This is a genomic window from Nocardia pseudovaccinii, assembly GCF_050942345.1.
Lineage (GTDB): Bacteria > Actinomycetota > Actinomycetes > Mycobacteriales > Mycobacteriaceae > Nocardia > Nocardia pseudovaccinii.
In genome coordinates this window covers 1,607,398-1,722,740 of the sequence record NZ_CP192074.1, presented here as the reverse complement: position 1 = coordinate 1,722,740, position 115,343 = coordinate 1,607,398, and the positions used below count along the sequence as shown (strand labels likewise).

Sequence of the window (115,343 nt, the reverse complement as noted above, 5' to 3'; positions counted from 1 at the left end):
GATCCGGTGGCCAGATCGAGCTGTTCGCCCCCGAATTCCCGGCCGACCCATATGCGATGCAGGCCCTGATCGCGGATCGCGTCGATGACGGCGCGCGGCGTGACGCGGTCCCGTTCGGCGGCTTCCCGATACTCCTCGATGACGGGCGCGATTTTCGCGATCCGCGACAGCCATTCTCGTGCCTGCGCCGAGGGCGGTGGTTGCAGAATGCCGCGCGGCAGTGAAATGGCGTGCGGCTGGGTTTCGACGGTCACGGTACTGACTCCTTCATGAATGGGTACGAACTCGACGGTAGAAACTCATGCGCCGAATCGGGAGATGCGGCGCCGAAGATCGGTCGGAAGTGGTATTCGGTTCGCGGCGTTTCTATTTCGCATTCACGGCACTTTTATCCGGCCGCCGCGCCTGTTCGGTGCGCAGCGCAGCATTGAGCTCGAGCTGTGGCGCCAGATCGTCGCCGCTGTTATCGAAAAACGCGACACTGCTGGCCAAGCCCTCGAAGCGGTCGTAGAACTTGCGGGCGACCTCCGCGGGCGTCCCGACAATGCCGAGAATGTCCAGCGTCGCGTCGTCGATCACGGCGGGCAGATCCTCGAGCCGACCCGCACCGGCCACCCGGAGCAGTTCGGCATGCAGATCGCCGAGCCCGCAGGACTCCAGTGCGACCTGGTAGCCGGGCACCGTCGCGTAGAACGCGATACTCGCTCGTGCCGCATCCGCCGCTTTGCCGAAGGACACCTCGTCGGTTCCGGTCACGACGATCGGCGTGAGGTGAATATCGAAGTCGTCCAATGTCTTTCCCGCCTCAGCCCGGCTGTCGGCGAGGATCGGCCGCACCACATTCCGCAGATATTCGGGGGTGGTCAGGACGTGTCCGAGGAATCCGTCGGCGACCTCACCGGCCACCTCGATCAACCGCGGCCCGACACCGGCGAGCAGAATCGGCGGTGGCCCATAGGGATTCGGGCCCGGGTCGAAGAACGGGTTGAGCACCGTATGCCGATAGAATTCGCCGCGAAAGCGCAACCGCTCGCCGGTACCGAAGCAATGCCAGATCTGGCGCACCGCAAGGACATATTCGCGCATCCTGTCGGCGGGCGCGGACCACGGCATGCTGAACCGGCGGGTGATGTGGTTCTGCTTCTGGGTGCCGAGGCCAAGGGTGAACCGCCCCTTCGCGACCAACTGCAGATCATTGGCGATCATGGCGGTGGACATGGGATTGCGGGCGAAGGCCACCGCCAGTCCCGTCGCCAGCCGCACCCGCTCGGTCCGGGCGGACGCCAGCGCCAGGCCGACGAACGGATCGTGATTCGTCTCGGCGGTCCAGATGGAATCGAATCCGCCGTGCTCCAGTTCCGCGGCGGCGTCGCCGAGCACCTCCGGCGACATCGAGGTGGTGTGGAAGTCGAACCTCATGGGGATACCTCCGTATCGGGTCTCTGCGACGATGCAAACATTTCGCGGACCATGCCGGCGATTCCCCGAAAGATGCATTTGATCGCTGTTTGAATCGCATTGGATCCCATTGCGGAAGAGTCGAATCATGTACAACTACGTCATTACCGCGCCGGGTCAGGGAGTTCAGCGGCCGGGCATGCTCGATGCCTGGCTGACGGCGGTTCCGCAAGCGCTCGAGCGAATCACCGAATGGTCCGATATCGTCGGCTTCGATATGGTGTCGGCCAGCCGTGACGAAGTAATGCTGGGCGATACCGCGATCGCGCAACCATTGATCGTCGCCGCCGCACTACTCTCATTCGAGCTATTGCGCGATCGGATCGATTCCGCTGACGTGCTGTTCGCCGGACATTCCGTCGGCGAATTGGCCGCTGCGGCGGGCGCCGGATATGTCAGCGCGACAACGGCGATCACCCTTGCCGGTGCGCGCGGCGCGGCCATGTCGGCGGCGTGCGCGGTGACCGAGACCGGTATGGCGGCCGTCATGCCGACCAAGCGCGACGGCGCGTCGGATGCGGCCATCGTCGCCGCGGTCGGCGCGGCCGGACTGACAGTCGCGAATTGGAACGGCAGCCACCAATTCGTCGCGGCCGGAACAAAAGACCGTATCGATGCCTTCATCGAAGCGCGACCGCAAGGACTGCGTATCGTGCCGCTCACCGTCGCTGGCGCATTCCATACCGATGCAATGGTCACGGCGACATCGAGTTTCGCAAAGGCCGCAGCTGAAGCCAGCTTCCTGGAACCGGTCTCGGCCATGGTCGGCAATGCGGACGGCGCGCTCATAGCCAGTCCAGATGACTTGCGACAGCGACTGATCGCCCAGATCACCGCACCCGTCCGCTGGGACCTGTGCGCCCAGACCATCGCCGCACACGCCGCCCCGGACGCACCGCACCTCGAACTCGCACCGGCGGGGCCGCTCACGCGACTCCTCGAACGCGAGCGCCCGGCGGCTCGCGCGCTGGCGATTCGCACTCCGGAAGATATCGACCCCACCGCCGAGGCCGCATAACGCAGTGTGTCCGGGCCCACCCGATGGCCCGGACACACCCATGCACCTGCGGCTCAGACGAGTTGCACGACCGCCTTCGCGTGACTGAGCACCTTGATGCCCTCGGAGGTCACGGTGAAGTCCACCCGCACCCGTCGTTGCGGCAGTTGTGCCGCAACCACCGCGGCCACCACGATCCGCGCTCCGGCATCGTCATCGGGCACGAACACCGCCTCGCGGCACCTGACACTGGTCTCCAGTACCGCGCCCGGATCGCCGAGCCAGTCGGTGAGCACGCGGTTGGCCAGCCCCATGCTCAGCGCGCCCTGCATGATGACCTGCGGCAAACCACCCAGTCGCGCGTACCGGTCGCTCCAGTGGATCGGATTGAAGTCACCGGACGCGCCGGCGTACCGGACCAGATCCGCACGCGTGACGGCAATCTCCCGTGGACCGATCTCGAAGCCGACCGGGATGTCATCGAACGTCGGCACCGTGGTGGGCCGACGATCGGACAGTGGATCGAAAAGCCAAGTGCTGGCGACCAATGCCATCTCAGGCCACCTCCGCGACTACCGGCGTTTCGGCCCGCTGCACGAACGACGAAGTAGCCACACACACCAATTCGTCATCGGTGGAACGGATTTCGGTACGGAAGGCGAAGACGCCGTGTCCGCCGAGATCGTCGACCTGGGTAATGGTCTCGGCCAGGGTCAGCGCGTCACCGGCATGGACCGGGCGCAGATGGGTGAAGTTCAGGTCACGGTGCATCAGCCTGGCCCGCGCCAGCCCGAACTCCGGATCGGACATGGCCCGGTCGTCGGCCATCAGGGTCAAGGTGACCAGGAAGGTCGGTGGTGCGACAAGATCCGGATGGCCGAGCGACCGTGCCGCGGCCACATCGTGGTAGGCCGGATTGTCGTCACCGAGCGCCGCGGCGAATTCGCGAATCTTCTCGCGACTCACCTCGTATGCCCGGGTCACCGGGTAGACCCGGCCCCTGAAATCGGTATTCACTGCGGAATCCTTTCGGTCTGAATAGGTCAGTGCCCCATCGCCATTCCGCCGCCGACGGCGAGCACGGCTCCGGTGATGTAGGACGCTTCGGCGCTGGCCAGGAACCGCACCGGCGGCGCCACCTCGGCGGCGGTACCGGTGCGGCCGAGCGGAGTGTTGTTGAGCACCCGCTCCCGCACCGCCGTCGGAATATCCGCGGTCAGGTCGGTATCGATCAGACCGGGCGCGACCACATTCGAGGTGATATTGCGCCGCCCCAATTCCCATGCCAGCGAACGCGCCAGGCCGACGAGAGCCGACTTGGACGCGGCGTAATTGCTCGCCCCGCCACTGCCCCAGAATGCGGTGGTCGAACTGACGAAAATCAGCCTGCCCCAACGCGCTCGGATCATATCCGGCACGGCGGCCCTGGCGGCCCGGACCGCACCCATGAAATTCGTATCCATCACATCGGTGAAGTCGGCGTCATCCAGGGTCGCGAACAAATTGTCGCGGGAGAAACCGGCATTGGCGACCAGCACCTGCACCGCACCCTGCTGCGCCTTGATCTCCTCGAATGCCCGGCCCACCGATGCGGCCTCGGTGACGTCGCATCGCACACCGAACAATCCGGGCGGCGGGGTGCCGGTGCGATAGGTGACCGCCACCTTGTCACCCGCCTCGGCGAAGGCGGTCGCAATGGCCAGGCCGATGCCCCGGTTTCCTCCGGTGACCAGCACGGATCTAGTCATCGCACACCTCCGGTGACGGGTGAAAGCAGTGGCCGCAGTCGCGCGGCCGCGGATTCGGTGTCGGTGAAATGCACGGCCCGCCAGCCCGCGGCCTCGGCTCCCGCGCAATTGCGCTCGAGATCGTCGACGAGCACGCATTCGGATGGATGGACACCCGCGCGCCGAGCCGCGAGCGCGAACATCTCCTCGGTCGGTTTGCGATGCCCCACCTCGAAGGACAGCACCACGTGGTCGAAGAGCCCGTCGACGTCGACCATCCTGCGCCAGTGCGCATCCCAGGCCGGGACCATATTCGACAGCAGACTCACGCCGATGCCGCGCCTGCGCAGTGCGCGCAACTCCGCGACCCAGGCGGTATTGGTCTCGCGGCCGTCGAACCAGGTGTCGGCGAGGGTGGTCAGGCGCAGTGTGCCGCCGAGTTCGTCGGAGATCTGCCGCAGCCAATCCCGCTCACTGGTCAGCGGGGTGTCCAGTGGTTCCATCGCGTCGTCGGTGCCGTAGCGAGCGGCGACCCCGGACATCGCCGCCAGCAACGCCTTTCGGTCCAGGCCGTGGTTCGCGCAGAACGTCGCGAGGGTGTCGGCGACCGGTGGGGTGAGGACTCCGCCGAAGTCGGTCCACACCACCCGCACCGCGGTCATCGCAGACCACCGAGCACGAGCGCGACCTCGACAGTCGCGATGGATTGCCCGTCCTGTTCGACCGTCACCGGCACGACGAGCTCACCGTCGGACGGCACCGGTATCGAGGCGCGGACCGTCACGACCGCATCCAGTTCGGCGAACCGGCTGAATGTGCCGGTCAGCCCGGTGACCTGCCAATCCCGCAGTGCCACACCGGAACCGTCGTCCACACCGGTCAGTGCGAGCTGGCGGGCGGCCTCGGTGAGAATCTGCATGGTCAGGTGGTCGTAGGAGTGGTCGAACAGCGCACGATTGGACCAGCGCGGCGCCACCCGCGCGGCCAGTTCGTCCCGGCCGCGCCGCAGATCGGCGAGCACCACATTGTGCGGGTTGCACCGGCCGACCAGCCCGGACGGCACCGCGGCCGGATCCGGCACGTCGACCAGGTCGGCCGTCCACGGCGCGGGGGTTCCGCGCTGGGCGGTGCGCAGCGCGTCGAGTTCGTTCTTGGTCAGGATCTGCCCGGTGGTGCGATGGCTGGCGACCAGCTGCCCGTCCCGGAAGATCGCCTGCTCACAGACGCCCGCTCGGAGTCGGCCGCGCCGCACGCGCGTCCAGGTGAATACACAATCCAGCAGTAGCTCGACCGGTGCCGCGCCGATGCGCAGCGCGCCCGGATCGATGATCCGCAGATCGAAATCCTCCGAGATCATTGCGGCGCCGTTCGGCACACCCGATTCGTGCGCACCCGCCAAGGACGCCTGCCGCCCCACCTCCATCACCAGCAGCGGATCGACGACCGGCAGCTGCTGGGTGTGATCACCGAAATAGCTGTGGTCGATGGGCAATTGGCTCGCCGCGACGATCCGCTGTTCGTCCAGTGCGCGCACGTCGGTGAGGAATACCTCGGCGACCGCCGCCCGGTGTACTCGATGCCGGTCGATTGTGCGGTCGAACGACAACTCGGTATCGAGCCGCCATTCCGATGTGACGTCCACTTCCATCGCGTCCCCCTCTCTCCAGGGCTGCTAATAGCTACCGACCACATAATCGACGGTCGAAATAAAACCGGTCCGGACCGCGAGATCAAAGAAGCGTCAAGGCGATCTCCAAATTCCGTGCGCGGATATCACTTTCGACCGATCATTCGCCCCGCGCCTTCCCAATTCGGTGGCCGAGTTTCTACCGTCGAGTTCGTACCGATCCGCGAAGGAGCAAATGTCATGACCATCGAAACCCAGCCGCACGCCATTTCCGATCTGCTGCCGCAGATGCGCCGGATCATCACCGAGGAACTCGAGCTGAATCCCGACGAACTCACCGATACCGGTGCGTTCGTGGACGATTACGACGCCGATTCACTGTCACTGATCACCATCGTGTCCCGGTTCGAGAAGGAACTGAAGGTCGCGATCCCGCGCACCCAACTGCCGAAGCTGACGACGCTGGACGCGGTGGCCGCACTCGTGCAGCGCATCCTGGACGGGGAGACCATCGATGCCTGAACCCCAGCGCCGGGTGGTGATCACCGGCCTCGGCGTGGTGAGCCCCATCGGCACCGGAATCGCGGCGTTCGGCGCCGCGATCCGGGCCGGTACCGTCGGGACTCGCGAGATCACCAGCTTCGACGTCTCCGGATTCCCGTATGTGCAGGCGGGCGAGATCCCCGATTTCGATCCCGCCGCCGGACTTTCGCATCTGGATCCGAGCCGGTGGGGGCGTAGCAGTCTGTTCGCCGCGGTGGCGGCCCGCCAGGCCGTCACCGACTCGGGCATCGATCCGGAGTTGCTTTCACGCTCGGCGGCGGGCTCGATCATGGGTACCACCGGCGGCGAGACGATCCCGCTGCAACAGCTCACCGAGCAGTGGTACGCCGACGGCTACAAGAGCCTCGACGGGCGGCTCGTGCGTCAGGTGCCGCTCGGCCAGATCGCCGCGGCGGTGAATACCGAACTGCGGCTGGACGGCGAGGCCCAGACCGTGCCGACCGCCTGTGGCGCAAGCAATTTCGCACTCGGCTATGCCTATGATCTGGTGCGCACCGGCGAGGCGGATTTCATCCTGGCCGGTGGCGCCGAATCGGTGAACCGGGCCGCGCACGCCGGTTTCTACAGCATCGGCGCGCTCGCTCCGCAGAGCTGCCTGCCCTTCGACAAGGATCGGGCGGGCACGCTCTCGGCGGAGGGTGGTGTCGCGCTGTTCGTCGAGACGCTGGCGTCTGCACAGGCCCGTGGCGCGCGCATCTACGCCGAGGTTTTGGGCTACGGCATGAATTGCGATGCGCGACATATGGTCAACCCGGATTCGGACAGCATCGCCGACTGCATCCGGCTGGCCCATCAGGCGGCAGACGTCGCCCCGGCCGATATCGATTACATCTGCGCGCATGGCACCGGCACCCCGACCAATGACGCCACCGAGGCGACGGCGGTCCGTGCGGTGTTCGGCGAACGCATACCGCCGATGAGCTCGATCAAATCGATGCTCGGCCATTCCTTCGGCGCCGCAAGCGGATTCGGCGCGACGGCCTGCTGCCTCGCGCTGTCGGAGGGGTTCCTCCCGCCGACGGCCAACCTGTCCACCCTGGACCCGCGGCTCGGCGCCGGCCTGGACCCGGTGCCGGGTACGGCGCGTCCTGCCACGCCCGCCATCGTCGAGAACCACGGGTTCGCCTTCGGCGGCAATAACGCCGTCGTCATCCTCGGCGCGGTCCGTTGAATCACCGCGTGTCGATAACCTCCTGGAGGCTCGCATGAGCATCGCTTCCCCCGTGGCCGTGACCGGCTGCGGCGTCCTGTCACCGGCGGGCACCGGCCTGACCGCACTCGCCGACCACCTCGCCGACGGCCGAACCGGCAACAGCGAACCGCACACACCGGACGCATCGGAATTCCCGCCGCATCCCGTGCGTGCGCTGCCCGAATTGGACTGGGACGCGCACCTCGGCCGCAAGGGCCGACGAGTCATGGACCGATCCGCCGCGATCGGCGTGGTCGCGGCGGAACTCGCACTGGCCGAGGCGAATTGGCCCGACGAGCCGACCACCTCCGGGGTGGCGCTCGGCACCGCCGCGGGCAGCCTGCGCACGCAGATCGCGGTCACCCAGGACACCCTGCGCCAGGATCTGCCCTATCTGGTCAATCCGGCGCAGATCCCCAATACGGTGATGAACAGCACCGCCGGTCATATCGCGATCCGGCATCAGCTGAAGGGCGTCAATGCCACGCTGTCCGGTGGTGCCGCATCCAGTCTGCTCGCCTTCCGGTATGCCCGGATGGCGATCGCCCTCGGCCGGGCCGATCGCCTGCTCGCCGGTGGTGTCGAGGAGCTGTCCGCGCCGTATGCCTGGGGTTGGCGGCAGGCCGAATTACTGCCCGCCACAGCGCCTATGGGCGAGGGGTGCGCTTTGTTCGCGGTGGCCGATGCCGACACCGTCGAGCAGCCGGTGGCCGAACTGCTGGCCTGCGAGATCGGATTGGCCGGGCCGCGGCAACAGCTCGGTGACGGTCTCGCCGTCCGAATCAATCGCGCGCTGCAACGCAGTGGTGTGACAGCGGAGGACGTCGACGCCGTCGCGGTGACGGCGAGCCGGAATTCCGGCCTGGCTCGCGCCGAACAACGCGCGCTCGGCGCCACCGTCGGTGAGCCGCGTCGGATCGATACGTCCGCGGTCGTCGGCGACACCTATAGCGCAAGTGGCGCACTGCAACTCGCCGCACTGCTGGCGACCTGGAAACGCGAGGAATCGGCCGCGGGGGCTATCGGTCTGGTCACCACGGTCGGTCTCGATGGAAATGTGGGGTGCCTGGTCGTCCGCAACCGATAGCTTCGGCGAAACGGGCCGGAACCGATCGAGGTTCCGGCCCGTTTCATGCGCCGCGCATCGCCGGATCCGAACCCGCTTGTCCGCCTGCCTTGTTCACCACATCGAGCCGCGATACCGCACCGAGTTTGGTGAAGATATTGCGCAGATGCCGTTTGACGGTCCCCTCCGTAATCGCCAATCGAACCGCGATCTGCCTGTTGCTCAATGCCATTGCCACCAGATCGACGATCTCGCGCTCTCGTGGAGACAGTAGGTTCCGGCCCGATGGCACCGGAACCGCATCCTCCCCCAACGCCGCCAGCGCATCATCGAGCGCCGACCGTGCCCGCCGCAGAACCTCCGGCTCCGGCGGCCAGGTGTGCGCGTACTGCTCGAGCAGCCGACCGGCCAACTCGACACGGTTGCCGACCCGCAGCTGCAGATCCGGTTTCTCTCCTCGAAGCGACATGCCCGCCCCCATCCGCTGACTACCGCCGCGTCATCGAGCGACGGGACGCAGCGCGGGCGGCTGCGCATCGGCGGTCAGGATCTCGCGCTGCAGCCGGCGCAGCTCATCGCTCGGGCCGAGACCCAATTCGCGGTCGAGCAGCACGCGCAGTTCGTGATAGGCCCGCAGCGCCTCGCTGCGACGCCCGCTGGCGTGCAGTGCCTCGATCAGGCGCGCGTGCAACCACTCGTTCAGCGGATCGAGCGCGATCAGGCTGCGCAGTTCCGGAATGAGGTCACGATGCAGCCCCAACCGCATATCGGCCTCGATGCGCAGCTCCTGCGCGCGGGTTTTGAGATCGTGCAGATGGGCGACGTGGCGGGACAGGATTTCACCGAGCACCAGATCGGCCAGGGCCCGGCCCCGCCACAGCGCCAGTGCCGACTGCAGGCTTTCCCTGGCCTCCGCGAACGCACCGGCGTGCGACTGGGTGCGCCCCCGATCGACGAGCTGACCGAAGATCCGGCTGTCGATCTGCTGGTCCGGTACGCACAGCTGATAGCCACACGGCCAGGTGACCAACGCATCCGCACCCTCCACGGTCGACAGCGCCGACCCCCCGGCGAGCATCTTGCGCAGGTGATAGACGTGCGTGCGAGCGGTGGAGGTGGCCTGACTCGGTGGGTTGTTACCCCACAACTCGTCGACCATGGCGTCCATCGAGACCACCTCACCGGCATTGACCAGCAGTAGGGCCATCAGTCGCCGCACCTTCGGGCCCCGGACGACACCTGGCACCTTCAGCGGGCCGAGCACACGGTATGGCGACTGCGGGAATTGCTCCCGAGCGTGCGATTTCATCGAATTTACAGTGTTCACCGAATACCCCCCGGTATTATGGTTGCCAGAAAAAGCGAATCGAGGAATTCGATCTGTGCGACGCTGCACATCCTCGACCAAAGCTATCAAGATTTTCCACGACCGTCGATGTGTGCCAGATCGCAATCGGCTCATCCGACGAATACACACGAAAAATTCAGGTAATTCCACGAGACGCTCGTCTCTTCGAATCAGAGAATTCCGTAGCCGGATAAACCCTACCCACCCTTTTATCTACCGGACAGCACGGTTTGTTACGGCCCGACTTCCGATGCCACCGAAAATGGGGGCAATTAATTTTCGCACGGTTATCGATGCGCAAACACAAGATCGGCGGACCACCGATGCGAGTGGCCGCCGACGCATACGCGAAGATCCCGGGCGGGGCGAATCATTACGATTCCGCCGTCCGCCCGGGACCAAACGCATCCTGCTGCGATATTCCTGGAATGCCCTCCGTCCCAGCAGCTATCGCGGGATCACACCCCTACCCGATCACAGACCCATGAACATGTAGACGGCATTCATCCGGCCGTCCGCGCCACGCAGGATGAAATCCCGACCGGCGCCGACAACCTGGTCACTGCCGTCCACCATTTCCCACTGCAATGCGACCGAATCGTGGTTCGCCACGGTGTTGACATGCCGGAACCGGAAACCGGCCTCCTGGATGTTCTGCTTGTTCACCCGGTCGATATTCGCCCGGATGTCCGAGACTCCCGTGAAGCTCGCCCCGGCCGGTGAGATGTGAAATGCCGCCGCGTCGGCCCACATCGCCTCGATCGCGGCGTGGCGCTTACCCTCGTCGGTCTCGTTCCACATGCCGAAGTAGTCGCTGATGAAAGCGTCCAGATTTGCCGAGCTCATAATTCGTCCTTTCGTTGATTTTTGCACAAAACGGGTCGGAGGGCTCCGGCCCGACGTTTCAGGCCACCAGGTCGCCGCGCAATTCCTCGGCTTCGGATGCGGGCGATTCCACGCGTCCGCGCGGCAGCACAATGGCCGCGAGCACTGCCCCGACGGCGGCCACCACCGCGCCGATGATCGTCGCCGAGCGCACCCCGTCGAGGAAGGCATCGGTCGCCGAGGCCAACAGCCGGGCGCCGCCGTCACCGAGGAAGCGGGCGGCCGCGGCGGCGCCGCCGATCGAACTGGCCGCCGCCTCGTGCAGGCTCGGCGACAGACCGTCCGGAACAGTCACGCCGTTGCGATAGCTGGTCGTCACCACACTGCCCATGACCGCGATGCCGAGCGCACCGCCCAACTGGAACGCGACATCGGCGACCGCGGATCCGGCGCCGGACTGGTGCGCGGGCGTGGCCTCCAGCACCGAATTCGTCGAGGGCGCGGTGCCGAATCCGACGCCGATGCCCATCACCCCGAGCGCGAGCAGCACCCGACCGCTCGACGGTGCGTCACCGGCGGCGAGCACGAGAAGCGAGACCACCATCAGCACCAGGCCGAACATCGACACCGGGCCGAGCCCGAACCGCTCGACCAACTTGGTGGCCAACGGCGCGGCGAACATCATCGTGCACAGCGCGAGCATGTGCGCGCCCGCCTTCAGCGGCTCATAACCGAGCGCGAATTGCAGATACAGCGTGACCAGGAACAGCGCGCCGAACAGTCCGAAGGACAGGGTCGAGATCGTCACCAGCGGGCCGCCGAAGCGGCGGTCACGGAAGACCGCATCGCTGAGCATCGGATTGCGCGCACGGCGCTCCCAGACGATGAATCCGGCGAGCACCGCGACACCACCGATGACCAGGATCAGGGTGCGCGCCGAGGTCCAGCCGTGGGCGGGCGCCTCGATGATGCCGTCGACGGCCGCGAGCAGACCCGCCACCGACAGCACCAGACCGACCGTATCCAGACCCGGATGGTCCTCGTTGCGCGATTCCGGAATGAGCAGTAGGCAGCCGATCAGCGCCGCACCGATGAGCGGCAGGTTGATCAGGAAGACCGACCCCCACCAGAAATTCTCCAGCAGGACGCCGCCGATCACGGGTCCGAGCGGGACGCCGAGCGAGGCCGCGCCCACCCAGATGCCCATCGCCTTGGCCCGCTCCTCCGGCGGAAAGATATGCCGGATCAGCGACAATGTGGACGGCATGATCAGCGCCGCACCCAGGCCCATCCCGACCCGGGCCGCGATGAGCGTGGCCGCACTGCCCGCGAGCACCGCGGCGATGGAGGCGATGAGGAAAACCACCATGCCGCTGATGAAGCCGAGCCGGCGACCGAAGCGATCGACGAGTCCACCGGCGAACAGAATCGGCGCCGCGAATGCCAGCGAATAGGCGTCCACCATCCACTGCAACTCGCCGGGCGTCGCGCTGAGCTGGTCCTGGATGGACGGTAGGGCCATCGTGATGATCAGGGTGTCGAGCCCGGCGACGATGAGCGCCAGGCACATTATGGATAGGATCGCCCACCTTCGGGGGTGGGGAATAATCTCGGTCACGGGTCGTCCCCCTCGGACACCGGATATCGTGTTGACCGTGTCAACCTAACCGCCCCTGTGGACAGCGTCAACTTTCTTTTATGCTCGTTTGATGAACAAAGCCGTCGACACCCGCACAGCCCTGGTAGCCGCGGCCAGCGAGTTGCTGACCAAGGGTGGTCCGGACCATGTCACGCTGCGCGCGGTCGGTGCCGCGACCGGAGTGTCGCGGACCGCGCCATACCGCCACTTCCAGGACAAGGACGCGCTGCTCAGTACGGTGGCGGCGGAGAATCTGACCTGGTTGATCGACCAGATGCGGCAGGCGGCCGCCGATACGACAGGTGAGGGCACCCCGCTTTACCGCGCCTGCCTCGCCTACGTCCGCGGTGCGATGGACCGCCCCGACCACTACCGCCTCGAATTCGGCGACTACCAGATCCAGTCCCCCGGCCAGGTGCTGCTCGACGCCGCCGACGAATGCGCCGCGTACTTCTACGAACTCGTCGCCGACGCGCAGCGTGACCGCATCCTCGTCCCCGGCGATGTTCGCGAGATCGCCGCGCTGATCTGGGCCATGCTGCACGGCCAGGTCCACCTCACCCTCGCCGAACATCTGCACGAGCCCAGGACCGTCGAGGGTGCGACGGTCATGCCGCGACTGATCGCACTGGCCCTGCAAAGCCTCGCGCCGCACTGAGTTTTACCCTCCCGGCCGCCTGGTCGAGTGATCGCCAGACAGTAGCTATGCTGGATATACACGTTTGCTGATCAAAATGCCGGTTCTCTACTACCGCAGCGATTCTCGCTACCTCGGTGTCAACAGTCGTTAATACCGAATGGCATTCGAGCACTGGCTGCCGAAAAGTGGGGATTCCGTGCCACATTCAGCCGGACCGACATTTTTGATACCGAAAGGTATTGATACCGAAAGGTATTCTTATCCGCGCATCCGGCGGAAATACGTCGCCCGCCGAGCAATCTGAAGAATTCGTCTTCCATCACCCGTCCGCAGTGTGTAGCGTCTGGACCGCTGGAATCCCCGAAATGACAGGCCGGACGCGGTGATCGGTATCGACGACTGCTTGAAACGCATCATGGACATTCCCGGTGCGCGCAGCGTGACGATGGTGGACAGCGCGAGCGGTCTGGCGATCGCCGCGGCGGGTCGGCACGACCACGTCGATCAACACGAGGACGCCGCTACCACCACCGATGTGGTCCGCACTGTGCTCGGCTGTCCGGCGCTGGCGACCGACCGCGACGACGACCTCACCGAGATCATCGTGTGCGGCACCCGTGGCTATCACCTGTTGAATCTGGTGAACGGCGACTTCGACGGTCGCCTTTTCGTACACGTGCTATTCGACGAGGACACCGGAAATCTGGCCATTGCGAGATTTCGACTCCGCACAATTCTCGGCGAATTGGTCGAGGACGCTCATGGTCGTTGACGTCGCGACCGAACTGCGGCGACTGGAAAAGCAAAGATGCACCGGAGTGCTGTGCGCGGGCGATGGCGCATTTCACCTCGCGGACGGCGCGATAACCGCCGCCGATTGCCTGCGCACCACCGATCTGGAACGGCTCGTGATCGCGGGTGGTGTGGCGACCGCGGCGGAATGGCAGCGGGCCGCGTCCGGTGATCCGGGCCGTGTGCCGGTCCTGCCTCGACTGGAAACCCTGGCATTGCTGTCGGTCTTCGACGCCGCCTACTTTCTGCTCGCCACGCCGGTTGTTCCGGAATTCCGGTCGGCGCCGCCGCATTGGTTGGCCCCGGTCTGCCAGATCCCGCCGCGGGTACTGCTGCACGAATGCGCGCGGCGAGGTGATCCGGAGGCCGAACCATGGCCCGCGGAACTGGTCGACCGCGCTCCCGTCGTGCCGGTGCGCCGCGTCCGGCGCAGACGCGTCACGCTCACCGGCGGCCAGACCGAAGTACTAGCCGCCGCCGACAGCAGGCGCAGCGTCACCGGCATCGCCCGCCACCTCGGCCGCACCAGCTATGGCGCACTGGTCGCGGTGCGCGAGTTGACCGCGGCCGGACTGATCGAGCCGCCCGACGTGATGCCCATCGCGAGCGAACCGATGCCCGCGGGGCAGGCCGCCGTCGCGGTCACCGAGCGGCGGCAGTTCCTTCCGCGCCGAGTGCGACAGGACCCTGCCACTCCCCCGCAGAGCTGGGAGCCGGTCGATCGCGATGTGCTCGTCCGCCTCCGCGCGGCGTTGGAGGAGCTTGCGTGACCGCGCGGAAAAAACTGCTCGGCGAGTTGATGGGAAGGTGGACGAAGGTGGCGATGTCCGGACCCGAACCGAATACGGCGGTGCTGGCGGAATTGAAGGTGCTACGCGATCGTCTGCCTCATCTGACCGGCACGCTCGTCGCCTCCAGCGACGGACTGCTCGTCGCACACGATCTGCCGCCCGATATCGAGCCGACCCGCATGGCCGCGCTGGCCTCGGCCCATCTGTCGCTGTCGTACCAGCTGGCCGCCACCGCGCACGGCGGCGGATTCAACGAGGTCGTGGTGCACGGGACCGGCGGGCACGCGGTGATCTACGCGGCGGGCTGGGCATCGCTGATGGTGCTCGCCGGATCCGAGGTGAATGTCGGCCGCCTGCACCTGGAATCGCGCCCGGTCGCCCGCAACATCGCCGATCACCTGACGGCCACCGACTCCGGAAAAGACCGGACCTGGAAAACCGATCGAAAGGAACCGATATGACGAATATGGATCTGGCGCTGAAGGACATGATGGGGATAGACGGCGCGATCGGTGCCGCCGTCGTCGACTACAGCAGCGGCATGGCCCTCGGCATGCTCGGCAGTTCCAAGGCGCTGGATCTGCAGGTCGCCGCGGCGGGCAATACCGAGGTGGTGCGCGCCAAACTGCGGACCATCGAGCAGCTCCAGATCAAGGAGGATATCGAGGACGTCCTCATCACGCTGACCGGCCAGTACCACATCATCCGCCCGATGACCGGCCGCAAGTCCAAGGGGCTCTTCCTCTACATCGCCCTGGACCGCGGCCGGTCGAACCTCGCGCTGGCCCGGCACCGTCTCAAGTCCATCGAAGAGGAGCTCGAGGTGTGACCTTGCGGTGCAACACCTTTCGCAACCGGGCGGTGCGGACATCGACCGCACCGCCCGGCGTCGGGGTGAATCGCGTTGCGGGCTAGAGCTTTCCGCCGCCACCGATCATCCAGGGATTGAAGGTGCAATCCAGGTTCCGGTCGGCCTCGGGGTCGAGGGCGCGCAGCGTGATCGATGCCGTGCGGGGGGAATACATGATCGTCAGGTGGTCGGACATGTCCTGCGGGCAGCCGTCCTGGAGGGTGATGTTGTGGACCGTCGCGTCCGGGCCGGGCTGCAGGAAGGTCCATTCGTAGGGGTTGGATACTTCGTCGTGGCTGGTGCCGACAGTCGTGTAATCGATTCCGGGCACGGTATCGCCGTTTGCGTTGAGTGCGGCGTAGAACGCCGAGCCGACGGCCTGCTGGATATTGGCGATACCGATGATCGGTTCGTAGAAACCGAGAATGTTCACGCCGAGATTGGTGATCAATCGGCCGAGTGTCGCCATTCCCATCAGGGAGGTGCCGTGGTTGGTCGCGCCGAAGGTGATCAACTTGTCGACTTTGTCCGCACCGCCGTCGAACTTCAGGTATCGGCTGGAAACCGGGCCGCCCTGGGAATGCGCGACGATATCGACCCGATCCGCACCGGTGGCCGACCGCACACGATCGACGAATTCGCCCAATTGCCGCGCGGAATCCTCCATCGGCCCGACGCCGTAGCGCCCCGGCAGCACGGGAGCGATACCGCCGCCCTCCAGCAGATTGGATCGACCGTAGTTGAATGCGAAGACGCAATATCCGGCGCGGGCGAGCTGCGGCGACAGGTACGCGAAGGTGTCATAGGCATTGAGCCAGGTGCCGTGCACCAGCACGACCGGCCGGGGATGGGCGGCCGACGGGGTGCAGTTCGCCCGGTTCGCGCCGGGTGGGGCCGCATCCGGATGGGTCAGGCCGTATCCGAAGGCGGCCAGGTAGGCCGATACTTCCGGGCCTTCGCCGACGGCGGCCGTTGCGTGACTGCGCGAGCCGGATCCGGAACTGCTGCCGGTGTCGACGATCGCCTTCGGCTGGTTGCCGTCCGGTGCGGGCCGCAAGCCCGCGTTCAGGTAGTCGACGAGCTCCTGCTGAGTAAATTGCGGGGCCGGGTCCGCGGTCGATACTCCGGCGCCCGAACTCGCGGCGAGTGCGGTAACGCCGGTCATAATGGCGAGACCGAGCGCTCGTCGGCCGATTCCATGCTTCATTGCAAAACCTTTCCCGCCGCTTCGTGATTCAATCGTGATAAAGCGGCAAGATCATCATTACTGCCCATTCCATCGATGTCACTGCGCTCTCGAAACAAGAACACGGTCGACATGCTGTGGCGGCAGACACCGAATATCGGCAGTACAATTCCGATACCGATTATCGCGATCACAAAGATCGCGATAATGCGTATGTCGAATTACTTCTACCGACCACGGCCGGGTGAAATTCTCAGATGAACCGCTTCTTCAGCTCTCGCTTGAGCACCTTGTGACTCTGCCCGAGCGGAAGTTCCGTGACGAATTCGACCCGCCGCGGATACTTGTGCTTCGCCAAATGCGCACGCCCGTAGGCGATCACGTCTTCGGCGGTCACCGGCGCCGCGGGCACGACGACCGCGCAGACCTCCTCGCCGTAGGTCTCGTCCGGCACCCCGATGACGGCGACCGCGGCGATATCCGGATGCCGCAGTAGCGCCTCTTCGACCTCGGTCGGGTAAACGTTGAACCCGCCGCGGATGATCATGTCCTTGATCCGGTCGACGATCGTCAGGTAGCCGTCGGCATCCTTGACACCCAGATCACCGGTGCGGAACCAGCCGTCGACCACCGCCGCCGCCGTGACCTCCGGCTTCCCGAGATACCCGTTGAAGACGTTGTGACCGCGGATGACCACCTCGCCGAGTTCACCGGTGGGCAGCAGCGCAATCCGCTTCGTTTCGGACGGATCCGCGATCTCCACATCGACACCCCAGACCGAATGTCCGACCGTCCCCGGTTTCACGCCGAAGTCCGGCTGGTTCACCGCTGCCGTCGGCGAGGTCTCCGACAGCCCGTAGCCTTCCAGGATCCGCGCGCCGAAGACCTCCTCGAATGCCTCCAGCACCGGTTGCGGCAGCGATGCGCCACCGGAGATGCACAGCCGCAGTCGCGGCGGATCGGGCAGATCGCGGGCGGCGTCGATCAAGCCGACGTACATGGTGGGTACGCCGTGAAAAGTGTTGACGCCCTGGGCTTTCATCAGGCGGATGGCCTCGGCCGCCTCGAAGCGGGGCAGCAGCACCAGGCTGGCGCCGACCCGCCAGGTCGCATTCATCGAGACCGTCTGTCCGAATACGTGGAACAGCGGCAGCGCGCCGAGTGCCACATCGTCGCTGCGAACATCATTGGCATCGAAGGCATTCACCGTCGCGTTCAGCACCATATTCAGGTGACTGAGCTCGGCGCCCTTGGGGCGACCGGTGGTCCCGCTGGTGTAGAACACCACGGCCGGATCCTCGGGCCGCCGCGTGATGAAGTTCGCAATGGGTTGTGCATCAAGGGAATTCGGCTCGACAAGGGATACCCCAGCAGCGGTCGCGGCCGCCCGGCCCACCTCCGCGAACCACGGATGACACACGAGCAGGCGAGCATCGCTGTCGCGCAGCACATGTTCGGCCTCACCCGCCGTCAGCAGCAGATGCACCGGGACCACCACCGCCCCCGCGGCGATGATCGCGTAGTAGGCGGCCGGAAACTCAGCGGTGTTCGGGCACATCAGCGCCACCCGGTCGCCCGGCCGCACACCGAGTTCGATCAACGCGGCGGCCTGGCTCCGCGCCCGGTGCCACAGCTCGGCGAAGGTGATCCGCTGCGCGCCTTCTATCAGTGCGATCCGGCCGGGTCGCCGTCTCGCTTGTTCGGCCGGGATGCTGGCCAGGGACAGTGTCGCGTTCATGCCGCACGCCCGGTGAATCTCGTCATCGCTCTCCAAAACTAGCAGCGCAAGTTTCCAGTCAACCGTACGGGACGAAAACTAGCGGCGCAAGTTTTATCCAGCTGCTGCAAGAATGCGAGCACCGAGAGGAGGCGATACATGGCCCGGCCCCGCCGACCGCTGCTCACCCACGAGCGCATCATCGAGACCGCGTTGGCTCTCGTCGATGCGGATGGGCTGGCCGCGGTTTCGACCCGCCGTCTCGCCGCCGAACTCGGCGTGCAGGGACCATCGCTGTACAACCACGTCGGCACCAAGGACGAAATCATCGATGCGGTGGTCGATTCCGTGCTCGGCGAGGTGGATACCTCGATGTTCGGCGAGCTGTCGGCCGACAATCCGGACTGGCGATCGGCACTGCGCCGCTGGGCCCATTCCTATCGGAGCGCGGTCGCCGCGCATCCCAATATCGTCCCGGCACTGGCGAGCGGACCCGGCCTCCGGCCCAATGCTTTGCGCATGGCCGATGCCGTATTCGGCGGTTTGGTCGCGGCGAACTGGCCGCGCCGGGAAGCCACCACCGTGGGCACGCTGATGCGCTACTTCCTCACCGGATCGTCGCTCGGCTCGTTCGTCGCGGGCTTCCCCGCCGACGCCGAGGTCTATGCCGAGGAGTACCCGCACCTGAACGAGGCACATCTGCTCGCCGAGCGGCAGCAGCGGATCGATCAGGACGCATTCGAGGTCGGTCTCGAATCGCTGCTGGATGGGCTCGAGGGGCGCTACCGGTTGCTGCCGCACACTCGGTAGCTCGATCCCGGTGCGCTGGTAGGCATCCCGAGCAGTCTGTCTATCAGGTCACAGCCTGCGCAGTTGTCGCAAGCTTACCGGCGCGGCGGCCCCACATTTCGCCGACCGCGAAAACACCTACTAGAGAGCAAGTTTCATCGAATTCATCATCCCCAGCGGGTCTCGTATCACGACCGTTTCACAAGTCTCGTGTGCATGGGGTCACGTTGCCCCGCAGACCGCGGAGTCCTAACGTAACTTCCTGTTAACAGACGATGTCGTCTGTACCAATTCCTATTATTCGTCCCAGGAGGACATGCCCCGCAGCGTCCGCTTCCTCGAAACCGGAAGTGGCACAGCAGGTGTGGTTAGAAATGGCACACACAACGCCTTGGCAAGAAAACAATGTTCAGCTCGGTCGCCCCGGGAACGATGATGATCTCATCGGCGAGGTGACCGCACCACGTTTCGATCTACGATCCGACTGGGGTTATCTGTGTGCCCCGGGTCTGGGTCTGGTCACCTTCCTATTGCTGTTCCAGCCCTGGATTTCGGCAACCGGGCCCAACGGCACCGTCACCTCCAACGCCTTCGGCCGAATCGACGGATTCACCACCGGCTCATTCCAATCCGTGGTGAGCATCAGTAGCACCTGGGCCGTCCTCACCACCCTGGCGGTCGCCGGTGCGGTCGTCGCGACCGTGATGTATTTCCGGCTCCGCAGTCGGCTGCTTTCCTATCTGGTGCTCGGCTGCAGCATTGCCGCCGCCCTTTTCGTACTCGCCGCCTTGTCCTACCTCAACGGCAAAGCGCCGGAGTTGCGCGAAATCACCGAATCCGCGAACCAGAGCGGACTTTTCAGCTGGCTCTTCGGTAATAATTCGGCGATCGACCTCGGGGGTGAGCACCGAATCGCCAGCGCCGGTCTCGATTTCGCTGCCACGCTCAGCGCCGTCACCGCATGCGGTGCCGCACTGGCCGCCGGTGCCATGAGCCTGCGCAAGCAAGGCGGCTTCACAGTTCGACTGATCTCGGCTCCCCAGCCGAATGTCGCCGCGGCGGAAAGCACGCCGGAGCAGGCCGCCCAGAAGGCATCGGACACCAACGTATTCCTCTGGGAACAGCTGGCTTTCGACGATGACCTGGCCGTTTACGACCCCCAGGTCCGCCGCCGGATGGTTCGTCGAACCAGGACAGCCGATCGCCGCCCGCCCGCGCGTGAAACGGCACTGACCAGGTAACGCCCGCGACGTCAGCGGACACGAGCGGGCCGGGCTGCCGATAGGCGCCCGGCCCGCTTGCATTGTGTTCGATCACCTCCGATGCGTGACCTGTCACGGGAACGGCGAGAAGAAGCCGATCGCCGCACCGATGGCTGCGCCGATCGCGCAGCCGAAGATGGCGCCGACCAGGAAGAACCAGATACCGATCGCAACGCCGACCAAGCAACCGATGGTTGCGCCGACAGCGATCGAAATCGGTCCCCAGGCCTGCTGCACGCCGGGCATATTCTGAGAGTTGACGGCCTCAGTTGTCGGTCCACCGACCGGCGTGAGGGTCAATTGCGTGCTGGAGCTGTCCAGCGACGGTGTCACCGCGAGGCTCTGCCCGGCTTCGGTACGCAGTGTCGTCGGGATGCTGCCGACTACCGCACCGTTGTCCGCGAGGACCGTGACGGCATCGGGTGTGACGGCGAATCTGCCGGAGGCCAGGCTCACCAGAGCGCTCGTGTGATCGGCTGCGAGAGTCGTTGTGTAGGCGATCGGCCCGTCCGCGGCGTTGAGGCTGATATCTGTCAGCATCCCCTCACCATGTGCGGTAGCAGTGGCTATGCCGGTCGCCGCGACGGCCATGAAGGCGGTCGCTATCAATTTCTTGACGAACATTGGACTTCCAATCATTTCCGATTTCGATTGACGTTCCCCGACAAACGGCACCGGATAGCTATAATGATGCTCCGCTCATTTGATTGAGTCGACAACTTCTTTACGGAATAAAAGTCGGTTTTACTCCCCTAGGGAACCGGAAATCGGATTCCGATCGAATAACACAGGCGTGGTCGCTTCGATTTCTCGACCGAGCGCATCGTCGAAGTACGCACAGCGCGATCGAAGGCCGGAAAATCGACAGCCGATCGCCGCGAAACTCAGGTACCGCACTACTCGATACTTCGCGGCTCGACAGGCCCACACTCATTGCGTGTCCACCGGTAAGAACATCGTCATCTGTCTCGACGGAACAGGCAATCAAGTCCGCGCCAGCGGTAGCACCAATGTGGTCCGCCTGTTCGAGATGCTGGACCTGAGCGATGCCACGAAACAGATCGCCTACTACGACCCGGGTGTCGGTACGTTCAGCGCTCAGGGCGCGTGGTCGCCACCGGCCCGGTGGTTCTCGCGAGTAATGGGACTGGCGGTCGGCAGCGGGCTGCGCTCGAATCTCGCCGAGGCCTACTCCTATCTGATAGAGCACTGGCAGCCGGGCGATCGGGTATTCATATTCGGATTCAGCCGCGGCGCGTATACCGCGCGAGCGCTCGCCGGATTACTGCATGAGCCGGGCCTGCTGCGTCCGGGCAGTGAGAATCTCGTCCAGTACGTCGTCAGCGCCTACACCCGCAAGACCACGAACTGGCCGGAACTTCGTCGATACGCGCGCACCTTCTGCTCGAAGTCCGCGGACGGCGACTTTTCGATTCCCGTCGAATTCCTCGGCGTATGGGACACGGTCAAGGCGGCCGGACTGCTGCGCTGGGAACTGAAATGGCCGTTCACCCGGCAGGTGCCCAATGTGATGAAGGCACACCACGCCGTTTCGATCGATGAGAAGCGCCGTCCGTACGAGGAATATCTGGTCATCCCTAAAGGGAATCGGCCGGTGCTCACCGAGGCCTGGTTCGCGGGTGTCCACTCCGATGTCGGCGGGACCTTCGAGGACGATCCGAAGCTGGCCGAAATAGCGCTCAAGTGGATCACCGACGGTGCGTTCGAGGCCGGATTGCTGCTGCGCCCCGGGGCGTACCTGGACACCTGCGCGATAAGCCCCGAGCATGCGAACGGCAGTGTGCACCGGATGGGCTGGATCTGGGCCCTGCTCACCTACCGCCGACGGAAGGTTCCGGCGGGCGCTCGGGTGCACGCGAGCGTGCGGTCACGGTGCGAGAGCGACACAACGTATGGAAAACGAATCCCCCGGGATGTCATGTGGGAAGACGAGCAATGGACGAAACTGCGAATTCAGTAGAGTACGCGAGCGGAATCTGTCCACCGGCCCGGCGCAGACTGCGTACCTTCGCGTTCGACCCGATGTCGACGCGGCTGTCCGGCCAGTTCCTCACACTGGATATCCCGTTCGAACACATCCGGGGACCGGGCCCCGACGGCACACTCGTGCAGGTGGTCGACTTCGACGCCAGCCGCAACGCCTGGTACGAGCCGGTCGACCTCGACGATCCATTTGTCTTGGCACAGGACGGAATTCGACCGACCGAAACCGATCCCCGTGCGCACCAACAGATCGTCTACGCGGTCGCGATGAGCGTCATCGAGCGGTTCGAACGGTTCATGGGACGTCGATTCCGATGGCACCGCGACCAGATCCTGCGTCTGGTCCCGCACGCCTTCGAAGGGCAGAACGCCTATTTCGATCCCCGGCGCCGTGCCTTGCTGTTCGGCTATTACCAAGCCGATGCCGACAATCCGGGCGCCAATCTGCCCGGACAGGTCATCTTCACCTGCCTGTCGAGCGACATCATCGCGCACGAGGTGACGCATGCGATCGTGCATCGGATCCGGCGGCTGTACAACGAATCCACCAACCGGGATGTCTTCGCCTGGCACGAGGCCGTCGCCGACTTGATCGCGCTGTTCCAGCATTTCTCCCACCGAGACGTAGTACTCGACGCGATCGCGACCACGTCGGGAGAACTCGAAAAGAGCGCGGGGCTGCTGGACCTGGCCAGGGAGTTCGGTGAGTCCACCGGACGCGGCGCGGCATTGCGTTCGGCGATAAGTGACCTCAGCCGCACATCCGAACGATTTCGCGCGGCGCAGGAGCCGCACGAACGCGGTGCGTGTTTCGTGGCAGCGGTATTCGACGCGTACCGGGACTCTTACCAGAGCGCGATCGCGGATCTGCTGCGGATCGCCAGTGGCGGCACCGGAGTGCTGCCGCCCGGTCGCCTGCACCCGGATCTGGTATCTCGGATCGCCGACGAGGCGGTCAAGACCGCGGACCGGATGCTCGGGATGGTCGTGCGGAGTTTCGACTATCTCCCGGTACTGGACGTCACATTCGGCGATGTCGTCCGGGCGATCGTCACCGCGGATCGCGGACTTTATCCGGAGGATCGGCAACACCTGCGCAGCACGCTGGTGGAGGCGCTGCGGCGGCGCGGCATCTGGCCGGTAAGCGTCACCTCGCTGACCGATGAAGCGCTGGTCTGGCCGCGGCCGGACAATCCGATGAACCTCGGCGACGGCGATCACCCGGTGGATTTGTCCAGGGTCATCCTGTCCGCATCGAAAGATCTCGACCCGATCGGCATTCCGGGCGAATTGCGTACCCCCGCTGTGCTCGACGGCAACGGCACCTCCAGTCGGAACAGTTCTTCGACCCGGCATTCTGTTTTCGAGCAGGTCGCCCAGGAGCTCATCGGCTGGGCCAACGCGAACGCCGCACGCATCGGACTGGATCCGAACTTCAAAATCAGCTGCGAGGGAATCCACGTCTCGTACCGCATGGCGGGCGATCGGTTGCCGCGTCCCGAATTGGCCATCCAGCTGCTGCAACGTCGCACGGACCTCGAGGATGCGGGCCAGGGGAAGCAACAACCGGTGATCCGTGCCGGGACCGCGCTCGTCGTCAGTGCCGACGGGAGCGTGGACTATGTGATCGCCAAGCCGCTGCCGTTCAGCGACGAGTCGTCGGTGACGGACGACACTGCCATCGCATTCCACCGGGCGGGCCAGCTGCGGCTGGCCGCGATGCGGGAATGGTTCGACCGGCTGGAGGCCGACGACGCGCTGAGCGCATGGACTGCCGAGCACGCAATCCACCGCCTCGACTTCGCGGCGATCCACGCGCTAACGGATGAGTAGGTACGAAATGTCAACGCCGACAACAATTGCCGTCCGGATGTACAACGTCGGATTCGGCGACGCCTTCACCGTGACGGTGCGGCGCAAGAATGAAACCTGGCGCATGCTGGTCGACTGCGGCGTGCACAGCCAGGGCCGGGCACGCCCGATCCGCGACTCCGTGCAGGCCATCATCGCCGACCTCACCGAGGCCGATCCGCACCACCGACCGCATCTGGACATCGTGGTCGCCACCCATCACCACGCCGATCACATCACCGGATTCGCCTGCCGGGAATGGGAACAGGTGACCGTGGACGAGGTATGGGTGCCGTTCGTCGAGGACCCCGACGACGAGGACGCGCGACGGATCCGCAGCGGGCAGGTCGATGCCGCGAACGGTCTGCTCGCGCTGATCGAGCGGCGCGGCAACGGGCATCGCATGTCCGCGACCGTCGAACAGGCACAGGCGTTCGCGGTGAACTCGCAGGGCAATGCCGCCGCGACCGATCGCCTCCTCGGCCGCAATTTCAGCGGATTCGCCGCACCCCACCGGGTGCGGTACCTGCCGAGCAAGGACGAAACCGAGAATACGATCGCCGTTGATCGCGTCGGGCTCGTCGCACATATCCTCGGGCCGCCGCGCGATGCCCGATTCCTGAAGCGCATGGATCCGCCTGCGAAGCAATCGTGGCCCCTGGTACGCGCGGGCGCGTCCGCGGAGAGCGACGGCAGGCCGACGCCGCTGTTCAACCGGCGCTATATCGCGCGGAATACCCTGCCGGACCGCCTGCTTCAGGCGAAGGCGGATCTGGACCTGGACGATCTCGTCGACGATGACGATCGACTGCTGCGCGCCGCCTCGATACTCGAGAACGCGGTCAACAACACCAGTGTCTTCTTCGTGCTGGATATCGCCGGAACCCGATTGCTCTTCCCGGGAGACGCGCAGCAGGGTGCATGGGAGCACGTCCTGTCCGATCCGCGCAATGTCGATCTCGTTTCCCGCCTGGCCTTCTACAAGGTCGGACATCACGGTTCGCACAATGCCACACCCCGGCGTTTCGTCGAAAAGGATTGGCAGACAGAAGGTTATGCGATGATTCCGTTCGGGCTGGTCAAGCGCTGGGCGAAGACCATTCCGAAGAAATCGCTGGTCGATGCACTGGTGAGTCACGATCACACCGTCATCCGAGCCGACACGGCTCCCGATGTCGTCCCCGGCAAGATCGCCGTGAACGGTGACCTGTGGTCCGAGGTAACGCTCACCGCCTGATCCTCATCACTGGTAGCTGATCACTTCCTCGAGATCGTGGACACGGGTGATGCGAGCGGCGATCAGCCAGCACGAGGCGAGGGCGGCGCCGACTCCGCTCACGACCAACGTGGTTCCGAGGCCGACCAGGTTGCCTGCGGTACCGCCGAGAAGAGCGCCGAGCGGCGCCATGCCCCACACCGTGGTGCGGATCGTGGCGTTGACGCGGCCATGCATCACCTCGGGGGTGAGCGCGTATCGCACGGGCACCTGGAGCACGTTGTAGATCTGCAGCGCGAACCACATCAGAACCTGTGCGCAGGCGACCGATGAGGCGGTGCGTGTGACAACCACCAGCGCCGAACTCAGCCCGGCCACGGCGATCGCCGCGGCCATCGTGCGGCCGAAACCGATGTACGCGCTGAGGCGGACGGCGACCATGGTTCCGCCGAGCCCGCCAACCGCGCCCGCGGCGAGCACCGCACCCACCGCCGACGGGTTCAGTTCCAGGTCGTGCACCAGATACAGCACGAACACGGCGGTGAACGCGTTGAAAAAGAGGATGTGGGTGGTCGTGCACAAAGTGACATAACGCAGCACCCGATGCCCGAACACAGCGCCCGCACCCGACATGATCTGTCGCCACATGCTGGATCGATCCGCATCGTGCCGCGATTGCTCCGCAATTCTGATGCGCGCCATGACGGATGCCGCGATCACAAAGCTCAGCGCATCCGCCAACACGGCCAACGGTGCCGTCAGCAACTGGACGAGCCAACCGGCCAGAGCCGGACCGGCTACCTGTGACACCGATTGGCTCGCCTCCATCGCCGCCTGACCGGTTGTCAGTCGACCGGGCGGCACGACCATGGGCACCAGCGACAGCATGGCGATATCGGCGAAAACCGCGAATGCCCCGGTCACGAACGCCACCGCCGACAACAGCGCGAACGTCAGCAGGCCCAGCGCATCGGCCAACGGCACCACCGACAGCATCAATGCCTGACCGATGGCACAGACCAGGCAAACCTGCCGCCGCGGCAACCGGTCGATCCACACTCCGGCGGGCAGCCCCACGAAAAGGTAAGGCGCACGACCACAAGCGACCAGTACACCCATCTGCCACGCACTCGCCCCCACTGTGATCGCGGCGATCAGCGGAAGCGCGAGAACAGTGACCTGCGAGCCGACCAACGAGACGCTGTGGCCCGACCAGAGCAGCACAAAGGATCGGTTCCGCCGTAGCGGGGCCGAACCGTCATCGCGCACCACTGACACCGTAGTGCCGCGAGCGGTGCCCACGTGTTCCCTCGCGAAATCGTCGGCAGCAGAACGTTCCTCGCCGAAGTCGAGCGGGGACTGGAGGCGGTGCACGACCGCCCGGCGTTGCTGGTGCAGGGCACGAAGGACGTCGCGTTCCGCGCACCCCAACGCCGCCGATGGGAGCAACAGCTCGAGGACCATCGAACCGTCCTGCTCGACGACGCCGGTCACCACATCCAGGAAGACGCCGCCGACGAGATCGTGGCCGCGATCATCGAATGGCACAAACGCCGAGGACACCAGGCATAGCCGCAGATTTGCGGGGACACACGAGATTTGACAGTTATCCCCGATCCGGCCGCGTCGGCCGCTTAAGCTGTCTGCGCCGCAACGTGCGACAAATGCTCGAGGTCGACAAAGCCAAGAGGTAGACGTCCAGGAGGTGCGGAATGCCGGAAGCCGGTCGTAGGCGTGGATCACGTCCGATATTGATTGCGAGCATGTTGCCACTTGCGGTTGTCCTCGGCACCGGAGTAGCGAACGCATCCCCGGATGCGATCGCGCAGGCGCCTGCCATCCCATCTTTGACCCGAATCCAGACGGTGGACGCGCCCGATGCGCCGCCAGCCGTGGATCAGCAGCCGATCCAGGCGTTCTGCGAACGCGTCCCCGTAGATCCCGGCCGATGCACCGTCACCGCCGTCGACGCGGGCGTCGGTGCGGCGATCGGTGCTGGCATCGCCGCGGGCGTGTCCGCGCCCGTCGCGATGGCCGCCGCGATGGCCGGCGCGGCCGCCGGGTTCGTCGTCGGTATCCCGTTCATGCCGACCGGATTGGTTGTCGGCCCGCTGCTCGGCGCGGCCGTTGGTGTCGCCGTCGTAGCCGGACCTGCCGCCGTGCTCGGCGGGGCCCTCGGGGCGTCGGTCGGGGCGATACTGGGCATCACCACGCCTCTCCCACAAGACGGCCCCGGCGCGCCGACCACCTCGCCGGGGTAAACGCGATCATCGATCCAGTCGTGCGTTGAGAATCCGGGCGATCTGGGCAATCGCCCCCGGTTCGGTCATCGCGAGGTGGCCCGCATCGATGTCGAAAGTCGAAATCTGCCCGCGGATCACCGGTGCCCATCCCTCGTGACCCGCGGCATCGGATCGCCTTTCACGTGTCGCGGTGAAGTAGAGCATGTCGCTGTCCAAGACGGCGGGCCGCCAGACGCCGGCCGCCCGGACCGCCAGGTTGTAGGCGTCGGTCAGGCGCTCGATCCTTGCGGCGTCGATGCCGAGGCTGCCGCCCAGGTGCCGTTCGATCAGTTCGGCGGCCTCCTCGGCGGTCGCATCGGGGCGCACGAAATCGACGCCCATGACCGGGCCGAGATTGCTGATCAGTTCTCCGGCCGTGACGGCGGAGATCGTCGACTCGTCGACACCACCCACCTCGGCGTCCAACAGTGCCAGTAGCGCAACCTGTTCACCGGCGGCGCGCATCTCGACGGCAATCGCATGGGCGATCGCACCACCCATCGACCAGCCGAGGAGGTGATAGGGGCCGTGTGGCTGAACCGCGCGAATCTCGTCGAAGTAGCGTTCGGCCATTTCTTCGATCGACGTCGGACCTGGCACCTCGCCGCTGATCTGCGGCGCCTGAATGCCGTAGATCGGCCGACCGTCGGACAGGTACCGGTCCAGTGTGCGGTAACACCACGACAGGCCCACGGCCGGGTGGATACAGAACAGTGGTGGTCGCGCACCGCCGGTCCGGATCGGCAGCAGCACGTCGAAGCCGACGCTCCGGTCGACGGTGGGCCCGGAGCGCATGCCGGATTCGATCCGCTTCGCCAGGTCGGCCGGGCAGGGATCCGACAGCATCCAGCTGATCGGAACCTCGTAGTCGAGTTCCTTACGCAACTCGCTCACCACTTGCACCGACTTCAGCGAGTTACCGCCCAATGCGTAGAAGTCGTCGTCGGCGCCCACCCGATCCATGCCGAGTACCGCGCCGAAGGCCCGGGCAACCTCCGCTTCCAGCCACGACGAGGGCTCCCTGAACTCCCCCACCGCGAGCACCGGCTCCGGTAGCCGCGTGCGGTCCAGCTTGCCCGACGCGGTGAGGGGCACCGTGTCGAGCACCATCACCGTGGTGGGCACCATGTAGTCGGGCAGTTCGGTTGCCGCGTGCGCCATGACGGCCGCGGTATCGACCGTTGCGCCGGCGGCGGGCACCAGGTAGCCGACGAGGTGGTCCACCGCACCGGTGGAGTGCACCACGGCGATCGCCCGGGCGACGCTCGGGTGCTCGGCGAGTACTGCCTCGATTTCACCGAGTTCGATACGCAGGCCACGCAGCTTCACCTGGAAATCGGTGCGGCCCAGGTATTCCAATTCGCCGGTGTGGCGCCAGCGCACCAAATCGCCTGTGCGATACAGGCGCTGGCCGTCGCCGTACGGGTCCGGCACGAACCGTTCCGCGGTGAGGCCCGGACGTGACCGATAGCCGCGCGCGAGCTGGGCGCCCGCCAAGTACAGCTCCCCGGCGACACCGGGCGGTACCGGATGTAACCGGTTGTCGAGTACGTAAGCCCGCGCGTTCCATACCGGTGTGCCCATCGGCATGCTCCCACGGTCGGCTTCGGTCACCCCGTGCGCGGTCGCGCACACGGTGAACTCGGTCGGCCCGTACAGATTGTGCAACTCGATTTCCGGCACTATTCGCCGCACCGCGGCCGCCACCTCGGGGCCGAATGCCTCACCGCCCACCAGGAACGTCCGCACCGACGCCAACGACTCCGCAGGCACCGCGTCCGCGAATACCGCCAGCATCGACGGCACGAACGCGGCGATCGTGACCCGCTCGGTGGCAATGGTTTCGGCGAGATAGGCCGGATCGGTGTGCCCGTCGGCTCGCGCGATCACCATCCGCGCCCCCATCGCCAGTGTCGCGAACAGCTCCCACACCGACATGTCGAACGTGGCCGGGGACTTCTGCAGCACCACGTCATTCGGCGTCAGTTCGTAGATCTCGTTGACCCACCGCAGCTGGTTCACCACCGAACCATGCAGTACCGCAACACCTTTCGGTCGCCCGGTCGACCCCGACGTGAAGAGCACGTACGCGATGTTGTCCGGTCGCAGTGGTGCGAGCCGATCGGCGTCGGTGACCGGCGCGTCAGCGAATCCGGACAGGTCCAGCCCATCGAGGGACGACAGCTCCAGCACCGGCGCGGCGATCGAGAGCATGTACGTGGTGCGGTCGCCCGGTTGGTCCGGATCGACCGGCACGTACCCACCGCCCGCGGCGTGCACCGCGTACATGGCGGCGACCTGGTCCAGTGAACGCGGCATCCGGATCGCGACCAACGACTCCGGCCCCACGCCACGCGAGATCAACCACCGCGCCAACCGGTATACGCGAGAGGCGAATTCCGCATAGGTCAGCGACTGTTCGCCGAATATCACCGCGGGCCGGTCCGCATTCGCCTGTACGGAGTCGGCGAAGAGCGAGGCGAGCGTCTCGCCGGGAGGGAGCCTGCGATCGGTCGAATTCCACTGCGTCAGAACGGCTTCCCGTTCATCGGCGCCGAGCAGATCCACCTCGTGCACCGGTTGTGCCACATCGGTGACCAGAGCGCCGAGCAACCGCAGCAGGCGATCGACGATCGTGGTCACCGTCGTCGCGTCGAAGAGGTCGCTCGCGTAGGTCACCGCGCCGCTGATACCGGCCGGGGCACCGGTGGCGTCGTAGGAATCCGACACCGAGATCTGCAGATCGAACAGTGCGGTGTCGGTATCGGCCGTCATGGCCGACGCCGACAGCCCCGGCAGTTCGAACTCGGCCCCGCCGACATTCTGGAATCCCAGCATCACCTGGAACAGCGGATGGTGGGCGTGCGAGCGCACCGGATTCAGCTCCTGCACCAGCCGCTCGAACGGAACGTCGGCGTGCCCGAACGCGGCCAGATCGGTCCCGCGCACCTGTTCGAGCAGCTGGGTGAACGTCATCCCAGGGGTCAACCGGGTCCGCAGCACCAGGGTGTTGACGAACATCCCGACCAGATCGTCGAGTTCGGGCTCGCCGCGTCCGGCATACGGACTGCCGATCGCTATATCGTCCGTACCGGCCAGCCGGGCCAGCGTGGCCGCCAGCGCAGCGTGGAAGACCATGAACAGGGTCGTGTTGTGCGCTCGCGCGATCTGCTGCAATCCCGCGTGCAGATCGGCACCGACGGTCAACGGCACGCTCGCGCCCGCATAGGTCTGCACGGGCGGACGCGGTCGGTCGGTCGGCAGCTCCAGCAAAACCGGGAGCTCCGCCAATTCGAGTGTCCAGTAGTCGATCTGGGCGCGCAGCAACGATTCGGGATCGTCTTCGGCCCCGAGCACCGTCCGTTGCCAGATCGCGTAGTCGGCGTACTGCACCGGCAGCGGCGGCCGGTTCGGTGTCTCCCCGACCAGGTGTGCCGTGTACGCGGTCATCATGTCCCGTGCCATCGGGCCCAGCGACGACCCGTCGCAGGAAATGTGGTGCACCACAACGGCCAGGACCCACTCGTTCGGCCCGAGCTCGAACAACCGCACCCGCACCGGCGCCTCGACCGTCACATCGAACACCCTCGACAGGAACGCCGACAGCGCATCGGCCAGCTCCGGTTCCGCGATCGAGGTCACGGCGATCGGCGCGATTGCCTCGGCGGTGGAAAGGACGACCTGCGAGGGCTCGCCCTCGCCATACGGATACACGGTCCGCAGGACCTCGTGCCGGTCCAGCACATCCTCGACGGCCGCGCGCAGCGCGTCGAGATTCAGCTTTCCGGACAGCCGCAGCACTATCGGAATGCTGTACGCGGCCGAGCCGGGCTCGAGCCGGTTCAGGAACCACATCCGCTGCTGTGCGTACGACAGCGGAATTCGCTGCGGCCGTGGCTGTGCCGTCAGCGCCACCCGGCCGGTGTCGGCCCGCGATTCGGCGCGCGCGGCCAACCGCGCGACCGTCGGCGCCTCGAAAATCATCGATACCGGGATGGTCGCGTCGAGCGCGGCGCCGATCCGCGCGGCCAAGCGGGTGGCCACCAGGCTGTTGCCGCCCAGTTCGAAAAAGTCGTCGTCGGCGCCTACCGGACCGTCGATGGCGAGGACTTCGGCGAATACCCCTGCCACTATTTCCTCTACCGGTGACGCCGGGGCCCGGAATCGCTTGGCTTGCACGACGGGTGCGGGCAGCGCCGCGCGGTCGAGCTTGCCATTCGGCGACAGGGGGATCGCGTCGAGGATCATCACCGCGGTGGGCACCAGATATGACGGCAACACCTCGGCCAACGCCGCCCGCAACTGTTCGCCCGAGAGGCTCGCCCCATTTTCGGGTACCGCATAGGACACCAACTGCGCCGGGCCCGTGCCGGCCCGCCACGGCACCGTCACCGCGTACGCCACCTCCGCCCGCGTGCTCAGCACCGCGTCGATCTCGCCGAGCTCGACCCGATAGCCACGGATTTTCACCTGGGAATCGTTGCGCCCCAGGAACTCCAGGGCACCGCCGGTATTCCAGCGCACCACATCACCCGTGCGGTACATGCGACGTCCCGGTTCGCCGAACGGGTGCGCCACGAACCGCGCCGCATTCGTCGCGGCCCTGTTCAGATACCCGCGCGCCAGCGCCGGGCCCGCCAGATACAGCTCTCCGGCAACCCCCACGGGCACCGGCCGCAACCGGGCATCCAGGACCAGCGCCTGCATTCCCGGCAGCGGGGCACCGATCGTCGGCCGGTCATCCGGCCGCAGCGCACCCGTCGCCGTGGCGACCATCGTGGCCTCGGTCGGCCCGTACAGCACCTGGAACCTCCGGGCGCCTGCGGGATCGGTGCCCGACCACCGGCTCACCAGATCCGCCGGGACCTCCTCACCACCGGACATCACCAGCCGCAAGTCGTCCAGTCCGGCCGGATCCACCGACGCGAGTGCGGCCGGGGTCAGGAAGGCGTGGGTGACCCGCCGCACACGCAGGAACTCGGCGAGCTCACCGCCGCCGTAGATCCCCGTCGGCGCGACGACCAGTGCACCGGCCCGGCTGACCGCGATCAGGATCTCCATCAGTGCGGCGTCGAACGACGGCGACGCGAAATGCAACACCCTGGACGTGTGCCGGAGTTCGGGGTCGGCGCGCCACCCCGAGATGAAGTCGGCAATGCCGGAATGGGTGACGGCGACGCCCTTCGGCACTCCGGTAGATCCGGAGGTGAAGACCACGTAGGCGACATCCGAGGCCCGCAGCGGCCGCGGCCGCTCGTCATCGCCGATCGGGCCGCTCGCCGCAGCGTCGATCTGCGCGGCGACGGCCGGGTCGTCGAGCACGATCCACTCCACCGAATCGGGCAACTCGGCATGCACGGACGACAATGTAATCCCCAGCGGCGCACCGGAATCCGACACCATCTGCGCGATCCGGGCGGCGGGATAGCTGGGATCCACCGGTACGTACGCCGCGCCTGTCTTGACCACCGCCCACCACGCGACGACGGACTCCATCGACCGTGCTGCCGCCACCAGCACCGAACTCTCCGGTCCGGCGCCACGGCGGATCAGTACCCTCGTCAGCCGACTGGACCGCTCGTCCAGCTGCGCATACGACAGCGTGGACTCCCCCGCGACAACGGCGATGCCGTCGCCGTTGTCCCGGACGGCCGAGGCGAACACCTCCGGCAACAATCCGGACGGCTCCGGTGGGACGGCGTGTGCCCCCACCCGCGACGTGAGCGCCGCGCGCTCGTCGGCTTCCAGCCAGTCGATATCGCCGATCACAACGGCCGGATCGTCGGCGACTGCTTCCAGCACCCGCACCAACCGTCGGACGATCGCCGCGGCGGTCGCCTCGTCGAACAGATCCCGCGCATAGGTCATCATTCCCGAGATGCCTTGTGCCACACCCGCATTGCCGGATGAATCGGAAAGCATCAGTTGCAGGTCGAACTGGGTCGCCCCGGTATCCACATCCGCAAGGGCAACCCGGACGCCGGGCAGCGCCACATCGACCGTCGACACGTTCTGGAACGCCAGGGCCACCTGGAACAACGGATGCCGTGCCGCCGATCGCTCCGGGCTCAACTCCTCCACGACCCGCTCGAACGGCACGTCCGCGTGCTCGAACGCAAGCAGGTCCGTCTCGCGCGTGCGCATCAGCAACTCGGTGAACGGCTCGCCGGTATCCACCCGGGTCCGCAAAGCGAGCGTGTTCACGAACATCCCCACCAGATCGTCGAGGCCGGGCTCGCCGCGCCCCGCGACCGGTGTGCCGATCACTACATCATCGCTGCCACCGAGCCGCCCCAATACCGTTGCCAGCGCCGAATGCATCACCATGAACAGCGACGCCCCCCGCGACCGCGCCAGCGCGAGCAGCCGCTCGTGCAACCGCGCATCGATCCGCACCGGTACCCGGCCTCCGGACAGCGACGCGACGGCCGGGCGTGGTCGATCCGCCGGTAGCTCCAGCCGGTCCGGTGCGCCCGCGAGCGTCGAGCGCCAGAACTCCAGTTGCGCGGACATCAACGAGGCCGGATCGTCCGGGGCACCGAGCATCTGCCGTTGCCACGACGCGAAATCCGCGTACTGCACAGCGAGCGGCTCCCATTCCGGCGCGTGCCCGGACAATCGCGCGGCATACGCCGCCATCACGTCACGGGCCAGCGGCCCCATCGACTGACCATCGCCTGCAATGTGATGGACCACCAGCACCAGCAGGAATTCTCCTGTGTCACTGTCGATCTCGAACAATCCCACACGCATCGGCACCCGGGCGGTCACATCGAATCCGCGCCGCACGAACTCGCCCACCACATCCGGGACCGAATCCGCAGGCACGCGCACCGGCTGCACCGGCAGCGCGGGGTCGTCGAGAACGATCTGCCGCGGCTCGCCGGAGACTTCCGGATATATGGTCCGCAGCACCTCGTGACGTGCCATCACATCTGCGAGTGCGTCCGCCAGCGCCCTGGTGTCCAGCCGTCCCGACAGCCGCAGCATCACCGGAATGTTGTACGCCGCCGAGTCCGGCTCGAACCGGTTCAGGAACCACATCCGCTGCTGCGCCAGCGACAGCGGCACGGGGCCGTGGTGCACGCCGGGCAGCAGTGGCAACCGGCCCCCACCACTGAGTGTCCCCGCAAGCGCGGCCAATTCGGCGACGGTCGGCGCCTCGAACACCGACCGCACCGGCACGCGCACGTCCATGGCCGCACCTATGCGCGCCACCACCAGCGAGGCGCTCAGCGAATCGCCGCCCAGCGCGAAGAAGTCGTCGTCGACTCCCACCTGGTTCACGTCGAGTACCTGCTCGAATGTCCGCGCGACCAACTCTTCGAACCCCGGCGATGGAGCCCGGAATTCGCGCACGACGGCAACCGGTTCGGGCAACCGCTCGCGATCCAGCTTCCCGTTCGCGGTCAGCGGCACCTCGTCCAGCACCACCACCGCGGACGGCACCATATACCGGGGCAACGCCTCGGCCAGCGCCGCACGCAACTCCGCGCCCGATACCTGCGCCCCGGTCGCGAGCGCGACATAGGACACCAGCAGCACCGGTCGCCCCTCATCGCTGCGCGGCACGGTGACGGCGTATGCCACATCCGCACGCGCACCCAGCACCGCGTCGATCTCCCCGAGCTCGATCCGGGTGCCGCGCACCTTCACCTGAAAATCGTTGCGCCCCAGGAACTCCATCTCACCGTCGGCGGTGCGGCGCACCATGTCACCGGTCGCGTACATGCGCTGACCCGGCGCCCCGAACGGGCATGCGACGAACCGCGCCGCAGTCAGCCCCATCCTGGCGACGTACCCATCGGCCAGGCCGGGGCCGAACAGGTACAGCTCGCCCGCGACACCGGCTGGCACGGGCCGCAGCCAAGTATCCAGGACCACGGCCGCGACCGGGCCGACCGGCTTGCCGATCGTGACCGCGGTACCCGATGCCAGCGCCTCGCCGGAGGTAGCCCAGATGGTGCACTCCGTCGGCCCGTAGACATTGAGCATGGCGCGATGCGGCGCCCACCGATCGACTAGTTCCGGCCCGACCGGCTCACCGGCCGCTGCCAGCACGCGCAACCCGTCGAGACCACCGCTCGGTACTGTCGCCAGCGCCGACGGGGTCACTATGGCATGCGAAACACCCTCTCGCCGAATCAGATTCGCCAGCTCGGGGCCCGCGTAGACATCGGCGGGCGAGATGACGAGCCGACCGCCCGAGCCGTGCGCCATCAACAGCTCGAAGATCGAAGCGTCGAAGCTGGGCGAGGCGACCTGCAGTACCACCGACATCGGGTCGACGCCGAGTATCCGCCGCTGCGCCGCGACGATATCGGCCAAGCCGCGATGGCTGACGAGAACGCCCTTGGGCGTTCCGGTCGACCCGGAGGTGTAGCTCACATACGCGGTCTGATCCCGCCGAATCGGCCCTCCCCGTTCGGCATCGCTGATCGGAGCGGCAGGGACCGAGTCCACGGCGCGCAGCGTTTGCTCCGCGTCGAGGATCAGCCAGTCGACACCCTCGGGAAGATGCTTCCTGGTTGACGTATCAGTCAGTCCGAGAACAGTTTTCGAGTCCGACAGCAGATATTCGATGCGCTCCGGCGGCAGGATCGGATCGATCGGCAGCAAGGCGGCGCCGGTCTTGGCCACGGCCCACACGGTGACCGTCGCCGCAAGGGATCGCGGAAGCACGGAGGCGACGATCTGTCCCCGCCGGGCGCCGTGGCGCAGCAGGATCCGAGCCAGACGGGTGGATCGCTCGTCGAGCTGCCGGTAGGTCATGGCGGCCGTACCGCACCGAACGGCGATCGCGTCGAGTTCGGCGGCGGCGGAAGCCGCGAGTATGCGGTCCAATGTGTCCGGAATCGCAGCATCCGCAACCGAAACCGGCCACGAGGGCCCCCGTTCCTCGTCCAGCGCCAGCTCGCCCAGCCGCACGTTCGCGTTCGCGGCGATCCGGCACAGCAACTCGACGAAGCGGTCGAGGATGCGGCGCGCAGAGGCGGTGTCGAATGCGCGCTCATGGAATCGCAGGATGATCCGCAGCCCCTGCGCCTCGCCGTCCGCGGACTGCTTCGGTTCCACGACCAGACTCAGCGGGTACGGCGCCGCGTCCACACCGCTGAGTTCGTCCACCCGCAGACCCGCCGAATCGACGAGTTCCTGCAGCGCCGTCCGGTCGACGGGGAACGACTGGAAGGTGACGGCGGTGTCGAAGAGTTCGGGCAGGCCGACGCTGCGGTGAATCTCCGGTAGGCCGATATGGTGATGCTCCAGCATGCGAGCGTGCCGCGCCTGAATGCCGGTCAGCAACTCGCGCACCGTCATAGTGGGTTCGAGCGGGACTCGCACCGGAACCGTAGTCAGGAACATTCCGAGCGTCTGATCGACCAGCGGCAACTCCGGAGGTCGGCCCGACACCGCAGCGCCGAAGATCACATCGGTCTCACCGGTCGATACGCGCAGATTCAGCGCCCAGGCCGCGGCCACCGCCGAATTGATGGTGACGGCCGTCTCCGCCGCCATTCGACGGAGTTCCGCGAAACGATCCGCTGTGAGTTCGGCCGCGACCTCGGCGGCGGATACAGCGCCCGCCGCGGCTTCGCGGGACACCCGGGTGGGTGCTTCGACATCCGAAAAGGCTTGCGCCCACGCCGCTTTGGATGCGTCACTGTCCTGCCGACCCAGCCAGGACAGATAGTCGCGGTAGGAGGGAGCGGGACCGGCGGCGTCGATATGCGCGGGAGATCCGTAGTAGTCGAGCAGTTCTCGCATCAGCAACGGCATCGACCAGCCGTCCAGGATCACATGGTGATTCGTGACAAGCAGCCGGAAGGACCCGGCATCGAGACGGATCAGCGTCAAACGCAGCAGCGGAGGAGCCGACAGGTCGAATCCCGCCGCCGCGTCCGCCGCCGCAATGGATCCCGGATCGGCGGGCGATTCCGCATTGTCGCCATCGGCGAGATCGATCTCCCGGAACGGAATTTCGGCATGGTCCAGCACGATCTGGCACGGCCCTGCCGCCGTCTCCACAAACGCGGCCCGCAGGATGTCGTGCCGGTCGACCACGGCCTGGGCGGCGCGTCGCAGCCGCTCACCGTCGACCGCACCAGACAATCCGATCATCGTCTGGACGGTGTAGTTGTCCCCGGCATCCGGGTCGAACGTCGAGTCGAAGTGCATCCCGGACTGCATGGGCGACAACGGCCAAACGTCGGAGAGCCCGCGATACTGCCGTCGCAGCCGATCGATGTCCTGTTGTGTCAGCACGACGAGCGGATGATCCGCCGTCGAGCGTCGAGCCGGTTCCTCGATGGTCATCGCAGCCGCATCGCCGCCCGCTATCGCGGCGAGGGCGGCAACTGTCTTGCCTTCGAACACATCTCGCGGCGTGAGCGTGAGTCCGGCGGATCTCGCCAGCGCCACCAGCCGCATCGAGACGATGCTGTCCCCGCCGAGCGCGAAGAAGTTGCTGTCGGCGAACACCGTGTCGCGATGGAGCACATCGGCGAACAGTTGCGCCACGACCTGCTCCATAGGCGTCGACGGCGGCCTACCATCCGCGACGGTGGACTCGAAGGTGCGCTGCCGCAATGCTTTCCGATCGATCTTGCCAGTTGGCGTGCACGGCATCTCCTCGAGCTGCACGATCGCCGCGGGATTCAGATAACGGGGTAGCCTGCCCGCGAGATCGTCGCCGAGTGCCGCCACATCCACGGCAGCGCCCGGCGCGGCGACGACATAGGACACCAGGACCGGTTCGCCGGCAGGCCCTTGCACCGCAACGGTGGCGACGCTCGCCACGTCCGGGTGCCGGGCCAGGTGGGCATCGATTTCGCCCGGCTCGATCCGCAGGCCGTGAATCTTGACCTGTTGATCGCCGCGGCCCAGGTATTCCAGTGCCAACCCGGTGCGTCCGCGCACCCAGCGCACGGAATCGCCGGTGCGATAGATCCGCTCGCCGCGGGTGGACCGCGGATCCGCAACGAAGCGCGACGCGGTCACGCCCGGTCGATCGACGTACCCGCGGGCAAGTCCGGGCCCACCGATATAGAGTTCGCCCGCGACACCGACCGGCACCGGTCGCAGCCACGTGTCGAGAACCATCGCGGACGCGCCTCGGATCGGGCCACCGATCGTCACCGGCTCGCCGGATGCCAGGGCATCCGACCCCGTCGCCCAGATCGTGCACTCGGTCGGTCCGTAATGATTCATCAGCCGTCGCCCAGGGCCCCACCGGTGCACGGTGTCCGGCCCGGTCGCTTCGCCGACGACCGCGAGCGATGTCAACGACGGCACCCGGGACGGATCCATGGTGTTCAGCACGGACGGGGTGATGATCGCGTGCGAAACCTGCTGCGACCGAAGCAATTCCTCGAGGTCGGTCCCGGCATACACCTCCGGTGGCGCCACCACGAGACACGCACCACTGCCGTGCGCCAACAGCAACTCCGACAAGCAAGCGTCGAATCCCGGCGAAGCGACCTGCAACACCACCGAATCCGTACCCACGCCGAAGGCGTCGACCTGCGCCGCGACCAGGTCGGCCAGACCTCGATGGCTGAGGTGGACCGCCTTCGGTTTGCCGGTCGATCCGGACGTGTAGATCACGTATGCCGCATTGTCGGCCGACAGCTTGTCGGCCCCGGCCGGACGAGGTCGGCCCGCATGAGCGTCCGAAGGCGGTGCATCCAGCAGCAACCAGTCGACAGTATCCGGAAGTTGCGGTGCCACAGCGCTGGTCGTCACGCCCAGAGTGATCCGCGAGTCGGACAGCAACTCCCCGATCCGCGCGGCGGGATTGCTGGGATCCAACGGCAGGAAGGCGGCACCTGTTTTCGCTACCGCCCAGATCGCGACGACCAGTTCGGCCGAACGGGGAACCGCCAATGCGACGATCGACTCGGCGCGCGCACCATGGCCGGCCAGCAGGCGAGCGAATCCGTCGGCGCGACGGTCCAGTTCACGGTAGGTCCACGTGGTGTCACCGGACCGGACAGCCACGGCATCCGGATACCTGTGCGCGGCCCCCGACAGGATGTCGCGCAGCACCAGCTCCGCGCCCGGCTCCGCGCTGACGGCCGAAAGCAGTTCCGCGCGTTCGGAATCCCAGCAGCAGGAGATCGCCGCGACCTTCCGGGCCGGATCGCGGACGATCTGTGTGAGCAGCAACTCGAATCGTTCGAGCAGCGTGCGGGCCTCCTCCGAATCGAATCGGTCGGTGGCGAATTTCAGCGTGACCGTGTAGGTGCCGGGCTCGTCCGCGTCCGATCGTCCGCCGCGACTCGACCGCGGCGGGGTCACCTGCAAACTCAGCGGATATGGCGTGGCGTCGTGCGCATCGATCTCGACGAGCCGCAATCCGGCGTCGGATAGATTGCGCGCCAACAGTTCCCGGTCGAGCGGATAGGATTCGAGCACGGTCGCGGTGTCGAACATATCGGTGATACCGGTGGCCCGTTGCAGCTCCGCCAAGCCGATGTGCTGGTGATCCAGCATTGCGGCCTGCTCGGATTGCACGCGGACGAGCAGGTCGCCGACGGTTTCGTCGGGTTCGAGCCGGACTCGGACGGGCAGCGTGTTGACGAGGAGCCCGACCATGCGCTCGACATCCGGAATCTGCGGCGGGCGGTGCGAGAGCGTATTGCCGAACACCACGTCCGACCGCCCGGTCAGGACGGCCACCAGCAACGCCCACGCAACCTGCAGGGCCGTATTGGCAGTGACACCGTGCGAGCGGCCCAGCTCGAGAATCGCGGCGGTGGTCCGGGCGTCCAGGTTCAGGCCGACTTCGCCGGCCTGGGTGACGGTCCGATCCGGCCCGCTCGTGACCCGCGTCGGACTGTCGATTCCGGCGAGCATCTCGCGCCACGCGGCGGTTGCGGCCTCGCGATCCTGAGCCTGTAGCCACTGCAGATACTCTCGGTACGAACGAGGAGGCGCGAGCTCGGCGGTATCGCAATCGGATGTGTACAGCGCGAGCAATTCGTGGATCAGCAGGGGCATCGACCAGCCGTCCAGCACGAGATGGTGGTTGGTCACCAGCAGCTGGAACATATCGACGCCGGTGCGCACGAGGTGGAAACGCACCAGCGGCGGTCGCGCCGGATCGAACGGAGCCGCAGCCGCCGTCGCGAGTCGGCGAAGTGCTGCTGCCTGCTCGTCGACGTCGGTGATACTCGACTCGTCCCAGTCGACCTCGGTGTCGCGCAACACGATCTGACGTGGCCCGTCGGCACTCTCGACGAACGCGGTCCGCAGACTCTCGTGCCGGTCGATGAGCGCCTGCGCGGCCCGCCGCATCCGGTCCCCATCCACCTGCCCGGCAAACGTCAGCGCCGCCTGCACGATGTAGCCGTCGTCGCCGTCCCGGTCGTAGATCGTGTGGAACAGCAGCCCGGACTGCAGGGCGGTGAGTGGCCACACATCGGTCATCGACGGGTATTCCCGCAGCCAGTTGTCGACATCGTCCTGCGATACCGCGGTGAGCGGGAAGTCGGATGGAGTGAAGCCGGGTGTGGTGTCGGACCGGACGTGCTCGGCCAGCGCCCCCAGGGCTCGAGCCCACAGCCCGGCGAGTTCGTCGACCTCATCGCCACTCAACACCCGTGAGGCGAACTCCCAGGTCGCGTCGAGTTCGAGCCCGTCACGACCTTCCTCGGCGATCGCATTGATATCGAGCACGGCGGACAGCGCCATATCCGGATCGCTCGTCGCGGTCAGTGCGGTGAATTCGGTGGTGGGTGCCCATGGCCCCGAGCGTTCACCGACACCGACCCGCCCGAGGTAGTTGAAACTGATCTGAGGTTCGGGCTGGCCTGCGAGTTCGGCGCTGCCCCGGGAATCCAGATGGCGCAGCATCTGATAGCCGATGCCGTTGCCGGGCACCGCGCGCAGCTGCTCCTTCACCAGCTTGATCGCCAGTCCCGCACCCTTGCCGCCGGCCAGCGCATCATCGAGGTCGATACTCCCGCATTCGATCCGGACCGGACAGCGTGTGGTGAACCAGCCCACGGTGGCGCTGAGATCGGCGCCGGGTACGGCCCGCTCCTCACGGCCGTGTCCCTCCACCGAGATCAACTCTCCGGCGGCCGCCGCCGTGCCGCGCCTGCGCCGCCACTCACCGAGTGCCAGTACCAGGGCCGCCAGCAGCGGATCGTTGGCACTGCAGTGAAAGCGGTCCGGAATGGTGGTGAGAACAACCTCGGCAACCGCTGCCGGGATGCGCTGACGTACCCGGCCCGCGGTGGCCTCGACGTCACGATCCGGGAGCAGACGGCGCGATCCGAGTAGCTGGTCGCCGCGCTCGAGTACGTCTTTCCACAGGTCGAGCTCCGCCGAGCGCCTGCCCGGCGTCTGCTCGACCAAGCCGTGCACCCATCGCCGGAACGAGGTGCTGACCGGGCCGAAGTGCGGTTCGCCGCCGCGAACCTGCGCCCAGGCCTGCGCGAGGTCGGCGAGGATGATGCGCCACGACACCGCGTCGACGGCGAGATGGTGGATCACCAGCCACATCAGGTCGGGTCCCGAGCCATTGCGATCCTGAATCCAGACGGCTTGAACGAGCACACCGTTGCCCGGGTCCAGGCGATCCGCAGCTTTGTGCAGGTGCCGGTCGACTTCGGCGGCGTCACGTCGATCGAGCCGAACATCGATGAGCGCGGCGTCCGGGTCGACCGCTTCCCGATCGAGTACCTCGACGTACCGATCAACCGAATCGCCGCCGCGCAGTGCCGCGCGCAGTATGTCATGGCGGTCGAGCAGGGATCCCAATGTGCGCACGAGACCCGCTCGATCGACCCCCTCGGGCAGCTGCACGAGCACGGCCTGCGCAAATCGGTCGTAATGACCCCGATCGAGCATCGCGCGCATGATCGGCGACAACGGCATCGGTCCTACGCCGCCGCCGGGCAACTCGGCCAGCTCGGGGATATCGCCGGCTTCCGTCGCCGCGGCCGCCAAGCCCGCGACGGTCTTGTGCACGAACACATCCTGTGTGGAGAAACTCAGTCCCTCGGCCTTGGCCCGCGCCACCAGCCGGATCGACAGAATGCTGTCGCCGCCGAGGGCGAAGAAGCTGTCGTCCGCCCCGACCCGAGGCACGCCGAGCACCTCGGCGAACAGCCTCGCGACCGTCTTTTCCCGGCCGGTGGCCGGCGCCCGGCCGACCGGCGCGGCCCCGAATTCGGGCTTCGGCAAAGCGCGGCGATCGACCTTGCCGAAGGCGTTCACCGGGAGGCTGTCCAACGCGAGGATCACCGCCGGGACCAGATGCGGCGGCAGCGAATCGCGGGCGAAGCGCTGGAGTTCGGGCGGATCGATCCGACGACCGCTGACCGGGACGACATAGGACGCGAGCACGGTCGTACCGGCATTGTTCTGCACCGGCACCGTGACGCAGAGATCCACGTCCTCGTGTGTGGCGAGCGCGGCGTCGATTTCACCCGGTTCGATCCGGTATCCACGGATCTTGACCTGGAAGTCGCTGCGCCCCAGCATTTCCAGCGTCATTTCGCCGTCGTCGCCGGTCCAGCGCGCGATGTCGCCGGTGCGGTACATCCGTTCGCCGACGTCGCCGTACGGATCGGCGACGAACCGGGCGGCGGTTTCGCCGGACAGATGGCTGTATCCACGGGCCAATCCCGGCCCCGCGAGATACAACTCGCCCGCGCTGCCCTTGGGCACCGGTTGCAGCGTTCGGTCCAGCACCATCGCCGAGAAGCCACGGATCGGGCCACCGACCGTGTGCGCGCGGCCGGGCCGCAGCATGGCGCCGACGGCGGTCACGGTGGTTTCGGTGGGACCGTATTCGTTGTACATGGACAACGAGGTCCACCGCTCGATGACGTGCGGTGGACACACGTCACCACCGACCACGACGACCCGCAAGTCGGTCGTCGCACGCGGGTCCACGGTCGCCAGCATCGCGGGCGTCAGCGTCAGATGGGTCACGTGCTCGTCGGCCAGCAGTTGCGTGAGCGGCTCACCGCCGGTCACCTCGGGCGGCACGATCACCAGCGTCGATCCGTTCGCGAAGCAGGTCAGAAACTGTTCCAGGGAAGCGTCGAAACTGGGCGAGAGGGCATAGGACACGCGGGATGTCGTGTCGATGCCGTACGTGGCGGCGCGGTCGGCAACGAGATTCGCGAGGCCGGTGTGGGTGACCTGGACGCCTTTCGGCGTTCCGGTGGATCCCGAGGTATACGTCATATAGGCGACATGAGAAGGCCGTAGTGGCCGGATCCGCTCCTCGTCGGAAATCGGGCCGCCCGCGGCGCCGGATTCCCACCGGGTCCCGGGGTCGTCGAGAACCATATGGTGTATCTCCTGCGGGAGCCGCCCGCGCAGGGCATCGACCGTGATCGCCACGGCTGCACCGCTGTCGGCGACCATATGGGCTATCCGCTTCGACGGGTATTCGGGGGCCAACTGGACGAACGCGGCTCCGCATTTCGCGACCGCCCACGTCGCCACGACCGATTCGACCGAGCGGCGCAGCATGATCGCGACCGCCGTGTCCGGCCCACAACCCAGAGCTATGAGATGCCGGGCCAGTTGCGAAGATCTGGTGTCGAGCTCGCCATACGTCATCGTCTGCCCGGCCGAGGCGATCGCGCACGCACGTCGATTCCGGTGCGCGCTCTCGCTCAGCAGCTCCGGAAGCAGCCGTGTTTCGACCCCGCTGGGCCCACGCACCGGCAGCAGCGCGGACCGTTCCCGCACTTCGAGCAGCGGCAGTCTGCTGACCGGACATCCCGCTCCCCCGGCGAGGAACTCGTGCAGGAACATGAGGAACCGGCGGTGGTGACCGGCGAGTTCCTCAGGGCTGTAGGAATTCGGATTCCCCTGGAAGTCGATATGTGTACTGCCCTTGCCCGCGCCCGCGTAGATATTGACGAAAAGGTCGGCGGTAGGGCCCGAGGTGAGAACGTGCAGGCGGCCTGTCGTATCGCCCAGCACAACCTCGTTCTCGATCATCATGATGTTCACGGCCGGTCCGAAGGATGCCGCCTCGTCGCGCGCAATCCCCATATCGTGGAATATGTCCTCTTGGCGGTAGCGCTGCCGCCGAAGAGCACTCGTCAGCTCGCCCAGCACAGCGGCGACCAGCTCACCGACCGTGCGGCCCGCGACCTGCACTCGCAGCGGGACCACATTTGCCACCATCCCCCCGGAACGGCGCAGCACGGCAGAGTGCCGACCCGAGACCGGCAGGCTGAGCAATACTTCATCGCTTCCGGTCATCCGCGCGAGATACGCGGCGAACGCCGCGACGATGGTCGGAGTCGCGCTCGGACCGTGTTCGACCGCGACGCTTTCCAGCAGCTGTGCGGTGGCATCCGGCAACTCCGCGCTGACCAGCGCCGGATGAATCGTGGGCTTACCCACGCGACCGGCCAGGCTGACGACGGGCGGCGCGCCTGCCAAGTGCTCCAGCCAGTATCCGCGGTCGTTGTCGAGACGTTCCGAACCCCGGTACGCCAGATCCTGCTCGACGACGGCCCCCAGGTCCTGCGCCGCGCAGGGAGCCGCTTCCTCGATCTTCGCCCAAGCGTTGTACAACTCGGTGATCCGGTGCAGCATCGTCACCGCGGCAAATCCGTCGAGCGCGATATGGTGCGCGCGCTGATACCACAGGAAGTGGTCCGCGCCGACCTGGAACACAATGCTCGTCATGAGGTCGTCGTGCAACAAGTCCAGCGGAGCGGAATAGTCTCGAGCCATAATTCGGTGCGCAGTCGCAACCGGATCGGAGTGCCGCCGCAAGTCCACGAACGACACCTGAGCTCCATGTTCCTCGTCGACGAACTGGCATGGCTCTCCGTCGACCTCGATCAGGCGCATATGTCCGGATCCGAACTCGCGACTGGCGGTTCTACATGCCTCGGCAAGCAATTCCACGTCCAACTCGCCCACGATCTCGACGTATTGGGCCACAGATATCGGCGATGATTCCGCCAGATGCTGGGCAAACCATATTCCCCGCTGCGCCGCGGTCAGCGGAAGAACGCCGGACGGCGATGGTGGCGCGTATCCATCACCGTTGGAAATCGTGCCGGAACCGTTACCCGAATCCGGGTTTCCGGAAGAGCGGAATGAGCCGGTTCGCAACGATTCAGACCGGTTCGGACTGCCATCCATACCACTCTTCGACTGGTCCATTTCGACCTCCGCTTATATCGTTCATTTCAGGAACTCAATAAGCGCGAGCACCGGCTGCCGATACGGTGTCGCGCGCCGGACCGACGAGCACGAACAAGGTCTGGCCGTACACGATCTCCAACACGCGCGCAGTCTCGATTATGTCGAGTCCGCGTTCCTCCCTGGCCAGCGCAGCCAGCGCCAAACGATCCGCGACCTGGGACAATGATGCCCTCTTCACCACCGCCGACGGCGATACGATCGCCCGCCGCTCGGATACCGTCCGGTACTCGATGGCATCGTCGCCGCCTCCGGCATCGTTACCCGACTCGTCGGCGACACCGTCCGGGGCACCGGTGATCACAGCGCCCCGCACAGCGGTCGCCGTACCGAATGCAAAACAATCCACGGCGGCCCCGCCGCCGGAACAACCCCCCGAACCACCGATATACCGACTGTGGACATACCGGACACCTCTACTCGAAATCAACTGTCCTCAGGGATTCGCAACGGACACGTCAACCGATTGCATCCGACTCGGCCTAATTCCCGGATACGGATTCTTTCAACCGAACACATCCATGTGGTCTAGCAATCATCAGGCAACTCGCCCTGCGTAATGCGGCGATTCGCCGTTACCATCCGATACCCAGACCGATTTGCCGCATTTGTGAGCAAAGCGTTCCTCCCGCCGTATCCGACGGCGAATGCATTGTCGGGTTCGCCGTGAATTCAGGGTATGAGCACCGCAACGAGTTCGCGAATGCGTTTTTCATCGAGGGGCGCTCGTCCGATCGAGGCAAGGGTGAGGTAGCCCACGATGAGATCGACGATCGTCCCCGTCGATACGCGCACAGCCAGATCACCAGCGCTCTGCGCGGCGTGCAGACGTTCGATGATCAGCTTATTCACCGGCTCGGTAAGGATGCGATCGAATGCGTCGCTTTGGTGCGGGGCGGCGGTCGATGCTGTGGCCAGCGCGCGAACGACCGAGCCGACGCCGGGCTGCCGCAGGTAGTCTGCGATACCGTCGAGCCACGCGGCGAGATCCCGGCGCAGATCACCCGTATTCGGCACCGGACTGGCGGTCATCACGAAGGCGCCCCGCAAGACCGCGTCGGCCACGACTTCGGCCTTGGAGCCCCACACCCGGTACAGCGTCTGCTTGGCCGCGCCCGCCCGCGCGGCGATGGCCTCCATCGTGACCGAGTCGTAGCCGTGTTCGACGAGTAGTTCAGCGGTGGCGGCCAGAACCGCCGATCGAAGCCGCAGATTCACCGGACGACCCGCCCGTGCCGCTCCCTCTGTCATCGAAACCACCATGCCGATTGTTCCATGAGCCGCATGTTCCGCTGATCGATTCGACCGTCGGCCTCGTGTCCGGGATGCACGCCCACCTCTATTATGAGACTGCGGTAACATAATTGCTGAACGGTCGACACAAGCAGCGCACAACCCTTGTCCGAAGGCGCCTCCACCTGCCTTCCGTCGCGACTGCTACGGCCGCACCGCGCACACAGCGCGCAGACCTGGAATCGGAGAACGAGGAGTCACATGTCCGCCAACGACAAGCCTTTGACCGGCAAAGACACGATCGGGCGCTGGATCGGCGATCCGGTGGGAAACGCGATCGTCGCGGAACTGCTCACGACCATCGGCCAGAACGAGAGCGCCCTCGAGAAGGTCCGCAACCTTCCGCTGAACGCACTCGTCACCATGAGCCAGGGGCGATTGAGCCAGGACTACATCGATGGCCTCGTCGCCAAGGCCAACGGCGGCGTCATGCCCGCCGAGGCCGAACAGCCCGCCACAGCCGCCCGGTTCGCGGGCCGCACGATCATCGTCACCGGCGCGGCCTCCGGCATCGGCAAGGCGACGGCCGAGCGGATCATCACCGAAGGCGGCCGAGTAATCGCCGTCGATATCGCCGCGGACCATCTCGAATCCCTCGTGACAGCATCACCGGCCGACACCGTCGTGCCCGTCGGCACTGACATCACCAGCGACGACGGCATCGAACGCATCATGGACTCCGCCGGTGACGCGATCGACGGACTGGCCAATATCGCCGGTGTCATGGATGGCATGCGGCCGCTGCACGAAATCGACAATGACGTGTGGGAGCGCGTCTTCGCCGTGAATGTCACCGGCACGTTCAAGCTCTGCCGCGCCGTTATCCCGAAATTCCTGGCCGCCGGTCGGGGCTCGGTCGTCAATGTGGCATCCGAAGCTTCGTTGCGCGGCAATGCCGCCGGAACCGCCTACACCGCCTCCAAGCACGCCGTCGTGGGCATCACCAAGAGTGCCGCATTCCTCTACGGGCCCAACGGCATCCGCGTCAACGCCGTCGCCCCCGGCCCCACCGCGACCGGTATCTCCGGCGGGTTCGAGTCGGCCTTCGCACAGCAGCGACTCGCCGCCTTCAACGCGCTGATACCTCCGGTCACCACCGCGGAGACACTCGCCTCCTCGATCACCTGGCTGCTCAGCGACGACAGCGAGAACATCAACGGCCAGATCCTCGCCTCCGACGGCGGCTGGTCGGTCCAGTAGTGCTGCTGGCGACATCACTAAAACGTGCAAAGCCAACGCGTTCGAGTGCTCAGGTATATCGATCCAGATGCTCGTGGCCTCCCCCCACCAAGCGTCGGTCAACTCGCGCACCGTGGCGGTGATCGTGGCGCGACAGCTGGATCGACTTGTCCGACCAGCCCATTCCTACCCCGGCGGTTACATCGTCGTGCTCAATGGGTCGAGCCCGTCGGTTCCGCCGCCTACCCGATGCGCCGGGTGACAAAGTCGAACTCGAGGTATTGCTCTGCGGCGGAAGGGATATGGGTGAGTGTAAGGTCGGCAAGGTTGCCCTGGTCGGTCTGCACGCAAAGATGACTGCCGGTCGTCAGGTGATAGAGGTCGTCCAGCGTCTGCGTCCACCTGACCAGCGGAATCGCGGTGCAGCGGTCGGGTCCGGTGCGGGTCTCGTCCTGCGGGACCGCGAATCGAGAGTGGCCGTCGGTCATTGCGTTGAGAGAGTTCGCAGTCTTGGAGGGGCTCATGTCCACACCGGGCACGTTCTGATCGCGCACCTGTCCGTTGTCCAAGTCGATCCCTTCTACATTGACGAGCTTGCTGTGCCCTTGCGCGAGTGGTGGATCGGTGGTGATCGTCGGTGCCGCAGTCGATGAGAGCGCAGGAAGCGTCGGTACCGGTGGGACTCTGGTCTGGGTAGCGGAGTTCGATCCCGAGCACTGCGTGATACCGAAGACGAGCGCCACCCCGACACCCACCACACCCGCCGTGCTGCCGACCACGGTCCAGAAGTGGGTCGAGCCGTACCTGCTGCCGCTGTTAGCGGGCGTCGGTGCGGGTTCGTTCTGTGCCATCTGCTGCCGCCTATTGCCTGTTGCCGGATGTGTGTCGGAATCTGGCCCAGGCGAACCGCAGCCCGCGCCGCAGAAGCTGTCCCGCGCGTTCACAAGACACGAAAAACCTTACACAGCAACCGCTATCTCGATGCGGAATTCGCTGGCCGTCCCTGTTCATACGGTTACGGCGCGGCAGGTCGCCGCAGCACCTACGCCCCAGCGCCGCGCCAACTCCTCTGCGATCAGCGCGCGGGCGGGGCACGTTCCGCCGGGTGCTCGAGTGCGCCGTGCGGCACGACGCCATAGCGTCCAATCCGACCGATCCGGTTGGACTTCGACACCAACCGCGCCACCGGTGACCATGAACAGTTCGAGCACCACCCGCTCACGCCTACTCAGGTCGCACAATTGAGCGCAGCCGTGGCGGGCGAGCAAGTCACCACACCACGCGCAGCCGATTCACCTACACCGGATCGCTTGCCCGCTTATCCCATCTACGGGCTGGTGGACTTCCTGGCCTATACCGTGCTGCGCGCCGGCGAGAACACCGGGCTCGAAGTGCAAGACCTGGAATTCCACGTTATCCCAGCACGCCCAAAAACCAACGGCGCAAACGGTTCTGCGGTAATCCGCTGCACGGCGCACATCCGCCGAACCAATACGCGTAAAGGCAAACGGCGGGTATCCAGTACGCCGAAGTCCAAGCGCAGCAAGCGAGGTGTGCCGTTGCCTGCGTGGCTGGCCGCACGGATGTACGCCTACTTGCACGGCGGCCCCGGATCCGACCCTACTCTCCGGCATCTCCGGTCCGCGGAACCAACTGCACCCCTGTGGCCCAGTCGTGAGAACGGGGGCGGCTACCGCGCCAAGGGGCAGCGCTACTCGGTTCCGCTGGACTGGTCGCCGCCGATGGCAATGGGCTCGTTCTACTCGTTCTACGACACCATTCTCAAGCCCGCGCTCGTTGCCGTGGGTCTGCCGGTCAGCGCTCCCGAGGTACCCGCTACCAACACCGCCCCGGCCGTTCCCGCGACGCGCGGCGTCCGGCTACACGACTTGAGACACACTTTCGCTGTGATGCAGCTGATGGCGGGTACACACTACATGCAGGTGTCAAAGTGGTTGGGACACAGCACTTTCACGCTGACGCTGAATACCTACGGCGACTGGATCCCCGAAGAAGAAGGCGGCGCAGGCAACAACCTGCCCGAGCCGCCGAGCGCTCTCCCCGCCGCACAGAACGTCACTGATTCCCCTGCGCCGGAGTCGCTTCCGGGGAACGTGGTGCCGCTGTTTGGTCGGAGGTCGGCGGTATAAGTGACTAATCGCTATTGTCGTCCCCCCGAGACAGATTGCGGAGGTCCAGTCGCATGTCCGCCAACGCGGTAAGTGCTTTGGCAACATCGGGCGTGAGAAGTGCATCAATCTGGCTAGCAGTCAGTTGGACCTGCTGATCGCTGACTCGACGGAGGATTTCTGCGCGAAGCTCTTTCCTTGCCAGCACGCTGTTTTCAACGTCGTCGGCGAGCGCACGGTTCAGCCTGCGCCTATCCGGCCATTATCGAACTATCCGGAGAAGAATAAATACGACACCCCCTACCGGCATAACTACTTCGAGCGGATTACTATACCGAATGCTTTCAACGCTGGTGACAATTTCGCTTTCAAGTTCGTATTCGTCCAAGTAGCGCGGCGTGGCCGCTTACACCGCCCACGCGAAGGAGAACAAAGGAGTAAATTCACCCCGGGGCACATTGGGCGATTTTCCGTAATCCTCGCGCGCCATGCGCCTAACCCAGCCTTCGGAGAGCCAACTTTCCGGCGATCGCAAGACTTCGGTTTGCGCGCGAGCTATGAGCGCCTGATATTCCAACTCGCCACCGAACTGACATACGGTGTCGATATTGTCGATAACCTGCCGGATGACCTCAATCGGCGCGCCTGCGCCGATGTTGAGGGACATATTTACTCGGGTCGCCACCCGAGCACGCTATCGCGCCCTCAGCGTTAGAACTGGCGCGACACCGAAATTCACGGACCCGCCGGACGCTATAGCCACCGACACCACTACGCGCTCATCTCCGTATCGATCTGCTCGAGCATCGCCGCCAACCACCCGGCGGACTGGCGCTCGTCGGGTCAGTCGCCAGACCCCCCGCGCCGCTCCAACGCCGATGCGAGCAGCGCGCGGGCAACGTCCCCGTGGACCGCTTGCTCGGCAAGTCGGTTGAACACCTTTTCATACAAGGCAATTTCGCGGGGTTGCGTTACGGCGGATTCGGCGGTGATGGTCTCCACCAGCACCTTGCGGCGGTCGTACAGAACGAAATCCGTAGTGCGGCGGAAGAACGCACTCTTAGCCGGGACAATTCCAAACACTAAGCGCGGCAGCGACATTAGGTCCAAAACATGCCGGATCTGATCAGCCATCACCTCGTCGTCCCCCACCGACGTCCTGAGTGCCTGCTCGCCCACCAGGAAGTAGAACCGATGCCGCCCCTCCCGCAGTACCCGTTGCCTTTCCACACGGGCGGCAACAGCCTCGTCGAGGTCGCGGATTGTGTTCAAGAACTCCATGCCAGCGGCCATCAGCGCCCGCGCATAGCGCGGTGTCTGCAGCAGCCCATGGAACACCTGTGGGTCGTATCCGCGCAGTAGCTCGCTGCGGTCTTCCATTCCGCTGATTTGCCGTTGGTGGTTGCCGTACCCGTGCCCGACGATGCGTCGCCATTCCATCCACGCGGCGGAGATATTGCGGAGCGTGGCAAGCAGATCCGGGTATTCATCATCGGCCCCGGTGATTCGGCACCAGGCGGCCAAGTCGTCCTCACTGAGCGCCTGCACTCCATTCTCAATGCGCGACACCTTGGCCGGGTGCCAGCCGCTTGCTGGGCAAGCTGGTACCCGCGCAGGCGCGCCGCAACCCTCAACCCTCGCAGACGGGCTCCCAGATCGCGACGCGCTTCACCTGCGTTGGTCACTTCGCATACTCGTGATGCGGGATAGCCTTGGCCCACAACTGATCTCGAATTCGTGCGTAATGGGTAACAACCACGGGGTCGCATATCGCAACCCAGCCCGGCAGGGCAGAACCGTCGCGCTCGAACACCGTGTAGGCGGCAAGGTCATCGTCGAACAGCCACCAGTCATCATCGGGAAGGTCGGGCGGTGCATCCTGCCGGGGCACCCACCGAATATCCTCGCCCGCTTGGAGATTGGCTTCGGTGGTTCCCACAGAGAACCGGGTGTAGTCGCCGTGCGGCTCGGTGATTACCCGCACCCTCTGCACTGCGCAACCGATCTCGGTAACTTCCCGCATGAGCGCGTGCCAACGCGCGCTCGCCGCCGGATCCTGTGGTTCCCCGTTCAGAAATCGTTGAACCCGGTCCGCTTCCCCAGCTACGCCGCTGTAGTCGTCGCGGACTTCCAGATGGAACGCCCGTCGGTGGGTGCGGAATGCATCCGCCAGATCATCAAACGCTAGGTGCAGCATCGCGCCTCCGCTCCGTCCCGATAGCCACCTCCACCGCGATCTCGTGGCCGGGTGGCCGAATCTGCTCCAGCGCTCGGGCATCGGTTACGGGTACGCCCGTGAGCATGAAGGTGCCGTGCCCTGCGTCGTGCAGCAGCGCACCGAAGCAGGTACCCGGCACGAGATGCCGGATGAGTCGGTGCGGATTCTCGATGGTATCGGGTCTGTCGATACGCCAGCCCTGCGCTACATAGGTTCCGCGATCACTGCGAAAAAGGGTGGGGGACTGTCCATCTGTGCTGTCGCCGCCGAGCCGTTCCAGTTCCATGGTTTCTCCTCTGACGTGGGGGACCTATTCATCATCAATCCGCTGCCGCCGCGCCGCAGCTCAATTCGGCGCAATATTGCGCAATATCCTGGTTCGACCTCGCTGCGCGTAAATAGCGTTCGTTCAGGCCCCGTCGTCGGGTTGATACCCGTGTATCGGCATCCCCGGCGACGGGTGCATTCCACGACGACGGACGGGGCGCGCGATGGACCGGGGCAATGAGCTGCCGCAACGGGTGGTGAAAGTCGACTTCGGCAAGGCACGACCGCCGACGGTCATGTACACCGCCAGTCCGGACGTAATAGCGAGATTCCTCACGGCATTGAAGAACTGGAATCCGGATTACACGTTCGAGGTCGAACCGCTCGAGGACGAGACCCATGTTCCGCCGGAGCCGTTGTGGTGCCTGCGAGGTTGGGCGAACTGATGAGCACCGACACTCTCGGTTTGGTTGTCGCCGTCGGCCTGCCGCTGGCGGTGTTCGTCGGCGCGATCTTCTGGCCCGACCGCATATCGCCAGACCGCACGGTAGAGGCGATCCGCCAGCGCATCGAGGACGAAGACGAAATGCCGTAGCCGCTTACGCGCCGGGGTGGTGCCGGGGTAGCAGGCGGCACTGACCTGTCAGCCCACCCCCGAAAGCGACCTACCAGCGCTTTTGCGGTGCCCCCAGTCGGACTCGAACCGACACTTTGCAGATTTTAAGTCTGCTGCCTCTGCCAATTGGGCTATAGGGGCGCCCGGTCAGCGTACCGACTCGTACTGCCGTACCGGAATTCTGTTCTGCAGGCTAGTGCATCTCCGGTGGTGGCCGGAGTAACCATTGTGCGGTCAGGTGCCGTCGTGGGCGGCTACCGATGCGGTGCCGTCGGAGGAATTCGCATCCGGCGCGTCGGCCAGGACGGAGTGGCGGCGACCGTAGGCGAAGTAGACGATCAGGCCGACGGCCATCCAGACGAGGAAGCGCAGCCACGTTTCGACCGAGAGGTTGAGCATCAGCCAGAGGCACGCGAGTACGGCGAGGATCGGGATGAGCGGGACCAAGGGCACGCGGAAGCCGCGCGGGAGGTCAGGACGGGTGCGGCGCAGGATGAGGACGCCGATGGCGACCAGGACGAAGGCGAAGAGAGTGCCGATATTCACCATCTCCTCGAGGGTGCCGAAGTCAACGAAACCGGCGAGCACGGCGCAGACGACGCCGACCACGATGGTCAGCCGAACCGGAGTGCCGTTCTTGCCCGTGTGTGCGAGCTGACGCGGCATCAGTCCGTCGCGCGACATGGCGAACAGCACACGGGTCTGTCCGAGGAACATCACCATGACCACCGTGGTGAGTCCGGCGAGGGCGCCGATGGAGATGATGTTCTTGGTCCAGGTGGCGCCGTGCTGCGCGAAAGCCGTTGCCAGCGTTGCCCGGTCACCGGACAGCGCGGTGTAGGGCACCATTCCGGTGAGGATCAGCGATACCGCGACATAGAGAATCGTGACGATCACCAGCGAGCCGAGAATGCCGCGCGGCACCGAGCGCTGCGGATCTTTCGTCTCCTCCGCCGTGGTCGCGACGACATCGAAACCGATGAACGCGAAGAACACCAGACTGGCCGCGGCGAGCAGACCGTACCAGCCGAAGGTGCTGTGTCCGGCGCCGGTGAAGTAGGAGAACAGCGACTGGTGCAGCCCCTCCCCTTCCGCGCCGGACTGCGACGGCGGGATGTAGGGCGTCAGGTTCGACTTGTCGAAGTAGGTGGCGCCGACAACGAGCACCACCGCGATAACGCTCAGCTTGATGGCGACGGCCACCGCCGAAACCCGCGACGACACCTTGGTGCCGACCGCCAGCAGCACCCCCAGAACCGAGATGAGAAGTACCGCGCCCCAGTCGAAGTCGATCGGCCCCAGATGCACGATCGGCGAATGCGACCCCATCACCTCACCGAGGTATTGCGACCACCCCTTGGCGACCACCGACACCGCGAGCGCGAACTCCAGGATCAGATCCCAGCCGATGATCCATGCGACGAGCTCGCCGAAGGTGGCGTAGGAGAACGTGTACGCGCTGCCGGCAACCGGCACCGTCGAGGCGAATTCGGCGTAGCACAGCGCGGTCAACCCGCAGGCGATGGCGGCGAAGACGAAGGCGAGGGAAACCGAGGGTCCGGCGACATTGCCCGCGGTCCGCGCGGTGAGCGTGAAGATGCCCGCACCGACGACCACGGCGACACCGAAGACGGTGAGATCCCAGGCGGTCAGATCCTTGCGCAGTTTCGAATCGGGTTCGTCGGTGTCCCGGATGGACTGCTCGACCGATTTGGTGCGGAACAGACCGCCCCATCGAGTTCCTGGGGTCGCCAACGCTGTCTCCTTGCTGTCGTCAACGGGTTCTCCGCTGATTTTTCTAATGCACACCGGCCATATGTCGGCTCACCCATGGTGTGAGTGCGGCGACGATCAGACCGGCACAGATCGCTACTGCTCCGGTGATGCCGAAGTACGCGAATTCGTGGTCCGCGTCATAGAACCGAGCCAAAGTACCGGACATCGAGGTTCCGATGCCAACGGAGAAGAAGTACAGCGCCATCATCTGGGCCCGGAACGCCTCGGGCGCCAACTGCGTGGTGACCGCGAGGCCGATCGGAGAAAGCAGCAGCTCGGAGACCGCGAATGCGCCCATGATGAGCAGTACCGCCAGCGCGGGCACCGATTTGCCGCTGCTCCCCGCGAACAGCACGAACAACCAGAACGCCAATCCCATGCCGATGACGCCGAGGGCGAATTTGCGCGGTGTGCTGGGCGCGCGATTGCCCAGCTTGGTCCACATCAGCGCGAACAGCGGCGACAGGCAGATGATCCACACCGGCTCGACCGAACCGATCCAGTTCGACGGCGCGGTCCAGCCGAAGATGGTCCACTTCATCCGCTCATCGGAGTACACCGCGAGGACCGTGAAGATCTGCTGGAACAGCGACCAGAAAACCGCATTCGCGATGAACAGCGGAATGAAGGCGCGTACCCGGCTGCGCTCGACGGGCGTCACCTTGGCGCTGGTCAGCATCAGTACGAAATAGGCGAGCGAGGCCGCGATGATGACGCCGGTGGTGACCTCCGAGAGGTTGTCCAGGTTGACCAGCCCGGTGATCAATGCCAGCGCGATCACGATGGCCGTACCGGCCACGATGCCGAGGATCGGCCCGGCGGCGTTGCGCGGCAACGGGTTGGGCACATGCCTGCCCGCGGTGCCGAGATTGCGCCGGAACACCACGTACTGCGTCAGACCCAGCGCCATGCCGACCGCGGCCGCACCGAAACCGTAGTGAAAGCCCCAATTCCGTTGCAGCAGACCGGTGAGCAGCGGACCGACGAACGCACCGAGGTTGATGCCCAGATAGAACAGCGTGAAGCCGCCGTCGAACCGTGGATCACCGGGCCGGTAGAGGGTACCCAGCAGGGAGGACGCATTGGCCTTCAGTCCGCCGCTGCCGAGCGCGACCAGCACCAGACCGACTCCGACACCGCTCAGTCCGGGCAGAATCGCCAGCGCGATATGCCCGGCCACCACCACGATGCCGCCGTAGAAGACGGTGCGCTCCATGCCGATCAACCGGTCGGCGATCCACCCGCCGAGCACCGTGGACAGATACACCAGCCCGCCGTACGCGCCGACGATCCCGACACCGGTGCTCTGCGATAGACCGAGTCCGCCCTCGGTTGTCGAGTAGTACAGGTAGTACCCGAGGATGGTGAGCATTCCGTAGAACGAGAAGCGCTCCCAGAGTTCGACTCCGAAGAGATTGGCCAACCCGATGGGGTGACCGAACAGGGTCGGCTCCCTAACTGGTTGCTCAGCCATTGCTGCGTCGGACATGCTCAGACCCTCCCATATGGGTAGGGAATTTCCGGCATCCTGAACAAAGTTTCCCTGCTCACGGCCGATATGGCCGGACATGCCAGAACTACCGCCGGAGCAATCTGCCAACCGATACGTCCATCTTGGAAGTACCGGTTCGGTGCACCTACTCAGCGAATCCGAGGCAACGTCGAATATTCGTCGACCACACTCGGTGACCCACAGCACTCGACGAGAAAACCGGAGAATTTCCCGGTAAAGTTCGCCTCGCTGGACGGGGAAACCTCGTTTGTTGGCTGGACGGGGGAACCTGATGAAGCGCTCGAGCGCCCATGCGGCGCTGCTGCTCGCCGTGATCGGCGCGCTGCTGTCGCTGCTCGGCAGCGGGTGCGCGTCGGTATCCGCGGTGGACGCCGAGCCCGTCGTCGGCGCACTGCCGGAACCCCCGCTGACAGCCAATACGCTGCACGCCGAGCTGCGTTTGCCCCCGCTGCGGTGTCAGCTGCCGTCGATCGAGATGAGCGCGGCGGGCCAGCGGCAATTCGTGCAGACCGAGCTGGACTGCTTGACGAAGGCCTGGGATCCGGCCCTGCGTGCCGCGGGTATGGGCCTCGCGCCGCTGCAACTCGTGGTGGTCGACAATGCGACGACCGGCTGCTCGAAGCAGGTCCAGTCCACCGATCCCGCGTTCTACTGCGGTGGCAATGTGTACTGGCCGACCGACGATCCCATCCATCGGGGCTGGGGTTCACAACTCGGGCAGTACCTGATGTTCGTCGTGATGCACGAATACGGCCACCACCTGCAGTCCTCCACCGGCATCCTGCGCAGCGCCGATCGAGATATCGATTCTGCGGGCGAGAAGTCACCGCTCGGCCTGGAACTCAGCCGACGCATCGAACTCCAGGCCCAGTGCCTGGCCGGTGTGATGCTCGCGGCAGCTCAGTCCGGTGGCATGCTGACCCCGGCCGAGGCCGTGGATTTGATCGATATCCAATCCGATACCGAGGAGGATCCGACCCACGGCACCGGCGTGAACAGCCGACGCTGGGTCGAATCCGGTTACCGCGGCGCTTCGACGGCATCGTGCAATACCTGGGCTGCCGCGCTCGACGAGGTGGAGTGACCCAGCCTCAGGTGATGGACAGGGCGATGCCGTCGAGGATGTCGTGTTCGCTGACGATGAGGGCGGAAATGTCGGCGCGGCGGGACAGTTCGTAGGCGAGCACCTCGGTGATGACGGCGCCGCCGCCGATCACATCGACGCGGCCGGGATGCATGGGGCCGAGGGCGGCGCGCTCGTCGTGATTCATGCCGATCAGGCGATCGCAGACCTCGCGCACCTGGTCCAAGGTGAGACTGGTGAGATGGACTCGCTCCGAATCGTATTCGGGCAGATCGAGGGCGACTGCGGCGATCGTGGTCATGGTGCCCGCGACGCCGACCCAGGTGTGCGCGCCGTCGACGGGGACCTTGGCGAAGGCCTCATCCAGTCGTTCGGTGGCGAACTCCCGTGCGGCGGCGACCTGTTCGGCGGTCGGCGGGTTGCCCGGCAGGCATCGCTCGGTAATGCGGACGCAGCCGATATCGGCGGAGAATGCGGCACGGACACCATCGCTGTCGCCGACGACGAGTTCGGTGGAACCGCCGCCGAGATCGACGACAACGAAAGGCCCTGCCTCGCTCGCCAATTCGCCGACCGCGCCGGTGAAGGACAGCCGCGCCTCCTCGTCGCCGGTGATCACCTCGGCCTCCGCGCCCGCCACCACGGTGCCGAGTTCGGCACGGGCCATGGCGAAGAAGTCCTCGCGGTTGGCCGCATCGCGCGTCGCGGAGGTCGCGACCATCCGCACTCGACCGACCCCCGCCTCCCGCATCAGCGCGGCATAATCGGCGAGCGCGACCCTGGTGCGCTCGATCGCCTCCAGCGCAAGCGCCCCCGTCGCATCCACCCCCTGCCCCAGCCGCACAATGCGCATCTCCCGGTGCACATCCGCCAACCGCCCATCGCCGAGCACCTCGGCGATCAATAGTCGAATCGAATTCGTCCCGCAGTCGACTGCCGCTACCCGATCGCTCATTGCTCAGCTCCGCTCATTTGACATCCCCACGGCTGAGGCCGGGGGATTCCAACCTTGACGGTCGGAGGTTCCTGCTTCACAGACCGCCCAACGGCGAGGTCTCCACAGGCTGTCACCGCCAGCCCGGCGGCGATAATGTTCTTCACCGCGTTCACGTCCGCGGTCTCACAATGTCCACAGCTGGTACACCGGCAAACCGCTTGGCTCTCACGGCTGACCGGGTCCACACTACGACAGCGAGAGCACGTCGATATGTGTACGCAGCCGGTATCTTAACGATTTGTGTGCCCGGGTAGCGGGCAGCGTTGCCCAACGCCAGTTATGGCGCGTCCCACTAACTATCGCAAATACGTTCGAGCTCGAGCCGGTGGTTTGCGCGCTACGTTCCTCCGAGCGGCGGCTCGTATTTCGGCCAGTCGGCGGGGATTGCGGTGCCGCGGAGGCCGTGGTCGGCGGCCATGGCCACTGCTTCGTCGCCGAAGGGGTTGACGCCCGGCCCCTTGGCGAGGGCGTGGGCGATCAGGACGTGCAGGCATTTCACTCGTTCGGGCATGCCGCCGCCGGTGAAATCGGTACCGAGCGATTCGATTTCATCGCGCTCGGCCAGGTAGCTCTCGTGGGCAGCGCGGTAGGCGGCGGCCAATTCCGGGTCGGTGGCGAGGCGTTCGGTCATCTCCCGCATGACGCCCGCGGATTCCTGCCTGCTCGCCTCTGCGGTGAGGCGGGGATCGGTCAGGTAATAGAGGGTCGGGAAGGGAGTGCCGTCGGGCAGCCGCGGCGCGGTCTTGACCACCGCGGGCAGCCCGTCCGGGGTACGGTAGGCGACGGCGAGTACGCCGCGCGGTTCGCGTCCGAGCTGTTTGGCGATGATCGCGAGATCGCGGTCGTTCGGTGCGGTCACCTGGGTCCTTCCGGTGCTGGCTGCGGCGCGGCGGGCGGCGCGTGCTGAGACCCAGCGGGCGTCGGGGCCTGCTGCGGTTGCGAAATACTGCGCCACAGGTCGGTGTACCAGGGCTCGGGCGCCTTCGACTGGGTCGGTGCGGCGGGCGGCGCGGGCGCTTCGATACCCGGCACCTGGACGATATACGGCGTCTCACCCGGCATGACCAGCCGCAACCGGTCCCTGGCCTCGGAGCGCACGTAGGCCGGATCCTGTTGCTGCGCACGGCGATCCCGCAACTTTGCGAGATCGGCCTCGAGTTCGATGCGCTCCTGCGCCAGGTGCGCGGCCTCGGCGCGCTGGGTGAAATAGGTGCGCAGCGGCACGGCCAGTGTCAGTGCGAGCGCGCACACGACGATGGCCAGGATGACTGCCTTACCGGTGGACAGACCGAGGATGGTGCGATCGTGCTTGTCCTCGTGCCCGCCGGAGCGCAGCCCTATCTTGTGCGGCTTGGCCCTGTCGGCGGATTCGGACCGCCGCCGGGTCGTCCGCTTCGGTGCGGCCGCCGGTGATTCGGCGGCCGGGCGCGATCTGGCAGAGCGCGACGTGCGGCGGTTCCCACGTCCGGCCGGACTGGATCCACGCGCACGTCGCTCTGTCATACCGCTCCCCTAGCTGACTAGCCTTCGAACGCGAACCGCGGGAAGGCGACGTCGCCCGCGTACCGTGCCGAATCGCCGAGCGCATCCTCGATACGCAGCAGCTGGTTGTACTTGGCGACGCGCTCGCTGCGCGCCGGGGCGCCGGTCTTGATCTGGCCGCTGCCGACCGCGACGGCCAGGTCGGCGATGGTGGTGTCCTCGGTCTCGCCGGAGCGGTGGCTCATCATCGTCTTGTAGCCGTTGCGGTGCGCGAGCTCGACGGCATCCAAAGTCTCGGTGAGCGTGCCGATCTGGTTGACCTTCACCAGCAGCGCATTGGCCGCGCCCTTGGTGATGCCCTCCTCCAGGCGCTCCGGGTTGGTGACGAACAGGTCGTCGCCGACCAGCTGCACCTTGTCACCGATCTGGTCGGTCAGCGCGACCCAGCCGTCCCAGTCGTCCTCCGACAGCGGGTCCTCGATGGAGACCAGCGGGTAGGCGGTGAGCAGTTCGGCGTAGAACTGCGCCATATCGGCGGCCGAGCGGACGCTGCCCTCGAACTTGTAACCGTTGCCCGCGGTGTAGAACTCGGTGGCGGCGACATCGAGCGCGAGCGCGACATCGGTGCCCAGCTTCAGGCCGGTCTTCGCGATCGCGACACCGATCAGGTCGAGCGCTTCCTTGGTGCCCGCGACAGACGGCGCGAAACCCCCCTCGTCACCGAGACCGGTGGACAGACCCTTGGACTTCAGCACCGACTTGAGCGCGTGGTACACCTCGGCGCCCCAGCGCAGCGACTCCTTGAAGGTGGTCGCGCCGATCGGAGCAACCATGAACTCCTGGACGTCGACGCCGCTGTCGGCGTGCGCTCCACCGTTGAGGATGTTCATCATCGGCACCGGGAGCACATGCGCATTCGGGCCACCCAGGTAGCGGAACAGCTCCAGACCCGAGGATTCGGCGGCGGCGCGGGCCACCGCGAGCGAGACGCCGAGCAGGGCGTTCGCGCCGAGGCGGGACTTGTCCGGGGTGCCGTCCAGATCCAGCAGGACCTGGTCGACCGTGCGCTGCTCGACCGCGTCCAGGCCGATGACGGCGGGCGCGATCTCGTCGAGCACACCCTCGACGGCCTTCTGCACACCCTTGCCGCCGTAGCGCTCGCCGCCGTCGCGCAGTTCGACGGCCTCGTGCTCACCGGTGGAGGCACCGGAGGGCACGGCAGCCCGGGTCAGGGTGCCGTCGTCGAGGGCGATCTCGACCTCGACAGTGGGGTTTCCGCGGGAATCCAGGATCTCGCGAGCTCCGACCTGTTCGATGATGGCCACGAAAACGACACTCCTTCGGCTGTTGGCACGGTAGGTCTGACGGGAAGGGCCGTGCGCTTGCGAGCCTAGCGTCCTCGCGCATTGCGCAGTAACCGGCACTCCGACGAATCGCTTCGCACTGTCGCGATAAGCACCCGTTGTTTCCTCCAAGAGGTGCTCATGCGCGGCGCCCGACGCTGTACGCGGCGGCGCGATCGCGGACGGTCAATAGATAGGCATTCGACTGGTTGTAGGTCAGCAGAGCCTGCTGCCAGCCGCGCTCGGAGGTCAGATCGCCGCCGCTCGCGCACAGATAGCGGGCCGCCGTGAGGGCGGCGTCATCGATATTCTGCGGATCGGCGACGCCGTCGCCATTCGCGTCGACACCCCAGCGCTTCCAGGTCTCCGGAATGAATTGCAGTGGGCCCAGCGCTCTGTCGAACTCAGGGTCGCCGTCGAGCTTGCCGCCGTCGGTGTCCTTGACCAGCGCCACACCCGGCGCACCGTTCAGTGGGATGCCGATGATCGGCGGGCGCACCGTGCCGTCCGCATCGACCTCCGAACCGCGATGGGTGCCGTGCTTGCTCTCCACACTGGCGATCCCCGCGATGGTGGTCCAGGCGATCCCGCAGTCCGGCCGGGACCGGCCCATGATCGCCGCGGCATAGCCGTACGCCTCCAGCGAGACACTCGGAATGCCGAGTTTGCCGGATTGCTCGTCGGCCCAGTCGCGTAACTGCACGGCGGTGCGGCCGGGCGCATCCAGATCGATCAGCGGCAGCGGCGTACCGGGACCGGGCGGGATGCCCTCGGGAATGGGCGGAAGATGGCGTTCGGCGCCGCAACCGGCAAGTACAAGGATCACCATTGCGGCGACCAACACGCCGATCAGCTTCGCGAGCATTCCTCCATCATCCGGATACGAACGACCATCCCCTCGATGCACGCGTCGCGGCAAGACCAGCGCCATGTACCCCTCCCCTGCAGACCCCGCATGCCCGGTGGTCACGCGCTCCGTCATCCGAGATTACCGAGCAGATCGCCGATAACGCAGCAGCCGATTCGTCCTCGCAGAACTACCATGCATGGCGCACAAGCTGTGTGCGGGAAACGCCTAGCCGAGGAGTTCGTGGGTCGCGGTGTGCGCCGGGGCGGTGAGGACCGCTGTCGCCGAGCCGGATTCGACAATGCGCCCGTGGTCCAGGACGACGAGGTGGGAGCAGTGTCCGGTGACCAGCGTCATGTCGTGGGTGATGACCAGCAGGCCGGTGTCGTGTTCGGCGCGGATGCGGTCCAGCAGGGTCATGATCGAGACGGCGGTGTCGTGGTCCAGCGCCGAGGTGATCTCGTCGCAGACCAGCACGGCTGGTTCGGCCGCTAGCGCTCTGGCGAGCGCCACCCGCTGGCGTTGGCCGCCGGAGAGTTCGTGCGGGTAGCGGATGGCGAGCTCCGGTGCGAGTTCGACCGAGTCGAGTAGGTCGGTAATGCGCTGCGCCAGTTGCCGTTTCGGTACACTGCCGATTCGGCGCAGCGGACGGCCGAGCGTCTGGGCGACGGTGCGCCGGGGATTGAGCGCGGACCGCGGGTTCTGCGTGACCAGCTGAATACCATTGCGGCCGTTGCGAGCTCGTCGACGGGGGCCGATCGGGATCGACTCACTTCGCAGTTCCAGCGATCCGGTCGCTGCCCGGTGCAGACCGGCGACAACCCGCGCGAGAGTGGTCTTTCCCGCCCCCGACGCCCCGACGATGGCCAGTGCCGCGCCGCCCGGCAGCACGAAATCGATATCCGCCAATACCTCGTGCCCGTCGATCGTGGCACCGATGTCCTGACCGCGCAGGACGGGTTCCGCAACCAATTCGACTGTCCTGGAGCGCACAGCTACCGCACCCTGTCCTTCGCTGGACCGCAGAGCCGAGTCCCCGGTGTCGTCCGCTGGACCGAGTCGCAGCTCCGGAACCAACGCCACCCGCACGACCGATGTGGCATCCCCGTTCGATTGCGGTGAATTCGACATACCGGAACGAGTCGGCACGGGTGTGCGGCCGATCTCATCGGTATGCACCGCACCCAACTCGACCACGTCATCGGCGATCGCATGAATAGTCGCGGTGTCGTGCCCGGACAGCAAGATTGCCGCAGAGCGCTGCGCGGCGATATCGGCCAGCAGACGGGCGATTTCGGTGCGGAGGGAACCGTGCAGCCCGGCCAAGGGTTCATCGAGTACGAGAATTCCGGTGTGGCGAACCAGCGCACGCGCGAGGGCCACTCGGCGCTGCTGACCGCCGGAGAGCTCGCCGGGTCGGCGGCGCAGGTGTTCGTCGGACAGGCCGACCAACTCCAGCGTTTCGGCCACGGCGGCAGCGGGGTGGCGAACCTCGTCGAGCAGGGAACGCACACGCATCAACGGATTGAGGGCCGAACCGGGATCCTGTCCGACATAGGCGATGCGATCACGCCGGAACCGTTGTAGTGCGGCAGGATTCAATGCGAATACGTCCTGCCCCGCGACCACGGCCGAACCCGCGGATCGCCGGGCGCCCGTTGGCAGATGCCCGAGCAGCGCCCGCATCAACGTGGTCTTGCCCGACCCCGACGGACCGGTCAGGGCGGTGACCTTACCCGCCGCGACGCTGAAACTGGTGGGCTCGAACAACTCCTGACCATTCGATCCGCATACGGTCAGCGCATCGATGACGACAGACGCATTCATCCCCGCTCCTCCAACGCATTGTCTGCGACCGGCGACTCCGCACCGGCCGGTCCCAGCGACTCGGAACCGCGTGCCCATCGCCGCGGCCGGTGCTGATCGAACGAGGTCACCGCGAGATTCACACTGACCGCGACCACCGCGATCGCCAGGCTCGGAGCCAGCACCGACCAGGGGTTCAGGAGCATGCCGGAGGAGTTCTCGCGCACCATGACCGCCCAGTTGCTCGCACCGAGCGTGGTCGGCAGTTGGAGGAACGATGCGGTGCTGACCACATACACGCCCTCGACGAAGCGAAGACCGAGTTGGGCGGCCAAGACCTCGCGCAGATTCGGAATCACCTCACGGAATACCAAGTGCGGCAGAGTTTCACCGCTCGCTTGGGCGGCCTCGACATAGCCGCTGGTGGCGACGCCTGCCGCAGCCGCCGCGAAAACTCTTGCACAGTACGGAGTTCCGAAGAGCAGTGCCACCACGACCAGCCCGTAGACGCCCGCATCCGGCCAGGCCGTCAGCACCAGCAGGATCCCGAGTACGGCCGGGAGCAGGATCGCGAAATCGGCGACGCCCTCGATCAACGCACCGACCCGAGGACGCAGTGCCGCGACCGCACCCAGCACGCACGACAACCCGGTCACCGCGACCGCGATCACACCCGCCAGCAACAGCAGACCCCAACCGCCATAGAGCAGTTGCGCCAGCACATCCCGTCCGAGTCGGTCCGTGCCCAATGAGGTGTCCGCACCCGGCCGCCCGAACGGTATCCCGACCGCCTCCTCAGCAGGCCGAGTCGCAAGGCTCGGCCCGAGTGCAGCAGCGATAACCACCACCAGCGCGGGCAATACCGTGAGGAATCTCTTCACCTGCGACCTACCCACCGGATTCCGTTGCGCGCCGGTCATATCCGCCCCCGCGATGCCCAGGCCCGAATCCCGTCCGCCATGGCCAGCATCGCCATGATGACGATCCCGGTCAGCGCGACCACCGCGGCGATCAGCGTGGTGTCCCGATCGGCCACCGACCCCGCGAGCACCGCACCGAGTCCCGGGTAGTTGAAGATGGTCTCCACCACCAGCGCACCTCCGAGCAGCATGCCGACCGTGGTCGCGAAACTCGCCACAATCGTCGGCAGCGCGAACGGCAGGACATGCCTGGTGAGCACGGTGGTCGTCGAAAGTCCGTCCAGCACCGCACTTTCCACATGCGGCGAGCGCGCGGAATCGAGCAGGGCCGCGCGCACCACCCGGGTGTTCCAGCCGGTCTGCGGTATCGCCAGTGCGAGCACCGGCAACACCAGCATGTCCGGACTGGCCGGAAATCCGGAACGCCCGGTAATGGTGACAGCGGGCAACCAACCGGCGCCCAAGGAGAACACCAGGATCAACAAGGTCGCGATGACGAACTCCGGAATCGCCGCCGCCGCTGTGGTAGTCGGCTGCAGGAACCGGGTGGCCGCGCCCCGCCGCGTCGCCCACCAGCCGCCGAGCAGCAGCGACGCGACCACGGTCACCAGGAAGGCGAGCCCGCCGAGCAGCAGCGTCGGCGGGAATTTGTCGGCCAGCAGCTCATTGATCGATCGCCCACGCGCGGTGCGGCCGAAATCACCGGTCGCCACACCGGAAATCCACTCGACGAACCGCACCGGCAGCGGCCGGTCCAGGCCCAGTTCGTGTTCCTTCGCCGCGATCTGCTCCGCGCTGGCGTCGCGGCCGAGCACCGCGCGGGCGGAATTGCCCGGCAGCAGATCGACGGCCGCGAACACCGTCGCCAGCAACGCGACCAGCAGGAGGACGCGCCGGATGAGGAGTCGGGCGAAGGACATCACTCCGCGAGCCAGGCCCGTTCCAATTGCACCCTGGCGAAGCCGCCCAGGGTCGGCACATCGCGCACCCGGGATGTCGCGATATCGATGCCGTCGGCCATACCCCACACCAGATAACCGCCGCGGGCGTACTGAATCCGCTGCACTTCACGGCAGGCAGTTCCGTATGCCGAGTCATCGGGCGCGGCAAGCGCTTTCGCGGTGGCCGCATCGAATTCGGCATCCTTGAAGGCGGTTTCGTTGCGATTGGATGTCGAGGACATCAGCTTGGTCGCGAAGAACAGCGTGGAGTCATTGGTGCCCCAGGAGACGGTGTAAAACGGCGCCTTCAACCACGTCTGGTCGTAGAACGTATTCGACTCCTGCGTCACGACATCGAGGCGCAGCCCGATATCGGCCAGCTGGGTGGCGATCACCTTCGCCGATTCGACCTCGCCGGGGGCCTCGGCCTTGGTGAGGAACTGGTAGCTGCGCCCGGTATCGAATCCGGCATCGCGCAGCAGCGTCTTGGCCCGGTCCACATCGCGGCTGCGCTGCGCAATGGTGTTGTCGTACAACGGATCACCAGTACCGAGGATGTCATTCGCGACGGTGCCGTATCCCGAATGCACCTGATTCACCAGGGCCTTGCGATCGACGCCCAACCGGATGGCCTCGCGCACCCGCGCATCGGCGAACGGCCCGTCGGAGGTCCGCATCACGACTCCGACCATGGTGTCGTTCGACCGCCGCACCACCCGCAGATCACCGCGTCCCTCGGCGGTACGTCCCGCGATCGCACCGACATTCGAGGCCAGATCGATCTGCCCGCCGAGCACCGCATTGCCCAATGCAGTCACGCTGTCGAACATGGTGACCTCGATGGCATCCAGCAGTGGCGCCGGACCGAACCACCGGTCGTTGCGCACCAGCCGGGCATTGCCACCCTGATAGGACTCCAACCGGAACGGCCCGGTACCGATGACCTTGGTGAAATCGGTGGTGTCCTTCTTGACCGTGAAGGTCATCAACCGAACCAGTAGCGGCAGTTGCGAATTCGGTTCGGGCAGCGCGATCACCACCCGGTTCGGACCGTCCGCCGTGATGTCCTCAACCGCGGCAGGCATTTTCGACGCACCGCCGACGGTCCGCAGGCGACGCAGCGACCACACCACATCATCGGAGGTGACCGGGGTTCCGTCGTGGAAGGTCGCACCGTCGGCGATGGTGAAACTCCAGCGGCGCCGCTGCGCGTCGGCTTCCCACCGACTGGAAAGGCGCGCAGCAACATTCGGGTTCGCGCCCGGTACGGTGAGCGCGTCGTACACCAGCGAGGTGATGAGGAAGTCGCTGTCATTGCTCAGATTCGCATGCGGATCGCGTTCGATTCGCGCCGCGCTGCCGAGCGCACCGACCCGCAGGGTGCCACCGCGCCGCGCAGGGCCGTCCGAATTGCCGCCGTCCGAACATGCGGCGACCAACAGCACCGCGCCGACACCGAGTCCCGATCGCAGGAGTTGTCGTCGATTCCATTCCATGGTGCTGCCTTCCTCGAACTTCAACGAGTTACCCGCGCGCGACCCGCAAACCCTAGCGAATCTAGCTAGGACAGGCTAGCCTAATAGGGTTCCGGCCGTTGAGTTTTGCCGCACCACAGCTACCAGCCACCACCCCGAAGGCAATGCCGCAAATTTGCTACAGCTAGCCGCGGCAGGCTTCGACCCCAGCCATAAGCGGTCGCTATTTTTACGACTCGCTTAGGTAAGGCTTGCTTAACTCGGCCGGAGCCACTAGCTTCGCAGATCGAATCGTCATACCCCTGCTTTTCGACCCGATGCGAAGAAGGGATCACTGGTGAAAGGCGTTCTCTCCGAACGTAAGACGCTTCACCCACTAGATATCGAACGGCGCGAGCTGCCGACCACCGCCGGACATGCGGTGCGCGCTCTCGCTCGCGAGATATGCATCACAGTCGACTCCTGGCCCGATGGCACCGCCGACCTCGCGCGCACGCTGACCGATCCGGCATTGCTCGAGCAAATCGATGCGCGCGTCGGCGAGTTGCCCGATGCGGTACGTGTCGCCCTGCGACCGCCCGCGACCGCGGCCGGTGCCACCATCGTCGGCAAACTGCCGTTGACCGATGCCGAATGCGGCCCGACCCCACCGAGCTGGGTCGAGGCGGCCCGCTGGAGTGGTGAAACCGACCGCCGCGCAAGCTCATTCGAACTCGATATCGCGATGCTGCTGCTCGCCCGCAGCGCGGGTGAACCGTTCGGCTGGCAGGGCCAGCAGGGTGGGCGGTTGGTCAACAACATCGTGCCCTCGCCCGGTCACGAACACGAACAGTCCGGCGCGAGTAGCAAAACCCTGCTCAGCCCGCACACCGAGGACGCCTTCCACCCGGACCGGGCAAACCTGTTGATGCTGGCGTGTCTGCGCAATCCGGACGGCGTCGGCACCACCGTCTCCTCGGTGCGCCGAACCGAGCTCTCCGCTGACGAGCGTCGACTGCTGGGCACGCCGACCCTGCCGATCCTGCCCGACGTCTCCTACGGCACGGGTCACGAGCGCTATTCAGCACTCCCGTTGCCGACTCTGTGGAGCGCCGAATCAGCCGACAGCACAGCGGATTTGATGCTTCGCTACGATCCGGCATACACCCCGCTCGACGATGCCGATACCGAATTCCGGCTGGCGTACGCGCGCCTCACCGCGGAGCTCGAACGCGTCTGCATCACCGCCGCGCTGACCCCCGGCGAGCTATTGCTGGTGGACAATGACGTGGCCGTGCACGGTCGGGTACCGTTCACCGCGCGCTACGACGGCACCGACCGCTGGCTCAAGCGCGTCAATGTCCGCCTGCCCGAACGCCGACGGCGGGCCGCCGAGGCCGACGAAAATGGTTATGGGCAACGGATCGTCGCCCCGTTCCGAGCGGCAAGCAACCCGCTCGCGATCGACGGTGTACCGGCCCGGGCTACCACCCGGACCGCAGTAAGGCTGGATACGACACAACATGATCGAGGAACCGTTGAGCACTCGTGACCGGAGCACACCACTGCGTGTGCTGAGCCGCAGCGATCTCGCCGACGTGCCCATCACGCCCGCCGATGTGGTGCGCGCCGTCGAGGAAGCGTATCTCGCCTTCGCCGCGGGTGATTCGGACAATCCGCGCAAACTCAGCGTCGCAAATCCGGACGGCTGGTCGGTGGCCTACGCCATGCTCGGGCGCGACGGCCGCCGCCGGGTGGTCGCGATGAAGACCTCCTACAAATTCGATCCCGGCCACGACCGCAGCACCAAGCGCTACTACACGACCATCACGCTCTACGACGACAGCACCGGCGCGCCGATCGCCATGATGGACTGCGCCAGGGTCGGCGCACTGCGCACCCCGGCGGTTTCGGCGCTGCTGGTGCGCGAGACCGCACGCCGCGGCGCGGAGAGCGTGCTGCTGATCGGCACCGGCACCCAGGGCCGAAATGCCCTGCCGCACTTGCTCGCCGCCAATCCGCAGCTGCGCAAGCTGATGCTCTACGGCACCCATCCGGAGGGTCTGGCGGCGGTGCGCGATTACCTCGCCGAATACAACCCGCACGCGTTGCTGGAGACCGTCGAGGATCCGCGCGCGGCCGCCGGTACCGCCGACGTGGTGTTGGCGACAGCCGGACCCGGTACCGAGGTCGGGATCGAATCCGAGGATCTCGCACCGGGATCCACCGTTGTGCTCGTCGGCTACGGCTTGGCGCCGTCGACACTGGTCGACGCCGATCGCGTAATCGCGACCAGCGCCCAGCAAATGGCGCTGACCGGCACCGATATGGCCGGTCCCGACGGCAGATTGCGGACCGTCGACGCCGAACTGCCACAGATCCTGAGCCGTCGCGCAATCGCCCGACGCTCCGACGACGAGCGGATCTTCGTCTACAACAGCGGGTTGGTGCTGACCGATATCGCCGTCGCACACGCACTCGCCGAACGAGCCATTGCCGAGGGCCGCGGCACGGAGGTGCCCCTATGGGACTAGACATCGGCGCCGTCGAGTTCGACAAGAAGGTGCGCGCCCCCGGCACCGCCGAACCCGACGGCACGCTGCTGTTCGACGACGGCTCGATCCGCGACAAGGTCCAACTCGGCGATGATCCATCGCGTACCGAGACCGCCCCCGATCCCGCCGTACTGGCGGCAGTGCGCGGCCTGCTGAGCATTTGCGCACCTGCCCTGCCCGCACACACCGACGACTGGGAGCGCAGACTCCTCGCCGATCCGAATCTGCTCGGCGATATCGCCTTTGCGATCGGCGGCCCCTTCCATGTGCTGTATCCGTCACGGGTCGCGGTGAATATCAATGGGTTTCAGCAGGTATTCGAGCAAGCCGGTGTGGATGGCGCCGTCTACTTCGGCAAGAAGGCCAACAAGGCGGCCTGTGTTGCTCGTGCCTGCGCCGAATATGGTGCGGGTGTCGACGTTTCCAGTGCGGGCGAGCTGAATGCCGCACTGTCACAGGGTGTTCGCGGTGACGAGCTGATGGTCACCGGGCCCGCCAAATCCGACGATCTGCTGTGGCTTGCCGTGCGGCACCGCGCACTGATCGCCGTGGACAGTCTCGACGAGCTCGACCGGTTGGCCGCACTCACCACTCCGGCCGCCGCGGCGCGCGTACTACTCCGCGTGCTGCCCAATGGATCCACGAGCCGATTCGGCATGACCGCCGAGGAATTGGACCGCGCGATTTCGGTGATCGGCGCGTCCGGCACGGTCGGTCACGAATCGATTCGCCTGCATGGCTTCAGCTTCCACCTGTCCGGCTACGATGCCGTCGCACGCGCCGAACAGGCCGACGAATTGATCACCCGCTGCCTGGATGCGCGCACACTGGGCCATCCGGCAGGCACCATCTCCATCGGCGGTGGATTCGGCGTCGATTATGTGCCCGCGAGCGCCTGGTCGGAGTTCACCGATCACGCGAACGGTCAGTGGTTCCACGCGGGGAAGTCCTTCGATTCGTACTACCCCTACCACTTCCCGGCGCCCGGCCCGACCATGCTCACCGCCGTCCTCGAGCACAACGCACTCGCGCAACGGTTGCGCGACAACGATATCCGGCTCGCCGTCGAACCCGGCCGGGCACTGCTCGACCGCGCCGGATCCAGCGTCTTCCGGGTGCAGGGCAGCAAGACCCGCCACGTCGAGGGTCACCCCTACCAACTGCTCACCGTCGACGGCACCAGCCTGAGCCTGTCCGAGCAGTGGTTCGACAGCGAATACCTCCCCGATCCGATGCTGTGGCCGCCGCGCCGCGGCGAGCTCACCCCGACCTGCGTCGGTGCGGCCAGCTGTCTGGAGTCCGACATGCTCAGCTGGCGGCGCATCCCGTTACCGAGACGCGCCGAGGTCGGCGATCTGCTGATCTATCCGAATACCGCCGGTTACCAAATGGATTCGAACGAATCGGCCTTTCACGAACTGCCGATTCCGCCGAAGGTGGTGCTGCACGACATCGGTGATCGGCTCCGCTGGACGCTCGACTCCGGATGATCCGGCAACCCCATTCGACCAATACCCTTACGGCCCCGAACGAGGAGACCTCCATGCCGCTCGTCACGCGCGTGACGGATCTGATCGGTCGCACCCCGCTATTCGAACTGGCGACCACCGCGACCGGCACCCGGCTGCTGCTCAAACTCGAGCAGTTCAATCCGACGGGTGCGGCCAAGATCAGGATGGCGCGCGCGATGATCGACGATGCGGAGCGTCGAGGTTTGCTGGGCGATGGCGGGCATATTATCGAGTCGACATCCGGGAATACCGGGCTCGGCCTCGCGGTAGTAGCTGCCGAACGTGGGTATCGCTTCACCGCGGTGGTCGATCACCACGCATGTAAGGACAAGCTGCGTGCGATGCGAGCAATGGGTGCGGAATTGGTATTCGTCGCCGATGACGGTGACGACAACCTGGCCACCTCGGCGCGGGAAGACCTGGCCGAGGCGATGGCGGCCGGACAGTCCGACGCGTACTTCACCGAGCAGCACAACAACGATGCGAACGCGGTCGGCTACTACGCCGTGGCCGAAGAATTGCTGGAAGACGTGGAACGCGTCGATATCCTGCTCTCCGCGGTGGGCACCGGTGGTTCGCTGTTCGGCACCGCGACCCGGCTGCGCCAACTCGGCTGCACACCACGGGTGATCGGCGTGGAACCGGTCGGATCGATCGCCTTCGGCGGGCCGGGCGGGCCGTACTGGCAGTCCGGGACCGGCACCCCGCCCGGCGCCACCATCGGCACCGCCGTGGACTATTCGCTGCTCGATGAGGGCGTCAAGGTTTCCGATGTCGCGGCCTTCGCCACCGCTCGCGCGGTCGCGGCCGAACTGGGCCTGATGATCGGCGGCTCCGCGGGCGGCTCGGTGCACGCCGCGCTCACCCGCCTCGAGGAGTTCCCGCCCGGCTCGACCGTGGTCACCCTCGTCTGCGACGGCGGCGAGAAGTATCTCGACACGGTCTTCGACGACGAGTGGATGCGCGAACGCGATCTTCTCGACACCACCACCGAACGCGATGTGCACACGATGCTGGACCGCTACGCTCCCACCCGACGCGACCAACTCGTCGAGGCGCGGTGAAGCACATGCGCGCTTTCGATCACCGTTGCGCGACACCCCGTACGTCTGAAATGATCACCTTGTTAGGGTTGCCTAACCCAAATGAAACTCAGCGACGAGTCGGGACGAGGCGCATGGCGATCGATTTCGGGATTCGACGAGTGGAGGTGCGATGCTGAATCTGTCCACCTTCCGTGCCGATGGGCGACAGCTCACCGCGCTGGCGGCACCGATCGCACTCACCCAACTCGCACAGATCGCGGTATCGACCACCAATATCGCACTGATGGGCACGCTCGGTGTGCGCGAGGTCGCGGCGGGCGGGCTGGCGATGGTGCTGTTCAACCAGATCCGCACCATGTGCGTCGGTCTGATCACCGGGACCGGGAATCAGATCGCGTCCTCGGTCAGTGCGGCGGATAAGCGTGGTGAATCCGCCGACGGGGAGGTCCGCGATATCGTCCGCTCGAGTTTCCTGATCGCCACCTTCGCCGGAATCATCGGCGGCGCAGTGCTGATCGGACTCGGCTGGTCGCTGCAATGGCTCGGCCAGGACGCGGGCGTACTCGCCGACGCGCGACCGCTCATGCTCGCACTCGCGCCCGGACTGCTGCCCTGCCTGTGGTTCCAAGTACTGCGGCAGTACACCGTCGGCATGCAGCGTCCGCAGGCCCTGCTGCTGGTCACCCTCGGCTCGGTGGCGCTGAATCTCGTACTGGCCCTTACCTTCATGCACGGCTGGGTCGGACTGCCCGCGCTGGGACTGACCGGCATCGGCGTCGCGACCTCACTGGTCTTCCTGATCACCTTCGGCGTCTTCTTCGCCATGGTGCGCGCCGATGCGGCACTCGGCGCCACCCTGCCGCTGCGTCCGTGGCCGGTGCATGTGCCGACCATCTGGGCCGAGCTCGAACTCGGCGCGCCGATCGCGCTCACCTACGGTTCGGAAGCGGGCATGTTCTCCGTGCTCGCCCTGGCGATGGGCAGTATCGGACCGGCCGCGCTGGCCGCGCACAATGTGGTCTACCAGATCATCTACATCGTCTTCCAGGTCGCGATCGGCCTGTCGCACGGCGCGTCCATCCTGGTCAGCCATGCCGTCGCGCGTGACGAATACGGCCACGCCCGTGCGCTGGCCTGGTTGGCGCTGCAGCATGCGGGCATCGTCGCCGCGGTCACCGGAGTGGTCTATATCGCCGCGCCGAAACTCGTGCTGAGCCCCTTCCTCGAACCCGGCGACGCCGCGACGATCGACCTGGCACGTTCGCTGCTGCTCATCGGCATCGTGCTCCAGTTCTTCGATGCCGCACAGAACATCGGCACCGGCCTGCTGCGCGGTCTGAAGGAAACCAAGGCGGGCTTCCGCCTGTCCCTGGTCGGCTACTGGCTCGTCGGCCTGCCCACGGCCCTGCTGCTGGCCTTCCTGGTCGGCCTCGGCGCCGCGGGCGTCTGGTGGGGTCTGACCGCGGGTCTGGCCAGCACAGCGGTCCTCATGCTTCGCCGCTACTTCGCCCTGCTCGAAACCGCAGCCTCGACCCATCCCCATCCCCTCCCACAATCCCTACCGACCCCTTCCTGACCTCGTGAAATCCAGACCTAATGGGCGGCGGAAAGTGTTGTGCAGCAACCTGATAGCGTGCGGGGAATGCGGCAGAGCCTGGCATTGAGTTGTGAGCGGATCTCCGCTGAACTGCTCGACCACTTCGACGGGGTCGGGATGGTGCGCGGCGAGTACGTGTTCCGCGCGGCCGGGAAATATCCGACACCCGAATCGGTTTCGGGTTATCTCGTGCCATATCTGCGCCATATTGCCAAGCGGGCCGACGGCACGATCTGGTATCGCACCATGGAAGCCGATACCGCCGAATGCAATATCCTCGACGGCGTCGAAGAGATCATCGACGAGCCGCATAAACTGCTCGGCCTGCGCGGTATTCGCCGTGCGCGCCGTTTTCCCGACGCATTCGTCGCCGAACTCGAGGGCATTGCGCAGGTGCGCGACGAGGGCGCGGATATCGGCGTGATTTTCCCGTTCGTCACCTATGTCGACGAATTGCAGTGGGCCATCGAGCAAACCAGGACCGTGATCGGCGACTGCCCGGTCGCCACCATGATCGAGATCCCGTCGCTGCTGCTCGAGGTCGACCGGGTCGTGACCACCGGGGTGTCCCGGGTGGTGATCGGCTGCAACGATCTGTCCTCGCTGCTGCTCGGCCAGGCACGCGCCAGCCTGCGGCCGGTTCGACCGGTTCCGCCGCTGCTGCGTGCGATCGAGCGCGTCACCATGGTGGCCGCCGCCGCGGGCGTGCGGACCGCGGTCGCGGGTTATCTGCATCCGGACCTGCTCGCGGCCTGCGCGAACCTCGGCGTCGACGAATGCGTGCTGCACTACTCCGATCTGCCCGACGTGCTTGGTGAGCAGTTCGCGGACCTGCCGGATCTCGATGTGCTGCAAGCGATCAAGCGCAAGACGCGCGCCGCGATCGCGTTGTACGAGGCGGAGCGGGCGGCCGGGTCCGATCCCGACCACCCGCACGCCCATCAGACGTTGACGCCGTAATCGCGGGCGATACCCGCGAGCCCGGAGGCATAGCCCTGACCGATGGCACGGAACTTCCATTCGTTGCCGTACCGGTACAACTCCCCGAACACCATGGCGGTCTCGGTGGACGCATCCTCGGTGAGGTCATACCGGGCCAGCTCGGCGCCCGTGTTCGCGTCGACCACGCGGATGTAGGCGTTGCGGATCTGGCCGAACGACTGTCCGCGCGCATCGGCATCGTGAATGGAGACCGGGAAGAAGATATTGGTGATCGTCGGCGGCGTCGCCGCCAGATCGACATTGATCACCTCGTCATCGCCTTCGCCCTCACCGGTGAGATTGTCACCGGTATGTTCGATCGTGCCCTCGGGCGAGCGGAGATTGTTGTAGAACACGAAGTGCTGATCGGACAGCACGCGCTGATTCGGCCCGGTGGCGAGCGCACTCGCATCGAGGTCGTAATCGGCCCCGGTGGTCGTTCGCACATCCCAACCGAGCCCCACCGCAACCTTGGTGAGGTTGGCGGCCTGCTTCGACAGCGAGACATTTCCGCCTTTGGCCAATGTGACGCTCATGATCCCCTTCCATTCGACGCGTTCGCGCCGCCTTTCATCACGATTATTACCCTGTACCGGACAGCCTGTGCCGGTTCAGTTCTCGATGCCGACCTTTTCGAGCGACCTGCAAGCAGTCGCTAGCGGCCCCACGCGCGCAGTGTCTGCACGCGCCCTTCGAGCGCATGCAATTCGCTCGCGTCCAGGACGGTGCGCTCGATTCCGTGCGCCACCGCGAAGGCCGACTGCCGGTGGTCATCGATGACTTCCACATCGATCTGGACCGCGACATAGTCTGTCGCACCGGGCATTTCCTCGGCGATAACTCGCGCCTGCCCGCGCGCGCACAGCGCGACATTGCCACCGCCGAGAATCAGCAGTGCGACATCGGGCCGTTCACGCAAGCGCGCCAGCGAACCGCGATCGAATTTCAGGCTGAGCAGAATCCGCCGATCATCCGCACGCACCGGCCAGGACACCGGAATCGCATGCGGCGCTGGGTCGGTGGTGACCAGCACCGCGATCGTCTCCTGGGGCCATTCCGGGAGTACGTCCAGTTCGGGATGATCGGCCATAGAGTGGTCTTGACGTTGCACGGGGCTCGCTCCGGCTGCCATGTTCGTCACCTCTTGATCGCTGCAACGCGGCGGGCTGTGCCACGTTGCCTGCAAGTCTAAGGTGCTGTGGCCCTTGTTCGCTGGCGCTGCGACCTTTGTCCGAAGTGCTCACAGGCACCTCTCAGGACACCGATACGGCGTCACTGGGTGATGGGCGGCGCCCCGGCTCAGGAGCGGACCACAACCCCACGCGGGATTATGCGGTAAGGCTACCCTAATTTCAATGGGACAAGCAGGCCGAGCCGCCTGTCCGGGACACCACCCGGATGTCCGGATTGACGGGTCGGCACAGTCGATGCATCATTGCTGATAGCCCCTGTTCAGCAGGGCTTCTCCATTCGCCGGCCGATGTCTGTCCGGCCCGCGTGCTGCTCTCGGTACCGCACGGCCGCCGCGCCTTGCCCGCACCGACAGCATTGCTCCAAGAAGACGCACTGGCGTCCAGCCGTGAGTGAGGTGAGAACGACATGGTGTACCGATCGTCTGAGACCCGGCTGATCACTTCGTTCCTGCACTACGGCATCGTCCCGAATTTCTGAATTCGGCCGCGCCGGGCACGGCAACCGCAGACGACGTCCGTCGACGCCGTCCGCGGCGGTGCCCGGGTTGTAGCGCGGCGCCACGGGACATTTCGGCACACATACGGACGTGGGGAGCAGACACATGGTTGATATGGGGGCAAGGAATTCCGGCGCGGTCGATATGGTGGCGTGGCCGACGGCGGGCAATCTCGTCGTCTCGCCCGCGATGCTGGACGACCTGGGCTATCTGCGCGGCGAGCTGGCGGCCGCGGAGGTGCCGTTCCTGCTGATTCGCGATGGCGGACATCGGCCGGCACTGGCCGCGGATGCCGCGCACCGGACGATGGTGCGTCGGGTGACGGCCACCGCGATTGCCGCGGGTTTCGCGTGTGCCGAGGTGCAGCACAATGTTTTTCGGCTGAGTCGTGATGCCGATCCGGACCACTACGTGGATCTGGAGCTGTGGGAGTACCACGGCGACACCGTCGAATGCCCGCGGCCGAATATGTTCACCCGCAATGTCTTCGACCTCGCCGATGTCGAGCGCACGGAAGTTCGCCTGTTCGACCGCAATTGGCCGACATTGACGGACATGTTCGCACCACAGCCGACCGATGTCGGCTTCGATATCGATCTGGTGTTCTCCTGGGTCGATGGCACCGATCCCGAATTCCGTGCCCGCCGTGCGGGAATGCTGGCCCAGGTCGTGGTGGGCGAGGGCGATGACGCGGATGCTCGGATCCGACAGATCGACGAACTGAAGTACGCACTGCGCTCGGTGTGCAAGAACGCGCCGTGGATTCGGCGGATCTTCATCGCGACCGATTCCGCGGTGCCGGCATGGCTCGACGAACATCCGCGGGTGACGGTGGTGCGCGCGGTCGATCACTTCAGCGATACCAGCGGGCTGCCCACCTTCAATTCCCATGCGGTGGAATGCCAACTGCAGCATATCGATGGACTCAGCGAGCATTTCCTGTACTCGAACGACGATATGTTCTTCGCCCGGCCGGTGCGTCCGTCGATGTTCTTCAGCCCGGCCGGAGTCAGCCGGTTCATCGAGGCAGGCACCCGGATCGGGCCGGGCCGAAATAACGAGCGTCGCAGTGGTTTCGAGAATGCCGCACGGAAGAATCGGGAATTGCTGGCCGGGCGGTTCGGACATGTCATCACCCGGCATCTGGAACACACCCCGGTTCCGTTGCGGCGCAGCGTATTACTCGAGATGGAGCAGGAGTTCGAGACCGACTTCGCGCGGACCAGGGCGAGCAGATTCCGCGCGGCCACCGATATTTCGGTGACGAATTCGCTTTACCACTACTACGCCATGCTCACCGGGCGCGCGGTGCCGCAGGAGATGGCGCAGATGCGCTATGTCGACACCACGAGCCGACGCGGGCTCGCACTGCTCGACGGACTGGCCGTCCATCGTGATGTCGACTTCTTCTGCCTCAACGACGGCAGCTTTCCGGAGGTCCCGGAGGCCGATCGGGTGCGTGCGGTGTCGGAATTCCTGTCCACCTACTTCCCGACCCCAGCGCCGTGGGAGCGGGTCAGTGCACGGCCTCGTCGTCTTCCGGAGTCTGCGCCCGGCGCCGCATGACCCGCGGGATGCGCGCGGCGGGCGGGATCACGATGCCCTCCTCGGCCAGCTTGCGCGCCGCCTCTTCCGGGGTGGACGGGGAGCCGACGGTCGGGCCGCGATCGATCGGGACCACCGAGTGGACGATGGTGTCCGGATAGATGTGCACGTAGTTGAAGGCCTGCGCGCCGTCGCGGCCGCGCAGGCCGCCCTCGGCGACGGCCAGATCCTGGCTGTAGCAGGTCGCCGAGGCGACCGAGACCGGAATGCCCGCGAAGGTGGCGCTGGTCGAAAAGTGCAGGTGCCCAGCGAGAATCGCGCGTACGTCGGTGCCGTCGAGCACATCGGCCAGCCTGCGCTGATCACGCAGTTCGACGGTGACCGCGAGATCGAGCACGCACGGCACCGGCGGGTGGTGCATCGCCAGAATCGTGCCGAACGGGGCGGGTTCGGCGAGTACCGATCGCAGCCAGGCCAACTGTTCGTCGCGGATTTCGCCGTAGTGGTGGCCGGGGACGCTGGTGTCCAGGGCGATGATGCGCAGGCCGTCGATCATGTGCACCCGATCCAGCGGCTTCGTCGACGGGCGCTCGCCGAGCAGAGTCCGGCGCAGTTCACCGCGATCGTCATGATTGCCGGTGACCCATACGATCGGCGCGCGCAATCGGCGCGCGAACGGTTCCACGATGGCGCGGAGCTTCTCGTATGCGTCCGGCTCGCCCCTATCGGTGAGGTCACCGGTGAAGACGATCGCCGTCGGCCGGATGCGGCTGGCCGCGGCCTGGTCGAGCAACTGCCGAAGACGCAGATCCGCGTCCACGTCGCCGTACAACTCGCCGTCGCCGGCGATCAAATGGGTATCGCTGAAATGGAACAGCACATGATTCGGTCGCGGGTGCTCCGCGACTCTGCTGGTGGGCACCGGACCGAACGTCCTCCCCGGCGGATTCGCCCGCCATTGGCTTCGGGTTCCATCGCCAGGATAGCGAAGACCTATTGACAGACTGCCCGCCCCACGGTGACAAACTGCTTGCGGGGAGGTGAGAGTTCGGTGTCATCACACCCGGTCCGAGAGTTTCCGGGCGCGACTGCTCTCAGGGGGTGCCGAGACTGTCGGCGGTCCGGAGGGCGTCCAGGACCATGGGAGTGTCGACGGTGAAAGGTTCGTTGTGGATCGTTTCGCCGGGGGCGGTGGCGCGTTCGGCGATGGCGGTCAGGGTTCGGTTGTCGGGGTCGGTCAGGCCGAGGGCGGCGAAGGTGGCCGGTAGGCCGACCGACGTGCAGAACTCGAGGACCGTCGAAATCTCTTCGGCGGGAGCGCCTTCCAGTACGAGCTGGGCGAGGACGCCGAAGGCTACCTTTTCGCCGTGCAGGTACGGATGGGTTTGCGGGGCGGCGGTCAGGCCGTTGTGGATGGCGTGGGCGGCGGCGAGACCGGAGGATTCGAAGCCCAAACCGGAGAGCAGGGTGTTGGCCTCGACGATACGTTCGAGGGCCGGGGTGACGGTGTGGCTGCGGACCGCGGCGAGGGCGTGGGTTCCGTCGGCGAGCAGGGTGTTGTAGCAGAGTTCGGCCAAGGCGGTGGCACTGCGGGTGGAGGCGCCGCCGCGCATATTCCGAACCCGCGCGGCACTGCAGGTCCGCGCCTCGAACCAGGTCGCGAGCGCATCGCCCATCCCCGCAGTGAGCAGCCGCGCCGGAGCCTGCGCGATAGCGGACGTATCGACGAGCACCAATGCCGGATTCCGCCGAACCAGCTGATAGGCCTCGAATTCCCCGGCGTCGGTGTAGATCACCGACAACGCACTGCACGGCGCGTCACTGGACGCCGTCGTAGGACAACTGATCATCGGCAGTTCCAGATCATCGGCCACCGCCCGAGCCGTATCGAGCACCTTGCCCCCACCGGCCCCCAATACCACGGTGCTCCCGCTCTCCCGCACGGCCGCGGTCACCCGCGCGATCTCGGCCCGACTGCACTCACCCCCGGACCGATGCACCGAATACTCGATCTTCGCCTCGGTAAGCGACTCCTGCCACGTCTGCGCCAACAACCGATGCGCACTGGCCCCCGCCACAATCATCACCGGTCCCGCGATCCCCAGCCGCGTCATCTCCGCCCCGAGCGCCCCCGTCGCATCCCGCCCCTGCACGTAATGCCCCGGCGAAGAAAACACACTCAGCATCTGCCACCTCCCGATCGCCGACTCCGTATCGCAAACGCTACGCGCCCGCGATTGAGCCATCAGGTGTATTCGAAGCATGCCGAACGCCCGGCTACCGCGACCAGTACTTGCGCCAATCGGCGGTCGCTAACGGGACACGTTCGCCGCGGGCGGCTTCGGCGGCGTCTTCGGTAGCGCGGATTTCCGATGCGAAGGACAAGGTGGCCTTGCGGAGGCGTTCTTCCGCGCTGTCTTCGCCACCCAGGTGGACGGTGCGGAGGGTGTCGGGGACCAGGTCTTCGGGCAGGCCTGCTTTGAGGCTGCGGGAGCGGATCTTCTCGGCCAGAGCCAGGGCGGGTTGGGCCATGGCGATGCCGTCGAGGCAGGAACGGCGGGATTTTTCGGCGGATTTGCGTTCCTCCCAGGCTTTTTCCTGGGCGGCGATCTTTTCCGCGACGGTGGCCGACGGGTCGATGGGCTCGTCGGCGAGGTGCGGGCTGCGGTTGACGAGTTTGGCGACCAGTGCGGCGGCCACATCGTCGACGGTGAATTCGCTTGCGGCCTGGGCGATTCGGGAGTGGAACAGGACCTGCAGCAGCAGGTCGCCGAGTTCTTCCTTGATGGTTTCGGCGTCGTTGTGCTGGATGGCGTCGAGGAGTTCGTAAGTTTCCTCGAGCAGGTAGGGACGCAGCGAGTCGTGGGTTTGCGTCACCTCCCAGCCGCCGAAGTTCCACAGCCGGTCCATCACCTCGACCGCCCCGGCCAGCCCCGCCGCCACCACCGCGGTATCGGTTCGGCCGGATTCGGCCGCCGCCCGCACAGGTTCGGGCAATGGGTGCTCGTCGGCACCATTGGCCCGCCCCGCCTCCGCCGCCGCATGCCTGGCAGCCCGCAGAACGGCTTCGTCGCGGTCCGAACTCATCGCGCCGCCGTGGCTTCGGTGGCGACCCGCAACTCTACGAAGCCCTTCGGCTTGCCATCCAACTGCAGCAACAGGTCGGCAACGAATTGCAACAGGACGACATCGCGCACCCGGTCGGCGCCGACACTGTCCTGCACCCGGGGCAGCGGCAGTTGCACAACACCACTCGCCGCGCGATAGCCCGCGCTCGGGTACAGGCGCTTCAACCGCATCTGCTTGGAATCGGGCAGGCTCATCGGCGAAACCTTCAATGTGGTTCCGGTGACCGCGATTTCGGTGACATCGTATTCGCGAGCCAGCAGGCGCAGTTTCGCCACCGACACCAGCCTGCCGACCTCGACGGGCACCGGCCCGTACCGGTCGACGAGTTCCTCGACAACCGACTCCAGCCCCGGATCATCTTGCGCCGCAGCGAGTTTGCGGTAGGCCTCCAACCGGAGCCGATCGCTGGTGATGTAGTCGGGCGGAATGTGCGCGTCCACCGGGAGGTCGATGCGGACCTCCTTGACCTCCTCGGTCGTGATCGGCTTACCGTCGGCGGCGGCCCGATAAGCCTCCACCGCCTCACCGACCAGCCGCACATACAGGTCGAAGCCGACACCGGCCACATGCCCGGACTGCTCGGCGCCCAGCACATTTCCGGCACCGCGGATTTCGAGGTCCTTCATGGCCACCGCCATACCCGCGCCGAGATCCGAGTTCTGCGAGATGGTGGCGAGCCGGTCGTAGGCCGTCTCGGTGAGCGGCTTCTCCGGCGGGTAGAGGAAGTAGGCGTATCCGCGTTCACGACTGCGGCCGACGCGCCCACGCAACTGGTGCAGCTGCGAAAGACCGAGAGCGTCCGCGCGTTCCACGATCAACGTATTCGCATTGGAAATATCGAGCCCGGTCTCGATGATGGTGGTACAGACCAGCACATCGAATTCACGCTCCCAGAATCCCTGCACGGTCTGTTCGAGCATGTCCTCGTTCATCTGACCGTGCGCGACCACCACCCGCGCCTCGGGCACCAGATCCCGAATCCGCTTGGCGGCCTTGTCGATCGACGAAACCCGGTTGTGCACGTAGAAGACCTGGCCGTCGCGCAGCAGCTCGCGCCGGATGGCCGCGGTGACCTGCTTGTCGTTGTACCCGCCGACATAGGTGAGCACCGGATGCCGCTCCTCCGGCGGCGTGAGGATGGTCGACATCTCGCGAATGCCCGCCAGGCTCATCTCCAAGGTGCGCGGAATCGGCGTGGCGGACATGGTCAACACGTCGACGTGCGTGCGCAGCGCCTTGATGTGCTCCTTGTGCTCGACACCGAAACGCTGTTCCTCGTCCACGACGACCAGGCCGAGATCCTTCCACCGCACGCCGGTCTGCAGCAGCCGATGCGTACCGACAACGATATCGACGGCGCCGTCCGCCATCCCCTCCAGCACGGCGCGCGACTCGGCCGGATCGGTGAAGCGGGACAGCCCCTTCACGGTCACCGGGAATCCACCCACGCGCTCGGTGAAGGTCTGCAGATGCTGTTGCGCCAGCAGGGTTGTCGGCACCAGCACGACGACCTGCTTGCCGTCCTGCACCGCCTTGAACGCGGCGCGCACGGCGATCTCGGTCTTGCCGTAGCCGACATCACCACAGACCACGCGGTCCATCGGGACCGCCTTCTCCATATCGGCCTTGACCTCGGCGATGGCGGTCATCTGGTCGACGGTCTCGGTGAACGCGAACGCGTCCTCCATCTCCTTCTGCCAGGGACTGTCGGGACCGAACGCATGTCCGGGCGCGGCCTGGCGCGCCGCGTACAGCTGCACCAGCTCACCGGCGATCTCGCGAACCGCCTTGCGCGCCTTGCGTTTCGTATTCGCCCAGTCGGATCCGCCGAGCTTGGACAGACTCGGCATCTCACCGCCGACATAGCGCGAGAGCTGATCCAGCGATTCCATCGGCACGAACAGCCGGTCACCGGGCTGACCGCGCTTACCCGGCGCGTATTCGATGACCAGGTATTCCCGCCGCGCCCCGCCGACGGTGCGTTCGATCATCTCGACGAACCGGCCGATGCCGTGCTGATCGTGCACCACCATATCGCCGGCGTTCAGCGCCAGCGGGTCGACTTGATTGCGGCGCTTGGCCGGTAGCCGCTTCCCCTCCGCCGGTGCGGTGACCCGGTTACCGGTGAGGTCGGATTCGGCGACGACCACCAGACCGGCGTCATCGAAGACCAACCCGTCGTGCAGCGAACCGCACAACACACCGACCAGTCCGGGTGTCGGCTCGGCACCGGCTGTCAACGCAGCAGCGGGCACGTCGGCATCCGAGAGGCGTTCCAGAATGCGCTGCGCCGTACCGTGACCCGCCACGACCACGACCGCACGCCCACCGGTCAGCACATGCGCGCGCAGCGACGCGAAGATCGTCGCCACCAACTCATCGGATCCGCGCGCCGCCGGACCGGCCAGCACCGGCAGCACGACCTCGGCCGGATCGCCGGAGGTCAGCGGGCTCAGGCTCCACCACGGCAGACCGTGTGCGTTTGCGCTGTCATGGATTTCGGGCAGCGCGCGATAACCGGAGGCGGCCAGATCGAGTCCGTGCCCGCCCAGCGGCGCGGCGCCGCCGAACGAGGCGGCGGTCCACGATGCCTCCAGGAACTCCTCGCCGGTGCGCACCAGATCGGCCGCGCGCGTGCGGATCTTCTCCGGATCGCACAGCAGCAGCTGGGTACCCTCCGGCAAAACCTCGGTGAGCAGCCGTAATTCGCCGGGCTGCAGTACCGGCAGCAGCGCCTCCATGCCCTCGACCGGAATACCTTCGGAAAGCTTCTCCAACATCTCGACCAGCGCCGCATCGGCGGCATTCGCCACCGCGACCTCGGCCGCGCGTTCGCGTACAGCCTGGGTGAGCAGCAGCTCCCGGCACGGCGGCGCGACGATCACATCCACCGTCAGATCGGTCAGCGAGCGCTGGTCGGCGACCGCGAAGGGCCGCAGCTCGGTCACCTCGTCACCCCAGAACTCCACGCGCACCGGATGATCGGCGGTCGGCGGGAACAGATCGAGGATGCCGCCGCGCACCGCGAACTCACCGCGCTTGCCGACCATATCGACGCGGGTGTAAGCGAATTCGATCAGGCGCAAGAGCAATTCGTCGAAATCGAACTCCGCGCCGACACGCAGCACGATCGGTTCGATATCGCCGAGGCTCGCGGCCATCGGCTGCATCAGGGAGCGAACGGTCGTCACCACGACCCGCAGCGGTTCCGGGAATACCGGATCCTCCGGATGCGCCAGCCGCCGCAGCACCTCGAGCCTGCGGCCCACGGTGTCGGCACCCGGCGAGAGCCGCTCGTGCGGCAGCGTCTCCCAGGACGGGAACTGCGCGATCGCCGCGCCGAGGATTTCCTCCAGCTCGACCGTCAGATCATCGGCTTCGCGCCCGGTCGCCGTCACCACCACCAGCGGCCGCTGGGCCGCGATCGTCGCCGCGACGAACGGCCGCACCGCCGATGGCCCGACCAACTCGACCGGCGACTTCCCGACCAGGTCGGCGACGGTTCGCAAGGCCGAATCGGCCCCGGCCACCGCGGCCAGTCCGGCAAGAGGTGGACGGTGGGTGGACATCGAACACTCCTGAGCTCAGGCGAGGTTTTTAGGACGGCCAACCGAGTCTAGGCTCCCCCGCCTCCCCCAGTCTTTGCCGGGATGAGTTACCCATGTGCTCACGAAATCGGTCGACACGTCACAACCTACCAACGCGCTGTGACACGTTTACGGCGCTGTGACGCGTTACGGCACGTAGCGGCGTAGGCGGCGGGCGGCGAATTCCCGGAAGTACGAGAGCTTCTCCGGGGGCACGATCGCCGGGAGCAGGAAGTACCAGGCTCGTTCCATCCGGGTCGCCATCTGATCGATCGAATCGGTGCCGACCGCCGTGATGTGCACGCCCGCGGTCATTTCCTGCAGTAGCAGGCCGATCACCTCGGCGTCCAGATCGGCCTCGAGGTCGCCTTGGGCGATGGCCCGCTCGGATAGTACGCGGTAGGTATCGCCCCAGGTCTTGGCGATATTGTCGCCCTGGGCGCCGCGGTAGTCGCCGATCTGATGGGTCAGCTTGAGCATCGCGCCGACCATCGGATCATTCATGGATAGGTCCGCGACGACATAGGTGATCCCGATACATGCCTCCAGCGCGGGCACTCTCGGATCGAAGAAACCCTGACACGAACTGACCAGACGCTCATTGCCCTGGTCGACCACGGCGCGCGCTAGCTCTTCCTTCGAACCGAAGTGAAAGTACAAGGCGCCCTTGGTCACGTTCGACTGCGCGATGATCTCGCTCAGGCTCGCATTCGCATATCCCAAGCGCAGAAAGACATCGGCAGCGCCCGCCAGGACGGAATCGCGGGTGATCTCCGCGCGCGCTTGCCTAGCCATCAGATCCGCCTGTCATCCTTAAAACCAGCCATCCTGAAGTAGACCGACATCCCGAAGTAGACCGACTTACCGCTCGAACAGCACCCTGAGGATGGGTGAACCGTACCACCAGGTGAGCGCGCGCCAGCGAATTCGAGCATTCGGACGGGCATACTGCGCAATTTGCTGGCTACCAATACCGTCAATCCCCTGTACCGGCACGCCATTCCGAGCTCAGCAGCGGATGGGCTTCCAAATGACTGAGCCCGTTCCAGCACAGGTTCACCAGATGTGCCGCCACAACCTCTTTCGACGGTTTGCGCTCGTCCAGCCACCAGGTCGCGGCGGTCGAGACCATGCCCACCAATGCCTGCGCATACAAACCGGTCAGACTGGTATCGAAACCGCGGCGCTCGAAATCGCCGCCGAGAATATGCGCGACCTGATTGGTGGCCTCGTTGAGCAGGCTCGAGTAGCGGCCCTCCGCGGTAGCAGCGGGCTGGTCGCGCACCAGGATTCGGAATCCGTCGGTGCGTTCCTCGATATAGGTCAGCAATGCGAGCGCGACCTGTTCGAGCCGGATCCTGGACCGGTTCTGGGTGAGCGAGGAGGTGATCATGTCCAGCAGCATCGACATCTCGCGGTCCACGACCACGGCGTAGAGCCCCTCCTTGCCGCCGAAGTGTTCGTACACCACGGGTTTGGAGACCTGCGCCCGCTGTGCGATCTCCTCGATCGAGGTCGCGTCGTATCCGCGCTCGGCGAATATTGCGCGACCGATCTCGATCAACTGCTGCCGCCGCTGAGTACCCGTCATCCGCGGCCGGGACACTCGTTGCGGTTCACCCGAAGACAACGCCCCGCCTCCCTGCGCATGACCCGAACTTTTGCCGACAACTGTTCCAGACAGCTCTGCCCGCGCGCGCGTCGCCCCGCCGAAGACGGCGAACGGGGGGCCGATTTCGGCGTTCGCCCAGATAACGCGACCGGTGTGAGTAGACGGCAGTGGCGGGTACCCACGAATTCAGCGAAGCAGTTCGACTAACTGGAGGTCTTCATGCGAGGATTCATGCCGTGCCGCTGGCGCAGTGGCGGGTTTCGCAGATCCGCCGGTGTGACAATCCGCCGTAGTGTAATGGCAGCACCTCTGATTTTGGTTCAGATAGTTCAGGTTCGAGTCCTGGCGGCGGAGCACACCGGCACGATGGCTTATCGTTGGCCGCGCACATCGCTGAACAAGCACGACGACAGCGCTGACCAAGCACGACGACAGCCCCAAGCACGATGACAGGCAGCCGAGGGAGATCCATGCCACAGCAGACCGCCGTCGTCGTTCTCGCAGCCGGTGCCGGGACGCGAATGCGGTCGAAGACTCCTAAAGTGCTGCATTCGCTGGCCGGTCGAAGCATGCTCGCGCACGCGCTGCATGCGGCCAACGAGATCGACCCCGCGTTCCTCATCACCGTGGTAGGACACGATCGGGAACAAGTCGGCGCCGCGGTCGCCGCCGTCGCCGCCGACCTCGGCCGCGACATCACCACCGCCATTCAGGAAGAACAGCTCGGAACCGGCCACGCGGTGCAGTGCGCGCTCGCGGCGGTTCCCGAGGATTTCAGCGGTGACCTACTGGTCACCTCCGCCGATGTGCCGCTGCTGGACGGGCACACCCTGTCCGCACTGCTCGACGAGCATCGCAGCTACACCGAACGTTCGGCGGTCACGGTGCTGACCTTCGAACCGGACGACCCGAACGGCTACGGCCGCATCGTCCGCAATGCCGACGGCCAGGTCACCGAAATCGTCGAACATGCCGACGCCACCCCCGCGCAATCGGCGATCACCGAGGTCAACTCGGGTGTGTACGCCTTCGACGCGGCCGTGCTGCGCACCATGATCGGACGCCTGTCCACCGCCAACGCCCAGCACGAGCTGTACCTGACCGATGTGCTGCGGCTTGCTCGCGAGGCCGGACATCCGGTGCACGGTGCACGGCTGCTCGACTCGGCCAAGGTCACCGGCGTCAACGACCGGGTGCAGATGTCGCAGGCCGCGCGCACCCTCAACCGCTACATCCTCGAACGGCATATGCGCGCCGGGGTCACGATCATCGATCCCGCGACCACCTGGGTGGACGCGAACGTGAAAATCGCCAGGGACGCCGAAATCCGGCCGGGTGTGCAGTTACTCGGCGGCACCGTCATCGGTGAGGACGCCGTGATCGGACCGGATTCCACGCTTACCGATGTCATCGTCGGCAATGGCGCGCACGTCGTTCGCACCCACGGTGATCAGGCCGTGATCGGTCCCGGTGCGAATATCGGGCCGTTCAGCTATCTGCGCCCGGGCACCGTTGTCGGAGATTCCGGAAAGCTCGGCGCATTCGTCGAAACCAAGAACGCATCGATCGGCGCGCACTCCAAAGTGCCGCACCTCACTTATGTCGGCGACGCCACCATCGGTGAGCACAGCAACATCGGCGCCTCCAGCGTTTTCGTCAATTACGACGGTGTGAAAAAGCACCACACCGTGGTCGGCTCGCATGTGCGGACCGGCAGCGACACCATGTTCGTCGCACCGGTGACGGTGGGTGACGGCGCTTATACGGCGGCGGGTACTGTGCTGCGTAGAAGCGTTCCGCCGGGGGCACTCGCGGTTTCAGGTGGGCCACAGAAAAACATTGAGGGCTGGGTGCAGCGCAACCGTCCGGGGACGGACGCGGCACGGGCGGCGGCGGAAGCCATCGCGACCAAAGAGATGTCGGGTCAGGCAATCGAGCAAAAGGATGGCAAACAGCAGTGACCGCGTCATGGATCGATAACCAGAAGAACCTGATGCTCTTCTCGGGACGCGCTCATCCTGAGCTTGCCGAGCAGGTGGCCAAGGAACTCGACGTCCACGTCACCCCGCAGACCGCGCGCGACTTCGCCAACGGCGAGATCTTCGTCCGGTTCGAGGAGTCCGTGCGCGGCTCGGATGCCTTCGTGCTGCAGAGCTTTCCGGCTCCGCTGAACCAGTGGCTGATGGAACAGCTCATCATGATCGACGCGCTCAAGCGCGGTTCGGCCAAGCGGATCACCGCGGTGCTGCCGTTCTACCCGTACGCCCGTCAGGACAAGAAGCACCGCGGCCGCGAGCCCATCTCCGCCCGCCTGGTCGCCGACCTGCTCAAGACCGCGGGCGCGGACCGTATCATCACCGTCGACCTGCACACCGATCAGATCCAGGGCTTCTTCGACGGCCCGGTCGATCACATGCACGCCCAACTGCAGCTGGCCGAGTACGTGCGCAACAACTACAGCCTCGAGCACATCACCGTGGTCTCCCCCGATTCCGGTCGCGTGCGTGTCGCGGAGAAGTGGGCCGACTCGCTGGGCGGCTCGCCGCTGGCGTTCATCCACAAGACCCGCGACCCGCTGGTGCCGAACCAGATCAAGGCCAACCGCGTGGTCGGTGAGGTCGAGGGCCGCACCTGCATCCTGATCGACGACATGATCGACACCGGTGGCACCATCGCCGGTGCGGTCAAGGTGCTCAAGGCGGCAGGCGCCGGTGATGTGGTCATCGCCGCGACGCACGGCGTGCTGAGCGATCCGGCCGCCGAGCGCCTGGCCACCTGTGGCGCCAAGGAGGTCGTGGTCACCAATACGCTGCCGATCGACGAGGAGAAGAAGTTCCCGCAGCTGACCGTGCTGTCGATCGCGCCGCTGCTGGCTCGCACGATTCGCGAGGTCTTCGAGAACGGTTCGGTCACCGGACTTTTCAACGGCAACGCATAGGTTTCACACTTCGTCGCGGCTCGGACCCAGGTCCGGGCCGCGACGTTTCTGTTTGTAAGGCTCGCTTCGGCGTGGTACCCATGGCGGGTAGGGATCACAAACAGGGGGCGCGCCATGTCGGATTCGGAACCGCATATCAATCTCGGGAAGTCGCAGGACCCGACGCCTGCCGAGCCGCCGCGGGACAACGTGGACGCGACCAAGGTCTGGTCACCGGAGCCGGGTGTCGATCCGACGATGGCTTATCAACCGGGACAACAGTTTTCGCCGGAATCCGCCCCACCGTACACCCCGCCCGCGGGTTATCAGCAGCCCACGGCCTATCCGCCGCCACCGTATCCGCCGAGCTACCCGCAAGCCGGTCCGTACGTCGGACCACCCGGCTATCCGCAAGCGCCCGGCACGTATCCCGGTTACCCGTACCAGCCCTATACGCCACCCCGGCAATCCGATGTCCCGATCTTCTCGATCATCAGCTTCTCCTGCCTGGCGGCGACCGCACTGTCGGTGGTGATGTTCTGTGGCCTGCCGATAGTGATCACCGGACCGGCGGGCATCGTCCTGGGCATCATCGGCCACAACAAGGGCGAATCGCTCGGCAAATGGGCGGCCATCACCAACGGCGCGGTGCTGGCGATCGCGGTCGTCCTGGTCATCGCCTTCGTCGGGTTCCTCGGGGCTCTCAGCTGACGGATTCGCACGCGTCGGATCCCGTTTGCCCCTGATGTCGAGGGGGATACTGGGGGTATGGACCGTGACCCGCTTGATATGGACATGGGGGACGACGACCAGGAAGACGAGATCCGCGCATACCGGCGAAATGTCGAGGATCCGCCCGATGACCTGCGCATTCGCTATCACGAAAGTGAGGATGACGGTCGGCTCGGCATCAGCGATGAACTCGAACAGGAGTGGACCCGTCATCGTAAGGCCGCCGAACTCGCCGAGGAGGACGAGCGCCCCGCCGAGGTCGCCGCGATGGAGATCGTCGACGATACCGACCTATAGCCCGCTCCCCGCCGACAGGAGAGTTCGATGAGCACGCCGCAGCAGGGACCCGAGCGAGGCGATAGGTCGCCCGAGAAACCGGTCGGCGAATCCGAGCCGGTCGAACCCCCGCAACCCGTCGAACCCGCCGCGCAGACACCGGACCAGCGGGCGGCTGCCGAAACGGCACCGGATCTCGTCGTGCGACCGCAGCAGCCGTCGAGTGACCCCGTGCAACCGGAACCGTGGAATGACAATGCCGCGGCACGGTACGACCAGGACCGGCCCGGCACCGTCTATCCGCCGATCGACGACGCCACACCGGGCACCCCGGACGGTGGCAATCCCCCCTACACCCCGCGGTACACCACGCAGGGACCGCGATCAGGTTCGCAGACCCTGTCGATCATCGGCTTCGTCTGTGCGGGCATCTCATTGCTGTTCTGCCCCTACCTATTCGGCCCGGTCGGCATCATTCTCGGCATCATCGGCCACAAAAAGGGCGAATCCCTCGGCAAATGGGCCGCCTTCGTATCCGCTATTTCCCTGGTCATCGGGCTCATCCTGATCTATGCCGTCTTCAGCGGCAGCATGATCCCGGACTCCGACTGACCGTGCGCTGGACACGAGTCATAGGGGATGGCAGCCGGCCGAGCCGGCGGGGTGGGTAGGACTAGCGTGGTCGGCATGAGTCGATTCGGTGGGTTCCCACTCGCGGGGCTGGACTTTTACGAGGATTTGGAAGCCGATAACTCGAAGGCCTTCTGGACCGCGCACAAGGATGTCTACGAGCAGTCGGTCAAGGCGCCGATGGTCGCGCTGACCGCGGAGTTGGAGGCGGACTTCGGGACCGCCAAGATTTTCCGGCCGTACCGGGACGTGCGCTTCTCCAAGGACAAGGTGCCCTACAAGACGGCGCAGGGCGCGGTGGTCAGCGTTGCGCCGGGTACGGGCTGGTATGTGCAGATCAGCGCGGCCGGACTCTTCGTCGGCGGCGGGTTCTATGCGGGCTCGCCCGCGCAGATCGCCCAGTTGCGCACAACCATCGATGACGAGGTCCGCGGCCCGGAGCTGGAGGCCATCCTGGCAAAGCTCACCAAGGCCGGATTCACCATCGGCGGCGAGCAGCTCAAAACCAAGCCGAAAGGTTACGACGCCGACCATCCGCGCATCGATCTGCTGCGGCACAAATCGCTGACCTGCAGTAAGGAATACGGCGCACCGGTCTGGTTGGACAAACCCCGCGCTGCGAAGGAGGTCCGCACCGCCTGGGAGACGATGCGGCCCTTCATCGATTGGCTGGGCGCGGTGGTCAGTGGTGCGCCCGCTCGGACCTAACGGCGGGCGGCGAGGACAAGAGCGAAGCGGTCGTCCGGATCGGTCCAGACCTGTTCGGTCTCGAATCCCGCTGCGGCCAATTCGGCGTCCAATCCGTCGATACGGAATTTGGCCGAGATTTCGGTGCGCATCTGCTCGCCGCGCGTGAACTGGACAGTGAGGTCCAGTTCGCGGACCTGCACGGTCATATCTTCGGTGGCCTCCAAGCGCATTTCGATCCACTCGTGTTCGGTATCCCAGACGGCGACATGGGCGAACTTGTCCGGCTCGAAGTCGGCGTCGAGGCGACTGTTCAAGACATGCAAGACATTTCGGTTGAATTCGGCGGTGACACCGGCCGCGTCGTCATAGGCGGGTACCAGTACGGCGGGGTCGATCACCAGGCCCGCGCCGAGCAGCAGCTGCTCGCCCGGCTCCAGCACCTCGTGGATGCTGGACAGGAATTCGGCCCGTTCGGCGGGGACCAGATTGCCGATGGTGCCGCCGAGGAAGGCGATCATGCGGCGGCCGCCGCCGGGCAGATTGTGCAGGGTGTCGGTGAAATCGCTGACCACGCCGTGCACCGCGAGGCGCGGGAACTCGGTAGCGATCTCCGCGGCGGCGGCCCGCAGCGCCGAGGACGAGACATCCTGCGGAACATAGGTTTTCAGCGGTCCCTCGGCCGTCAATGCGGATAGCAGCAGCCGAGTCTTGGCGGCCGAACCCGAGCCGAGTTCGACCAGGACCTCGGCCTGCGCGGTGCGGGCGATCTCGCCGACTACCCGCTCCAACAGCGCGCGTTCGGTGCGGGTCGGGTAGTACTCGGGGAGTTCGGTGATCTGCTCGAACAGTTCACTGCCGCGGGCGTCGTAGAACCACTTGGGTGGCAACCACTTCGGGTCCGCGGTGAGGCCGAGCCCGGCATCCGCGCGCAACGCCGAGGTGAGGTCGTCATCGGAAAGGTAGATCTCCAACGTGGGTGCGGTCATAGGAGCGAGCCTTTCGTGCTTGGAACGTCTAGTAGCGGTGTGACGGACAGCGCGCCTGGGCGGGCGCTGACCAGCTGGCGATCCGGAATCGGCTGCCAGCGCGGGTCGTCGTCGAAGGGCTCCGAGGACAGGATGGCGAAATCATCGGTCACCAGGGCGGATAGTGAGTGGTAGACGGTGGTCGCCCACAGCTGCCTGCCATCACCGAGCAGGAAATTCAGTCGGGCGCCCGGGGATTGAGCCAGTACGGCCGAGACCAGCAGACTCAATGCAGCCGGTGCCGCCGCCCACGAACCGTCGGGAGTGTCGGTCGAGAGCAGACTGCGCAGGATCACCCAGAGCGTCGCCGCGTCGGTCGCGGATTCGGCCTCCAGCAACTGCACCGGCTCGAACAGCGGCCCCGCGCCCAGTTCGGTTGCGGTAGAGCCGAATTCCGCGGCGACCGCGCTGAGGGCCCGCCGCCAATCGGGCACCATGCCGTTATGGGTGAACGCCCACCGACCGTGCGTGAACGGTGCACAGGCATTCCGCTCGACCGGCATACCAACGGTCGCCGAGCGAACCGCCGCCAAGACCGCCCACGACTCCAGTTGCGGCAGGACCTCTTCCACCGCCGGATCGGTCCAGATGGGCGCTGAGTTGCGATACCGGCTGACGGTCACGCCGTCGTCGTCACGCCACCAGGCCACCCCGAACCCATCCGCATTGATCGTCCCGCCCCCGCGCATATCCTTGGGCGCCCACGCCTGGGTCCGCAGGGAATGCGAACCGAGCGTCAACATGTCGCCCACGCGCACCGGCGGACCGACGTAACCGAGTTGACGACACATCAGCGCCGCCCTTCCGCCGTCGATACCCTCACTCGCCCTCGCCTTTTCGCAGGTCGCGGGCCAGGCGGAAGCCGGAGAAGATCTGGCGGCGGATGGGGTGGTCCCAGTTGCGGAAGGTGCCGCGGCACGCGACCGGATCGGTGCCGAAGGAGCCGCCGCGCAGGACTCGGTAGTCGCCGCCGAAGAACACATCGGAGTATTCGGCGTACGGGAAGGCGCGGAAGCCCGGATAAGCCTCGAAACCCGATGCGGTCCATTCCCATACGTCGCCGATGAGCTGATGCACACCGGCCGGGGAGGCACCGCCCGGATATGCGCCGACCTCGGCGGGTTCCAGGTGCCGCTGGCCGAGATTCGCGGTGGTGGCATCGGGTTCGGCATCACCCCACGGGTAGCGGCGGGACGCGCCGGTCTCCGGATCGAAACGCGCCGCCTTCTCCCATTCGGCCTCGGTAGGCAGGCGCTTACCGGCCCAGGCGGCATACGCCTCGGCCTCGAACCAGCAGACGTGCACCACCGGCTGCTGCGGACGCACCGGCGTCATCACGCCGAATCCCCGACGCCACCAGTGCCCGGCCGGATCGCACTCCCAGAACTGCGGCGCCACCAGGCCCGCCTCCTGCCGGTGCGCCCAACCGTGTTCGGACCACAGCTCGGGCCGCTCGTAGCCGCCGTCGGCGATGAAGGCCTGGTACTGCGCGTTGGTGATCGGTGCGACGTCGATGGCGAAGGCGGGCAGGTGCACCGGATGCGCCGGACGCTCATTGTCCAGTGCCCATGGGTCGGTCGAGGTGCCCATGACGAATTCGCCTGCGGGAATGACGGCTTCGCCACCGACCGGAGCAGCCGCCGTCGGTGCGGCCGACGCGGACAGCACCGAGGGGCCGGTGCGCAATTGATGGGTGGCGAGCATCGTTTCGTCGTGCTGCTGCTCGTGCTGGGCGATCATGCCGAACGCGAAGCCGCCGTCGACCAGTGGATCACCGTGTAAAGCGCTGGTTTCCAGCACATCCCACACCTTGTCGCGCACGGTGCCGACATAGCCACGGGCCTGGCTGGGGTCGAGCAGCGGCAGTCCGGGGCGATTGGCGCGAGCGTGTTTGAAGGCGTCGTACAGCTCGTCGATATCGGCGCGCACCGCTGCACGGCGGCCGACATCGCGCACCAGCCAGAGCTCTTCCTGATTGCCGATATGGGCGAGATCCCAGACGAGCGGGCTCATCAGTCGCGAATGCTGGGCGACCAGCTCTGCTTCATCGAGGGTGGTGAGGCCGATGGTGCGATCCCTTGCGCGGGTGAGCACTTCGGCGATCCGGTCACGCAATTGTTCGGTGCCGGAATTATCCGTTGCGGGGTACTGAGTGGTCACGATGGGTGTCTCCCGAACTCGTTCTGGTCGGCTACTCGAGCTGCGGCGCCGCGAGTCACGGATGGTCCTCGGGCTGATCCGCACTGCGCGAAACGAGTTCATCGGTCGGGGTGCGACCGCTGCGACATCGTTCGGCGGCGGATTCGATCTCGCGGGCCGCCGCCGGACTCGCCGCATGTGCCGCGGCCAGGGTCAGCAACTCGACAGCGATGCCACGGATCTCCGGATCGGCCAACCCGCAGCGCGCCGCGTCGAGCCAATGGCCCGCGAGTGGCGCGGCGAGCGCCGTCGCCTCGGCGACAACCGACGGAGACGACAGCAGGGCGTCGAAGATGTGGATCGGTACGGTCCAGTCGTTATCGGGTTGGGCATCCAGATAGCGGACCTCGAGATGTCCGGAGGCGCGTACCGGCGGGAACAGCGTGGTCAGGTGATAGTCGAGGTCGCCGACATCGGGGCGCCGGCCGATCTCGTCGTCCAGCGCACCGGACAACCAGTCCGCAAAGGTCGCCTCCGGCGGCGCTGACCAGCCGATACCGCCGCCGTTGCCGGATGCGCCATCGGGGCGGCGAACGCACAGCAGCGGGACATCCAGGGCCCAGCGCGCATAGCCGGCGATCGGATCCGGCCAGGACTCCACCGCGGGACGGGTGCGCGCGTGGTCGAGACGCAACCAGGTCCGCATGCGCTGGGATGCCCACGCACCCGCTGGTGCACTGTGTAATTCGGGCGAGCAGGCGAAGGCGGCGAGTAGCGCGGGACCGATCGTGTACAACGCATTCCACCGTGCGGTGACTTCGGCACGGTCCGCACCGGCATCGACGCTGACCTGCGTCGCGGCGGTATTGCACATCATCAATTTGCCGAAGGGGCCGATGCCGCTGAAGGACTCTTCCATGGCGCGATAGCGCGGTAGCCGCAGGACCCGTTTCGGGCGGCGGTCCGCATCGGCGGCGGCGGAGACGGTGCGGATGGATCGGGATTCGAGTAGATCCCGCAGCATCCGAGCATCGGCGTGCAAACCCTCGCACAACTGCGCGGCAGCGGCGAACGGGGCACTGGAGAGTTCGATCTGACCGCCGGGTTCGATGGTGACCCGGCTGCCCCCTGGCAGCGGAAGTGCCGGTGAATCGGGGGCGATGGACCGCGGTGTATAGGGTCCGAGTGCATCTGCGAGTGCAGCCAGTTGCGGGCGGGGTGCGGCCGACGGGCCGGACGACGAACACTCACCCTGCACGGTGAGCCATTCCAGTTCGGCGCCGATGAGCGTCGGTGGCCCCAGCTTGAAGCAGATTTTCGCGATATAGGCCTCCGCCGCGGCCCGCGAGGACAGTTCGCCGTGAGCCAGCGCTATCACCCGCTCCGGATGTTCGAGCGTGACCGCCATACCAACCTCCACCGTATGGAACCGGGTAACCGTAGCTGTGCTGCGTAGGCGCTGCCGGTCGTTGTTCAGGTAGTTCTGTATCGCTGTGGATGCCGGTCGTATTCCGATGCACCGACCCGAACCAGCGTAGCGAGGGGCACCGACAAGAAATGTGACAAGAATCTGAATTCGTGGCCATGCACAGCGCAGGACTCGCGCACCGTGGCCCGGACCTGCGCCGACTCGTGCGACGGCCCAATGCCCCGATTTGGGCGATACTGTCGAGGCCATGCTCGACGAGAATCGCGTACGCGCCGACATACCGGCCTACGACGCCGGATCCGATCTGGTCTTCCTCGACAGCGCGGGCTCCTCGTTACCACCCCGAGTCGTCGTCGATACCGTTGTGGCACATCTGCGACGCGAAGCCGAAATCGGCGGCTACCGCGCGGCGAACGAGCGACTCGACGATCTGGCCGCGGTGAAAACCGATATCGGCCGACTCGTCAACGCCGATCCGACCGGCATCGCGCTCAGCGATAGCGCGACCCGCGCATGGGCCGACTTCTTCTACTCGGTCCCACTCGCACCCGGCGACCGGATCCTCATCTCCGGCGCCGACTATGCGAGCAATGCCATTGCGGCGCTGCAACGGGCCGAGGCGACGGGCGCGGTGGTCGAACAGATTCCCAGCGACGGCAGCGGCCAGATCGACCTCGACGCCTTCGCCGACATGGTCGACGAACGGGTCAGGCTGGTGTCGGTGTTACACGCTCCGACCAATGGCGGTCTGGTCAACCCGGCCGCCGACGCCACCCGTATCGCGCATTCGGTCGGCGCGCTGGTACTGCTCGATGCCTGCCAGTCGGCCGGACAGCTGCCGATCGATGTGGCCGAACTCGATGTCGACGCGCTCTCGGTCACCGGCCGCAAATGGCTGCGCGGGCCGCGCGGCACCGGATTCCTCTATGTGCGACCGGAATTGGCCGCGTCGATGGAGCCGCAACGGCTGGATCTGCACAGCGCGCAGTGGACCGGCCCACAGGAATACGCCATGGCGCCCGATGCGAGTCGCTTCGAATTCTGGGAATGCGATGTGGCGGCGCGACTCGGTCTCGGCGCGGCCGTGCGATATCTGCTCGAGCTGGGGCCCGAGGAGGTCTACGACGCGATCGCGGTCCGCGCGGAGCATCTGCGCAAATCGCTGCCGGAAATCGACGGAGTCACGGTGCGCGACATCGGGATTCGGCACAGCGGCATCGTTTCGTTCACCGTCGAAGGGAAATCCGCCGTCGAGGTGCGCGATCGCCTTGCGGCGCAGGATATTACGGTGACGGCGAGCCATGCCAGCTCTACGCTGCTGGATATGACGGCCCGTGGCCTGGATTCGGTGGTGCGTGCCTCGCCGCACTGCTTCGTGAGTTTCGAGGAGCTGGACCGGTTCGTCGGCGCGGTCGCGACACTCTGATGTCACCTCGCGAACTGGTCGTACTAGGCACCGCGAGTCAAGTTCCGACCAAGCAGCGCAACCACAATGGGTATCTGCTGCGCTGGGGCGAGGAGGGCATCCTCTTCGATCCTGGCGAGGGCACACAGCGGCAGATGACGTACGCGGGCGTATCGGTCACCGATATCACCCGGATCGCCGTGACGCATTTCCACGGCGACCACTGCCTCGGACTACCCGGCATCATCCAGCGGATCAATCTGGACAAGGTCGCCCATCCGGTCGATGTGTACTACCCCGCCTCGGGTGAGGCGTTCTTCGATCGCCTGAGCTATGCCAGCTCGTTCTATCGCACCGTCGAGCTCCGGGCGCATCCGATCGCTGATCCGGGTGCGTTGGACGCGCCCGGTGCACCGTTCGCCCTCGAGGCGGTCGCGCTATCGCATCCGGTCGACACCTTCGGCTACCGGCTCACCGAACCGAGCGGTGTGCGCATCCTGCCGGAGCGGCTCGCCGTATTCGGCCTGCACGGCCCGGCGGTCGGACAACTGCAACACGCGGGCAGCATCGAATTCGACGGGCGCACAATCACGCTGGCCGAGGTCAGTGCGCCGAGGCCGGGCCAGAGCGTCGCATTCGTCATGGACACTCGCCTCTGCCCAGGTGTAGCGGCCCTCGCCTCGGGCGTGGACATGCTGGTGATCGAGGCGACCTTCCTGGACGCCGACGCCCACCTCGCCGAGGAATACGGCCATCTCACGGCCGGACAAGCGGCCCGGGTCGCCGCCGAGGCGGGCGTGCGCACCCTGGTGCTGACGCACTTCTCCCAGCGCTACCGCGATCTCGACGGCCACCGCGCCGAGGCGTCGGCGTACTTCACCGGCGAGATCGTAGTCGCCACCGACCTCGCGAGAATCCCACTCCCGCATCGCCGTTAGTCCGAATGGCGCTCAGGAGCAGATCACACGCGAGCCGGGACCCATACCCGCTACCCGGATCCACATCTGCCGCGGGATACGGTCGAGCCGATCCCGGCAACGATGTGGCTCTCAGGCCAGGTGCAATGCGAGGACTTGCGCGACTAGAACGCGAGTATCGGTCGCCGGGACAACAAGGCGCAGACTGCGGTTCGCCTGGAGGGCGGCGATGCCATGCAAGTTGGTCCACAGTGCGATGGCGACGGCCCTCTGGTCGTCGGCGGTCGGTGCGGCCGCGGCGACCAGCGCGGCAAAACGTTCGAACAGCGGCAGGGTGATCGAGCGCAGATTCTCGCCGGAACCCTCGAGCAGGTCGTGGCGAAACATCAGGGTGAACATCTCGGGACGCTCCCCCGCGAATTCGACGTATTCGGCCGCCATGACCTGCAGTTGCTCGCGCGGCGTTGTCGCCCCCGCCGCCGCCTGCGCGAACCGCTCGATGAGATCGGCGAAACCACGCGCGGCGATGGCGGCCAGGAGCGCGCGGTGTGTCGGAAAGTGCCTGCGCGGCGCACCGTGGGAGACCCCGGCCGCGCGGGTGATCGCCCGCAGACCCAGCTGGGCCGCGCCGACCTCCTCGAGCATGTCGACCCCGGCGCCGACCAATCGTTCCCGCAACGGTTCGCTCGCAACCATGCAGACATTGTCTACGGCGCTCATCGATTCACTCCTGTCGACTGCGTCACAGAGGTCCAAATGCCCTATCGACAATCGTAGACGATGTCTACTCTCTGCTGTAGACATCGTCTACGACAATTTCTCGGAGGCTCATGTGTGGTACCGGTTGTTCAAGTACGTTCTGGTCGGCCCCCTGCTGCGGCTGCTCGGCCGCCCTGAGGTGGAAGGGCTGCGGCACGTACCCCGCACCGGACCGGTAATCATCGCGGCCAACCATGTCGCGATGCTCGACTCGATGTATCTCGCGCTGGCCCTGCCGCGCCGGGTCACCTTCCTGGCCAAACAGGAGTACTTCACCGGGACCGGATTGAAGGGCCGGTTCCAACGCTGGTTCTTCACCGTCGCGGGTCAGGTCCCGGTGAACCGCACCGGCGGCACCGCCGCCGCGGACGCACTGACCGCCGCGACGAAAATCCTCGAATCCGGCGACGTCTGGGCCATCCATCCGGAGGGCACCCGCTCCCCGGACGGCTGCATCTACCGCGGCCGCACCGGCGCACTGCGCGTCGCCATGGCCACCGGCGCTCCGGTCATCCCGGCCGTGCTGTCGGGCACCGACAAGGTGAATCCGCGCGGTCACCGGCTGCCGCGCTTCGGCAAAGTGCGCATCAGCTTCGGCACGCCGCGCTATTACCCGCAGCCCGCCCCGAACCACCCGGCGCCGGACACCGGCCAGGTCCGCGCCGCGACCGACGAACTGATGCGGGAATTGGCCACTCGATCCGGCCGGGACTACGTCGATCGCTACGCGGCAACTTTCTCGAATCGCCCATAACACCACCGCGACACGGGCGTGTCCTCGGAATGGTTAACGCGGGGACGAATTGGCGGGATAGTTGGGGAGCAGGCCGGTTCACCCATGTCCGGCCACCGCATCGGGGTGACAAGGGAGTTGGACTTTGAGCAGGTTCACCGACGAGATGTACGCAACGGCACAAACCTCGGGTCGCGGATTGGTGACCGGGGAGCCCAACGCGCCGTTTCGGCAGACCTGGGGTGAGATCCATCGAATCGCCCGGCGGATGGCGGGCGGACTGGCCGAAGCCGGCATCGGACACGGTGACGCGGTAGGCGTGCTGGCCGGGATGCCGGTCGATATCGCACCGGCCTGTCAGGGCATCTGGATGCGCGGCGCGTCGATCACCATGCTGCATCAGCCGACGCCGCGCACAGATCTGGTGGTCTGGGCCCGCGATACCGAGACCGTGCTGTCGATGATCGAGGCGCGCGCGGTGGTACTCGGCGCGCCCTTCGAGGCCGCCGAACCACTGCTGCGCGAGCGCGGCATCACCGTGGTGCGCATCGATCAGCTGCGCGAGTGCCCGGAGATCGATCCGGTGCCGACCGTCGAGACCGATATCGCGTTGCAGCAGTTGACATCCGGTTCGACCGGATCGCCGAAGGCGGTGCGGATCACGCACGGCAACTTCTATACCAACGCCTACGCCATGTTCGATCGGGTGAAGTTCCAGCTCGACGAGGATGTCATGATCAGCTGGCTGCCCCTGTTCCACGATATGGGGATGGTCGGATTCCTCAGCGTCCCCATGCAATTCGGCGCCGAAGTGGTCTGCGTGACGCCGATCGACTTCCTGATGCGTCCACTGCTGTGGGCCGAACTGATCGACAAGTACCGCGGCACCGTCACGGCGGCACCGAATTTCGCGTACTCACTGCTGGCTCGACGGCTCAAGCAGGCCGAGGACGGCGCCTACGACCTCAGCAGCGTCCGATACATGTGGAACGGCGCCGAACCCGTCGATCCGGACACCATGGAGAACCTCGCCGCGGCCGGCAAACGCTTCCGGCTCAATCCGATGGCGCTCACCCCGGTCTACGGCATGGCCGAAACCACACTGGCCGTATCGGTTCCGGATCCCGGACACGGACAGGTCCTCGACATCATCGATGCCGATCTGCTCGAGGCGCTTGGCAAGGCTGTGCCCACCCACGATCACCACGGCAATGTCCGCCGCATGCCCACACTCGGCTATCTGGTCGACAATCTCGAGGGCCGGGTCGTCGATGCGGAGCGCCAGCCGCTGCCGACCCGTTCCGTCGGCGTGATCGAACTTCGCGGTCCCGCGGTCACTTCCGGCTATGTCACGGTCAACGGGTTCCGCCCGGCGCAGGATGCCGACGGCTGGCTCGACACCGGCGATATCGGCTACTTCACCGATGAGGGTCTGATCGTGGTGTGCGGCCGGATCAAGGACGTCATCATCATGGGCGGTCGCAATATCTACCCGACCGATATCGAGCGTGCCGCTATGCGCGTGGCGGGGGTGCGTCCCGGCAATGCCGTCGCGGTCCGCCTGGACGCGGGTGAGAAACGCGAAAGCTTCGCCGTCGTGGTGGAAAGCAACGACCACCAGAATGCCGATGAGGTCAAGCGCATCGAACGCGAAATCGTGCACGCGGTGTTCTCCGAAGTCGGCGCCCGCCCGCGCACCGTCGCAGTGCTCGGCCCCGGTGCCCTCCCGAAAACCTCCTCGGGCAAGCTGCGCCGCTCCGCCACCGCGATCCACCTGCACTGAGCCGCAGTCGAACTCGGCCTAGTGCAGTTGATTCTGGGCCGGTTCGAGCCCGACGCGCAGTAGCAGTTCGACCGCGTCCGCGGCTTGCTCGACGATCACCGGCACTTCCTTGCGCTCCACCGACGAAAACGGTTTGAGCACGTAGTCCGCCGGGTCCTGGCGACCCGGCGGGCGGCCGATGCCGATGCGGGTGCGCAGATAGTCCTTGGTGGTCAGGGCACTGGAGACCGAACGCAATCCGTTGTGCCCGCCCTCACCCCCGCCGCGCTTGAGCCGGACCTGACCGAACGGCAGATCCAATTCGTCGTGCACGACGATCACCTCGGTCGGCGGCACCGAGAAGAATTTCGCCAGCGCCGCGACCGAGCGTCCGGACAGATTCATGAACGAGCGCGGCTTGGCGATCAAGACCTGACGCCCGTCCAGCCTGGCCTGCAAGAGATCCGCACCGGACTTCTTGTGCACAGCAAAACGGCCGCCGACGCGCTGTGCGAGCACGTCGGCGACCAGAAAGCCGATATTGTGCCGGGTGCGCTCGTACTCCGAACCTGGGTTGCCAAGTCCGACCACGAGCGCGGGCCCGGTCGAGGATTCGGTCATTCGGACAACCGATCCGGGGAGTTCTTACTCGGCGCTCTCGGCGGCGGCCTCGGCCGCGGCAGCGGCGGCTTCCTCCGTCTCCTGCGCGGAGGCCGGGGCGGCGATGATGTTGACGATCAGCGCCTCCGGGTCACCGGCCAGGGTGACGCCCTTCGGCAGGTCGATCGCACCGGCGGTGATCTGGGTGCCCGCCTCGGCGCCCTCGATCGAGACCTCGATGGCCTCCGGAATGTTGAGCGCGTCGGCCTCGATGGACAGCGTGGTGGCGTCCTGGGTGACAAGGGTGCCCGCACCGGCCTCACCGGTCAGCGTGACGTTCACATCGGCGGTGACCTTCTCGCCGCGCTTGACGATCAGCAGGTCGGCGTGCTCGATGTAACGGCGAATCGGGTGCACCACAACGGATTTGGTCAGCGCGAGCTGCTTCTTGCCGTCGATGACGAGGTTCAGCACCGCATTGGTGCCGTGCTCGCGCAGGATGGCGGCGAAGGCCTGGGCGTTGAGCGAGAGGTGCTGCGGGTCGGCGGCGTGGCCGTACAGCACGGCGGGAACGTTGCCCGCGCGACGGGTGCGGCGGGCGGCGCCCTTGCCGAACTCCGTGCGGACGGCGGCTTCGAGAAGGTTGGCGTCGGACATGACTGGATCTACTCCCTACGGCTCTTCCGGGCTGTCAACAGTGCGCCAGGGACTGTTTCCCCCCTGGCAAATGGTTGGTCTACTCGTCGGGCGAAGACCGAACGAGGACGGCCGAGAGCCGAGCCGCGTCGATCACGGTGAACGCATTACGTCTGCGGTCACCCTCGCCGAGACAACCCGAACACCATAGCGCAAGTGTTTATGTCCAGCTGAATCGGGTGGTCGGACTGGCCGGATTGTCGTCACCCCGGTCGCGTACGCTGGAGCGGTTGCCGATCGGCCGTCTGAAAGGTTGTTGCAGTTGACCGCCTCCACTGAGGGTGTCGTCACGCCCGCCCCGCGTGGGTTGCCCGCCGAGGTCGCCCGGCGACGCACATTCGCGGTGATCTCCCACCCCGACGCGGGCAAGTCGACGCTCACCGAGGCGCTGGCGTTGCACGCCAGGATGATCTCCGAGGCGGGCGCGATCCACGGCAAGGCCGGACGCAAGTCCACCGTGTCGGACTGGATGGAGATGGAGAAGGCGCGCGGCATCTCGGTGAGTTCGACCGCGCTGCAGTTCAACTACCGCGCCGCGGGCTCCGATATCGATAACGTCATCAACCTGGTCGACACCCCCGGCCACTCGGATTTCTCCGAGGACACCTACCGCGTGCTCACGGCCGTCGACGCCGCGGTCATGCTCATCGACGCCGCCAAGGGGCTGGAGCCGCAGACACTGAAGTTGTTCCAGGTGTGTCGCCATCGCGGCATCCCGGTCGTCACCGTGATCAATAAATGGGACCGTCCTGGCCGCGCGCCGCTGGAACTGCTCGACGAGATCAGCGAGCGGATCGGCCTCACCCCGACGCCGCTGTTCCTGCCGGTCGGCATCGCCGGTGACTTCCGCGGTCTGCTACGCCGCGGTCCCGAGGGCGCGGCCGTCGAATACATCCACTTCACTCGGACCGCGGGTGGCGCGACCATCGCGCCGGAGGAATCGATAGATCCGGAATCGGCCGCGACCCGCGAGAGGGAGGCGTGGACGACCGCCGCCGAGGAGAGCGAACTGCTCTCGGCCACCGGGCAGGACCACGACCAGGAAATGTTCCTGGCCGGGCAGACCTCCCCCGTCATCTACGCCTCCGCGATGCTGAATTTCGGTGTGCGACAACTGCTGGAGACCCTGGTCGCGCTGGCGCCTGCGCCCGGCTCGCGCGCCGATATCGGCGGCACGCCGCGCGACACCACCGATCCGTTCAGCGCGGTCGTATTCAAGGTGCAGGCCGGAATGGATGCGGCACACCGGGATCGGCTCGCATTCATGCGGATCGTGTCCGGCGAATTCGAGCGCGGGATGGTCGTCACGCACGCGCAGACCGGTCGGCCGTTCGCGACCAAATACGCGCTCACCGTTTTCGGACGGGAGCGCTCGACCGTCGACACCGCCTACCCGGGTGACGTGGTCGGCCTCGTGAATGCCACCGCGCTGGCGCCGGGGCACACGCTGTTCGTGGACAAGAAGGTGGAGTTCCCGCCGATCCCGTCCTTCGCGCCGGAGCACTTCGCGGTGCTGCGGGCGCAGAGTGCGGGTAAGTACAAGCAGTTCCGCAAGGCCATCGACCAACTCGATTCCGAAGGCGTGGTGCAGGTCCTGCGCAATGACGCGCGCGGCGATGCCTCACCCGTGCTCGCGGCGGTCGGTCCGATGCAGTTCGAGGTGGTCACCGCGCGGATGCTCGCGGAGTTCAATGTCGAGACGCATATGGAGCATCTGCCCTACACGCTGGCCCGGCGCACCGATGCGGAGTCGATGGCCGAACTCGATCGGCAGCGCGGGGTCGAGGTGTTCACCCGCTCCGACGGGGCGCTGTTGGCGCTGTTCAGCGATAAGTGGCGGTTGCAGTACATCGAGAAGGAGCATCCGAAGCTGACGCTCGAGCCGCTGGTCGCCGCGGCGGATTAGGGATCGCCGTTCACCCGGCTTCGGGCTCGGCGGCCTCCGGTGCGGACTCCCGCCCCAGCAGGGTGGCGCCGGGCTCGCGCTCGACCGACGCGATGCCGTCCTCGCGCGTGATCAGCCCCCATCGACTCGAGGTCAGGCGCAGGCTCGGCAGATCGCTGAGCGAGAGCACCACCTCATAGGTGCGCTCGTATCCGGTATGCGCGATGCGCCAGCGACCGTCATTGCAGCGGACGTAGCGATCGGTATAGAAGGCCGCGCCGCGCAACAGCATGTTGTGCGCCGGTATCAGCACGGTATCGGCGAGATACCAAGTGCCGGTAGCGTTATCACCGTCGACATCGATCTCCGGATGGTCGCATCGATGCTCGGTGATGACGTGCGGACCGAGGGTGTTGCGCATGAAGGCGAGGAACGCATCCCGCGACTCGAACTGCAGGTATTCGCTGTAGGTGGCGGTCGCCTCCGGGATCATGGTGTCCGCGAATTCGTCCCACGACTTGGTGTCGAGGGTGCGCAAATACCTGAACTTCAGGCGACTGATCGCTGACACAGCATCCTGGTCCATAACTCAACAATCCCATTCGAAGTCGCCGCGCTACGGAGATTGGGAGATTTGTATCAGATTGCTATCACTTCGAGCCGAAATCGGCGGTCTACCGGGCGGGTCAGTTTCCGATGGTGAAGCAGGTGTTGCAGAAATCGCTGCCGAATTCGGTCAGCCGCAGACTCTTGCGCACGATCTTGGGCGCACGCCCGGCCTTCTTCAGCGCCGCCTCGACCACCGGCTGCACCTCGAGCACCATGTAGCGGCTGAGCACCACCGGGTCTTCGGAAACCTGGGTCAGGCCGAGGCGGTTGAGATTGATCAGATACGTGCGGGCACGGTCCGGATAACGGACACCGGCCTGTTCCGGAACCGAGGTGAGATCACCGGTTACCAACTCCGAGCCGATGCCGAGCGGACGGTTGGTGCGCACATCGACCGACGGCTGCGGACCGTTCAATGCCATGAATCGCAGAATGCGTGCCTCATCCGGAGCCAGCTCGTCGAGGATCCGGTCATAGGCGGGGTGCACGTCCTCGGTGAAGTAGACATCGGCCGAGCGAGCGAGCAGCGCATCGCCGCGGCGACGCAACTCGTCACTGCTGGCCGAGCGCAGCGGCGCTCCGATGCCGATCGGCGCGGGCTGCGGCGCGCTACCGTTGGAAGTCGGTACGTAGCTGACGATTTCGCGCACCGACCCCTCGGTGACGCCGAGCGCGCTGCGCGCGATGGAGCGCAACGCGTTACCGGTGCGCTCAGCGATATCCGCAGACGACTCACCGTCGAGCGCGGCCTGGGTGATTTCCTTGGTCACCTCATAGGTCGTCTCGACGGCCCACTGACTGCCGCGCACCACGGTGCCCGCCGCGAGCCCCGCCGCTCGGAACACACCGCGAATCAGCCGCGCCTCATTGCTGATCTGCCGCTGTTCGACATCCGAGCTGCGCTCCACCGAGCGGGAACCGGCCCGGGCTATGTCCTGTCCGGTCCTGTCGTCTGTCACGTTCTCTCCGATGTATTGCCAAGTGAACGAATACGCCCACAGATTATTGCCCGCCAGCCTTCCAGGTATGCCTTACCGCGAGCCGAGTGGGCCAGCAAACACGCCGACCCCTGCTGTCGGACGCGTGATTGTCGCCATTGTCTCCGCCCCCGGTTGACACTACGACATTCTGGACACACAGTGTGACTGATGTCTCAGACAATCCGCTGTGGCCCGGGACACTCGCGATGGACCGGCGTCTAGACCTCACAGTAGGGTCCGTCTGCCGACTGGGTGCTAGTTTGGGTTGCCGGTGAGGCGGCGGTCACCGGTATATCGGCAGGAGGGTGTCGTGTTGGAGAGTGTTTTCGGGGTGCACCCGACGGTCCTCCTGGAGTTAGTGACTATCCCCCTTTTCACTGGCATCATCGGATACATCACCAACTGGACCGGCATCCTGATGTTGTTCAAGCCGGTTGCTTTCCACGGTATTCGTTTACCCGGATTGCGCGCACTGTTTCCCTTCCTGCCCAAGCGAATTCAGGTGCTGCCGCTGCTGAGCTACGACGGCCGAATGGGCTGGCAGGGCATTGTGCCCTCGCGCGCGGACAAAATGGCGAGCATCGCGGTGGACAAGGGGCTGGCGAAACTCGGTAGCGTCGCCGACTTCTATCGCGAACTGGAGCCGGACAAGCTCGCCGAACATCTCGCCACTATCGCCGACGCACAGATCAAGGACATAGTCGAAGAAATCCTGCGCCGCGAACATCCGCAACTCTGGTACAACCTGCCGACCGGAGTGCGCGAGATGATTCACGCGCGGGTCCGCCAGCAGCTGCCCGACATTCTGCGCGAGCTGACCGAGGAATTGGGCGCCAATATCGATCAGCTGCTCGATGTCAAGCAGATGGTCATCCGTTATTTCCAGGCGCGTCCGCATCTGCTCAACACCCTTTTCCAGGTACTCGGCGCCAAAGAACTGCGGTTCATGCAGAACTTCGGTTTCTACTTCGGCGCGCCGATGGGTGTGGTGCTGGTCGCCGTGTTGCATGTGACCGGCTGGTCGTCGCTGGTGGTGCTGCCGATCGGCGGTGTCGTCATCGGCTGGGTGGTCAACTGGATCGGCCTGAATATGATCTTCGCGCCCGCCTACCCGAAGTGGTGGTGCCCGTGGCGGCAGGGTCTGCTGATCAAGCGGCAGCTCGAAATCACCGACGGCTATGCGGAATTGGTCTCCAGTCAGGTGATGACCGTCGCCAACATCGGTGACGAGTTGCTGAACGGCCCGCGCTCGGACCGGACCATGCAGATGCTCGAGGACACGCTGCGCCCGGCCGCGGACCGGGCGCTCGGACCGGCCCGACCGGCGGTGAAGTTCATGCTCGGCAGCCGGGAGTACGACTCGCTGCAGTCGACGCTGACCACCGAGGCGATGTCCATCGCGCCGATCGCCTTCGCCGATCCGGACTTCAATGTCCAGCAGGGCAGGCAAATCAACGACTACATCGCCAAACAGATGTCGGCGCTTTCGCCTCCCGACTTCGTGGATATGCTGCGATCGGCCATCAAACAGGACGAATGGCTCCTTTTTCTGCATGGCGGCGTGTTGGGGCTCTTCGCCGGATACGCTCACATCCTGATCTTCGGAACGGGAGTGGCGACAACATGGCTATGACGGAAGCTGGCGGCGACGATCTGCGGGCCGCCGGGCAGGGCTCCGAGCGAACCGAGCAGTCCGAAGTGGCCGAAACCGCAAGAACTTCCGAGTCCTCGACATCCGGGCAATCGACGGAGATCGCGCGCCTGCCCGTTGGTGCGGTCGAGCCGAAGCGGCAGGTCAGCTCGGTGCGCAAGACCGTTCGCGCGACCACCGGGGTTGCCAGGGTCGCGGTGAGCGCGGCCGCCGAGGTGACCGCGTGGGGCATCGACACCGCACTCGGCGTCGGGGCCACCGTGGTGCGCGGCAGTATCGCGGGAACTCCCCCGCGCGAGGTGCTCGCGGAGGCGGAGGCGGAGGTTCGTGACGCGGTGCGGCGCGCGTTGCGCCTGCCCGCTACGCCCGAACAGCCCACGTCCGATGCCGTTCCCACCTTGCGTGAGCAGGGGGCCGCGCTGCTGCGGCTGTCGGCGAGCACGCAGGGCGAACACCACGAAACCCACCCGGCCTTCGCGCGCATGCTCGAGGAGCTGACCCCCGATGAGGCGCGCATCCTGCGCTTCCTGCATCTCGACGGCCCGCAGCCCTCGATCGATATCCGCGCCGGACGACCGCGCGGCATCGGCGTCGAGCGAATCATTTCCGGGCTCAACCTGATCGGTGAGCACGCGGGCCTGCGCTTCCCCAACCGGATCCAGCAGTATCTGCCGAACCTGCGCCGCCTCGGACTGATCGAATTCGTCAAGGAGCCGGTGGGCAATCCGAACCGCTACCAACTCCTCGAAGCCCAATCCCCGGTCCGAGAAGTGTTGAAGCGCTCCGGTTTCGGCACGAAGGTCTACTACCGCAGCATCGCCCTCACGGGCTTCGGCGCGGACTTCGTGCAGACCTGCCTGCCGGTCGTGGTCCAGGACGGGCGCGTCTCCGGCACCAGCTGATCAGGCGCCGTCGGCCAGTTCCAGCCAGCGCTCCTCGGCGGATTCCTTTTCGGCCAGTACCTGTTTCAGCTCTGTGCCCAGGGTGATCAGTTTGTCCGGATCGGTGGCCGCATCGGCGAGGGCGGTGTGCAGACGTTGCTCGCGTTCGGTGAGCTTGTCGATGGCGCGCTCCAGTTTGGCCAGTTCCTTGCGCGCGGCACGGTAAGCAGCGGAGTCGGTCGCAGGGGTTTCGGCGGACTTGGCGTCGGTGGATCGCGTTGCGGCCGAGCTCGATGCGGCGCGCTTCTTCAGGTATTCGTCGATGCCGCCGGGGAGATTGGTGAGTTTTCCATCGCCGAACAGGGCCCAGGTGGAGTCGCAGATGCGCTCGATCAGATAGCGGTCGTGGCTGATCACGACCAGCGTGCCCGCCCAGTTGTCGAGCAGGTCTTCCAATTGTTGCAGGGTGTCGATGTCCAGGTCGTTGGTCGGCTCGTCGAGCAGCAGGACATTCGGTTCGGACATCAGGATCCGGGTCAGTTGCAGCCTGCGGCGCTCGCCACCGGATAGGTCACCGACCGGGGTGCGCTGACGGGCCGGGGTGAAGCCAAGACGCTCGGCCAGCTGGCCTGCGGAGATTTCCTTATCGCCCAGCATGATTCGCTGCGCGATCTGCTGCACCGCCTCCAGCACCCGCAGATCGGTCGGTAGGTCGTCGAGTTCCTGACGTAGCCAACCGATCTGAACCGTCTGTCCCTGAATGCGTTTGCCCACAGCGGGTTCGACGGCACCGGCCAGCGTGCGTAGCAGGGTCGTCTTGCCGGAGCCGTTCACACCGACCAGGCCGACCCGCTCCCCCGGCGCCAGGCGCCAGGTCAAGTCACGCACCAATTCGCGGCCGTCCGGGGTGGTGAGTGTGGTGTCCTCGAGTTCGATGACGACGCGGCCCAGGCGCTTTCGCGCGAACGCGGCCAGCGAGACGCTGTCGCGCGGCGGCGGCACATCGGCGATCAGCGCCTCGGCCGCCTCCACCCGATAGCGCGGCTTGGAGGTGCGGGCCTTCGCACCGCGTCGCAACCAGGCCAGCTCCTTGCGCGCCAGATTCGCGCGCCTGGCCTCGGAGGCATCGGCCTGCCGCGCCCGCTCGGCGCGCGCGAAAATCCAGTCGCCGTAACCGCCTTCGTAGCTTTCGACCTTGCCGCCGACGACCTCCCAGGTGTCGGTGGCGACGGTGTCGAGGAACCAGCGATCGTGGGTCACGACCACCAGCGCGCTGCGACGCTCCAGCAGATGTTGCGCCAGCCACTGCACGCCCTCGACATCGAGGTGGTTGGTCGGCTCGTCCAGGACGAGCAGATCGAGGTCGCGAACCAGCGCGGCGGCCAGTGCGACGCGGCGGCGCTCGCCACCGGAGAGATTGTCGACCGAAGTATCCAGACCGAGGCCCTCGATCCCGATGCCCTCCATCACCGAACGGATGCGCGGATTCGAGGCCCACTCATGCTCGGCCACGCCGTATTCATGTCGGCGCTCCCGGGGCCCTCCGTGGTCACGCAAGCTACCGCCTCCGTGCCCGTCGCTCGCGCCGGGGGTCATCGCGTCATCGGCCAGTCCGGCCAGCACCACGGATCCGACGGTCGCGCCCACGGGAAGTACACCGCGCTGGGTCACCACCGCGATGCGCAGCCCGCCGACCCGGCTCACCCGGCCGCTGTCGGGCGGCTCGAGACCGGTCAGCACCTCCAACAGGGTGGTCTTGCCGCCGCCGTTCAGGCCGACGACACCGATCCGCTCGCCCGCGTGGATGCCGAGCGAAACATTGTCCAGGAGCGGTTTGATACCGAAGCTCTTGGAGACCTGTTCGAGATTGATCAGGTTGGACATGGATCCTTCCGAGTCATGCGCCGGGCGAGCACTCGCCCCGCGCAAGCGTACCGAGCATCCCGAACCACCCGCCGCCCCACCGAACGCCCGAGCGTCCATCCAGGTATCGCGGCCCAGGACCACTTGCACGCCGCGCACTTGTTCTCCGCTCCGACCGCCTGATCCGATCCTGATCAGCGCAGTCCGCCGCGAAGGCGCAACCCTGTCGAGTCTCGGAGACTTGCGCTACGAACGACGTTCGTTTAGAGTCGCCGTAGCGAACAACGTTCGTCACGAACGGTGTTACGGCGCTCCTGAGACACAGCCGCAGAATGGAGCCCCGCCTCGAGATCGAGGTGAGTGGGGCGGCACGGTTTCACCTACCCCTGGAGGTTCTCATGCACGTCGGACTCGGTCTGCCCATTTCCGATCCCGCTGCACTGCTCGACTGGGCCCGCCGCGCCGATGCGGGTCCGTTCTCCACACTCGGTCTGCTCGACCGGCTCGTCTACGACAATCCCGAACCACTGGTCGCGCTCGGCATGATCGCCGGTGCCACCAACCGCATCAAGGTGCAGACCGAGGTGCTCATCGCGCCACTGCGCGAGCCGTCGCTGCTCGCCAAGCAGGCCGCTACCCTCGATCGCATGTCCGGCGGCCGCCTGGTGCTCGGCCTCGGCGTCGGCGGTCGCGCGGACGATCACATCGCCTCCGGCACCGAACTGCGCTCCCGCGGCCGTCGCATGGACGAACAACTCGAGATCATGCGCCGCCTGTGGTCCGGCCGGGCGTACGGCACCGACTGCGGACCGATCGGTCCCGCGCCGCTGCGTCCCGAAGGACCCGAACTGCTCTTCGGCGGTTTCCAGCCCGCCGCCATCGATCGCGTCGGCCGTTGGGGTGGTGGCTTTCTCGCCGCCGCAGCACCGTCGTGGGCCGGTGGCCTGTTCGACACCGCCCGCCGCTCCTGGAAGGAACACGGCCGCGAGGGCGAGCCCCGCATTGTCGCCCAGGTCAATGTCGCGCTCGGCGCACCCGACCTGATCGAAGACGCCCGCACCTCGATGGGCGCCTACTACGAATTCAGCGGTCGCGCCGAGTTCATGCTCGCCGGAATGCTCACCACACCCGACGAGATCCGCACGGCCATCAGCCAATTCGAGGATCTCGGCGCGGATGAGGTCATGCTCTACTGCTACGGCCGCGACGCCGACCAAGTGGACCGCCTCGCCGACGTCATCGCGTAACGGACGAAACTGTCAGCGCTTGCCCGGCGTCTCGCTGCTGATGACGCGAGCGCCGGGCACCGGTCCGCTGGCCGTGCGCACGCTACGGCACACACCGGCCCCCGCGAGTTCGGCCGCGACCGCCACCGCGCCGTCCTCGCTGTCACACAGGAATGCGCAGGTCGGGCCGGAACCGGAGACCAGCCCGGCAAGCGCCCCGGCACCAACACCCGCACGCAATGTTCGTCGCAACTCGGGTTTCAGCGACAGCGCGGCCGCCTGCAGATCGTTACCCAGCAGCGGCGCAAGCTGTTTCGGGTCACCGGAAGCCAGTGCCTGCATCAGCGCCTGCGGCTCACCGAGCCGGGGCGGGGTGCCGTTCTCGCGTAGTCGGTCGAGTTCGGTGAAGACCGCGGGCGTGGACAATCCGCCCTTGGCCAGCGCGAGTACCCAGTGAAAGGTATTGCGGGACAACACCGGAAGCAGCCGCTCGCCGCGGCCGGTGCCGAGCGCCGTTCCGCCGTGCAGCGCGAACGGCACATCGCTGCCGAGTTCGGCTGCGACCGTGAACAATTCGTCGCGGGTCAGCCCGACATCCCAGAGTTCGTTCAGGCCCACCAGCGCCGCGGCGGCATCCGCACTGCCGCCTGCCATGCCACCGGCCACCGGAATGCCCTTGTTGATGGCGATTTCCACCAGCGGTGCGCGGCCGGCCAGATGGGCGACGCGCACGGCGGCCTTCCACACCAGATTGGTGCGATCGGTCGGCACATCGTCGGCGCCCTCGCCGCTGACCCGCACGGTGAGCGAGGCAGCCGGTGCTAGTTCCAGATCGTCGCTGAGCGAGAGGGCTTGGAACACGGTGGTCAGATCGTGATAGCCGTCCGCGCGCACGTCACCGACGCCTAGGTGGAGGTTCACCTTGGACGGCGCGCGCACGATGACGGGACTTGGCACAACTGACAACACGGTGCTCAAGCCTATCCCGTGGGTACGACAGGTGCTCAGGTCGAGATGAGACATTCACCGCCCATGTGTCGGACGGTTACAACAGCGCCCCGCCGGTGGCATCGATCCACTGTCCGGTGATCCACCGCGAATCGTCCGAGGCGAGGAATGCGGTGATATCCGCGATATCACCAGGCTGGCCGACTCGATTCAGCGGCGACATTCCGGCCACCACCGCCTCGGTCTCGGCATTGCGCAACCAGTTCGCGTTCATATCGGTATCGATCACGCCCGGCGCGACGGCATTCACGGTGATGCCGCGGGCGCCGAGTTCCTTTGCCAGCGTTTGGGTGAACGTATCGATCGCGCCCTTGGTCATCGTGTAGGCGATCAGCTGCGGCATTCTCGCCCCGTGCGTGAGGCCGGTGGAGACATTGACGATGCGGCCACCGTCGCGCAGCCGATCCAGCCCCAGCTTGGTGACGAAGAACGGCGCCTTCGCATTCACGGCGAAGACCCGGTCGAAGGCGGCCTCATCGGTGCCGCCGATCGGTTCGCGGATGCCATCGATGCCCGCGTTGTTGACGATGACGTCCACGCCGTCGGCCTGTGCGTCGAATGCGGCCCACAGCGCCGCGGCATCTCCGGGCACGCCGAGTTCGGCCTTGATCGCGAAGGCCGAACCGCCCGCCGCCTCGATGGCGGCAACGGTTTCCTTCGCCGCCTGCTCATTGCCGTTGTAGTGCACGGCGACCCGCGCCCCGTCCCGGCCGAGCCGCTCCGCGATGGCCCGGCCGATGCCGCGGCTCGCGCCGGTGACCAGCGCGGTCTTGTCGTCGAGCGGGCCGGTTTGCAGCAGTGCACCCATGACGGGTTCCTTTCTCTAGCGGTCACTACAGAAAGGACGTTAACATATTCTCTAGCGAGCGCTATAAAATGCGGATATGAGTGCACCGGCCAGAGGACGCCCCCGCTCGTTCGATCGGGACGCCGCGCTGGAAAAGGCGCTGCGCCTGTTCTGGGCGCGCGGTTACGAGGCGACCTCGATCGGCGATCTGACCGCGGCGATGGGCATCGGCGCGCCGAGCCTGTACGCCGCATTCGGCGATAAGGCGACGCTGTTCAACGAGGTGGTGCAGGTCTTCGGCACGCGCTACGGCAGCTTCATCCCGCGCGCGCTCGCCGAGGAGCCGACCGCCGAGGCGACGATTCATCGCATCCTGCGCGAGGCGGCGACGGAGTACACCCGGCCCGATTGCCCGCACGGCTGCCTGGTGATCAGCGCGGGACTCAACACCACCAGCACCGAGATCGCCGACATGCTGCGCGCGCTTCGCAACCGGAATGTGGCGGCCTTCGCCGCGCGCATCCAGGCTGATATCGATGCGGGTTCGTTGCCGCCGGAGGCCGATGCGGCCACGCTCGCGCGGTATGTCGGCACTGTCATGCAGGGC

General features: G+C 66.0%; 96 protein-coding genes and 2 tRNA genes (2 of these 98 only partly in view). 45 read left to right on the top strand and 53 right to left on the bottom strand.

Annotated elements, in window-relative coordinates; all coding sequences use genetic code 11:
• Window positions 1-254, bottom strand: partial view of an acyl-CoA dehydrogenase family protein gene (locus ACQPZ2_RS07680; RefSeq protein ID WP_433524914.1) — the beginning only. It extends 964 nt beyond the left edge of the window; the window shows 254 of its 1,218 coding nt (coding positions 1-254); its start codon is at window positions 252-254; its stop codon lies off the left edge, out of view.
• 112 nt (window positions 255-366) lie between these two features.
• Window positions 367-1,419 (bottom strand): TIGR03617 family F420-dependent LLM class oxidoreductase, encoded by a 1,053-nt coding sequence (locus ACQPZ2_RS07675; RefSeq protein ID WP_433524913.1) that lies wholly within the window; start codon window positions 1,417-1,419, stop codon window positions 367-369.
• 127 nt (window positions 1,420-1,546) lie between these two features.
• Between ACQPZ2_RS07675 and ACQPZ2_RS07670 the strand changes: the two genes are divergently transcribed.
• Window positions 1,547-2,476, top strand: a complete 930-nt coding sequence (locus ACQPZ2_RS07670) for an ACP S-malonyltransferase (protein ID WP_433524912.1) — start codon at window positions 1,547-1,549, stop codon at window positions 2,474-2,476.
• Between the two features lie 53 nt (window positions 2,477-2,529).
• Here ACQPZ2_RS07670 and ACQPZ2_RS07665 read toward each other — a convergent pair whose 3' ends face one another.
• Genes ACQPZ2_RS07665 through ACQPZ2_RS07645 form a run of 5 tightly spaced genes read right to left on the bottom strand, consistent with a single transcriptional unit; the run spans window position 2,530 to window position 5,830 of the window.
• Window positions 2,530-3,009, bottom strand: coding sequence for a MaoC/PaaZ C-terminal domain-containing protein (locus ACQPZ2_RS07665; protein WP_433524911.1), 480 nt, complete (start codon window positions 3,007-3,009; stop codon window positions 2,530-2,532).
• Window position 3,010: 1 nt separating this feature from the next.
• Complete coding sequence (locus ACQPZ2_RS07660; RefSeq protein WP_433524910.1) at window positions 3,011-3,472, bottom strand: FAS1-like dehydratase domain-containing protein; 462 nt, start codon at window positions 3,470-3,472, stop codon at window positions 3,011-3,013.
• Window positions 3,473-3,498: 26 nt separating this feature from the next.
• Window positions 3,499-4,203 carry an SDR family oxidoreductase gene (locus tag ACQPZ2_RS07655; RefSeq protein WP_433524909.1) on the bottom strand — a complete coding sequence of 235 codons (705 nt, stop codon included), beginning with the start codon at window positions 4,201-4,203 and terminating at the stop codon, window positions 3,499-3,501.
• A complete protein-coding gene (locus ACQPZ2_RS07650) occupies window positions 4,200-4,844 on the bottom strand; it encodes an HAD family hydrolase (protein ID WP_433524908.1) in 645 nt (214 codons plus the stop codon). Before ACQPZ2_RS07650 ends, ACQPZ2_RS07655 begins: the two co-directional genes overlap by 4 nt.
• On the bottom strand, window positions 4,841-5,830 hold the full coding sequence (locus ACQPZ2_RS07645; RefSeq protein ID WP_433524907.1) for an AfsA-related hotdog domain-containing protein: 990 nt from the start codon (window positions 5,828-5,830) through the stop codon (window positions 4,841-4,843). The genes ACQPZ2_RS07650 and ACQPZ2_RS07645 overlap by 4 nt, the downstream gene beginning before the upstream one ends.
• A gap of 219 nt (window positions 5,831-6,049) precedes the next feature.
• On the opposite strand from ACQPZ2_RS07645, the gene ACQPZ2_RS07640 reads away from it, so the two are divergent.
• From ACQPZ2_RS07640 to ACQPZ2_RS07630, 3 genes are read left to right on the top strand one after another with little or no spacing between them, the layout of a single operon-like run.
• Window positions 6,050-6,331 carry an acyl carrier protein gene (locus tag ACQPZ2_RS07640; RefSeq protein ID WP_433524906.1) on the top strand — a complete coding sequence of 94 codons (282 nt, stop codon included), beginning with the start codon at window positions 6,050-6,052 and terminating at the stop codon, window positions 6,329-6,331.
• Window positions 6,324-7,544, top strand: coding sequence for a beta-ketoacyl-[acyl-carrier-protein] synthase family protein (locus tag ACQPZ2_RS07635; protein ID WP_433524905.1), 1,221 nt, complete (start codon window positions 6,324-6,326; stop codon window positions 7,542-7,544). Before ACQPZ2_RS07640 ends, ACQPZ2_RS07635 begins: the two co-directional genes overlap by 8 nt.
• 34 nt (window positions 7,545-7,578) lie before the next feature.
• Window positions 7,579-8,652: a beta-ketoacyl synthase N-terminal-like domain-containing protein gene (locus tag ACQPZ2_RS07630; protein WP_433524904.1), complete on the top strand. Its 1,074-nt coding sequence runs from the start codon at window positions 7,579-7,581 to the stop codon at window positions 8,650-8,652.
• A gap of 43 nt (window positions 8,653-8,695) precedes the next feature.
• On the opposite strand, the gene ACQPZ2_RS07625 is transcribed toward ACQPZ2_RS07630, so the two are convergent.
• From ACQPZ2_RS07625 to ACQPZ2_RS07610, 4 genes are all read right to left on the bottom strand, one after another.
• On the bottom strand, window positions 8,696-9,100 hold the full coding sequence (locus ACQPZ2_RS07625) for a helix-turn-helix transcriptional regulator (RefSeq protein WP_433524903.1): 405 nt from the start codon (window positions 9,098-9,100) through the stop codon (window positions 8,696-8,698).
• A 30-nt stretch (window positions 9,101-9,130) separates the two neighbouring features.
• Window positions 9,131-9,940 carry an AfsR/SARP family transcriptional regulator gene (locus ACQPZ2_RS07620; RefSeq protein ID WP_433524902.1) on the bottom strand — a complete coding sequence of 270 codons (810 nt, stop codon included), beginning with the start codon at window positions 9,938-9,940 and terminating at the stop codon, window positions 9,131-9,133.
• Between the two features lie 513 nt (window positions 9,941-10,453).
• Window positions 10,454-10,825 (bottom strand): nuclear transport factor 2 family protein, encoded by a 372-nt coding sequence (locus tag ACQPZ2_RS07615; RefSeq protein ID WP_433524901.1) that lies wholly within the window; start codon window positions 10,823-10,825, stop codon window positions 10,454-10,456.
• 58 nt (window positions 10,826-10,883) lie between these two features.
• Window positions 10,884-12,374: a DHA2 family efflux MFS transporter permease subunit gene (locus tag ACQPZ2_RS07610; protein WP_433524900.1), complete on the bottom strand. Its 1,491-nt coding sequence runs from the start codon at window positions 12,372-12,374 to the stop codon at window positions 10,884-10,886.
• Between the two features lie 139 nt (window positions 12,375-12,513).
• Between ACQPZ2_RS07610 and ACQPZ2_RS07605 the strand changes: the two genes are divergently transcribed.
• From ACQPZ2_RS07605 to ACQPZ2_RS07585, 5 genes are all read left to right on the top strand, one after another.
• Window positions 12,514-13,101 carry a TetR/AcrR family transcriptional regulator gene (locus ACQPZ2_RS07605; protein WP_433524899.1) on the top strand — a complete coding sequence of 196 codons (588 nt, stop codon included), beginning with the start codon at window positions 12,514-12,516 and terminating at the stop codon, window positions 13,099-13,101.
• A gap of 385 nt (window positions 13,102-13,486) precedes the next feature.
• Window positions 13,487-13,855 (top strand): hypothetical protein, encoded by a 369-nt coding sequence (locus ACQPZ2_RS07600; protein WP_245720741.1) that lies wholly within the window; start codon window positions 13,487-13,489, stop codon window positions 13,853-13,855.
• Window positions 13,845-14,645, top strand: a complete 801-nt coding sequence (locus ACQPZ2_RS07595) for a hypothetical protein (RefSeq protein WP_433524898.1) — start codon at window positions 13,845-13,847, stop codon at window positions 14,643-14,645. Before ACQPZ2_RS07600 ends, ACQPZ2_RS07595 begins: the two co-directional genes overlap by 11 nt.
• Complete coding sequence (locus ACQPZ2_RS07590; RefSeq protein ID WP_433524897.1) at window positions 14,642-15,127, top strand: roadblock/LC7 domain-containing protein; 486 nt, start codon at window positions 14,642-14,644, stop codon at window positions 15,125-15,127. Before ACQPZ2_RS07595 ends, ACQPZ2_RS07590 begins: the two co-directional genes overlap by 4 nt.
• Complete coding sequence (locus ACQPZ2_RS07585; protein WP_433524896.1) at window positions 15,124-15,495, top strand: hypothetical protein; 372 nt, start codon at window positions 15,124-15,126, stop codon at window positions 15,493-15,495. The genes ACQPZ2_RS07590 and ACQPZ2_RS07585 overlap by 4 nt, the downstream gene beginning before the upstream one ends.
• An 82-nt stretch (window positions 15,496-15,577) precedes the next feature.
• Here the strand turns inward: ACQPZ2_RS07585 and ACQPZ2_RS07580 are convergent, their stop codons facing one another.
• Entirely contained in the window at window positions 15,578-16,723 is a 1,146-nt protein-coding gene (locus ACQPZ2_RS07580) for an esterase/lipase family protein (protein WP_433524895.1), read from the bottom strand.
• 232 nt (window positions 16,724-16,955) lie between these two features.
• Window positions 16,956-18,440, bottom strand: a complete 1,485-nt coding sequence (locus ACQPZ2_RS07575) for a long-chain-fatty-acid--CoA ligase (RefSeq protein ID WP_433524894.1) — start codon at window positions 18,438-18,440, stop codon at window positions 16,956-16,958.
• Window positions 18,441-18,578: 138 nt separating this feature from the next.
• Here ACQPZ2_RS07575 and ACQPZ2_RS07570 point away from each other — a divergent pair, with 138 nt between their 5' ends.
• Both ACQPZ2_RS07570 and ACQPZ2_RS07565 read left to right on the top strand, forming a co-directional pair.
• The gene (locus ACQPZ2_RS07570) at window positions 18,579-19,229 is read left to right on the top strand and encodes a TetR/AcrR family transcriptional regulator (protein ID WP_433524893.1); all 651 of its coding nucleotides are present in this window, start codon (window positions 18,579-18,581) and stop codon (window positions 19,227-19,229) included.
• Between the two features lie 431 nt (window positions 19,230-19,660).
• The gene (locus ACQPZ2_RS07565; protein ID WP_433524892.1) at window positions 19,661-20,449 is read left to right on the top strand and encodes a hypothetical protein; all 789 of its coding nucleotides are present in this window, start codon (window positions 19,661-19,663) and stop codon (window positions 20,447-20,449) included.
• 93 nt (window positions 20,450-20,542) lie between these two features.
• On the opposite strand, the gene ACQPZ2_RS07560 is transcribed toward ACQPZ2_RS07565, so the two are convergent.
• Window positions 20,543-21,094, bottom strand: a complete 552-nt coding sequence (locus ACQPZ2_RS07560) for a hypothetical protein (protein ID WP_433524891.1) — start codon at window positions 21,092-21,094, stop codon at window positions 20,543-20,545.
• A 313-nt stretch (window positions 21,095-21,407) separates the two neighbouring features.
• On the opposite strand from ACQPZ2_RS07560, the gene ACQPZ2_RS07555 reads away from it, so the two are divergent.
• From ACQPZ2_RS07555 to ACQPZ2_RS07545, 3 genes are all read left to right on the top strand, one after another.
• Window positions 21,408-22,451, top strand: coding sequence for a DUF2235 domain-containing protein (locus ACQPZ2_RS07555; RefSeq protein WP_433524890.1), 1,044 nt, complete (start codon window positions 21,408-21,410; stop codon window positions 22,449-22,451).
• A gap of 62 nt (window positions 22,452-22,513) precedes the next feature.
• Window positions 22,514-24,307, top strand: a complete 1,794-nt coding sequence (locus ACQPZ2_RS07550) for a hypothetical protein (protein ID WP_433524889.1) — start codon at window positions 22,514-22,516, stop codon at window positions 24,305-24,307.
• A gap of 7 nt (window positions 24,308-24,314) precedes the next feature.
• Window positions 24,315-25,562: a hypothetical protein gene (locus ACQPZ2_RS07545; protein WP_433524888.1), complete on the top strand. Its 1,248-nt coding sequence runs from the start codon at window positions 24,315-24,317 to the stop codon at window positions 25,560-25,562.
• A gap of 6 nt (window positions 25,563-25,568) precedes the next feature.
• Here ACQPZ2_RS07545 and ACQPZ2_RS07540 read toward each other — a convergent pair whose 3' ends face one another.
• Entirely contained in the window at window positions 25,569-27,284 is a 1,716-nt protein-coding gene (locus tag ACQPZ2_RS07540; RefSeq protein ID WP_433524887.1) for an MFS transporter, read from the bottom strand.
• Window positions 27,285-27,304: 20 nt separating this feature from the next.
• On the opposite strand from ACQPZ2_RS07540, the gene ACQPZ2_RS07535 reads away from it, so the two are divergent.
• Window positions 27,305-27,802 (top strand): hypothetical protein, encoded by a 498-nt coding sequence (locus tag ACQPZ2_RS07535; protein ID WP_433524886.1) that lies wholly within the window; start codon window positions 27,305-27,307, stop codon window positions 27,800-27,802.
• A gap of 6 nt (window positions 27,803-27,808) precedes the next feature.
• On the opposite strand, the gene ACQPZ2_RS07530 is transcribed toward ACQPZ2_RS07535, so the two are convergent.
• The 3 genes from ACQPZ2_RS07530 to ACQPZ2_RS07520 all read right to left on the bottom strand — a co-directional run bounded on the left by ACQPZ2_RS07530 (window position 27,809) and on the right by ACQPZ2_RS07520 (window position 47,269).
• Entirely contained in the window at window positions 27,809-45,979 is an 18,171-nt protein-coding gene (locus tag ACQPZ2_RS07530) for an amino acid adenylation domain-containing protein (RefSeq protein ID WP_433524885.1), read from the bottom strand.
• 34 nt (window positions 45,980-46,013) lie between these two features.
• Complete coding sequence (locus ACQPZ2_RS07525; RefSeq protein ID WP_433524884.1) at window positions 46,014-46,334, bottom strand: hypothetical protein; 321 nt, start codon at window positions 46,332-46,334, stop codon at window positions 46,014-46,016.
• Between the two features lie 356 nt (window positions 46,335-46,690).
• Complete coding sequence (locus tag ACQPZ2_RS07520; RefSeq protein ID WP_433524883.1) at window positions 46,691-47,269, bottom strand: TetR/AcrR family transcriptional regulator; 579 nt, start codon at window positions 47,267-47,269, stop codon at window positions 46,691-46,693.
• 243 nt (window positions 47,270-47,512) lie between these two features.
• Here ACQPZ2_RS07520 and ACQPZ2_RS07515 point away from each other — a divergent pair, with 243 nt between their 5' ends.
• A complete protein-coding gene (locus ACQPZ2_RS07515) occupies window positions 47,513-48,511 on the top strand; it encodes an SDR family NAD(P)-dependent oxidoreductase (protein WP_433524882.1) in 999 nt (332 codons plus the stop codon).
• A gap of 221 nt (window positions 48,512-48,732) precedes the next feature.
• Here ACQPZ2_RS07515 and ACQPZ2_RS07510 read toward each other — a convergent pair whose 3' ends face one another.
• Window positions 48,733-49,341, bottom strand: a complete 609-nt coding sequence (locus ACQPZ2_RS07510; RefSeq protein WP_433524881.1) for a hypothetical protein — start codon at window positions 49,339-49,341, stop codon at window positions 48,733-48,735.
• A gap of 309 nt (window positions 49,342-49,650) precedes the next feature.
• On the opposite strand from ACQPZ2_RS07510, the gene ACQPZ2_RS07505 reads away from it, so the two are divergent.
• Window positions 49,651-50,640: a hypothetical protein gene (locus ACQPZ2_RS07505; RefSeq protein WP_433524880.1), complete on the top strand. Its 990-nt coding sequence runs from the start codon at window positions 49,651-49,653 to the stop codon at window positions 50,638-50,640.
• Between the two features lie 124 nt (window positions 50,641-50,764).
• On the top strand, window positions 50,765-51,334 hold the full coding sequence (locus tag ACQPZ2_RS07500) for a hypothetical protein (RefSeq protein WP_433524879.1): 570 nt from the start codon (window positions 50,765-50,767) through the stop codon (window positions 51,332-51,334).
• 128 nt (window positions 51,335-51,462) lie between these two features.
• Here the strand turns inward: ACQPZ2_RS07500 and ACQPZ2_RS07495 are convergent, their stop codons facing one another.
• Window positions 51,463-52,167, bottom strand: coding sequence for a DUF5753 domain-containing protein (locus ACQPZ2_RS07495; protein ID WP_433524878.1), 705 nt, complete (start codon window positions 52,165-52,167; stop codon window positions 51,463-51,465).
• Between the two features lie 133 nt (window positions 52,168-52,300).
• On the bottom strand, window positions 52,301-52,816 hold the full coding sequence (locus tag ACQPZ2_RS07490; protein ID WP_433524877.1) for a DUF6879 family protein: 516 nt from the start codon (window positions 52,814-52,816) through the stop codon (window positions 52,301-52,303).
• A 127-nt stretch (window positions 52,817-52,943) separates the two neighbouring features.
• Here ACQPZ2_RS07490 and ACQPZ2_RS07485 point away from each other — a divergent pair, with 127 nt between their 5' ends.
• The 3 genes from ACQPZ2_RS07485 to ACQPZ2_RS07475 are packed head-to-tail and all read left to right on the top strand — an operon-like array spanning window position 52,944 to window position 53,699.
• Window positions 52,944-53,345, top strand: coding sequence for a hypothetical protein (locus ACQPZ2_RS07485; protein ID WP_433524876.1), 402 nt, complete (start codon window positions 52,944-52,946; stop codon window positions 53,343-53,345).
• Window positions 53,329-53,550, top strand: a complete 222-nt coding sequence (locus ACQPZ2_RS07480) for a hypothetical protein (protein ID WP_433524875.1) — start codon at window positions 53,329-53,331, stop codon at window positions 53,548-53,550. Before ACQPZ2_RS07485 ends, ACQPZ2_RS07480 begins: the two co-directional genes overlap by 17 nt.
• Window positions 53,550-53,699 carry a hypothetical protein gene (locus ACQPZ2_RS07475; RefSeq protein ID WP_433524874.1) on the top strand — a complete coding sequence of 50 codons (150 nt, stop codon included), beginning with the start codon at window positions 53,550-53,552 and terminating at the stop codon, window positions 53,697-53,699. Before ACQPZ2_RS07480 ends, ACQPZ2_RS07475 begins: the two co-directional genes overlap by 1 nt.
• Window positions 53,700-53,787: 88 nt before the next feature.
• Here ACQPZ2_RS07475 and ACQPZ2_RS07470 read toward each other — a convergent pair.
• The 3 genes from ACQPZ2_RS07470 to ACQPZ2_RS07460 form a co-directional block, all read right to left on the bottom strand.
• Window positions 53,788-53,861: transfer RNA gene (locus ACQPZ2_RS07470), tRNA-Leu, on the bottom strand.
• Window positions 53,862-53,954: 93 nt separating this feature from the next.
• Entirely contained in the window at window positions 53,955-55,475 is a 1,521-nt protein-coding gene (locus ACQPZ2_RS07465; protein ID WP_433524873.1) for an amino acid permease, read from the bottom strand.
• 43 nt (window positions 55,476-55,518) lie between these two features.
• A complete protein-coding gene (locus tag ACQPZ2_RS07460; protein WP_433524872.1) occupies window positions 55,519-56,985 on the bottom strand; it encodes a peptide MFS transporter in 1,467 nt (488 codons plus the stop codon).
• A gap of 295 nt (window positions 56,986-57,280) precedes the next feature.
• Between ACQPZ2_RS07460 and ACQPZ2_RS07455 the strand changes: the two genes are divergently transcribed.
• Window positions 57,281-58,093, top strand: coding sequence for a neutral zinc metallopeptidase (locus tag ACQPZ2_RS07455; protein WP_433524871.1), 813 nt, complete (start codon window positions 57,281-57,283; stop codon window positions 58,091-58,093).
• A 7-nt stretch (window positions 58,094-58,100) separates the two neighbouring features.
• On the opposite strand, the gene ACQPZ2_RS07450 is transcribed toward ACQPZ2_RS07455, so the two are convergent.
• From ACQPZ2_RS07450 to ACQPZ2_RS07410, 9 genes are all read right to left on the bottom strand, one after another.
• Window positions 58,101-59,048 (bottom strand): exopolyphosphatase, encoded by a 948-nt coding sequence (locus ACQPZ2_RS07450; RefSeq protein WP_433524870.1) that lies wholly within the window; start codon window positions 59,046-59,048, stop codon window positions 58,101-58,103.
• A 379-nt stretch (window positions 59,049-59,427) separates the two neighbouring features.
• Entirely contained in the window at window positions 59,428-59,949 is a 522-nt protein-coding gene (locus ACQPZ2_RS07445) for a DUF501 domain-containing protein (RefSeq protein ID WP_433524869.1), read from the bottom strand.
• Window positions 59,946-60,593: an FtsB family cell division protein gene (locus ACQPZ2_RS07440; protein ID WP_433524868.1), complete on the bottom strand. Its 648-nt coding sequence runs from the start codon at window positions 60,591-60,593 to the stop codon at window positions 59,946-59,948. Before ACQPZ2_RS07440 ends, ACQPZ2_RS07445 begins: the two co-directional genes overlap by 4 nt.
• Before the next feature lie 17 nt (window positions 60,594-60,610).
• Window positions 60,611-61,897 (bottom strand): phosphopyruvate hydratase, encoded by a 1,287-nt coding sequence (gene eno / locus ACQPZ2_RS07435; RefSeq protein WP_433524867.1) that lies wholly within the window; start codon window positions 61,895-61,897, stop codon window positions 60,611-60,613.
• Window positions 61,898-62,054: 157 nt separating this feature from the next.
• Complete coding sequence (locus ACQPZ2_RS07430; RefSeq protein WP_433524866.1) at window positions 62,055-62,780, bottom strand: lytic transglycosylase domain-containing protein; 726 nt, start codon at window positions 62,778-62,780, stop codon at window positions 62,055-62,057.
• Between the two features lie 210 nt (window positions 62,781-62,990).
• Complete coding sequence (locus ACQPZ2_RS07425) at window positions 62,991-64,589, bottom strand: ABC transporter ATP-binding protein (RefSeq protein ID WP_433524865.1); 1,599 nt, start codon at window positions 64,587-64,589, stop codon at window positions 62,991-62,993.
• Complete coding sequence (locus ACQPZ2_RS07420) at window positions 64,586-65,449, bottom strand: ABC transporter permease (RefSeq protein ID WP_433524864.1); 864 nt, start codon at window positions 65,447-65,449, stop codon at window positions 64,586-64,588. Before ACQPZ2_RS07420 ends, ACQPZ2_RS07425 begins: the two co-directional genes overlap by 4 nt.
• Window positions 65,450-65,484: 35 nt before the next feature.
• Entirely contained in the window at window positions 65,485-66,408 is a 924-nt protein-coding gene (locus tag ACQPZ2_RS07415) for an ABC transporter permease (protein WP_433524863.1), read from the bottom strand.
• Complete coding sequence (locus ACQPZ2_RS07410; protein ID WP_433527350.1) at window positions 66,408-67,925, bottom strand: ABC transporter substrate-binding protein; 1,518 nt, start codon at window positions 67,923-67,925, stop codon at window positions 66,408-66,410. The genes ACQPZ2_RS07415 and ACQPZ2_RS07410 overlap by 1 nt, the downstream gene beginning before the upstream one ends.
• Before the next feature lie 316 nt (window positions 67,926-68,241).
• Here ACQPZ2_RS07410 and ACQPZ2_RS07405 point away from each other — a divergent pair, with 316 nt between their 5' ends.
• From ACQPZ2_RS07405 to ACQPZ2_RS07380, 6 genes are all read left to right on the top strand, one after another.
• Complete coding sequence (locus tag ACQPZ2_RS07405) at window positions 68,242-69,435, top strand: TauD/TfdA family dioxygenase (RefSeq protein WP_433524862.1); 1,194 nt, start codon at window positions 68,242-68,244, stop codon at window positions 69,433-69,435.
• On the top strand, window positions 69,407-70,417 hold the full coding sequence (locus tag ACQPZ2_RS07400) for an ornithine cyclodeaminase family protein (RefSeq protein ID WP_174566156.1): 1,011 nt from the start codon (window positions 69,407-69,409) through the stop codon (window positions 70,415-70,417). The genes ACQPZ2_RS07405 and ACQPZ2_RS07400 overlap by 29 nt, the downstream gene beginning before the upstream one ends.
• Window positions 70,408-71,928, top strand: coding sequence for an alanine racemase (locus ACQPZ2_RS07395; protein ID WP_433524861.1), 1,521 nt, complete (start codon window positions 70,408-70,410; stop codon window positions 71,926-71,928). Before ACQPZ2_RS07400 ends, ACQPZ2_RS07395 begins: the two co-directional genes overlap by 10 nt.
• 53 nt (window positions 71,929-71,981) lie before the next feature.
• Window positions 71,982-73,013, top strand: coding sequence for a PLP-dependent cysteine synthase family protein (locus ACQPZ2_RS07390; RefSeq protein ID WP_433524860.1), 1,032 nt, complete (start codon window positions 71,982-71,984; stop codon window positions 73,011-73,013).
• A 151-nt stretch (window positions 73,014-73,164) separates the two neighbouring features.
• The gene (locus ACQPZ2_RS07385) at window positions 73,165-74,571 is read left to right on the top strand and encodes an MATE family efflux transporter (protein ID WP_433524859.1); all 1,407 of its coding nucleotides are present in this window, start codon (window positions 73,165-73,167) and stop codon (window positions 74,569-74,571) included.
• 66 nt (window positions 74,572-74,637) lie between these two features.
• On the top strand, window positions 74,638-75,552 hold the full coding sequence (locus ACQPZ2_RS07380) for a putative PEP-binding protein (protein ID WP_433524858.1): 915 nt from the start codon (window positions 74,638-74,640) through the stop codon (window positions 75,550-75,552).
• Here the strand turns inward: ACQPZ2_RS07380 and ACQPZ2_RS07375 are convergent.
• Window positions 75,534-76,109, bottom strand: coding sequence for a TerD family protein (locus tag ACQPZ2_RS07375; RefSeq protein ID WP_063036655.1), 576 nt, complete (start codon window positions 76,107-76,109; stop codon window positions 75,534-75,536). The two genes, ACQPZ2_RS07380 and ACQPZ2_RS07375, sit on opposite strands and share 19 nt — an antisense overlap.
• 119 nt (window positions 76,110-76,228) lie before the next feature.
• Window positions 76,229-76,705: a hypothetical protein gene (locus ACQPZ2_RS07370; RefSeq protein WP_433524857.1), complete on the bottom strand. Its 477-nt coding sequence runs from the start codon at window positions 76,703-76,705 to the stop codon at window positions 76,229-76,231.
• 672 nt (window positions 76,706-77,377) lie between these two features.
• Between ACQPZ2_RS07370 and ACQPZ2_RS07365 the strand changes: the two genes are divergently transcribed.
• Window positions 77,378-78,829, top strand: coding sequence for a stealth family protein (locus tag ACQPZ2_RS07365; RefSeq protein WP_433527349.1), 1,452 nt, complete (start codon window positions 77,378-77,380; stop codon window positions 78,827-78,829).
• Here the strand turns inward: ACQPZ2_RS07365 and ACQPZ2_RS07360 are convergent.
• The 6 genes from ACQPZ2_RS07360 to ACQPZ2_RS07335 form a co-directional block, all read right to left on the bottom strand.
• Entirely contained in the window at window positions 78,780-79,730 is a 951-nt protein-coding gene (locus tag ACQPZ2_RS07360; protein WP_433524856.1) for a phosphodiesterase, read from the bottom strand. The genes ACQPZ2_RS07365 and ACQPZ2_RS07360 overlap by 50 nt on opposite strands.
• A 172-nt stretch (window positions 79,731-79,902) precedes the next feature.
• A complete protein-coding gene (locus ACQPZ2_RS07355) occupies window positions 79,903-80,994 on the bottom strand; it encodes a glycerol dehydrogenase (RefSeq protein WP_433524855.1) in 1,092 nt (363 codons plus the stop codon).
• A 91-nt stretch (window positions 80,995-81,085) separates the two neighbouring features.
• Window positions 81,086-81,718, bottom strand: coding sequence for a MazG family protein (locus tag ACQPZ2_RS07350; RefSeq protein WP_433527348.1), 633 nt, complete (start codon window positions 81,716-81,718; stop codon window positions 81,086-81,088).
• 173 nt (window positions 81,719-81,891) lie between these two features.
• The gene (gene mfd / locus ACQPZ2_RS07345; RefSeq protein ID WP_433524854.1) at window positions 81,892-85,506 is read right to left on the bottom strand and encodes a transcription-repair coupling factor; all 3,615 of its coding nucleotides are present in this window, start codon (window positions 85,504-85,506) and stop codon (window positions 81,892-81,894) included.
• 165 nt (window positions 85,507-85,671) lie between these two features.
• Entirely contained in the window at window positions 85,672-86,319 is a 648-nt protein-coding gene (locus ACQPZ2_RS07340; protein WP_040695316.1) for a TetR/AcrR family transcriptional regulator, read from the bottom strand.
• A 181-nt stretch (window positions 86,320-86,500) separates the two neighbouring features.
• Entirely contained in the window at window positions 86,501-87,115 is a 615-nt protein-coding gene (locus ACQPZ2_RS07335) for a TetR/AcrR family transcriptional regulator (RefSeq protein ID WP_063036665.1), read from the bottom strand.
• A 304-nt stretch (window positions 87,116-87,419) separates the two neighbouring features.
• On the opposite strand from ACQPZ2_RS07335, the gene ACQPZ2_RS07330 reads away from it, so the two are divergent.
• The 7 genes from ACQPZ2_RS07330 (at window position 87,420) to ACQPZ2_RS07300 (ending at window position 92,399) form a co-directional block, all read left to right on the top strand.
• A tRNA-Gln gene (locus ACQPZ2_RS07330) sits at window positions 87,420-87,490 on the top strand.
• A 116-nt stretch (window positions 87,491-87,606) separates the two neighbouring features.
• On the top strand, window positions 87,607-89,097 hold the full coding sequence (gene glmU / locus ACQPZ2_RS07325) for a bifunctional UDP-N-acetylglucosamine diphosphorylase/glucosamine-1-phosphate N-acetyltransferase GlmU (protein ID WP_433524853.1): 1,491 nt from the start codon (window positions 87,607-87,609) through the stop codon (window positions 89,095-89,097).
• Window positions 89,094-90,074: a ribose-phosphate diphosphokinase gene (locus tag ACQPZ2_RS07320; RefSeq protein ID WP_063036669.1), complete on the top strand. Its 981-nt coding sequence runs from the start codon at window positions 89,094-89,096 to the stop codon at window positions 90,072-90,074. The genes glmU and ACQPZ2_RS07320 overlap by 4 nt, the downstream gene beginning before the upstream one ends.
• A 114-nt stretch (window positions 90,075-90,188) precedes the next feature.
• Window positions 90,189-90,764, top strand: a complete 576-nt coding sequence (locus tag ACQPZ2_RS07315; protein WP_433524852.1) for a hypothetical protein — start codon at window positions 90,189-90,191, stop codon at window positions 90,762-90,764.
• Window positions 90,765-90,821: 57 nt separating this feature from the next.
• Window positions 90,822-91,082 carry a hypothetical protein gene (locus ACQPZ2_RS07310; RefSeq protein ID WP_433524851.1) on the top strand — a complete coding sequence of 87 codons (261 nt, stop codon included), beginning with the start codon at window positions 90,822-90,824 and terminating at the stop codon, window positions 91,080-91,082.
• Between the two features lie 27 nt (window positions 91,083-91,109).
• Window positions 91,110-91,673, top strand: a complete 564-nt coding sequence (locus tag ACQPZ2_RS07305) for a hypothetical protein (RefSeq protein WP_433524850.1) — start codon at window positions 91,110-91,112, stop codon at window positions 91,671-91,673.
• 75 nt (window positions 91,674-91,748) lie between these two features.
• The gene (locus tag ACQPZ2_RS07300) at window positions 91,749-92,399 is read left to right on the top strand and encodes a DUF2461 domain-containing protein (protein ID WP_433524849.1); all 651 of its coding nucleotides are present in this window, start codon (window positions 91,749-91,751) and stop codon (window positions 92,397-92,399) included.
• Here the strand turns inward: ACQPZ2_RS07300 and egtD are convergent.
• Genes egtD through egtA form a run of 4 tightly spaced genes read right to left on the bottom strand, consistent with a single transcriptional unit; the run spans window position 92,396 to window position 96,953 of the window.
• Entirely contained in the window at window positions 92,396-93,367 is a 972-nt protein-coding gene (gene egtD, locus ACQPZ2_RS07295; RefSeq protein WP_433524848.1) for an L-histidine N(alpha)-methyltransferase, read from the bottom strand. The two genes, ACQPZ2_RS07300 and egtD, sit on opposite strands and share 4 nt — an antisense overlap.
• Window positions 93,364-94,197 carry an ergothioneine biosynthesis protein EgtC gene (egtC, locus tag ACQPZ2_RS07290; RefSeq protein WP_433524847.1) on the bottom strand — a complete coding sequence of 278 codons (834 nt, stop codon included), beginning with the start codon at window positions 94,195-94,197 and terminating at the stop codon, window positions 93,364-93,366. Before egtC ends, egtD begins: the two co-directional genes overlap by 4 nt.
• Window positions 94,198-94,225: 28 nt before the next feature.
• Window positions 94,226-95,566: an ergothioneine biosynthesis protein EgtB gene (egtB, locus tag ACQPZ2_RS07285; protein WP_433524846.1), complete on the bottom strand. Its 1,341-nt coding sequence runs from the start codon at window positions 95,564-95,566 to the stop codon at window positions 94,226-94,228.
• Between the two features lie 55 nt (window positions 95,567-95,621).
• Window positions 95,622-96,953 carry an ergothioneine biosynthesis glutamate--cysteine ligase EgtA gene (gene egtA, locus ACQPZ2_RS07280; RefSeq protein ID WP_433524845.1) on the bottom strand — a complete coding sequence of 444 codons (1,332 nt, stop codon included), beginning with the start codon at window positions 96,951-96,953 and terminating at the stop codon, window positions 95,622-95,624.
• 268 nt (window positions 96,954-97,221) lie between these two features.
• On the opposite strand from egtA, the gene ACQPZ2_RS07275 reads away from it, so the two are divergent.
• On the top strand, window positions 97,222-98,400 hold the full coding sequence (locus tag ACQPZ2_RS07275; protein ID WP_433524844.1) for an aminotransferase class V-fold PLP-dependent enzyme: 1,179 nt from the start codon (window positions 97,222-97,224) through the stop codon (window positions 98,398-98,400).
• Window positions 98,400-99,317, top strand: coding sequence for a ribonuclease Z (locus tag ACQPZ2_RS07270; protein ID WP_433524843.1), 918 nt, complete (start codon window positions 98,400-98,402; stop codon window positions 99,315-99,317). Before ACQPZ2_RS07275 ends, ACQPZ2_RS07270 begins: the two co-directional genes overlap by 1 nt.
• A gap of 111 nt (window positions 99,318-99,428) precedes the next feature.
• Here ACQPZ2_RS07270 and ACQPZ2_RS07265 read toward each other — a convergent pair whose 3' ends face one another.
• A complete protein-coding gene (locus tag ACQPZ2_RS07265) occupies window positions 99,429-100,016 on the bottom strand; it encodes a TetR/AcrR family transcriptional regulator (RefSeq protein WP_433524842.1) in 588 nt (195 codons plus the stop codon).
• Between the two features lie 112 nt (window positions 100,017-100,128).
• On the opposite strand from ACQPZ2_RS07265, the gene ACQPZ2_RS07260 reads away from it, so the two are divergent.
• Window positions 100,129-100,809, top strand: coding sequence for a lysophospholipid acyltransferase family protein (locus tag ACQPZ2_RS07260; protein ID WP_433524841.1), 681 nt, complete (start codon window positions 100,129-100,131; stop codon window positions 100,807-100,809).
• Window positions 100,810-100,933: 124 nt separating this feature from the next.
• The gene (locus tag ACQPZ2_RS07255; protein WP_433524840.1) at window positions 100,934-102,571 is read left to right on the top strand and encodes a fatty acyl-AMP ligase; all 1,638 of its coding nucleotides are present in this window, start codon (window positions 100,934-100,936) and stop codon (window positions 102,569-102,571) included.
• A gap of 18 nt (window positions 102,572-102,589) precedes the next feature.
• Here ACQPZ2_RS07255 and pth read toward each other — a convergent pair whose 3' ends face one another.
• Window positions 102,590-103,171, bottom strand: coding sequence for an aminoacyl-tRNA hydrolase (gene pth / locus ACQPZ2_RS07250; RefSeq protein WP_387293381.1), 582 nt, complete (start codon window positions 103,169-103,171; stop codon window positions 102,590-102,592).
• Window positions 103,172-103,195: 24 nt separating this feature from the next.
• Window positions 103,196-103,807, bottom strand: coding sequence for a 50S ribosomal protein L25/general stress protein Ctc (locus ACQPZ2_RS07245; protein WP_433524839.1), 612 nt, complete (start codon window positions 103,805-103,807; stop codon window positions 103,196-103,198).
• A gap of 301 nt (window positions 103,808-104,108) precedes the next feature.
• Here ACQPZ2_RS07245 and ACQPZ2_RS07240 point away from each other — a divergent pair, with 301 nt between their 5' ends.
• The gene (locus tag ACQPZ2_RS07240; RefSeq protein ID WP_433524838.1) at window positions 104,109-105,752 is read left to right on the top strand and encodes a peptide chain release factor 3; all 1,644 of its coding nucleotides are present in this window, start codon (window positions 104,109-104,111) and stop codon (window positions 105,750-105,752) included.
• A 10-nt stretch (window positions 105,753-105,762) separates the two neighbouring features.
• On the opposite strand, the gene ACQPZ2_RS07235 is transcribed toward ACQPZ2_RS07240, so the two are convergent.
• Together ACQPZ2_RS07235 and ACQPZ2_RS07230 are read right to left on the bottom strand one after the other, a co-directional pair.
• Complete coding sequence (locus ACQPZ2_RS07235) at window positions 105,763-106,317, bottom strand: nuclear transport factor 2 family protein (RefSeq protein WP_433524837.1); 555 nt, start codon at window positions 106,315-106,317, stop codon at window positions 105,763-105,765.
• A 100-nt stretch (window positions 106,318-106,417) separates the two neighbouring features.
• Window positions 106,418-107,299, bottom strand: a complete 882-nt coding sequence (locus ACQPZ2_RS07230; protein ID WP_433524836.1) for an Abi-alpha family protein — start codon at window positions 107,297-107,299, stop codon at window positions 106,418-106,420.
• Window positions 107,300-107,630: 331 nt separating this feature from the next.
• Here ACQPZ2_RS07230 and ACQPZ2_RS07225 point away from each other — a divergent pair, with 331 nt between their 5' ends.
• Window positions 107,631-108,953: a hypothetical protein gene (locus tag ACQPZ2_RS07225; protein WP_433524835.1), complete on the top strand. Its 1,323-nt coding sequence runs from the start codon at window positions 107,631-107,633 to the stop codon at window positions 108,951-108,953.
• On the top strand, window positions 108,950-109,873 hold the full coding sequence (locus tag ACQPZ2_RS07220; RefSeq protein WP_433524834.1) for an Abi-alpha family protein: 924 nt from the start codon (window positions 108,950-108,952) through the stop codon (window positions 109,871-109,873). Before ACQPZ2_RS07225 ends, ACQPZ2_RS07220 begins: the two co-directional genes overlap by 4 nt.
• Here the strand turns inward: ACQPZ2_RS07220 and ACQPZ2_RS07215 are convergent, their stop codons facing one another.
• A complete protein-coding gene (locus ACQPZ2_RS07215; protein WP_433524833.1) occupies window positions 109,874-111,736 on the bottom strand; it encodes an ABC-F family ATP-binding cassette domain-containing protein in 1,863 nt (620 codons plus the stop codon).
• Window positions 111,737-112,047: 311 nt separating this feature from the next.
• Here ACQPZ2_RS07215 and ACQPZ2_RS07210 point away from each other — a divergent pair, with 311 nt between their 5' ends.
• Window positions 112,048-112,962, top strand: a complete 915-nt coding sequence (locus tag ACQPZ2_RS07210) for an LLM class flavin-dependent oxidoreductase (protein ID WP_433524832.1) — start codon at window positions 112,048-112,050, stop codon at window positions 112,960-112,962.
• Between the two features lie 12 nt (window positions 112,963-112,974).
• On the opposite strand, the gene ACQPZ2_RS07205 is transcribed toward ACQPZ2_RS07210, so the two are convergent.
• Window positions 112,975-113,910, bottom strand: a complete 936-nt coding sequence (locus ACQPZ2_RS07205; RefSeq protein WP_433524831.1) for a 4-(cytidine 5'-diphospho)-2-C-methyl-D-erythritol kinase — start codon at window positions 113,908-113,910, stop codon at window positions 112,975-112,977.
• A 76-nt stretch (window positions 113,911-113,986) separates the two neighbouring features.
• Entirely contained in the window at window positions 113,987-114,757 is a 771-nt protein-coding gene (locus ACQPZ2_RS07200; RefSeq protein ID WP_433524830.1) for an SDR family oxidoreductase, read from the bottom strand.
• 76 nt (window positions 114,758-114,833) lie between these two features.
• On the opposite strand from ACQPZ2_RS07200, the gene ACQPZ2_RS07195 reads away from it, so the two are divergent.
• Window positions 114,834-115,343 carry the 5' portion of a TetR/AcrR family transcriptional regulator gene (locus ACQPZ2_RS07195; protein ID WP_433524829.1) on the top strand. 90 nt of this gene lie beyond the right edge of the window, so 510 of the gene's 600 nt are visible here — the first part of the coding sequence; its start codon is at window positions 114,834-114,836; its stop codon lies off the right edge, out of view.

What these genes read in the sequence shown, in the direction of transcription:
- ACQPZ2_RS07440 (WP_433524868.1), bottom strand. Translation starts at nt 60,593, where the DNA reads ATGACAGAGCGACGTGCGCGTGGATCCAGTCCGGCCGGACGTGGGAAC.
- ACQPZ2_RS07310 (WP_433524851.1), top strand. Translation starts at nt 90,822, where the DNA reads ATGGACCGTGACCCGCTTGATATGGACATGGGGGACGACGACCAGGAA.
- ACQPZ2_RS07610 (WP_433524900.1), bottom strand. Translation starts at nt 12,374, where the DNA reads ATGTGCCTGGCGCTCATCGTCGCCGGGCTCGACACCCTGATCATCACG.
- ACQPZ2_RS07650 (WP_433524908.1), bottom strand. Translation starts at nt 4,844, where the DNA reads ATGACCGCGGTGCGGGTGGTGTGGACCGACTTCGGCGGAGTCCTCACC.
- ACQPZ2_RS07645 (WP_433524907.1), bottom strand. Translation starts at nt 5,830, where the DNA reads ATGGAAGTGGACGTCACATCGGAATGGCGGCTCGATACCGAGTTGTCG.
- ACQPZ2_RS07425 (WP_433524865.1), bottom strand. Translation starts at nt 64,589, where the DNA reads ATGAATGCGTCTGTCGTCATCGATGCGCTGACCGTATGCGGATCGAAT.
- egtA (WP_433524845.1), bottom strand. Translation starts at nt 96,953, where the DNA reads ATGGCGGTCACGCTCGAACATCCGGAGCGGGTGATAGCGCTGGCTCAC.
- ACQPZ2_RS07585 (WP_433524896.1), top strand. Translation starts at nt 15,124, where the DNA reads ATGACGAATATGGATCTGGCGCTGAAGGACATGATGGGGATAGACGGC.
- ACQPZ2_RS07455 (WP_433524871.1), top strand. Translation starts at nt 57,281, where the DNA reads ATGAAGCGCTCGAGCGCCCATGCGGCGCTGCTGCTCGCCGTGATCGGC.
- ACQPZ2_RS07395 (WP_433524861.1), top strand. Translation starts at nt 70,408, where the DNA reads ATGGGACTAGACATCGGCGCCGTCGAGTTCGACAAGAAGGTGCGCGCC.
- egtD (WP_433524848.1), bottom strand. Translation starts at nt 93,367, where the DNA reads ATGACCGCACCCACGTTGGAGATCTACCTTTCCGATGACGACCTCACC.
- ACQPZ2_RS07580 (WP_433524895.1), bottom strand. Translation starts at nt 16,723, where the DNA reads ATGAAGCATGGAATCGGCCGACGAGCGCTCGGTCTCGCCATTATGACC.
- ACQPZ2_RS07390 (WP_433524860.1), top strand. Translation starts at nt 71,982, where the DNA reads ATGCCGCTCGTCACGCGCGTGACGGATCTGATCGGTCGCACCCCGCTA.
- ACQPZ2_RS07315 (WP_433524852.1), top strand. Translation starts at nt 90,189, where the DNA reads ATGTCGGATTCGGAACCGCATATCAATCTCGGGAAGTCGCAGGACCCG.
- ACQPZ2_RS07570 (WP_433524893.1), top strand. Translation starts at nt 18,579, where the DNA reads ATGGCCCGGCCCCGCCGACCGCTGCTCACCCACGAGCGCATCATCGAG.
- ACQPZ2_RS07535 (WP_433524886.1), top strand. Translation starts at nt 27,305, where the DNA reads ATGTTGCCACTTGCGGTTGTCCTCGGCACCGGAGTAGCGAACGCATCC.
- ACQPZ2_RS07305 (WP_433524850.1), top strand. Translation starts at nt 91,110, where the DNA reads ATGAGCACGCCGCAGCAGGGACCCGAGCGAGGCGATAGGTCGCCCGAG.
- ACQPZ2_RS07415 (WP_433524863.1), bottom strand. Translation starts at nt 66,408, where the DNA reads ATGTCCTTCGCCCGACTCCTCATCCGGCGCGTCCTCCTGCTGGTCGCG.
- ACQPZ2_RS07575 (WP_433524894.1), bottom strand. Translation starts at nt 18,440, where the DNA reads ATGAACGCGACACTGTCCCTGGCCAGCATCCCGGCCGAACAAGCGAGA.
- ACQPZ2_RS07200 (WP_433524830.1), bottom strand. Translation starts at nt 114,757, where the DNA reads ATGGGTGCACTGCTGCAAACCGGCCCGCTCGACGACAAGACCGCGCTG.
- ACQPZ2_RS07515 (WP_433524882.1), top strand. Translation starts at nt 47,513, where the DNA reads ATGTCCGCCAACGACAAGCCTTTGACCGGCAAAGACACGATCGGGCGC.
- ACQPZ2_RS07365 (WP_433527349.1), top strand. Translation starts at nt 77,378, where the DNA reads ATGGGGGCAAGGAATTCCGGCGCGGTCGATATGGTGGCGTGGCCGACG.
- ACQPZ2_RS07265 (WP_433524842.1), bottom strand. Translation starts at nt 100,016, where the DNA reads ATGAGCGCCGTAGACAATGTCTGCATGGTTGCGAGCGAACCGTTGCGG.
- ACQPZ2_RS07620 (WP_433524902.1), bottom strand. Translation starts at nt 9,940, where the DNA reads ATGAAATCGCACGCTCGGGAGCAATTCCCGCAGTCGCCATACCGTGTG.
- ACQPZ2_RS07410 (WP_433527350.1), bottom strand. Translation starts at nt 67,925, where the DNA reads ATGGAATGGAATCGACGACAACTCCTGCGATCGGGACTCGGTGTCGGC.
- ACQPZ2_RS07595 (WP_433524898.1), top strand. Translation starts at nt 13,845, where the DNA reads ATGGTCGTTGACGTCGCGACCGAACTGCGGCGACTGGAAAAGCAAAGA.
- ACQPZ2_RS07475 (WP_433524874.1), top strand. Translation starts at nt 53,550, where the DNA reads ATGAGCACCGACACTCTCGGTTTGGTTGTCGCCGTCGGCCTGCCGCTG.
- pth (WP_387293381.1), bottom strand. Translation starts at nt 103,171, where the DNA reads ATGACCGAATCCTCGACCGGGCCCGCGCTCGTGGTCGGACTTGGCAAC.
- ACQPZ2_RS07245 (WP_433524839.1), bottom strand. Translation starts at nt 103,807, where the DNA reads ATGTCCGACGCCAACCTTCTCGAAGCCGCCGTCCGCACGGAGTTCGGC.
- ACQPZ2_RS07510 (WP_433524881.1), bottom strand. Translation starts at nt 49,341, where the DNA reads ATGGCACAGAACGAACCCGCACCGACGCCCGCTAACAGCGGCAGCAGG.
- ACQPZ2_RS07380 (WP_433524858.1), top strand. Translation starts at nt 74,638, where the DNA reads ATGCGGCAGAGCCTGGCATTGAGTTGTGAGCGGATCTCCGCTGAACTG.
- ACQPZ2_RS07630 (WP_433524904.1), top strand. Translation starts at nt 7,579, where the DNA reads ATGAGCATCGCTTCCCCCGTGGCCGTGACCGGCTGCGGCGTCCTGTCA.
- ACQPZ2_RS07615 (WP_433524901.1), bottom strand. Translation starts at nt 10,825, where the DNA reads ATGAGCTCGGCAAATCTGGACGCTTTCATCAGCGACTACTTCGGCATG.
- ACQPZ2_RS07460 (WP_433524872.1), bottom strand. Translation starts at nt 56,985, where the DNA reads ATGTCCGACGCAGCAATGGCTGAGCAACCAGTTAGGGAGCCGACCCTG.
- ACQPZ2_RS07210 (WP_433524832.1), top strand. Translation starts at nt 112,048, where the DNA reads ATGGAGCCCCGCCTCGAGATCGAGGTGAGTGGGGCGGCACGGTTTCAC.
- ACQPZ2_RS07480 (WP_433524875.1), top strand. Translation starts at nt 53,329, where the DNA reads ATGGACCGGGGCAATGAGCTGCCGCAACGGGTGGTGAAAGTCGACTTC.
- ACQPZ2_RS07350 (WP_433527348.1), bottom strand. Translation starts at nt 81,718, where the DNA reads ATGGACCGGCTGTGGAACTTCGGCGGCTGGGAGGTGACGCAAACCCAC.
- ACQPZ2_RS07625 (WP_433524903.1), bottom strand. Translation starts at nt 9,100, where the DNA reads ATGTCGCTTCGAGGAGAGAAACCGGATCTGCAGCTGCGGGTCGGCAAC.
- ACQPZ2_RS07640 (WP_433524906.1), top strand. Translation starts at nt 6,050, where the DNA reads ATGACCATCGAAACCCAGCCGCACGCCATTTCCGATCTGCTGCCGCAG.
- ACQPZ2_RS07520 (WP_433524883.1), bottom strand. Translation starts at nt 47,269, where the DNA reads ATGACAGAGGGAGCGGCACGGGCGGGTCGTCCGGTGAATCTGCGGCTT.
- ACQPZ2_RS07545 (WP_433524888.1), top strand. Translation starts at nt 24,315, where the DNA reads ATGTCAACGCCGACAACAATTGCCGTCCGGATGTACAACGTCGGATTC.
- ACQPZ2_RS07275 (WP_433524844.1), top strand. Translation starts at nt 97,222, where the DNA reads ATGCTCGACGAGAATCGCGTACGCGCCGACATACCGGCCTACGACGCC.
- ACQPZ2_RS07560 (WP_433524891.1), bottom strand. Translation starts at nt 21,094, where the DNA reads ATGTTCGTCAAGAAATTGATAGCGACCGCCTTCATGGCCGTCGCGGCG.
- ACQPZ2_RS07530 (WP_433524885.1), bottom strand. Translation starts at nt 45,979, where the DNA reads ATGGACCAGTCGAAGAGTGGTATGGATGGCAGTCCGAACCGGTCTGAA.
- ACQPZ2_RS07235 (WP_433524837.1), bottom strand. Translation starts at nt 106,317, where the DNA reads ATGGACCAGGATGCTGTGTCAGCGATCAGTCGCCTGAAGTTCAGGTAT.
- ACQPZ2_RS07450 (WP_433524870.1), bottom strand. Translation starts at nt 59,048, where the DNA reads ATGAGCGATCGGGTAGCGGCAGTCGACTGCGGGACGAATTCGATTCGA.
- ACQPZ2_RS07635 (WP_433524905.1), top strand. Translation starts at nt 6,324, where the DNA reads ATGCCTGAACCCCAGCGCCGGGTGGTGATCACCGGCCTCGGCGTGGTG.
- ACQPZ2_RS07670 (WP_433524912.1), top strand. Translation starts at nt 1,547, where the DNA reads ATGTACAACTACGTCATTACCGCGCCGGGTCAGGGAGTTCAGCGGCCG.
- mfd (WP_433524854.1), bottom strand. Translation starts at nt 85,506, where the DNA reads ATGTCCACCCACCGTCCACCTCTTGCCGGACTGGCCGCGGTGGCCGGG.
- glmU (WP_433524853.1), top strand. Translation starts at nt 87,607, where the DNA reads ATGCCACAGCAGACCGCCGTCGTCGTTCTCGCAGCCGGTGCCGGGACG.
- ACQPZ2_RS07375 (WP_063036655.1), bottom strand. Translation starts at nt 76,109, where the DNA reads ATGAGCGTCACATTGGCCAAAGGCGGAAATGTCTCGCTGTCGAAGCAG.
- ACQPZ2_RS07430 (WP_433524866.1), bottom strand. Translation starts at nt 62,780, where the DNA reads ATGCTCGCGAAGCTGATCGGCGTGTTGGTCGCCGCAATGGTGATCCTT.
- ACQPZ2_RS07215 (WP_433524833.1), bottom strand. Translation starts at nt 111,736, where the DNA reads ATGTCCAACCTGATCAATCTCGAACAGGTCTCCAAGAGCTTCGGTATC.
- ACQPZ2_RS07385 (WP_433524859.1), top strand. Translation starts at nt 73,165, where the DNA reads ATGCTGAATCTGTCCACCTTCCGTGCCGATGGGCGACAGCTCACCGCG.
- ACQPZ2_RS07605 (WP_433524899.1), top strand. Translation starts at nt 12,514, where the DNA reads ATGAACAAAGCCGTCGACACCCGCACAGCCCTGGTAGCCGCGGCCAGC.
- ACQPZ2_RS07655 (WP_433524909.1), bottom strand. Translation starts at nt 4,203, where the DNA reads ATGACTAGATCCGTGCTGGTCACCGGAGGAAACCGGGGCATCGGCCTG.
- ACQPZ2_RS07490 (WP_433524877.1), bottom strand. Translation starts at nt 52,816, where the DNA reads ATGCTGCACCTAGCGTTTGATGATCTGGCGGATGCATTCCGCACCCAC.
- ACQPZ2_RS07335 (WP_063036665.1), bottom strand. Translation starts at nt 87,115, where the DNA reads ATGACGGGTACTCAGCGGCGGCAGCAGTTGATCGAGATCGGTCGCGCA.
- ACQPZ2_RS07370 (WP_433524857.1), bottom strand. Translation starts at nt 76,705, where the DNA reads ATGGCAGCCGGAGCGAGCCCCGTGCAACGTCAAGACCACTCTATGGCC.
- ACQPZ2_RS07550 (WP_433524889.1), top strand. Translation starts at nt 22,514, where the DNA reads ATGTCGACGCGGCTGTCCGGCCAGTTCCTCACACTGGATATCCCGTTC.
- ACQPZ2_RS07220 (WP_433524834.1), top strand. Translation starts at nt 108,950, where the DNA reads ATGACGGAAGCTGGCGGCGACGATCTGCGGGCCGCCGGGCAGGGCTCC.
- ACQPZ2_RS07340 (WP_040695316.1), bottom strand. Translation starts at nt 86,319, where the DNA reads ATGGCTAGGCAAGCGCGCGCGGAGATCACCCGCGATTCCGTCCTGGCG.
- ACQPZ2_RS07400 (WP_174566156.1), top strand. Translation starts at nt 69,407, where the DNA reads ATGATCGAGGAACCGTTGAGCACTCGTGACCGGAGCACACCACTGCGT.
- ACQPZ2_RS07675 (WP_433524913.1), bottom strand. Translation starts at nt 1,419, where the DNA reads ATGAGGTTCGACTTCCACACCACCTCGATGTCGCCGGAGGTGCTCGGC.
- ACQPZ2_RS07270 (WP_433524843.1), top strand. Translation starts at nt 98,400, where the DNA reads ATGTCACCTCGCGAACTGGTCGTACTAGGCACCGCGAGTCAAGTTCCG.
- egtC (WP_433524847.1), bottom strand. Translation starts at nt 94,197, where the DNA reads ATGTGTCGTCAACTCGGTTACGTCGGTCCGCCGGTGCGCGTGGGCGAC.
- ACQPZ2_RS07355 (WP_433524855.1), bottom strand. Translation starts at nt 80,994, where the DNA reads ATGCTGAGTGTGTTTTCTTCGCCGGGGCATTACGTGCAGGGGCGGGAT.
- ACQPZ2_RS07300 (WP_433524849.1), top strand. Translation starts at nt 91,749, where the DNA reads ATGAGTCGATTCGGTGGGTTCCCACTCGCGGGGCTGGACTTTTACGAG.
- ACQPZ2_RS07665 (WP_433524911.1), bottom strand. Translation starts at nt 3,009, where the DNA reads ATGGCATTGGTCGCCAGCACTTGGCTTTTCGATCCACTGTCCGATCGT.